The organism is Nonomuraea sp. NPDC051941 (assembly GCF_044593615.1).
Genome location: NZ_JBIUCF010000002.1, coordinates 276,066 through 387,104, shown reverse-complemented (window position 1 = coordinate 387,104; position 111,039 = coordinate 276,066). Strand labels below are relative to the sequence as shown.

At 71.2% G+C, this 111,039-nt stretch carries 106 protein-coding genes (1 of these 106 cut by a window edge); 52 read left to right on the top strand and 54 right to left on the bottom strand.

The features are described 5' to 3' along the window. From ACIHFD_RS05570 to ACIHFD_RS05555, 4 genes are all read right to left on the bottom strand, one after another. Nucleotides 1-1,313, bottom strand: partial view of a hypothetical protein gene (locus ACIHFD_RS05570; protein WP_397365752.1) — the 5' portion only. Its footprint begins 22 nt before the window's first position; the window shows 1,313 of its 1,335 coding nt (coding positions 1-1,313); its start codon is at nt 1,311-1,313; its stop codon lies beyond the left edge, outside the window. A 21-nt stretch (nt 1,314-1,334) separates the two neighbouring features. Next, nucleotides 1,335-2,987, bottom strand: coding sequence for a serine/threonine-protein kinase (locus ACIHFD_RS05565; protein ID WP_397365751.1), 1,653 nt, complete (start codon nt 2,985-2,987; stop codon nt 1,335-1,337). A gap of 106 nt (nt 2,988-3,093) precedes the next feature. Then, a complete protein-coding gene (locus ACIHFD_RS05560; protein ID WP_397365750.1) occupies nt 3,094-5,433 on the bottom strand; it encodes a serine/threonine-protein kinase in 2,340 nt (779 codons plus the stop codon). Nucleotides 5,434-5,481: 48 nt separating this feature from the next. After that, entirely contained in the window at nt 5,482-6,120 is a 639-nt protein-coding gene (locus tag ACIHFD_RS05555) for a pyridoxamine 5'-phosphate oxidase family protein (RefSeq protein ID WP_363981781.1), read from the bottom strand. Between the two features lie 71 nt (nt 6,121-6,191). Here ACIHFD_RS05555 and ACIHFD_RS05550 point away from each other — a divergent pair, with 71 nt between their 5' ends. Continuing rightward, nucleotides 6,192-7,574, top strand: a complete 1,383-nt coding sequence (locus tag ACIHFD_RS05550; RefSeq protein WP_397365749.1) for a PLP-dependent aminotransferase family protein — start codon at nt 6,192-6,194, stop codon at nt 7,572-7,574. 109 nt (nt 7,575-7,683) lie between these two features. Beyond that, nucleotides 7,684-8,391 (top strand): hypothetical protein, encoded by a 708-nt coding sequence (locus ACIHFD_RS05545; RefSeq protein ID WP_397365748.1) that lies wholly within the window; start codon nt 7,684-7,686, stop codon nt 8,389-8,391. Here ACIHFD_RS05545 and ACIHFD_RS05540 read toward each other — a convergent pair. Both ACIHFD_RS05540 and ACIHFD_RS05535 read right to left on the bottom strand, forming a co-directional pair. After that, nucleotides 8,372-9,505: a DegT/DnrJ/EryC1/StrS family aminotransferase gene (locus tag ACIHFD_RS05540; protein WP_364248063.1), complete on the bottom strand. Its 1,134-nt coding sequence runs from the start codon at nt 9,503-9,505 to the stop codon at nt 8,372-8,374. The genes ACIHFD_RS05545 and ACIHFD_RS05540 overlap by 20 nt on opposite strands. Further along, nucleotides 9,502-10,584 (bottom strand): GNAT family N-acetyltransferase, encoded by a 1,083-nt coding sequence (locus ACIHFD_RS05535; RefSeq protein WP_397365747.1) that lies wholly within the window; start codon nt 10,582-10,584, stop codon nt 9,502-9,504. Before ACIHFD_RS05535 ends, ACIHFD_RS05540 begins: the two co-directional genes overlap by 4 nt. 158 nt (nt 10,585-10,742) lie before the next feature. Between ACIHFD_RS05535 and ACIHFD_RS05530 the strand changes: the two genes are divergently transcribed. From ACIHFD_RS05530 to ACIHFD_RS05520, 3 genes are all read left to right on the top strand, one after another. Next, the gene (locus tag ACIHFD_RS05530; protein ID WP_397365746.1) at nt 10,743-11,771 is read left to right on the top strand and encodes a phosphotransferase family protein; all 1,029 of its coding nucleotides are present in this window, start codon (nt 10,743-10,745) and stop codon (nt 11,769-11,771) included. 44 nt (nt 11,772-11,815) lie between these two features. Then, the gene (locus tag ACIHFD_RS05525) at nt 11,816-12,565 is read left to right on the top strand and encodes an SDR family oxidoreductase (RefSeq protein ID WP_397365745.1); all 750 of its coding nucleotides are present in this window, start codon (nt 11,816-11,818) and stop codon (nt 12,563-12,565) included. A 160-nt stretch (nt 12,566-12,725) separates the two neighbouring features. Then, nucleotides 12,726-14,114, top strand: a complete 1,389-nt coding sequence (locus tag ACIHFD_RS05520) for a xylan 1,4-beta-xylosidase (protein WP_397365744.1) — start codon at nt 12,726-12,728, stop codon at nt 14,112-14,114. Between the two features lie 314 nt (nt 14,115-14,428). On the opposite strand, the gene ACIHFD_RS05515 is transcribed toward ACIHFD_RS05520, so the two are convergent. The 4 genes from ACIHFD_RS05515 to ACIHFD_RS05500 form a co-directional block, all read right to left on the bottom strand. Then, nucleotides 14,429-14,608 (bottom strand): hypothetical protein, encoded by a 180-nt coding sequence (locus tag ACIHFD_RS05515; protein ID WP_379506282.1) that lies wholly within the window; start codon nt 14,606-14,608, stop codon nt 14,429-14,431. Continuing rightward, nucleotides 14,608-15,384, bottom strand: coding sequence for a cyclase family protein (locus ACIHFD_RS05510; RefSeq protein ID WP_397365743.1), 777 nt, complete (start codon nt 15,382-15,384; stop codon nt 14,608-14,610). Before ACIHFD_RS05510 ends, ACIHFD_RS05515 begins: the two co-directional genes overlap by 1 nt. Before the next feature lie 672 nt (nt 15,385-16,056). Then, on the bottom strand, nt 16,057-16,269 hold the full coding sequence (locus ACIHFD_RS05505) for a DUF397 domain-containing protein (protein ID WP_397365742.1): 213 nt from the start codon (nt 16,267-16,269) through the stop codon (nt 16,057-16,059). After that, a complete protein-coding gene (locus ACIHFD_RS05500; protein WP_397365741.1) occupies nt 16,259-17,086 on the bottom strand; it encodes a Scr1 family TA system antitoxin-like transcriptional regulator in 828 nt (275 codons plus the stop codon). The genes ACIHFD_RS05505 and ACIHFD_RS05500 overlap by 11 nt, the downstream gene beginning before the upstream one ends. A gap of 197 nt (nt 17,087-17,283) precedes the next feature. Here ACIHFD_RS05500 and ACIHFD_RS05495 point away from each other — a divergent pair, with 197 nt between their 5' ends. The 5 genes from ACIHFD_RS05495 (at nt 17,284) to ACIHFD_RS05475 (ending at nt 20,599) form a co-directional block, all read left to right on the top strand. Continuing rightward, a complete protein-coding gene (locus tag ACIHFD_RS05495; RefSeq protein WP_397365740.1) occupies nt 17,284-17,739 on the top strand; it encodes an ATP-binding protein in 456 nt (151 codons plus the stop codon). A 79-nt stretch (nt 17,740-17,818) separates the two neighbouring features. Further along, nucleotides 17,819-18,148: a PadR family transcriptional regulator gene (locus ACIHFD_RS05490; RefSeq protein WP_397365739.1), complete on the top strand. Its 330-nt coding sequence runs from the start codon at nt 17,819-17,821 to the stop codon at nt 18,146-18,148. Continuing rightward, complete coding sequence (locus ACIHFD_RS05485) at nt 18,145-19,197, top strand: hypothetical protein (protein ID WP_397365738.1); 1,053 nt, start codon at nt 18,145-18,147, stop codon at nt 19,195-19,197. Before ACIHFD_RS05490 ends, ACIHFD_RS05485 begins: the two co-directional genes overlap by 4 nt. A 109-nt stretch (nt 19,198-19,306) precedes the next feature. Then, on the top strand, nt 19,307-19,627 hold the full coding sequence (locus ACIHFD_RS05480; RefSeq protein ID WP_397365737.1) for a hypothetical protein: 321 nt from the start codon (nt 19,307-19,309) through the stop codon (nt 19,625-19,627). A gap of 84 nt (nt 19,628-19,711) precedes the next feature. After that, nucleotides 19,712-20,599, top strand: coding sequence for a hypothetical protein (locus ACIHFD_RS05475; protein ID WP_397365736.1), 888 nt, complete (start codon nt 19,712-19,714; stop codon nt 20,597-20,599). 3 nt (nt 20,600-20,602) lie between these two features. Here ACIHFD_RS05475 and ACIHFD_RS05470 read toward each other — a convergent pair whose 3' ends face one another. Beyond that, entirely contained in the window at nt 20,603-21,265 is a 663-nt protein-coding gene (locus tag ACIHFD_RS05470; RefSeq protein ID WP_397365885.1) for a hypothetical protein, read from the bottom strand. 166 nt (nt 21,266-21,431) lie between these two features. Beyond that, a complete protein-coding gene (locus tag ACIHFD_RS05465) occupies nt 21,432-22,208 on the bottom strand; it encodes a MerR family transcriptional regulator (RefSeq protein WP_397365735.1) in 777 nt (258 codons plus the stop codon). 424 nt (nt 22,209-22,632) lie between these two features. Here ACIHFD_RS05465 and ACIHFD_RS05460 point away from each other — a divergent pair, with 424 nt between their 5' ends. After that, nucleotides 22,633-24,204, top strand: a complete 1,572-nt coding sequence (locus tag ACIHFD_RS05460) for an alpha/beta hydrolase (RefSeq protein WP_397365734.1) — start codon at nt 22,633-22,635, stop codon at nt 24,202-24,204. A gap of 112 nt (nt 24,205-24,316) precedes the next feature. After that, nucleotides 24,317-25,015, top strand: a complete 699-nt coding sequence (locus tag ACIHFD_RS05455) for a uridine kinase (RefSeq protein ID WP_397365733.1) — start codon at nt 24,317-24,319, stop codon at nt 25,013-25,015. On the opposite strand, the gene ACIHFD_RS05450 is transcribed toward ACIHFD_RS05455, so the two are convergent. The 12 genes from ACIHFD_RS05450 to ACIHFD_RS05395 all read right to left on the bottom strand — a co-directional run bounded on the left by ACIHFD_RS05450 (nt 25,008) and on the right by ACIHFD_RS05395 (nt 40,232). Then, complete coding sequence (locus tag ACIHFD_RS05450; RefSeq protein WP_397365732.1) at nt 25,008-25,640, bottom strand: GNAT family N-acetyltransferase; 633 nt, start codon at nt 25,638-25,640, stop codon at nt 25,008-25,010. The two genes, ACIHFD_RS05455 and ACIHFD_RS05450, sit on opposite strands and share 8 nt — an antisense overlap. Nucleotides 25,641-25,646: 6 nt before the next feature. Continuing rightward, nucleotides 25,647-26,813, bottom strand: coding sequence for a DUF418 domain-containing protein (locus tag ACIHFD_RS05445; protein ID WP_397365731.1), 1,167 nt, complete (start codon nt 26,811-26,813; stop codon nt 25,647-25,649). Between the two features lie 109 nt (nt 26,814-26,922). Next, nucleotides 26,923-30,063, bottom strand: coding sequence for a hypothetical protein (locus ACIHFD_RS05440; protein WP_397365730.1), 3,141 nt, complete (start codon nt 30,061-30,063; stop codon nt 26,923-26,925). Between the two features lie 89 nt (nt 30,064-30,152). After that, the gene (locus ACIHFD_RS05435) at nt 30,153-31,469 is read right to left on the bottom strand and encodes a lipopolysaccharide biosynthesis protein (protein WP_397365729.1); all 1,317 of its coding nucleotides are present in this window, start codon (nt 31,467-31,469) and stop codon (nt 30,153-30,155) included. Further along, nucleotides 31,462-32,265 carry a polysaccharide deacetylase family protein gene (locus tag ACIHFD_RS05430; protein WP_357741064.1) on the bottom strand — a complete coding sequence of 268 codons (804 nt, stop codon included), beginning with the start codon at nt 32,263-32,265 and terminating at the stop codon, nt 31,462-31,464. Before ACIHFD_RS05430 ends, ACIHFD_RS05435 begins: the two co-directional genes overlap by 8 nt. Continuing rightward, on the bottom strand, nt 32,262-33,203 hold the full coding sequence (locus ACIHFD_RS05425) for a glycosyltransferase family 2 protein (RefSeq protein WP_355199479.1): 942 nt from the start codon (nt 33,201-33,203) through the stop codon (nt 32,262-32,264). The genes ACIHFD_RS05430 and ACIHFD_RS05425 overlap by 4 nt, the downstream gene beginning before the upstream one ends. An 11-nt stretch (nt 33,204-33,214) precedes the next feature. Further along, complete coding sequence (locus ACIHFD_RS05420) at nt 33,215-34,048, bottom strand: glycosyltransferase family 2 protein (RefSeq protein WP_350728138.1); 834 nt, start codon at nt 34,046-34,048, stop codon at nt 33,215-33,217. 141 nt (nt 34,049-34,189) lie between these two features. Beyond that, nucleotides 34,190-35,320 (bottom strand): GNAT family N-acetyltransferase, encoded by a 1,131-nt coding sequence (locus ACIHFD_RS05415; protein WP_350728137.1) that lies wholly within the window; start codon nt 35,318-35,320, stop codon nt 34,190-34,192. Continuing rightward, the gene (locus tag ACIHFD_RS05410) at nt 35,317-35,679 is read right to left on the bottom strand and encodes a hypothetical protein (RefSeq protein WP_397365728.1); all 363 of its coding nucleotides are present in this window, start codon (nt 35,677-35,679) and stop codon (nt 35,317-35,319) included. Before ACIHFD_RS05410 ends, ACIHFD_RS05415 begins: the two co-directional genes overlap by 4 nt. Nucleotides 35,680-35,965: 286 nt before the next feature. After that, nucleotides 35,966-37,510, bottom strand: a complete 1,545-nt coding sequence (locus tag ACIHFD_RS05405) for an RNA polymerase sigma factor (protein ID WP_397365727.1) — start codon at nt 37,508-37,510, stop codon at nt 35,966-35,968. A gap of 118 nt (nt 37,511-37,628) precedes the next feature. Next, complete coding sequence (locus tag ACIHFD_RS05400; RefSeq protein ID WP_397365726.1) at nt 37,629-39,275, bottom strand: substrate-binding domain-containing protein; 1,647 nt, start codon at nt 39,273-39,275, stop codon at nt 37,629-37,631. Nucleotides 39,276-39,593: 318 nt separating this feature from the next. Then, complete coding sequence (locus tag ACIHFD_RS05395) at nt 39,594-40,232, bottom strand: hypothetical protein (RefSeq protein WP_363981847.1); 639 nt, start codon at nt 40,230-40,232, stop codon at nt 39,594-39,596. Between the two features lie 117 nt (nt 40,233-40,349). Here ACIHFD_RS05395 and ACIHFD_RS05390 point away from each other — a divergent pair, with 117 nt between their 5' ends. From ACIHFD_RS05390 to ACIHFD_RS05370, 5 genes are all read left to right on the top strand, one after another. Continuing rightward, on the top strand, nt 40,350-41,168 hold the full coding sequence (locus ACIHFD_RS05390) for a DUF4184 family protein (protein WP_355199475.1): 819 nt from the start codon (nt 40,350-40,352) through the stop codon (nt 41,166-41,168). A gap of 55 nt (nt 41,169-41,223) precedes the next feature. Then, a complete protein-coding gene (locus tag ACIHFD_RS05385) occupies nt 41,224-41,973 on the top strand; it encodes a TrmH family RNA methyltransferase (protein ID WP_397365884.1) in 750 nt (249 codons plus the stop codon). 76 nt (nt 41,974-42,049) lie between these two features. After that, nucleotides 42,050-42,844: a cyclase family protein gene (locus ACIHFD_RS05380; protein ID WP_397365725.1), complete on the top strand. Its 795-nt coding sequence runs from the start codon at nt 42,050-42,052 to the stop codon at nt 42,842-42,844. A 13-nt stretch (nt 42,845-42,857) separates the two neighbouring features. Next, nucleotides 42,858-44,261 carry an MmgE/PrpD family protein gene (locus ACIHFD_RS05375; protein ID WP_397365724.1) on the top strand — a complete coding sequence of 468 codons (1,404 nt, stop codon included), beginning with the start codon at nt 42,858-42,860 and terminating at the stop codon, nt 44,259-44,261. Between the two features lie 76 nt (nt 44,262-44,337). Beyond that, entirely contained in the window at nt 44,338-46,158 is a 1,821-nt protein-coding gene (locus ACIHFD_RS05370) for a serine/threonine-protein kinase (protein WP_397365723.1), read from the top strand. Here ACIHFD_RS05370 and ACIHFD_RS05365 read toward each other — a convergent pair. Then, nucleotides 46,140-46,415: a hypothetical protein gene (locus ACIHFD_RS05365; protein WP_350728128.1), complete on the bottom strand. Its 276-nt coding sequence runs from the start codon at nt 46,413-46,415 to the stop codon at nt 46,140-46,142. The two genes, ACIHFD_RS05370 and ACIHFD_RS05365, sit on opposite strands and share 19 nt — an antisense overlap. Nucleotides 46,416-46,616: 201 nt before the next feature. Here ACIHFD_RS05365 and ACIHFD_RS05360 point away from each other — a divergent pair, with 201 nt between their 5' ends. Beyond that, entirely contained in the window at nt 46,617-47,018 is a 402-nt protein-coding gene (locus tag ACIHFD_RS05360) for a patatin-like phospholipase family protein (protein WP_397365722.1), read from the top strand. Nucleotides 47,019-47,115: 97 nt separating this feature from the next. Further along, nucleotides 47,116-47,490: a DUF4267 domain-containing protein gene (locus tag ACIHFD_RS05355; protein WP_397365721.1), complete on the top strand. Its 375-nt coding sequence runs from the start codon at nt 47,116-47,118 to the stop codon at nt 47,488-47,490. A 9-nt stretch (nt 47,491-47,499) separates the two neighbouring features. Here ACIHFD_RS05355 and ACIHFD_RS05350 read toward each other — a convergent pair whose 3' ends face one another. After that, on the bottom strand, nt 47,500-48,552 hold the full coding sequence (locus ACIHFD_RS05350; RefSeq protein ID WP_397365720.1) for a LacI family DNA-binding transcriptional regulator: 1,053 nt from the start codon (nt 48,550-48,552) through the stop codon (nt 47,500-47,502). Between the two features lie 72 nt (nt 48,553-48,624). Here ACIHFD_RS05350 and ACIHFD_RS05345 point away from each other — a divergent pair, with 72 nt between their 5' ends. From ACIHFD_RS05345 to ACIHFD_RS05315, 7 genes are all read left to right on the top strand, one after another. Then, nucleotides 48,625-48,804 carry a hypothetical protein gene (locus tag ACIHFD_RS05345; RefSeq protein ID WP_364758455.1) on the top strand — a complete coding sequence of 60 codons (180 nt, stop codon included), beginning with the start codon at nt 48,625-48,627 and terminating at the stop codon, nt 48,802-48,804. A 52-nt stretch (nt 48,805-48,856) separates the two neighbouring features. Further along, nucleotides 48,857-49,372, top strand: coding sequence for a hypothetical protein (locus ACIHFD_RS05340; RefSeq protein WP_397365719.1), 516 nt, complete (start codon nt 48,857-48,859; stop codon nt 49,370-49,372). Between the two features lie 118 nt (nt 49,373-49,490). Beyond that, the gene (locus ACIHFD_RS05335; protein ID WP_397365718.1) at nt 49,491-50,084 is read left to right on the top strand and encodes an MBL fold metallo-hydrolase; all 594 of its coding nucleotides are present in this window, start codon (nt 49,491-49,493) and stop codon (nt 50,082-50,084) included. A 96-nt stretch (nt 50,085-50,180) separates the two neighbouring features. Continuing rightward, nucleotides 50,181-51,623, top strand: coding sequence for an ABC transporter substrate-binding protein (locus tag ACIHFD_RS05330; RefSeq protein ID WP_397365717.1), 1,443 nt, complete (start codon nt 50,181-50,183; stop codon nt 51,621-51,623). Then, complete coding sequence (locus tag ACIHFD_RS05325; protein WP_397365716.1) at nt 51,620-53,362, top strand: ABC transporter permease subunit; 1,743 nt, start codon at nt 51,620-51,622, stop codon at nt 53,360-53,362. Before ACIHFD_RS05330 ends, ACIHFD_RS05325 begins: the two co-directional genes overlap by 4 nt. Beyond that, a complete protein-coding gene (locus tag ACIHFD_RS05320; protein ID WP_397365715.1) occupies nt 53,359-54,336 on the top strand; it encodes an ABC transporter ATP-binding protein in 978 nt (325 codons plus the stop codon). The genes ACIHFD_RS05325 and ACIHFD_RS05320 overlap by 4 nt, the downstream gene beginning before the upstream one ends. Then, nucleotides 54,333-55,106: an ATP-binding cassette domain-containing protein gene (locus ACIHFD_RS05315; protein ID WP_397365714.1), complete on the top strand. Its 774-nt coding sequence runs from the start codon at nt 54,333-54,335 to the stop codon at nt 55,104-55,106. The genes ACIHFD_RS05320 and ACIHFD_RS05315 overlap by 4 nt, the downstream gene beginning before the upstream one ends. Here the strand turns inward: ACIHFD_RS05315 and ACIHFD_RS05310 are convergent. Then, on the bottom strand, nt 55,068-55,904 hold the full coding sequence (locus ACIHFD_RS05310; protein ID WP_397365713.1) for a D-alanyl-D-alanine carboxypeptidase family protein: 837 nt from the start codon (nt 55,902-55,904) through the stop codon (nt 55,068-55,070). The two genes, ACIHFD_RS05315 and ACIHFD_RS05310, sit on opposite strands and share 39 nt — an antisense overlap. Nucleotides 55,905-56,005: 101 nt before the next feature. Here ACIHFD_RS05310 and ACIHFD_RS05305 point away from each other — a divergent pair, with 101 nt between their 5' ends. After that, nucleotides 56,006-56,215 carry a DUF1508 domain-containing protein gene (locus ACIHFD_RS05305; protein ID WP_363981897.1) on the top strand — a complete coding sequence of 70 codons (210 nt, stop codon included), beginning with the start codon at nt 56,006-56,008 and terminating at the stop codon, nt 56,213-56,215. On the opposite strand, the gene ACIHFD_RS05300 is transcribed toward ACIHFD_RS05305, so the two are convergent. Then, nucleotides 56,192-56,710 (bottom strand): VTT domain-containing protein, encoded by a 519-nt coding sequence (locus ACIHFD_RS05300; protein WP_355199461.1) that lies wholly within the window; start codon nt 56,708-56,710, stop codon nt 56,192-56,194. The two genes, ACIHFD_RS05305 and ACIHFD_RS05300, sit on opposite strands and share 24 nt — an antisense overlap. 153 nt (nt 56,711-56,863) lie before the next feature. Between ACIHFD_RS05300 and ACIHFD_RS05295 the strand changes: the two genes are divergently transcribed. Next, a complete protein-coding gene (locus ACIHFD_RS05295) occupies nt 56,864-57,364 on the top strand; it encodes a hypothetical protein (protein WP_397365712.1) in 501 nt (166 codons plus the stop codon). Here the strand turns inward: ACIHFD_RS05295 and ACIHFD_RS05290 are convergent. From ACIHFD_RS05290 to ACIHFD_RS05280, 3 genes are all read right to left on the bottom strand, one after another. Beyond that, nucleotides 57,333-60,728 carry a BTAD domain-containing putative transcriptional regulator gene (locus tag ACIHFD_RS05290; RefSeq protein WP_350728114.1) on the bottom strand — a complete coding sequence of 1,132 codons (3,396 nt, stop codon included), beginning with the start codon at nt 60,726-60,728 and terminating at the stop codon, nt 57,333-57,335. The two genes, ACIHFD_RS05295 and ACIHFD_RS05290, sit on opposite strands and share 32 nt — an antisense overlap. Before the next feature lie 66 nt (nt 60,729-60,794). After that, entirely contained in the window at nt 60,795-61,853 is a 1,059-nt protein-coding gene (locus ACIHFD_RS05285) for a lysylphosphatidylglycerol synthase domain-containing protein (protein WP_397365711.1), read from the bottom strand. Between the two features lie 49 nt (nt 61,854-61,902). After that, nucleotides 61,903-62,721: a PIG-L deacetylase family protein gene (locus ACIHFD_RS05280; protein ID WP_397365710.1), complete on the bottom strand. Its 819-nt coding sequence runs from the start codon at nt 62,719-62,721 to the stop codon at nt 61,903-61,905. A gap of 38 nt (nt 62,722-62,759) precedes the next feature. Between ACIHFD_RS05280 and ACIHFD_RS05275 the strand changes: the two genes are divergently transcribed. Then, nucleotides 62,760-63,866, top strand: a complete 1,107-nt coding sequence (locus ACIHFD_RS05275; protein WP_397365709.1) for a glycosyltransferase — start codon at nt 62,760-62,762, stop codon at nt 63,864-63,866. On the opposite strand, the gene ACIHFD_RS05270 is transcribed toward ACIHFD_RS05275, so the two are convergent. From ACIHFD_RS05270 to ACIHFD_RS05260, 3 genes are all read right to left on the bottom strand, one after another. Continuing rightward, nucleotides 63,842-65,311, bottom strand: a complete 1,470-nt coding sequence (locus ACIHFD_RS05270) for a DUF2079 domain-containing protein (protein ID WP_397365708.1) — start codon at nt 65,309-65,311, stop codon at nt 63,842-63,844. The two genes, ACIHFD_RS05275 and ACIHFD_RS05270, sit on opposite strands and share 25 nt — an antisense overlap. Nucleotides 65,312-65,404: 93 nt before the next feature. Next, nucleotides 65,405-65,821 carry a hypothetical protein gene (locus ACIHFD_RS05265; RefSeq protein ID WP_397365707.1) on the bottom strand — a complete coding sequence of 139 codons (417 nt, stop codon included), beginning with the start codon at nt 65,819-65,821 and terminating at the stop codon, nt 65,405-65,407. A 67-nt stretch (nt 65,822-65,888) separates the two neighbouring features. Beyond that, complete coding sequence (locus ACIHFD_RS05260) at nt 65,889-66,443, bottom strand: DUF1707 domain-containing protein (protein ID WP_397365706.1); 555 nt, start codon at nt 66,441-66,443, stop codon at nt 65,889-65,891. A 180-nt stretch (nt 66,444-66,623) separates the two neighbouring features. On the opposite strand from ACIHFD_RS05260, the gene ACIHFD_RS05255 reads away from it, so the two are divergent. Beyond that, on the top strand, nt 66,624-67,556 hold the full coding sequence (locus tag ACIHFD_RS05255; RefSeq protein WP_397365705.1) for an anti-sigma factor RsbA family regulatory protein: 933 nt from the start codon (nt 66,624-66,626) through the stop codon (nt 67,554-67,556). Between the two features lie 13 nt (nt 67,557-67,569). On the opposite strand, the gene ACIHFD_RS05250 is transcribed toward ACIHFD_RS05255, so the two are convergent. Next, on the bottom strand, nt 67,570-68,544 hold the full coding sequence (locus tag ACIHFD_RS05250; protein WP_397365704.1) for an aldo/keto reductase: 975 nt from the start codon (nt 68,542-68,544) through the stop codon (nt 67,570-67,572). A 214-nt stretch (nt 68,545-68,758) separates the two neighbouring features. On the opposite strand from ACIHFD_RS05250, the gene ACIHFD_RS05245 reads away from it, so the two are divergent. Then, the gene (locus tag ACIHFD_RS05245; protein ID WP_355199451.1) at nt 68,759-69,388 is read left to right on the top strand and encodes a DUF998 domain-containing protein; all 630 of its coding nucleotides are present in this window, start codon (nt 68,759-68,761) and stop codon (nt 69,386-69,388) included. Here the strand turns inward: ACIHFD_RS05245 and ACIHFD_RS05240 are convergent. Next, nucleotides 69,349-69,714 (bottom strand): hypothetical protein, encoded by a 366-nt coding sequence (locus ACIHFD_RS05240; protein WP_397365703.1) that lies wholly within the window; start codon nt 69,712-69,714, stop codon nt 69,349-69,351. The two genes, ACIHFD_RS05245 and ACIHFD_RS05240, sit on opposite strands and share 40 nt — an antisense overlap. Nucleotides 69,715-69,798: 84 nt before the next feature. Here ACIHFD_RS05240 and ACIHFD_RS05235 point away from each other — a divergent pair, with 84 nt between their 5' ends. From ACIHFD_RS05235 to ACIHFD_RS05215, 5 genes are all read left to right on the top strand, one after another. After that, the gene (locus ACIHFD_RS05235; protein WP_397365702.1) at nt 69,799-70,278 is read left to right on the top strand and encodes a universal stress protein; all 480 of its coding nucleotides are present in this window, start codon (nt 69,799-69,801) and stop codon (nt 70,276-70,278) included. 87 nt (nt 70,279-70,365) lie between these two features. Continuing rightward, complete coding sequence (locus ACIHFD_RS05230; protein WP_397365701.1) at nt 70,366-71,619, top strand: APC family permease; 1,254 nt, start codon at nt 70,366-70,368, stop codon at nt 71,617-71,619. 152 nt (nt 71,620-71,771) lie between these two features. After that, the gene (locus ACIHFD_RS05225; protein ID WP_397365700.1) at nt 71,772-73,184 is read left to right on the top strand and encodes a methionine--tRNA ligase; all 1,413 of its coding nucleotides are present in this window, start codon (nt 71,772-71,774) and stop codon (nt 73,182-73,184) included. Between the two features lie 58 nt (nt 73,185-73,242). Further along, nucleotides 73,243-74,220 carry a phosphotriesterase gene (locus tag ACIHFD_RS05220; RefSeq protein WP_397365699.1) on the top strand — a complete coding sequence of 326 codons (978 nt, stop codon included), beginning with the start codon at nt 73,243-73,245 and terminating at the stop codon, nt 74,218-74,220. 41 nt (nt 74,221-74,261) lie between these two features. After that, nucleotides 74,262-74,639, top strand: coding sequence for an STAS domain-containing protein (locus tag ACIHFD_RS05215; protein ID WP_350728100.1), 378 nt, complete (start codon nt 74,262-74,264; stop codon nt 74,637-74,639). 417 nt (nt 74,640-75,056) lie between these two features. Here ACIHFD_RS05215 and ilvD read toward each other — a convergent pair whose 3' ends face one another. Beyond that, entirely contained in the window at nt 75,057-76,706 is a 1,650-nt protein-coding gene (ilvD, locus tag ACIHFD_RS05210) for a dihydroxy-acid dehydratase (protein ID WP_350728098.1), read from the bottom strand. A 48-nt stretch (nt 76,707-76,754) separates the two neighbouring features. Beyond that, nucleotides 76,755-77,975 carry a saccharopine dehydrogenase C-terminal domain-containing protein gene (locus tag ACIHFD_RS05205; protein WP_355199443.1) on the bottom strand — a complete coding sequence of 407 codons (1,221 nt, stop codon included), beginning with the start codon at nt 77,973-77,975 and terminating at the stop codon, nt 76,755-76,757. Nucleotides 77,976-78,078: 103 nt separating this feature from the next. On the opposite strand from ACIHFD_RS05205, the gene ACIHFD_RS05200 reads away from it, so the two are divergent. Further along, nucleotides 78,079-78,774 carry a TetR/AcrR family transcriptional regulator gene (locus ACIHFD_RS05200; protein ID WP_350728096.1) on the top strand — a complete coding sequence of 232 codons (696 nt, stop codon included), beginning with the start codon at nt 78,079-78,081 and terminating at the stop codon, nt 78,772-78,774. Here the strand turns inward: ACIHFD_RS05200 and ACIHFD_RS05195 are convergent. After that, entirely contained in the window at nt 78,767-79,639 is an 873-nt protein-coding gene (locus ACIHFD_RS05195; protein ID WP_397365698.1) for an NmrA/HSCARG family protein, read from the bottom strand. The genes ACIHFD_RS05200 and ACIHFD_RS05195 overlap by 8 nt on opposite strands. Before the next feature lie 79 nt (nt 79,640-79,718). On the opposite strand from ACIHFD_RS05195, the gene ACIHFD_RS05190 reads away from it, so the two are divergent. Continuing rightward, nucleotides 79,719-80,303, top strand: coding sequence for a TetR/AcrR family transcriptional regulator (locus ACIHFD_RS05190; RefSeq protein ID WP_397365697.1), 585 nt, complete (start codon nt 79,719-79,721; stop codon nt 80,301-80,303). Nucleotides 80,304-80,369: 66 nt separating this feature from the next. Here ACIHFD_RS05190 and ACIHFD_RS05185 read toward each other — a convergent pair whose 3' ends face one another. The 5 genes from ACIHFD_RS05185 to ACIHFD_RS05165 form a co-directional block, all read right to left on the bottom strand. Further along, nucleotides 80,370-81,467, bottom strand: coding sequence for a hypothetical protein (locus tag ACIHFD_RS05185; RefSeq protein WP_397365696.1), 1,098 nt, complete (start codon nt 81,465-81,467; stop codon nt 80,370-80,372). 323 nt (nt 81,468-81,790) lie between these two features. Continuing rightward, a complete protein-coding gene (locus tag ACIHFD_RS05180; protein WP_397365695.1) occupies nt 81,791-84,298 on the bottom strand; it encodes a Tex family protein in 2,508 nt (835 codons plus the stop codon). 27 nt (nt 84,299-84,325) lie between these two features. After that, nucleotides 84,326-85,489: an amidohydrolase gene (locus tag ACIHFD_RS05175; RefSeq protein WP_397365694.1), complete on the bottom strand. Its 1,164-nt coding sequence runs from the start codon at nt 85,487-85,489 to the stop codon at nt 84,326-84,328. Nucleotides 85,490-85,645: 156 nt separating this feature from the next. Then, nucleotides 85,646-85,870 carry a hypothetical protein gene (locus ACIHFD_RS05170; RefSeq protein ID WP_350728090.1) on the bottom strand — a complete coding sequence of 75 codons (225 nt, stop codon included), beginning with the start codon at nt 85,868-85,870 and terminating at the stop codon, nt 85,646-85,648. A gap of 11 nt (nt 85,871-85,881) precedes the next feature. Next, nucleotides 85,882-86,319, bottom strand: a complete 438-nt coding sequence (locus ACIHFD_RS05165; protein WP_397365693.1) for an RpiB/LacA/LacB family sugar-phosphate isomerase — start codon at nt 86,317-86,319, stop codon at nt 85,882-85,884. A 106-nt stretch (nt 86,320-86,425) separates the two neighbouring features. On the opposite strand from ACIHFD_RS05165, the gene ACIHFD_RS05160 reads away from it, so the two are divergent. The 7 genes from ACIHFD_RS05160 to ACIHFD_RS05130 are packed head-to-tail and all read left to right on the top strand — an operon-like array spanning nt 86,426 to nt 94,275. After that, nucleotides 86,426-87,496 (top strand): DUF917 domain-containing protein, encoded by a 1,071-nt coding sequence (locus ACIHFD_RS05160; RefSeq protein WP_397365692.1) that lies wholly within the window; start codon nt 86,426-86,428, stop codon nt 87,494-87,496. Continuing rightward, a complete protein-coding gene (locus ACIHFD_RS05155) occupies nt 87,489-89,063 on the top strand; it encodes a hydantoinase/oxoprolinase N-terminal domain-containing protein (RefSeq protein ID WP_397365691.1) in 1,575 nt (524 codons plus the stop codon). Before ACIHFD_RS05160 ends, ACIHFD_RS05155 begins: the two co-directional genes overlap by 8 nt. Nucleotides 89,064-89,086: 23 nt before the next feature. Next, the gene (locus tag ACIHFD_RS05150; RefSeq protein WP_397365690.1) at nt 89,087-90,712 is read left to right on the top strand and encodes an ABC transporter substrate-binding protein; all 1,626 of its coding nucleotides are present in this window, start codon (nt 89,087-89,089) and stop codon (nt 90,710-90,712) included. 2 nt (nt 90,713-90,714) lie between these two features. After that, the gene (locus ACIHFD_RS05145; protein WP_397365689.1) at nt 90,715-91,731 is read left to right on the top strand and encodes an ABC transporter permease; all 1,017 of its coding nucleotides are present in this window, start codon (nt 90,715-90,717) and stop codon (nt 91,729-91,731) included. Beyond that, on the top strand, nt 91,728-92,582 hold the full coding sequence (locus ACIHFD_RS05140) for an ABC transporter permease (protein WP_355199430.1): 855 nt from the start codon (nt 91,728-91,730) through the stop codon (nt 92,580-92,582). The genes ACIHFD_RS05145 and ACIHFD_RS05140 overlap by 4 nt, the downstream gene beginning before the upstream one ends. Then, a complete protein-coding gene (locus tag ACIHFD_RS05135) occupies nt 92,579-93,406 on the top strand; it encodes an ATP-binding cassette domain-containing protein (protein ID WP_397365688.1) in 828 nt (275 codons plus the stop codon). Before ACIHFD_RS05140 ends, ACIHFD_RS05135 begins: the two co-directional genes overlap by 4 nt. Nucleotides 93,407-93,408: 2 nt before the next feature. Next, nucleotides 93,409-94,275: an ABC transporter ATP-binding protein gene (locus tag ACIHFD_RS05130; protein WP_397365883.1), complete on the top strand. Its 867-nt coding sequence runs from the start codon at nt 93,409-93,411 to the stop codon at nt 94,273-94,275. Here ACIHFD_RS05130 and ACIHFD_RS05125 read toward each other — a convergent pair. Further along, nucleotides 94,268-94,729, bottom strand: a complete 462-nt coding sequence (locus ACIHFD_RS05125) for a MarR family transcriptional regulator (RefSeq protein WP_350728082.1) — start codon at nt 94,727-94,729, stop codon at nt 94,268-94,270. The genes ACIHFD_RS05130 and ACIHFD_RS05125 overlap by 8 nt on opposite strands. Before the next feature lie 75 nt (nt 94,730-94,804). Between ACIHFD_RS05125 and ACIHFD_RS05120 the strand changes: the two genes are divergently transcribed. After that, nucleotides 94,805-96,214: an MFS transporter gene (locus ACIHFD_RS05120; protein ID WP_397365687.1), complete on the top strand. Its 1,410-nt coding sequence runs from the start codon at nt 94,805-94,807 to the stop codon at nt 96,212-96,214. On the opposite strand, the gene ACIHFD_RS05115 is transcribed toward ACIHFD_RS05120, so the two are convergent. Next, entirely contained in the window at nt 96,192-96,548 is a 357-nt protein-coding gene (locus ACIHFD_RS05115) for a DUF742 domain-containing protein (RefSeq protein ID WP_185067699.1), read from the bottom strand. The genes ACIHFD_RS05120 and ACIHFD_RS05115 overlap by 23 nt on opposite strands. Continuing rightward, a complete protein-coding gene (locus ACIHFD_RS05110) occupies nt 96,541-98,427 on the bottom strand; it encodes a nitrate- and nitrite sensing domain-containing protein (RefSeq protein WP_350728080.1) in 1,887 nt (628 codons plus the stop codon). Before ACIHFD_RS05110 ends, ACIHFD_RS05115 begins: the two co-directional genes overlap by 8 nt. A 172-nt stretch (nt 98,428-98,599) precedes the next feature. On the opposite strand from ACIHFD_RS05110, the gene ACIHFD_RS05105 reads away from it, so the two are divergent. Next, nucleotides 98,600-100,159, top strand: a complete 1,560-nt coding sequence (locus ACIHFD_RS05105; RefSeq protein WP_397365686.1) for an ABC transporter substrate-binding protein — start codon at nt 98,600-98,602, stop codon at nt 100,157-100,159. Here the strand turns inward: ACIHFD_RS05105 and ACIHFD_RS05100 are convergent. Continuing rightward, on the bottom strand, nt 100,135-100,302 hold the full coding sequence (locus ACIHFD_RS05100; protein WP_397365685.1) for a hypothetical protein: 168 nt from the start codon (nt 100,300-100,302) through the stop codon (nt 100,135-100,137). The two genes, ACIHFD_RS05105 and ACIHFD_RS05100, sit on opposite strands and share 25 nt — an antisense overlap. 20 nt (nt 100,303-100,322) lie before the next feature. Here ACIHFD_RS05100 and ACIHFD_RS05095 point away from each other — a divergent pair, with 20 nt between their 5' ends. Continuing rightward, nucleotides 100,323-100,940, top strand: a complete 618-nt coding sequence (locus tag ACIHFD_RS05095; RefSeq protein WP_397365882.1) for a hypothetical protein — start codon at nt 100,323-100,325, stop codon at nt 100,938-100,940. A gap of 1 nt (nt 100,941) precedes the next feature. On the opposite strand, the gene ACIHFD_RS05090 is transcribed toward ACIHFD_RS05095, so the two are convergent. From ACIHFD_RS05090 to ACIHFD_RS05080, 3 genes are read right to left on the bottom strand one after another with little or no spacing between them, the layout of a single operon-like run. After that, the gene (locus ACIHFD_RS05090) at nt 100,942-101,274 is read right to left on the bottom strand and encodes a DUF4326 domain-containing protein (protein WP_350728078.1); all 333 of its coding nucleotides are present in this window, start codon (nt 101,272-101,274) and stop codon (nt 100,942-100,944) included. Nucleotides 101,275-101,328: 54 nt separating this feature from the next. Beyond that, nucleotides 101,329-101,649: a hypothetical protein gene (locus ACIHFD_RS05085; RefSeq protein ID WP_350728077.1), complete on the bottom strand. Its 321-nt coding sequence runs from the start codon at nt 101,647-101,649 to the stop codon at nt 101,329-101,331. A gap of 8 nt (nt 101,650-101,657) precedes the next feature. Next, nucleotides 101,658-102,761: a zinc metalloprotease gene (locus ACIHFD_RS05080; RefSeq protein WP_397365684.1), complete on the bottom strand. Its 1,104-nt coding sequence runs from the start codon at nt 102,759-102,761 to the stop codon at nt 101,658-101,660. 213 nt (nt 102,762-102,974) lie between these two features. On the opposite strand from ACIHFD_RS05080, the gene ACIHFD_RS05075 reads away from it, so the two are divergent. After that, nucleotides 102,975-105,977 (top strand): BTAD domain-containing putative transcriptional regulator, encoded by a 3,003-nt coding sequence (locus tag ACIHFD_RS05075; protein WP_397365683.1) that lies wholly within the window; start codon nt 102,975-102,977, stop codon nt 105,975-105,977. Between the two features lie 47 nt (nt 105,978-106,024). Here the strand turns inward: ACIHFD_RS05075 and ACIHFD_RS05070 are convergent, their stop codons facing one another. Continuing rightward, nucleotides 106,025-106,753 carry a BTAD domain-containing putative transcriptional regulator gene (locus ACIHFD_RS05070; RefSeq protein ID WP_397365682.1) on the bottom strand — a complete coding sequence of 243 codons (729 nt, stop codon included), beginning with the start codon at nt 106,751-106,753 and terminating at the stop codon, nt 106,025-106,027. A 135-nt stretch (nt 106,754-106,888) separates the two neighbouring features. Between ACIHFD_RS05070 and ACIHFD_RS05065 the strand changes: the two genes are divergently transcribed. The 3 genes from ACIHFD_RS05065 (at nt 106,889) to ACIHFD_RS05055 (ending at nt 109,045) form a co-directional block, all read left to right on the top strand. After that, nucleotides 106,889-107,683, top strand: coding sequence for a hypothetical protein (locus tag ACIHFD_RS05065; RefSeq protein ID WP_397365681.1), 795 nt, complete (start codon nt 106,889-106,891; stop codon nt 107,681-107,683). A gap of 257 nt (nt 107,684-107,940) precedes the next feature. Further along, entirely contained in the window at nt 107,941-108,720 is a 780-nt protein-coding gene (locus tag ACIHFD_RS05060) for an exodeoxyribonuclease III (RefSeq protein ID WP_397365680.1), read from the top strand. Nucleotides 108,721-108,811: 91 nt separating this feature from the next. Continuing rightward, the gene (locus ACIHFD_RS05055) at nt 108,812-109,045 is read left to right on the top strand and encodes a hypothetical protein (protein ID WP_350728071.1); all 234 of its coding nucleotides are present in this window, start codon (nt 108,812-108,814) and stop codon (nt 109,043-109,045) included. 60 nt (nt 109,046-109,105) lie between these two features. Here the strand turns inward: ACIHFD_RS05055 and ACIHFD_RS05050 are convergent, their stop codons facing one another. Together ACIHFD_RS05050 and ACIHFD_RS05045 are read right to left on the bottom strand one after the other, a co-directional pair. Further along, a complete protein-coding gene (locus ACIHFD_RS05050) occupies nt 109,106-110,032 on the bottom strand; it encodes a cobalamin biosynthesis protein (RefSeq protein ID WP_397365679.1) in 927 nt (308 codons plus the stop codon). Next, complete coding sequence (locus ACIHFD_RS05045; protein ID WP_397365678.1) at nt 110,016-110,798, bottom strand: phosphotransferase; 783 nt, start codon at nt 110,796-110,798, stop codon at nt 110,016-110,018. Before ACIHFD_RS05045 ends, ACIHFD_RS05050 begins: the two co-directional genes overlap by 17 nt. Nucleotides 110,799-111,039 lie beyond the last annotated feature (241 nt).

The following is a 111,039-nucleotide window of genomic DNA, read 5'->3' as shown; positions in this document are numbered from 1 at the left end:
GCCTTGTCGCTGCGGACCGGGCCGGGCGTCAGGATCCGCAGCGTGGCGGTGGCCTTGACGTTGCTCCTGCCCTGGAGCGTCCACCGGAGCGGCACCTCGTACGTCGTCTGGTCCGCCTTCGTGCGCAGCGTCCCCTTGACGACCTCCTTGTCCAGGTTCTTGCGCCACTCGTAGGTGATCTCGCCAGGCGCCCCGTTGGTGACGACCGTCCCGGTGATCAGGACGGCCTTGTCGCAGCCCTGGGTCTTCTTCGGCGCCACCACGTCGATCGACTCGACCGCCAGCTCCGGCGTCTTCCCCACGTAGAACCAGGCCAGGACCGCCCCCGCCATGATCACCGCGAAGAGGGCCGCGGAGGTCATCGTGCGCCGCCGCCGCGCCCGCGAGGCCTTGGCGAGCCTGACGCCGGGACGGTGCTCGGTGGCGGCCTGGTCGCGCCCGGCCCGCCAGATCCGCTCGGCCGTCGTCTCCGGCCGCTGCTCCTGCGTGCCGATCCCCGGCCCGAACTGCACCGGCCCCGACGACCGGCCCGGGACGTGCAGCAGCGTGACGATGTCGCCCTCGTCCCTGGGCGGCAGGACGGGCGGCGGCGCGTACGCCCGCGCCTGGGCGAACGCCGACCTCCCGCGGGCGGCCTGCGCCAGCTCCTCCCGGCCGGTGGCCTGGCCGGCAAGCAGGTCGCGGGCGGCGGCCAGGCCCAGGGTCCCGGCCGTGGCCGCGGCGCGTTCGAACAGCTCGGCCTCCTGCCGGCCCTGCCCGAACGAGGCGGCCAGCCCGCGCGCCAGCGACGCCCACCCGGCCGCGTCCCGCTCGCGAGGCGCGACCCGGCCGCGGATGGCGTCGGACAACCCGCGCTCGGACAGCAGAGGGGCGCCCTCCGCCGTGATCACCACGGTGCCAGGGTGCACGGACCCGTGCGTGACCCCGGCCGCGTGCAGCGCGATCAGGGTCTGGGCGGTCTCCACGAGTACGGACGCCGCACCCGCCGGGCCGATCGGCCCGGCGGCGAGCAGATCGGACAGAGTGGGGCTGACCGCCTGCGCGGTGAGCAGCCACACCTGGTCGCCCGCCGCCACCACGTCGGCCACCGGGATCAGCCCGGTCAGCCCACCCAGCACCAGCCGCTGGTCGGTCATGACCGCGTGCACCACCCGGTCGCGCACGCCGGGCAGGGCGATGATCTTCGGGTCGAACAGCAGCGCCCCCGCCCTGCGGCCATCGGGTGAGATCGCGTCGATCCAGTTGCCGAGCTCGGTCATCCAGGTGTGTTCAGTGAGCCGGAAACCGGCGATCCCGTGTCCAGGGTTGTTCATCCGCCGTCCCCCCGGCGCGTCTCAGCGCTTCCTTCTGTGGCGTCCCGCCATACGGCGTCTCACCGCAAGTGTGACCGGAACCGCGCCGGACGTCATCAGGCCGAAGGCGATCAGCGCGGCCTGCGCGTCACTCCCGCGATCGATCCGAGGCTGTTCCGGCGACGGCTCCCCTTCGCCTCCGCTTCCGCCCTCGCCGCCGTCGCCGGGAGGCGAGCTGGGCGTCGGGGCGGGCCGGGTCGGCCGGGTCGGCGGGGTCGTGGTGGCTGGAGGAGGCGTCGGGGTGGGCGCGGCCGTGGTCGGCGGGATGTCGCCCTCGGGGTCGTGGGGCGTGCCGGTGATCCGGGACTGCTCCGGAGACGGGGTCGGGGTCGGGGTCGGCTTCTTGATCTTGGGAGGTGTCTTGACGGGGGTGGCGACGGCCTTGGGCGTGGGCTTGCGCGTCGGCCGCCGCGTGGGGCGCGTGGTGGCGGTCGGCTGTACGGGCGGCGGCGCGGCGCTCTGCGTAGGCGTCGCCTCCGGGGTGGTCGCCTCGGCCGAAGGAGTGGGCGTCGGCTCCTCGTCGGTCTCCACGGGCTCCGGCGTCGCGGGCACGGCCGTGGTCGGGGAGACCGTACTGGTCTGCGCCCGCAGCACCGGCGTGTCCGACGAGGCGTTGGCGATGACCACGACCACGGCCACCAGCACGCCGACGGCGGTCGCGCCGATGGCGATCTTCACGGGCAGCTTGCCGAGGACGCGCGACGGGTCGCGGAATCGGGTCTCGGCCAGCGAGGTCTGCGTCTGGGCGGGCTCGTCGAGGGCGGTCGGGAAGAGCAGGACCAGCAGGCCGGCGAGCGCGGCCAGGCGGCGGCGTCCGCGCTCCTCCCAGTCGGGCCCGTACCCCTCGGCCGCGACCGCCTCCAGCTCGCTCAGGAACGCCTCCGCGGACGGTGGCCGCTGGGCCGGGTCCTTGGCCAGGCCGCGTTCGACGAGGCTCTGCAGCGGCGCGGGCACCTCGTCCACCGGAGGGGGCGAGCTCTGGTGCTGGCGGGCCAGGGCGGCGACGTTGGGGGCCCGGAAGGGCCTGGTGCCGGTCAGGCACTCGAAGAACACGACGGTCGCCGCGTACACGTCGGTCGGGGGCCCGGAAGGGCCGCCCGCCCACTGCTCGGGCGCCATGTACGGCGGCGTGCCCGCGGCGCTCGCGCCCTCGCCCGCCTTGACCGCGATGCCGAAGTCCACGAGCTTGCTGGTGCCGTCGCCCTGGACCATGACGTTCTCGGGCTTGAAGTCGCGGTGGACGACGCCGAGCGCGTGCGCCGAGGCCAGACCCTGGAGCGAGCCCTTGAGGACGGTCAGCGCCGCCTCAGGGCCGGTCGGGCCCTCGGACCTGAGGATCTCGCGCAGCGACACCCCGCTGATCAGCTCCATGACGATCGCCGCGCCCCGGCCGGACTCGACGTAGTCGATCAGCCGGGCGTGGTACTGGCTCTGGAGCGTGCCGAGCAGCCGGGCCTCGTGCCGGAAGCGCGCGACGAACCCCACGTCGTTCTTCAGTTCGTCGCTGAGGTACTTGATCGCGACCTCGACGCCGTCGAGGTCGCGCCTGGCCAGGACCACACGCCCGGACGCACCCGAGCCCAGCTCGCGGATCTCGGTGTAGCCGGGGACCCCCCACTGGCCTTCACCGTGCATAACGGTCTCCTCTGGAGTCTGCCGGGCCCCCACCCTCATCAAACGGCCGTAGCTTAACCAGAGGGAACCGCTTTCCCGCTACCGATATCCCTATTAGTCAACAATGTCACCCAATGTTGTCGTCTGTGCCGGGGCTAGGTGTCTTGCTTGGCTCCTCCTCTTTGGGAGGTTCCTCCTCCCTTGGGCACTCCTGTGTGGCCCCGCTCGCGCTGTCGCTCCCGTTGCCGGCCGCCGGGTCGGTGGAGGCCGTCACGGACCACTTCGTGCCGCAGGGGAGCTTGACGGAGTGGCTCAAAGTCCTGGTGTACGACGTGTCGCCGGACAGGGTGACCGACTCCGTGCCCCCGCCCTCGCCGGCCGAGAACGACACGACGAGGCGTACCGGCTCGGTGCTCGACGTGGTCACCGAGATCGTCGCGACGAGCCCGCCCTCGCCTTGACCGGCCCTGACGATCGAGACCCGCTCCACCCGCGGCGGGCAGGGCGCCGAGGCCCGCGCGGTGGCGGTCCGGTCACCGGCGCGCACCCGCACCGACAGGGTCGCGCCGCACGGGCGGGACCTGAAGGTGTGGGCGAACGAGCGCGCGTAGGAGGTCCGGCCGGACAGGGTCGCGGAACGGGTGCCGACCGGATCGCCGTTGACCGCGAACTGGGCCTCGACGGGGATCTCCCCGGTGCCGCTCGCGGTCACCCGCACCGCCGCTTCCGCGGTGCGGCCCGGCGCGTCCGGCAGGTCCAGAGAGACGCGCAGGCCGGTCACCCTCGTCGGGCAGGGCGGCACGGCCAGCGAGGCCGTCCTGGCGCCTCCTGGGGCCGCAGGGGAGGTGGCGACGGTCAGCGTCACCGTGCGACCGCACGGGCGCTCGCCGATGGACCAGGAGAGCGTGCGGGTGTAGGACCTGGCGCCGGCCAGGCGCAGGCGCTGGGTGCGGCCGCCCGCGCCGGGTGCCGACCAGGTCGCGGTGGCGATGACGGCGGCGGTGCCGTCGGTGCGCACGGTGACCGTGGCGGTGGCGTCGCCGTCCTCGTCGACCGTGAGGCCGCCCACGTTCACCCCGAGCACCTCGGTCACGGGCTCCGGGGTGGGAGTGGGAGTGGGGGTGGGCGTCGGAGTCGGGGTGGGGGTCGGGGTGGGGGTCGGCGTCCGCTTGGGGGTGGGGGTCGGGGTGGCCTTCTTGGTGGGCTTGGGTGTCTTGACCGGTTTCGTGGCGGTCGGTGTGTTGACCGGGGTCTTCACGGGGGTGTGTACGGGCGTCTTTATCGGGACGACCGCCTTGGGGGTGCTCGCGGGCGTCGCCTTCGGGGTGACCTCAGGTGTGGTTTCGGGTGTGGTCTCGGGCGTCGGCTCCGGCGTGGTCGGGGGATCGGCCGCCGGCTCCGTCGTGAATTGCGAGGGCGGGACGGCCGCCGCCGCGCCGAGTTCCTCCGTGGGCGGCGACTGGCGGTTGGCCAGCACGACCACCACCGCCACGGCGGTCGCCACGGCCACGGCTCCGGCCATGGCCATGCGGGCCGCGTTCGAGCGCAGGCCGCGGAAGACCGTCCGGGCCAGCGAGGTCGTCACCTCGGGGACGGGCGTCTGCGCCGTGGGCAGGAGCAGGGCCAGCAGGGCCACGAGCGCGGCCAGGCGGCGCTTTCCGCGCTCCTCCCAGTCCTCGCCGTACGCGGCCCTGGCCATGGCCTCCAGCTCCGCCACGAACGCGTGCGCGCTCGCCGGCCGCCGCGCCGGATCCTTGGCCAGCCCGCGCCTGACCAGCTCGCGCACCGGCTGCGGCGCGTCGTGGAACGGCACAGGCGCGTGCACGTGCTGGTAGCCGAGCACGCTCGGCTCGGTGGAGCGGTAGGGCCGGTGCCCCGTCAGGCACTCGAAGAAGACGGCGGTGGCCGCGTACACGTCGGTCGCGGGCGAGGCGGGCAGCCCCTCCCACAGCTCGGGCGCCATGTACGGCGGCGTGCCCTCGGGGTGCGTGAGCGTGCCCTGCCGCACCGCGATGCCGAAGTCGACGAGCTTGCTGACCCCGTCGTCCCTGACGATCACGTTCTCGGGCTTGTAGTCCCTGTGCACCAGCCCGAGGTCGTGCGCCCTGGCCAGCCCGAGCAGCGACCCCTTCAGCACCACCAGCGCCGCCTCGGGCTCGGTAGCGCCGTTCTCGCGCAGCAGGGCCCGCAACGAGACGCCGTTGACCAGCTCCATCACGATGGCCGCGCCACCGGTGTCCTGGACGTACTCCCACATCGTGGCGATGTTCGGGTCGCGCAGGGTGGTCAGCAGCCGTGCCTCGGCCTGGAACCTGCCCAGCGCGGCGGGATCGCGCAGCAGTCCCTCGGAGAGGTACTTGATGGCGACCTTGACGCCGGTCTCGTCGTGGACGGCCATCGCCACGCGCCCGCTGGCGCCCGCGCCGAGTTGCTTGACTTCCGTATAGCCGGGAGCGCTCCACTCCATCGCCGTCTCCCATCACCATCAGGAGCAGGTGTTGCCTGCTCAATGGAACTACTCCCGATGGAGGATGTGAACAGGCGCGTCGATACCTTCTGGGAGCATCGGATCTGGCTCGGGTTCGCCCCACGTGGTGACCAGGGGCAGCACCCCGGCCCAGACCGGCAGGTCGTAGTCCTCTTCCTCGTCCTTGGGCGCCCCGCGCCTGATCTTGACCGACGCCTCCTCCAACGACAGGGCCAGCACGGCGGTGGCGGCGAGCTCCTTGCGGTTGGGCTGCCTGACGTAGTCCCACTGACCGGGCGCGAGCTGCTCCGACAGGGCCCGCAGCCCCGCCATCCGCTCCTCCGGGTCCGTCACGAGCCTGGCGCGGCCGTAGATGACCGCCGAACGGTAGTTGACCGAGTGGTGGAAGACGGAGCGGGCCAGCACGATCCCGTCCACGTGCGTGACCGTGACGCACACCTCGCCTCCGTCGGCGGCGCGCAGCGTCGTGGCCCCCGTGGAGCCGTGCAGGTAGAGGGTCTCGCCGATGCGGCCGTAGCCCGTGGGCACGACCATGGGGTGGCCGTTCACGACCACGCCCAGGTGGCAGACCAGGCCGGTGTCGAGCACCTCAAAGAGATCGTTCCTGTCGGTGCTGCCCCGCTCCTTCGAGCGGCCGAGCGTGGTACGGGAAGTGGTGGAGAGCATGATTCGACCGTAACCAGGAAGTGGACCTATCCTGTAGGGCCACTATCGAGCCCTTCGCGGAGACCACTTCCGTGCGTACCCACGTTGACCTGCCCGTTTCCCTTTCCCGTGACTCGGACGCGCCGCTGACCGCGCAGCTCGCCGACTGGCTGCGGCGCGCCATGCTGGACGGCACGCTGGCGCCCGGCGAGCGGCTGCCGTCCACGCGTTCCCTGGCGACCCAGCTCGCGGTGAGCAGGACCGTGATCACGGAGGCGTACCAGCAGCTGTACGCGGAGGGGTGGCTGGACGGGCGGCACGGCTCCGGGACGTTCGTGGCCGACATGGAGGTGGCCCCGCCGCCGCGCGAGCAGACGCCGTACGTGCCCGCGCCGCCGCCCGCCCCCGCCGACTGGATCGACCTCACACCCGGCCAGCCCTGGGTGCGCGACTACGACCTGGCGGCGTGGAAGCGGGCCTGGCGCAAGGCCGCCGACCTGCCGCCGGGCGCCGATCCCACCCCGTACGGCCTGCCGCGCCTCAGGGAGCTGCTCGCCGACCACCTGAGACGGGCCAGAGGCATGGCCGTCGGCCCCGAGAACATCCTGGTCACCCGGGGCACCGGCAACGGGCTCGACCTGTGCGCGCTGGCCCTGCTCGGCAACGGCACGCGGGCCGGCGTCGAGGACCCGGGCTACCACGTGGCGCGCACGGTGTTCGCGGCCAGGGGCGCCCATGTGGTGCCGTGCCCGGTGGACGAGGACGGCGTGATCGTGGACGGGCTGCCCGGCGACCTCCGCGTGCTCTACACCACGCCCGCGCACCAGTACCCCCTGGGCGGGCGGCTCCCGATCCCGCGCAGGGAGCGGTTGCTGGCCTGGGCCAGGAGCACGGGCGCGACGATCGTCGAGGACGACTACGACGCGGAGTTCCGCTACGACGTCGCCCCGCTGCCCGCCCTCTACGGCCTGGACCCCTCGCGGGTCGTGCTCCTCGGCACGCTCTCCAAGACGCTGGCGCCCGACGTGGGTGTCGGCTGGCTCGTCGGCGATCCCGAGCTGGTCGCCGCCATCGCCCGCCTGCGGCGCAGCGTCGGCGACCGTACCAGCGGGCCCGTCCAGCAGGCCGTGATCAACCTGCTGGAGTGCGGCGACCTCGACCGGCACCTGCGCAGGATGCGCCTGGAGTACGCCCGCCGCCGCGCCGCGGTCGTCGAGCTCCTGGGGCCCGTCTGCCGCCTGCGCGGCGACACGGCCGGGCTGCACGTGGTGGCCGAGCTGCCGTCGTCGGTCGAGCCGTACGTGGTCGAGCGGGCCAGGGAGCGCGGGGTCCTGCTCGACTCCATCGGCCGCCACCACCACGGGCGGGCGCGGCTGCACGGCGTGGTGATCGGCTACGGCTCCGCCTCGCTCGCCGACGTCCGCCGCGGCTGCCGCATCCTCGCCGACCTCATCCGCTCCACCCACCCCCGCTGACCCCCGCCCACTCCTCAAGCGACCCCGGCCGGAGTACGTCGGGTGCTCAGGGTGGATTTGAGTAGCCGAGCTCTCGCCCCCACCCCGCCCCCGAAGCATGCTGAACCCCATGAAATGGTGGCTACTCCTCGCGTCCTTGATCGTCACCCTGCTCACCGTCTGGCTGATCCTCTACGCGGGCGTGGCGCCATCCACGCTCCTCTCCCTGGGCGCCGGCGCGATCAGCCTGCTCTGGCTGGTCGTCGTCCTGACCGTCCCGTGGAACCTGTGCCTGGCCGCCCGCCACGTCCTCCACGAGATCCAGGTGTCCAGGGAGGCCGGCATCGAGGTGGCCCAGCACCGCGAGGACGAGGCGCGGCGCATCGCCCGGCGCATGCTCGTGCTCGCGATCTCCGGCCACGTCGTCTCCGCCGCCGTGATCGCGGTCGTCACGTTCTTCGCGGGAGCCCGGCTCGGCTACTACTTCTCCGGGTTCTACCTGCTCGCCACCGCTTTCCGGCCGATCGCGGCGTACACGAAGCACCTGCGTGACCGGGTCAGGACGCTCGGGCAGGAGGTGCGTTACCCGCGCGCGGACGTGATCTCCCTGCGCGACCGGGTGTCGGAGCTGGAGACGGTCATGAAGGGCCTCAAAAGGGACATCGACGACCTGAACGCCGCCCGCCAGGGCTTGGAGCTGGCCGACCACGATCTGGGCCGCCGGATGACGCTCATGGCGCGCCGGTTCGACGAGACCGTGGACGGGCTGAACGACAACCAGGAGGTGATCACGGGGCTGAAGGCGTTCCTGCGGCTGATCAGGGCGGACCTTGCGTAGGAGGCTCGAGGTCGCGCAGGACGGGCAGGGCGCGGGCGGCGTACACCGGGTCCACGGGCAGCACGTGCCGCGCCCACCAGCGCGCGGGGCCGGGGTCGGGGGAGGGCTCGGTGAAGGCGGGGGCGTAGTCGTCGTACGGCGGGTCGTACAGGTAGCCCGTGGCCACCCCGCGCCGCTCCAGCTCGGCGATGGCCGCGTCCCTGTCGCGCACCAGGAGCGGCACGCGGAACAGCGGCCGGCGCACGTCGTCGCGCACGGCGGGCGCGACCGTGGGCAGCTCGGCCAGGGCCGCGACACCCGCGAGCCGCCGTCCGCGGTCGGCGGAGACCTTGGCCAGGCGCCTGGACTGGTACCAGCGGGCCACGCGGCCGCGGCGGGCGCGGTAGTCGTGCAGGTCGGCGCGTACCCAGGGGTCGAAGGGCGGCAGCTCGGGGATCCGCTCGAGCGCCTGCTTCAGGGCCTCGGGCTCCAGGGCGATGCGGTAGCCCTCGCGGTCCTCCTGCATGCCGAGTGCCCGCATGAGCCTGAGCGCGGGGCGTACGAGGTCGAGCCTGAGCGCCACCTGGCGGGCCATCGAGGTCGCCACGCCGGTCAGGTCGGCCCGCAGGGAGCCGGGGGCCAGCAGGGCGTCACGGGCACGCTGGAGCGCGCGCAGGTCGGACTCGTGCTCGACGACCAGGACGCCGCCCGAGCCCGCCCCCGGGTGCTTGGAGAGGCTGAACACCCCGGCCTGGCCGAAGGTCCCCAGCGGCCGGCCGCCGATGCTCGTCTCCATGGCGTGCGCCACATCCTCGATCAGGATTTTTCCGGACATTTCTCCGGACAGGGAGGGGGCGTCGTCGGGCAGGCCGTACAGGTTGGTCGTCAGGACGGCGTCCACCGCGGCGAGGTCGACGCGGGAGACGTCGATGTTGCCGTCGCGCGGGGACAGCGGCGCGATCACCGGGCGCAGGCCGGCCGCGAGCACCAGGAACAGGATCTCGTCGGCCGAGATCGGCGACATGAGCAGCCGCTGGCCCGGCTCGCACCAGTGGCGTAAGGCCAGGTAGAGGCCGAGGCGGTTGGAGGGGAGCGCCAGGCAGCGACGGCCGGTGCGCTCCTCGACGAGCCTCACCCCTGCAGGACGGTACGGAGCCGTCCGTAGGTCTTCAGCGCCCTGTCGGCGGTCTTGAGCAGGAACGGGTTGGCCATCACCGTGGCGCGCGTCTTGCGCACCGGCACCCGCATCATCCAGTGGACCCCGGCGGCCGCCCCGAGCCTGGCCACCCGCCCCTCGGCCACTTCGAGCTGGCCCGTTTTGAGCTTGTCCTTGTACTCCTTCTCGCCCCGGCCCATGTCGATCACCTCGATGCCGTTGGCCGCGGCCTGCTCGGCCATCGCCAGGTGGTGGATGAGGCCGGGGGAGTACTTGGCGAAGTGGGTGTCGTAGGCGGGGAACCACCCGGCGAGCGTCGTACGCGTGCGGAGACCGAAATGCCCGGCCACCGGCCGCCCGTCCACGGAGACCATGTCGAGCACCCCGGCGAAGCTGTCCGACTGGGTGGCTAGCAGCCGCTCGACCAGCTCCACGATCCACCGGTGCGCGAACCTGTCGGTGCGCCCGGTGCGGCGATACTGGTCGGTCTTCCAGCCGAGCAGCGTGTGCAGGGGCGTCAGGTCGGTGGTCGCGTAGTCGTGACGCATCGTTCCGGCCTCGCGCTGCAGCTTGCGGGACTTGGCCAGGGTGGTCTTGTACGTCTTGCCGGAGTGCTCCCGGAGGATGTCGGTGTAGTGCTCGTAGCCGCCGCGCAGATCGATGATCGGCGACGGATGCCTTTCGTGCCGCTCGTTCAGCAGCGGCTGGCCGGAGACCAGATGGTCGAACTCGTACACCGCCAGCCCGCACTCCTTGAGGAGGCGGCGCGGATCGATGGGGAGCTCTTTGGCACGTACCATCCCCTGCGCGTCGGTCAGCCCCGCGGCGACCGGTTTGCCGATGCCCAGGGGATGTCGTTCAAAGGGGAAGAAACCGACGATCTCTGGGCCGTCGTAGAGGACCGCGACCCGTACGACATTTCGGAGTTCGCCTACCGCGATGGTGAATTCCGGGGACAAGAAGGGGCTGTCGAGCGCGGGGTCCGCCTCCTGCAGCTCTCTCCAGCGGCTCACTTCGGATTGTCCCAGCTCACGGGGCAGGGCAAGGGTGACGCGCATGGGCTCCTACCGTCGGCATGCCACTGTGTTTCAAGCTTGAGGGGGGACCTGTACAGCCAGGGTAAAGGCTATTACCAGAGCAGTCGTAACCGCAGGTCCCGAACGTTACCGAACTCTCAGGTGGTGTTCAGGACCGAGTGTCGTTCTAATGTGTGTTCATGACCGTACCTGGCATCGACTGGCCTGCACTGATCACGTGGATGGGCCGGAACGTGCCCGATGCGGGCGAGCCGCTGTCCGTCTCGCTGATCTCGGGCGGCAGGTCCAATCTCACCTACCTGATCGAGGCCCGCGACCGCCGCCTGGTGCTGCGCCGGCCGCCGCTCGGGCACGTGCTGCCCACCGCACACGACATGCGGCGCGAGTGGCGGGTCATCTCGGCCCTGGCGGGCACGCCCGTGCCGGTGCCCTCGCCGATCGCGTTCTGCGCCGACGAGTCCGTCGTCGGGGCGCCGTTCTATCTCATGGGGTACGTGGAGGGCGCCGCCGTACGGACCCGGGAGGAGCTCGGCTCGCCGTCGCCGGCGCAGACGCGGCGGCTGTCGGAGCGGCTGGCCGAGGTGCTGGCGGCCATTCACGCGGTGGACTACCGCGAGGTGGGGCTCGGGGACTTCGGGCGGCCCGAGGGCTACCTGGCCAGGCAGCTCGAACGGTGGGGGCAGCAGTGGGAGCGGTCGAAGACGGCAGACCTGCCCGAGTACGACCGGCTCGTGGAGCGGCTGCGGGAGCGGTTGCCCGCCGCCTCCGACAGCACGCTGGTGCACGGCGACTACCGGCTGGACAACACGTTGATCCGGTTCGGGGAGCCGATCGAGATCATGGCCGTGGTGGACTGGGAGATGTCCACGCTGGGCGATCCGCTGGCCGACCTGGGGCTGACGCTGACGTACTGGCACGATCAGGGGGACGAGGAACGGGCGCGGATCCCCGTGGCGGGGGACGTGACGGTGGCGCCGGGTTTCATGAACGCGGCGGAGTTCGCCGCGCACTATGCCAAGGTCTCCGGCCGGGATATTTCGGACCTTGGGTTTTATGTGGCTTTCGGCAACTTCAAGCTCGCTGTCATCGTGGAGGGTATCCACGCCCGGTTCCGGCAAGGTAAGACCGTTGGGGAGGGATTCGACCGCATCGGGTCCGCGGTGCCCACGCTGATCTCCCGTGCGCATCGCATGCTCGACCAGCCCTGACGGTCGGCCTTCGCGAAGGACACCCCCGACGCAAGGAGCACGCCATGAGCACAGTTGCACTCATCACCGGAGCGGCCAGCGGCATCGGGGCGGCGGTGGCGCGGCGGCTGTCGGCGGGCGGCGTCAAGTGCGTCCTCGTCGACCTCGACGGGGAGGGCGCCGAGAGGCTGGCCAAGGAGGTGGACGGCGCGTGGCTGGCCGCCGACGTCAGCCGCGAGGAGGCCTCGCTGGAGGCGGTGGCGCTGGCCGAGCAGCGCTACGGACGGCTCGACCTGGTCCACCTGAACGCGGGGATCCCGGGCCGGGTGGACCTGGCGGACTTCGACCTGGCGCGTTACCGCCAGGTGGTCGGGGTGAACGTGGACGGCGTCGTCTTCGGCGTCCAGGCCAGCCTCCCGCTGCTCAAGCGATCGGGCGGGGGCGCCATCGTGGCCACCTCGTCGCTGGCCGGGCTCGTGGGCTTCGCCGGCGACCCGATCTACACGATGACCAAGCACGCCGTCGTCGGCCTGGTCAGAGCGCTCGCCGAGCCGCTGGCCGCCCAGAACATCCGCATCAGCGCCGTCTGCCCCGGATTCACGGACACGCCGCTGGTGGCGGAGTCGCGGGAGATGTTCGTCAACGCCGGGTTCCCCCTGCTCACGGCCGAGGACGTGGCCGCCGCCGTCGAGTCCGCCTTCTACGCCGACACCCCCGGCACGCTCCTGGTCGTGCAGCCCGGCCGGCCGCCGGTCCCGTACCGCTACGCAGGGGTTCCGGGCCCCGTGGGAGGCCAGCGTCCCCCAGTCTCCTGAACGGAAACGGCAAGTGCCTTGCAAGTGGGGCGATTAGCCTATTAAGGGTCAGGCTCTTGTACGTTTGCAGTCTCTTGGAACGTTCGCAGCCCTCGCAGAATCCAGAGCCCTTGTAGGTTCGTGAGTCCTTGTACCTTTGCCGCAGCATGAGGAGCATTCGGTGATTCCGACTGACGGCCGGCACGCACGAAGACGATCGCCGTGGCCGCTCGCGCTGGGAGCGGGCGTCCTCGCCGTCGTCCTGGTGGCGGGCATCATGGTCTACGCGTCGATGCGCAGCCAGTCACGCAGCGTGTTCAAGGGCGAGGACGTCGCCACGACGCTCCCCAGCGAGCCCGCGCCGCAGTTGGAGCAGCCGCCCGCGCTCGACAACTGGCCGCGCTGGGGCGTCACCCACACCCAGTACAGCGCGGACAACGAGCCGCCGCAGGTCGTGGAGGAGGCCAGGGGCGTGCTCGGCCGGGTCCCCATGCTGCAGAACCAGCACATCATGGGCTGGGGCGTCGGCAACCCGGAGCCCAGTCCCGGACAGTTCAACTTCCGTGACCTGGACCGGCGGCTGAAGTTCATGGCGTCGTCGCGGGCGGTGCCGGTCATCACGCTGTGCTGCGCGCCGGACTGGATGAAGGGCGGGCAGGCCGGGCGTACGGACTGGAGCAAGAACCACACGGTCGCGCCCAAGCGCGAGCATTTCGACGACTACGCCAAACTGGCCGCCACGGTCGCCAAGCAGTATCCGACGGTCAAGCACTACATGGTGTGGAACGAGTTCAAGGGTTTCTGGGACCCGTCCACGAACCGCTGGGACGCCGAGGGGTACACCGAGCTGTACAACAAGGTCTACGCGGCCTTGAAGAAGGTGAACAAGGACATCCAGGTCGGTGGCCCGTACATCCCCATCGAGAGCAATTCCAAGGGCGGCCCCTCGGAGCTGAGCGGCCCGTGGGGCACGGTGGACCAGCGGGCGCTGGACGCGATCACGTACTGGCTGGAGCACAAGAAGGGCGCCGACTTCGTCGTGGTGGACGGCGCGTCCATGACGAACGACCGGGGCAACGTACCCGACGATTTCGCCGCCCAGGCCAAGTTCGCCGCCATCACGACGTGGCTGCGGCAGCAGAGCAAGGACCTGCCCGTGTGGTGGGCCGAATGGTACGTCGAGCCGGAGAACTCCGGCTGGTCGGAGGCGAAGCGCACGGCGGTGCAGGCGACGGCGCTGATGGAATTCGCCAAGAGCGGCGTGACGACGGCCCTTTACTGGAACCCGCAGCGGAAGAGCGAAGGCGACTGCGCCGGCTGCCTCTGGAGCCCCAAGGTGGGCGGGGAGATGCCGATGGCGGGCCTGCTCAGCGGCTTCACCAAATGGTTTCCGGCAGGCGTACGCGTCGAGCCCGTGACAACCTCGGACCCCAAGATCAAGGCAATCGGCCAGGAACGCCAGGTGGTCATGGTGAACACCTCGGACCGCGAGGTCACGGCCACGGTCGACGGCCGCCAGGTAACCCTGAAACCCCACGAAATCAAATGGTCGGGCCGCGGCGGCACCTAAAGCACGGCCTTCCACAGGGGGGCGCTTCGCGCACGGCATTCCAGGCTGCGCCTCCCAAGGAGGGCTCCGCCCCCCTTTTCGATCCCCCTCAACCCCCGCTCGCTTCGCTCGCTTGAGGTCCCGCCGGTTGCGCGGTTACCCAGTGAACTTTCCGAGACGAGTCGAGCGGCCGTTACTTGACGACTATCGGCTCTCCTCACGCGGCCGAGCACCACCGACATAGCCTCGAAGCGCTCATGCCGCCTGGTTCCCGGCCGGCACGGCGTGTCCTCACCGACCACGCTTCATGGCGTCGCACCCCGCGTGAACCGCGGTCAGAAGGTGGCGATCGGGTTGACCGGACTGCCGGACGTACCGGCGAAGCGGACCGGCGCGACTGCGAGGTGGAAGTCCCACTGGCCGAGCTCGGCAGCCGTCGTCGCGCACGCCTCCAGGTCGCAGTTGTCGAGCATCCACAGACCCATGGCGACGAGGCTCACGGCGTGAACCGGCATCAACACGTCTTCGTACCCCGATGGCTGAACGTCCTGGGGGTGTCAGCGCCGATCAGCGCGACCTGCCGTTCATGCAGCCACGGCAGGCAGGACGCGTGCCACCCGGCCTGCGTGAAACCGCTGACCGCACCGCTCTCGTGCCGGACGCGGCCATAGCCGGTCCGCAGGAGTACCGCATCGCCGGATCGCACCCGCACACCCTGGCGACGCTCGGCCTCCTCGAGATCGTCGGGAAACACACCCTGCCCCGGTTCCAGCCACGGCACATCCCGCACGCTCGCGATGTCCAGCAGGACACCACGCGTGATGATCCCGTTCGCCGCCGCCGTGACGGACGCCCACGCCGATCCGGTTGCGGTGTCGACCAGCGAGTGCGACCGCCCGTTGTACATCGTGCCGTCCCAGAAGATGTGGCACGGCGAGTCGATGTGGGTGAGGGTGTTGCCGTGGAAGGTGATGCCGAGCCGCTCGGAGGAAAAGCCCCAGCGCCGGTCCTTGTGGAATGCGGCCACCGGCATGTTCTCGGCACCCGGCATGTCGGCGGCGCACGGGCACGTCGTCGTCGACCGCTCCATGTCTTGCGGTACGGCAACCTCCCATGCGCACGACACGCTCCTGCCGTGGCGCACGGCCCGCGCCGCCGCCAGCCGGACGTCGTCGGTGATGTGGTTCAGAGTGCCGAGCTCGTCGTCGTCGCCCCACCGTCCCCAGTTCGACAGCGTGTCGAAGTACCCGAGCACGTCGTCCTGTGTGGGCATCGGTCGCTCTGCCGTCATCCCAGCATCGACTCCTCCGGTCACGTGGTTCGAGGCACCGCAGGCAGGGTATCCCGCCCTCTCCTTTGACATGATCTCGCCGGGGGCGGAGAGACGGTGTGAGCAACCTCGACAACTGCTCGACGTTCGCCGGGAGACCGTGCTGCACCTGCGGCTGTGCGTAATGGGCGGCCGCCCTGCGCCCGGGGGGAGATGGCCAGGACCGTGACGTCGCAGCCGAGCATCAGCCACCCCGAGCGATCCCCGTGCTGGTCGGCCTGGGTCGGCTCGCGCTCTAGCGAGGGTCGTGCTCGGCGAGGAACCGCAGGCTTTCCCGCAGATTCCGCGATATCCGGACATCGTCGGGCTGCTCCGTCGATGACCCTCGCCGCCCTGGCTGACGCGCGCGGCCGTCGTCTTCCCGATTCGGCGCCTGAGGCTTGCCGGGGTGGGGTTTCTCTTCGGGGCGCGACGGGCGATTCTTTGAAGCGCCCTCTTCCTTGACCGCGGAAACTCTCACGACAGAGACCTTTCTACGTCTTCCCACCTGCGACGTTACGGTCATCCGTCGTGGTCGCACACCCCTCCGGGCTTGTGTGGAGGCTTCCGTCGCCTCGGTGTAGGGATCTTGGTGTGCGGGAGGAAGGAGGAGGGGCTTGGAAGGGATTTGGGCCCCTCCTCCGTGTTTTCCGGCTAGAAGTCGAATTCGCCCTTGGCCATGCCGTCTTTGAAGGCGGCCCACTCTGGTGCGGTGAATACCAGGGCAGGGCCGGTGCGGTCCTTGCTGTCTCGCACGGCGACGCGTCCGCCGCTGAGGGGGGCTACTTCGACGCAACTGCCGCCGTTACTTCCTGATGCCTTGGCCTTCCGCCATGCGGCGGTTATGAGTTCGTTGTCAGTCTCCATACCTCTCCATCACCTCGCGAATGACCTGCTCGCTCACGTTCACCGGATGGGCCATGCTGCTCAACGCATCCCAGCGCACGCCAAGGGCCCGGACCTTGTCGATGTGTGTGATCACCTCTCCCGCCAGAGAGCTTTCCAAGTAGGCAGTGTCCGGTGAGCCATCCGCCTGTGCGATCTCGAACGCGCCCAGCAACCCGGTGGTGAGCCCTGCGACGAGGGGCACGACCCGGACTGTGATGCACGGATGCTTCATGACGGTGAGGAGATGTGCGAGCTGCTCTCGCATCACCTCTGCCCCGCCAATCGGCCGAGAAAGGACGCTCTCGTCAATGAGAGTTGAATACATGGGCGGCTTCGGCTGGTTGAACACGGCCTGACGCTTGAGTCGAACCTTGACCGCCTTCTGCACCTGATCCCTTGTGGTCCCAGGTTCGCCCAGAAGGACTTGTTCGGCGTACCGCTCCGTCTGGAGGAGTCCGGGGATCACCAATGGCTCGGACGTGCGGATGGTGTGGGCGGTGGCCTCGATGCCGGGCCAGGGTCTGAACCACTTGGGGCCGAAGTCGTTGTGGATTTCGGGCAGCAGTTCCTTCAGTTCCCCATTCAGTCCGAGAACGCGCTCGATTTCCTCCGTGAAAGCCTCGCTCGGCGTGCGCTTACCGCGTTCGACGGCCCCTATCTGGCTCTCGCTGTAGGTGACCCCGGGAGCCGCCGCAAGGCGTTCCTGTGACAGCCCTTGAAGTGTCCGAAACTTCCGCATCCGCGCGCCATACTCCGCTCGTGCGCGTAGGCCAGGTTCCTCTCCGTTTACGGTCATATCACGCCCCTTCGCCTCTGTCTCCGCACGTCCCTACAAGGCCCACACACACTTGGCCGGTGGTTGGCGGAAAGTGAAGCCGCCCTTTGGCAACACAACGTAACTGCCTGACGCCATTCTGTGCAGTGGCTACGGAGTTTTAGGCCTGTGTAGCCCTCCACCTTCCGACCGCTCCTGTGTGCTTCGAGGTGATTTCCATGCGGCAAGGCGCGAGAGTGCCTCGGCGATTGCGGTGTACCACGCTGCGGCAGGATCAGTACGCACCCCACCGCGCCAGGCTGGCCGTGAGGTCCTGGCTGGGATCGGCGCATCCCGCGCTGCACGACACTGAGCTCGTCGCCTCCGAGCTGGTCACCAACGCTGTCCGGCACGCGCTCAAGGGTCCTGGTCGCGACTGGGTGCGCCTCCGTCTGGGCGAAGGTCTGGGCGAAGCGGTGTCTTGCATCCGCCTCGTCGTCACCGATCCCGGCAACCCCATGTCGGAGCCGGAATGCCTGCCGCTCCCGGCTGACTGGAATGACTGGATCCCGCATATGAGGCGGCCCGGAGGGATGGGTATCGCCACCGTCGCCGCGATCTGCGAGGGGGCGTGGGGCACGTACCTCACCGAGCGAGAGGAACGCGTGGTCTGGTGCCACGTCCCCATTCGGTGATCCGTGAGCCCTTCATCCTGAGCGTCAGCCTGGCGTCGCAGCACCCACGATATCCTGTGAGACAGGATATCGTGGATGGGTGAACATCACGGAGTCCACGTTCCTTGCGATGACCGCGCTGGCGGATGAGCCTCGGCACGGCTACGGGATCGTCCAGGAGGTCGATCGGCTGTCCGAGGGGAAGGTGCAACTCAAGATCGGCACCTTGTACGGCGTGCTCGACCGGCTCTCGGCCGCCGGCCTGGTCGAACTCGACCGGGAAGAGGCCCAGCAGGGACGGCTGCGGCGCTACTACCGGCTGACCGATGATGGCGCCAAGGCGCTCAGGGAAGAGGCCGTCAAGATGGCCGCCACCGCCGAGGCCGCCACCGCCCGCCTGCGGGCCAGGACGGCCGGAGGCGCCGCATGAGCCTGCTCGAACAGCGCTACCGCTCCGTCCTGCGCCTGCTGCCGGCCTCCTACCGCGCCGAGCGCGAGGAGGAGATGGTGGACGCGTTCATGGAGATGTCGGGCGAGGCGCCCGACGAGGCGAACCCGCGGCCCCGGTGGGGCGAGATCGCCAGCGTGCTCTCTCTGTCCTTACGGGTGCGCCTCGGCGGCCCGGGCGCATCTCCCCGCTTCGTCGCCTGGGGTGAGGCCGTCCGGCTCGTGGCACTGCTCGGACTGGGCCATCAGGCCGTGGGCAGCGTCTACCAGTTCCTGTACTGGGGGCACGCGCTGGCGTTCGGCACGGAGGTCGCGTGGACGGGCTCGCCAGGCTCCGTCGAACGGCTGGTGTCGATCGCCGTCTCCGCGGCGGACCTGTGCTCGGCCGTCGCGTTCGTGGCGATCATGCGCGGCCACGTCAGGACGGCGAAGGTCACGGCCGTGATCGGGGTGACAGCCCCACTGGTCTACACGCTGATCCCGATGATCCTGGCCGGGCCCCTGACCGATCGGCCGCTGTCGGACCCCGCGACCCTGGTGTTCACCGCGGCGCCGGTGATCGCGCTCCTGATGGGCTTCCACAGCGATATCACGCCGCGACGCCGGTCGTGGGCGGCCACCCTGTCGCCGGCGGCCGGCGGCCTGGCGGTTGCTGTGCGGCACCTGGCTGGTCGTCGCCCTGCGACCGTACAACCTGGACTGGCCCTACCTGTGGCTGGGCTTCGGCACGACGATCCTCGTATGGGCGGCGGGCGCCGTGGTCGTCCTCGCCCGCCGGAGCTCCCCGTCATGGGCGCTGGCCATGACGGCCACCGGGCTGCTCCTGCTGATGGTGCGGCTCCCCCTGCTCGACAACCTTCCCGAGGGCGCCTCGTGGACGATGGTCTGCGCCCAGTGCGCGGTGCTCTGGGTTCTGTCCACCGCGCTCGCCTGGATGGGTGCGCGGGGCCTGCTGGGCGCCTCCGGGACCGCACCCGTGACTTCCAAGGCCGGGGAAAGGTCGACCGCATGGAGATGAAAAGGGTTCCGTGAACGTCGCGCGATCGGGCCGGTGAACGGCCTCTGACCTTTGTTTATACATTTCCAGCTTCGTTGAAGGGGAGCCTCGTCCGGGTGTCCGCGCGCTACGGTTCCGGCGGCGGTGACAGGCGAGCGACGGGGAGCCGACGTGGGGCGCGAGTGGCGGATTCAGCCGGCCGCTCTGGAGGACGGCGCACGCCGGGTGGAGGAGTCCGCGGGGATCATGACGGGGGCGGCCGCTGCGCTGCGGGCCGGGACCGAAGGGCTGGAGCCGTGGGGTTCGGGGGCGGTCGGCACGGCGATGGCCGCCGTACGGGATCTCATGGGGGAGGCGTGCGCGCACCTGGGGGACAACCTGGCGGGGACGGGCGCGGCCATGCGGGCGATGGCGGTGGAGGCCGTCGATGCCGACGCCGCGGCGGTTCCTGAGCGTGACCCGTAGCGGGGTTCCGGGCCCGGTCCGGGGAGGGCGACCGCGCTCGGCCTCGGCGGGGCGACGGGATGCGGCCTGGGCGGGGCGGCACCGGTGGTGCTGACGGCTGGGCCGGGGCTTGAGGCTGGGCTTCGGCTGCTCGGGGTGCCCTGGCCGGACGAGGACGAGCATGCCTTGCGCGAGGTCGCCGCCGCGTACCGGGCGTTCGCCGCCACGCTCGACACGCAGGCCGTCCCCACCATGACGGCGGGTGTGGCGACGGCCGCCGCGGCCGGTGACGGCGACGACGTCGCGGCGATGCGGGCCTACACGGCCGATTACCACCGCGAGGGCGGGCACCTCACGACGCTCGCATCCCTGTCACGCCTGCTCGCGGACGGCCACGAGCAGGCCGCCACGGTCGTCGAGCACCTGAAGGTCTTCCTGGCCGCCTCCGCCGCGTACGTGGTGGCCGCCGTGGCGGCGGCTGCGATCGCGGGCGGCGCGGCGATGGTGGCTGCGTACCGGCAGGTGGCCGAGCGCCGGGTCATCGTGCAGCGGGCCGTCGCAGCCTTCCGCCGCACCCTCGAACGCCTCTTCGGCCGTACGCTCGCCCAGAAGGTGCGCGACCGGCTGCGACCGCTCCTCGAGGCTCGCGCGCCCCGGGAAGCCGGGGCGGCGCGGCGCGGCAAGTCGCCCGCGGCGCCGAACGCGACCGTGCGCCAGCTGAAGGACCTCATCTGCCCCGACCTCGACCGCAGCGCGCTGAGCCGGGGAAAGACCGACCACTACGCGCGCCTGCCGGACCACAGGCTGCTCGAAGCGGTGTTCAAGCCGGGCGAGGACATGTACATCACGGTCAGGGGCCGGGTCGTGCTCGACGGCAATCACCGTACGGAGGCGCTGCTGCGCCGAGCGTACCTGAGCGACCGGCACCCGGAGGACACCTCGATCACGTGGGACACCCCGATCCACATCCGCCGCCTGGACGACGAGGCGTGATGGTCATCCCTTGGCCATGGAGTCCAGCAACCAGTTGTAGCGCAGGCGCAGTGCGCGCTCCCAGGCCGCCGCGGCGGCACCGAGCGCGAGCGTGAAGTTGAGCCAGGCCGGCAGACGGATGGGCGAGGTGAAAGTCCCGAAGCGCTCAGTTACGGGGGGAATCTTGAAGGCCACTTCGATGAGCTGCGGGATGAGGAGAAGCAGAGGGATGACGAGCAGGATCAGCGAGAGGAAGCCGATCCAGCGGCTCAGTACGGGGTGCGCGCGGTCGAGGTGCGCGCGGCGCCCTTCGCTGGAGCTCCGGTCCGGGATGAGCTGGTGCTCGGTTCCCTCGTCGGTGACGTAGTGGCAGCGCTTGAGGCCGAAGGCTGACGACGCTACTTCGATCGTGCCGCCCTGGACGGGAAATGCGGCAGGGAGTTTGGACTCGGCGTGATGCTTGCCGTCGAGGTACAGGTGGGCCTTACCTTTGCCGTCGTCGGACATAAACCGCTGCACATGGTCGACGTCGATGGCGTAGACCACCTGCCGGCCATCATCGTTCTTCAGCGGAAGATAGAACAAAGCCCGGGAAAGTGGCTGCCACCAGCGGAAACGTTTGAGTGAACGTCCGTTTCCGGGCCGGACCCGTTGCACGGCCCGGCTTCTCCGCCATTCCTTGAACATCTCTGGCTCCACATCATCATTCGGAAAGCGCTCGGCAACATCGAGACCGACCTGGCGAGTCGGGTTCTTCAACCATCAGCAGCGACTGGCTTCGGGGGCGATGGGATGCACGGCTACCGGGGCCCTGGAAGGACCTTTCTCGGTGGCTGCGTCTTCTCCTGCCGCACTACTGGCCGCGCTGTTCGGCGTCGTGGGCAGCGCCGTGTCGGGGTGTGTCGTCGTTCGCGTCCGTTGCCTGTTCGAGGAGGACGTTCAGGCGCTGCAGGACTCGTAGCTGTGCGGGGTTGTAGAGCTCCACCACCGCGTGGGCCATCGTGCTTTTGGCCAGCTCCGCTCCTCGTGGCGAATCAGCAACCGGGTCGTTCGACCACGGGTGCTCTTCCCGCATCCTGCGGACCAGCGGCAGAATTCGCTCGGCAAGCCGGTCGACCGTGGCATCGTCGGCGTCCGGGGGGAGGGCATCGAACTCGTCACCGATGTCGTCGCGCACGGCGACTATCTGACGGAACTCCTCCATGCCTTCCTCGCTGAAAACCGTCGAAAAGATCATGAACAAGGACTGGTTCGTGTCGGAGAGGTCTTGAGAGAGGGGAGCGAATTCGGGCGGCACATGCATCGGTGCGCGATGACGCAAAATGACAGCCAGCTCCGCACGCACCCGATTGAGCCGTTCGACCGTCGCCGCCAGCTCGGCATCCAGCATCCGGATCGCCTCGTCCGGCTCCTCGTCGGCCCGTCCTAGCGCCGCGATCTGGGACAGCGGCACCCCAAGGTCGCGCAACCGCTTGATCTGCAACAGCCGGATCAGGTGCGAGACCTGGTACTGCTTGTACCCGTTGGCCGCGCGCTCGGGCACGTCCAGCAACCCGATCTCGTGGTAATGCCGAATGGCCTTCACCGTCGAGCCCGTGAGATCGGCAAGTTGCCGGGTGCTCCACGCCATTCTCCGCCCCCTCGTCGTCTGCGGCTGTGCGGGTGCCCCACGCCACGCGGCCCTTACGACAAGTCCACACCATGCCCCAGGGGCACAGTCAAAAAACGGGCCCTGGACATATCGCGCGCGCCCAAGCGGGGAGCGGGAACGCCAGAAGCCGGGGCTGTGCGCGGCACCCCTTGACCGTGCCCCAAGGGCACGCTGTTAGCTCGGTGTCGCAACCAGCACGACCAGGGGAGATGCACGACGCCTGGCCCTGCGGTTTCGTCGCGAGCCGGTCGAGTGTCCGTGGCTGACCAGCCTGGAGTCACGCGCCCTGACCGGTGACGAACTCGCGGCCAGAGCGGGGGTGCCGCGCATCGGACGTGAGCCTGCTCGGCCCGCCGGCCCTCCTCCCCAGTTGACCATCACCTCCGACAATGGGAGTAGACACATGCCATATCGCAAGAGACCGGCCGCGGTCCTGGGCGCCGCAGCGCTGACGCTGCTGCTCGGTGCCTGCGCGGGCCAGACCGGCGGCCAGACCGCCGGCCAGACCGGCGTGCAGGCGGGTGGGCAGGCTGTCGAGGCTGGCACTGGCCTGGACCGCTTCTATGGACAGAAGCCGGCGTTCAAGCCCTGCGAGCCGCAGTTGCCGCCAGGCGTGCCGGCCGTCAAGGCCGAGTGCGCGCGCCTCAAGGTGCCGCTCGACTACCAGAATCCGAAGGGCAGGCAGGCGGAGATCGCGGTGCTCCGCGTGCCCGCGCGCGGCAAGGATCCGATCGGGTCGCTCGTGCTGAACCCCGGCGGTCCCGGCTTCCCCGGCACGGAGCACGCGGCCGTGACTGCCGCCGTGTGGGGGAAGTCGCCGATCATCGAGCGCTTCGACCTGGTCGGGTTCGACCCGCGCGGCGTCGGCGCCTCAACGCCGGCGCTCGACTGCTACACCGATGCCGAGCGCGACCGCGGCGCGAAGCTCTCCTCGATCCCCGCCGGCATCGACGACTGGACCAGGCAGGAGACCCGCCGGCTCGTCGAGCAGTGCGCCGAGCGCTCCGGTGGCATGCAGGTGCTCGCGCACGTGGGCACCCGCGACGTGGCGCGGGACATGGACGTGCTGCGTCAGGCCCTGGGAGATGAGAAGCTCACCTACGCGGGCAGCAGCTACGGCACCCGGCTCGGCGCCGTGTACGCGGAGATGTTCCCCAAGAAGGTCCGCGCGCTGGTGCTCGACGGGGCGTTTGACCCCTACGCCGGCACCTACGAGCGGCGCGTCCAGCAGGCCACCGGGATGCAGGCCTCGTTCGAGCGCGTGGCCGCCTCCTGTGCCACCCAGCAGGACTGCCCGCTCGGCACCAACCCCAAGCGCGCCACCCAGGCCTTCCAGAAACTCGTGCGGCCGCTGATCGACAAGCCCGCGCGGACCTCCGACGGGCGCGGGCTGACGTACGAGCAGGCGGTCGAGGGGGTGACGGCCGCGATGTACAGCAAGACGCTCTGGCCCGTCGCGATCACGGGCATCGCCGAGCTGGAGGCCGGCAAGGGCGACACCCTGCTGAAGCTGCGCGACACCTACCACGGGCGGAGAGCCGACGGCGGCTACCCCAACTCGCTCGAGGCCACGATGACGATCAACTGCCTGGACGAGGAGCGCCACACGCCGAAGCAGGAGACCGCGCTGAACCGGGCGTGGTTCAAGGCGGCGCCGTTCACCGATCCCGGCCGTCCGTTCAAGGAGGCGCGTGACGGCTGCGAGCAGTGGCCCGTCAAGCCGACGCTCGGCTACCCCTACGCCACCGACATCAAGGGCCTGCCCGACACGCTGACGGTCTCCGTCACCGGCGACCCCGCGACGCCGCACGAGGGCGGCATCAACCTGGCCAAGGCCCTCGGCGGCAGCCTGCTCACCGTCGAGGGCGAGCAGCACGGCGCCCTCCTGGCCGGCAACGCCTGCGTCAACGACGCCGTGGCCGCCTACCTCATCGACCTCAAGTCCCCGGCCGACGGGGCCCGGTGCAAGCTCTGAGTAGGGCCCTGATCATCGAGAACAGCTGTCCGCCGGGTGACCTTCGTACGTTGGGTGAAATGCCCGTGGATAGGGTGTGCCGGTGGGATTCTCTGGTGCTTCTGGTGCGCGGGTGCAGTATTCCGTCTCTACGTGGCAGCAGCCCTGCCCGGCCCCGGCCTCACCGGAGCGTTCCGCGCTGGTGGCGCGGGTCGTCGAGCGGGTGCTGGCCTGCGGCGGCGGGCGGGTGCTGGTGGGGATCGACGGGTTCACCGCCTCGGGCAAGACGATCTTCGGGCACGAGCTGGCCGAGGAGATCGTCAAGGCGGGGCGGCCCGCGCTCCGCGCCACCCTGGACGACTTCAAGAAGCCGTGGAAGGACCGGCACCTCTACGACCGCGAGTCGGGCGAGGGCTACTACCGCAACGCCTACGACTATGAGGCGGTCAAGAGGCTGCTGCTGGAGCCCGGCCGGTCCGTGGAGGCGGTGTCGTGCGCGCTGTGCGGCATCGATCCGCTGACGCAGATCGATCATTCCGGGACGACGACGCCGCTGGCGGCCGACTCGGTGGTGGTCGTGGACGGGGTGTTCGCGTTCCGGCCGGAGATCGACAAGTACTGGGATCTCCGGATCTGGATGGACGTGGACGCCGAGCTGTCGGTACGCAGAGGGGCCGAACGCGACCAGGACTGGGCCGGGTCGGAGGCGGAATCGATCCACCGGAACCGGTACCTGGTCGCCGAGCGCATCTACCTCGAGGAGACCGACCCGCTGAGTCGGATGGACGTCGTCATCGACAACACCGTCTTCGACCGGCCTCGCATCAGGTGAGCCCGAAGAGCGGCAGGCAGGGCTCCAGGTTGTCGATCCGCACGGGGACGGGGTCGGTGAAGTCGTCCCGGCCGAGGCGGAGGCGCTGCTGGAACGCCCGCTTGCCGCGTACCTCGTCCACTATCACCCCGTCCGGCCGGTAGCCGAGCTTGCGGGAGACGCCCAGTGAGGCCGGGTTGTCCAGGTACGCGCTGGAGACCGCCGTCAGGGCCCCGAGCCCCGTGAAGGCCAGGTGGAGGACGGCGGCGCGCATCTCCGTGCCGAGGCCCTTGCCCTGATGGGCGCGGCCCAGCCACGAGCCCGTGTGCACCTCGCGGGTGACCCGGAAGCCGTGCCCGGACAGGTCCTGGGTGCCGATCACCCGTCCCTCGTGGACGACGACGAAGTTGCAGCACCACCGCTCGGGCTGCCACCGCGAGATGAGGCCGAGCTGGTACCGGACGACGTTCGCCGGCAGCTCGTCGGCGGGGACGTCCGTCCACGGCACGCCGAACGGCATCACGTCCGGATCGTGCACGCCTTCCACGGCCCGGTCGGCCAGCTCGTCGAGATCCTCCAGAGAGGGCATGCGCAGCTCTAGGCGGGGCGTGGTGAGGCGGAGGTTGAACACGGGCCAGTGGCGCATAGTCCGTCATTTCTCCAACGAGTGGCGCGCCTGGTGCGGGCGGCTGGGGCCTGGTTTGCGCCAGTACGTGAGGAAGCGCAGGAGCCACTCCACGGGCCCGTACCGGTGCCTCTTGAGCCACCAGTGGCTGTAGAAGACCTGGCAGACGAAGACGCCGAGCGCGATCAGCACCTCCAGCGGCGGGCTGACCCGGTCCACGAGCGCCAGCCCGTACCCGGTGAAGATCAGCGAGCAGATCAGCGACTGCGCCAGGTAGTTGGACAGCGCCATCCGGCCCGGCGCCGCGAGCGCCCGGGCGATGCGCGGCATGTACGGCAGCAGCCGCAGGAACGTCGCCGCGTACGCCGCCGCCAGCAGCGGGGCCGTCACCAGGTCCACGGCCTCGCCCCAGAACTTGTGCATCGTGCCGTGCCAGGCCGACGTCGTGTAGATGAAGGCGCCCGCGAGCCCGACCGTGAACCCGGTCCACTGCAGCTTGCGCAGCGTGCCGGTGTGGGCCGACAGGTCGCGCATGACGCCCAGCTTGCCGACCGCCAGGCCGATCAGGCACGCCGCCAGCACCGCCGGGCCCTGGAACAGCACCCGGAAGACGATGATCAGCGACAGCTTCCTGAGGTGCTCGGAGATGATCTGCAGGGCGGAGGCCGCCAGCGCCGTGTCCGCCTTGGTGGCCTCCGCGGCCGAGTCCGCCACCGTGCCGCCCATGTCCAGGCCGAACGTGGCGAGCAGGGCCAGCAGCACGAAGCCGAGCGCGAGCATCGCGGTCAACATGACCGCCAGCACCACCGCGGCCTTGGGCCGGAGCTTGCGGAAGATCAGCAGGGCCAGGCCCACGGCCGCGTACGTCGTCAGGATGTCCCCGGGGAACAGCAGCACGGCGTGGGCCAGCCCGATCAGCAGCAGCCCGGCCAGGCGGCGCAGGAACATCGGCCCGAACGGGCGACCCTGCCGCGCCGCCGAGTCGACCTGGAGGGTGAAGCTGTAGCCGAACAGGAAGGAGAACAGCAGGTAGAACTTGTTCTCCACGAGCAGCGTCACGGTGAACCGCACGGTCCAGTCCAGCGGGGACTGGAAGGCGGGTTCGGCCATCCCGGCCATCCGGTAGCCGGAGGCCAGGAAGGCGATGTTGACTACGAGGATGCCCAGGAGTGCGAAGCCTCGTAAGGCGTCCACGGAAGCGATCCTCGCAGCCGCGAGTCGTGCGTTCGGCATGGCGGGGAGTGTCTCCTGTGTCCTCATATGCAGAACATCATCCCGCACCAGCTGAGCGTTTCCTGTGAATTTAGTTATTTTGTGCGATGTAGATGAATCGCTCGATGATCACTGCTAGCGCGACCACGAAAGCGGGCACGGCGAGGAAGAGCAGACGCTTCCTGGCCTTGCGTGCCCGGTTGGGGCCGTTCAGCCGGATGACCTCGTACGCGAAGAGCGAGACCCATGTCACGGCCAGCGCGCCGATGCCCACGGGCGTCCACGGGGTGGTGGGGTCGCCGCGTCCCTTGTACGGCTGCGGTTCGGGGATCTCGGTGCCCCGGACGAACTTCTTCCAGGTGTAGAGGGCCGCGTCCTCGTTGGAGAACACCCGTTTCAGGTCCGGCGAGGCGTCCAGCGCCGCGCGGAACTTCGTCCCCCAGTCCTCCGGAAAGCCCTCGTTGAGCTGCAGGTAGCTCACCTGCCCGCGACTGACGATCAGGTACGAGTTGCGCGGTTGCTCCTTGAGCGCCGCGATCGCGTCCGCGACCTGCGTCGGGTCCTTGTGCACGAGGGCCTGCACGCCGAAGTTGACCAGCTCGACGTCCTTCTCGCCCCACGGCAGGGTCGGCGTGACCTCCGGCCCTGTCTTGGGGACCAGGTAGAGCACCTTGGCGCTCGGCTTGTCGTGCTGGTAGACGTAGTGCAGCGCGGCCACCTCACCCACGGTGACCCGCTCGAACTTCTCGTTGCCGTACCTGGCCAGCAGGAACGCGAACGCGAACAGCACCGCGAAGCACGCCGCGAGCACGACCGAGAGCTTCTTGGTGAGCTGCGGGTTGAAGCGCACGTTCCGCTTGCGCAGCGGCACGGTCTCCTCGCGCACGTCCGCGCTGTCGGCCGGCAGGTTGGGGAAGAACGCGTACGCGGCCAGCAGGCAGGCCCCGGGCAGCGCGAACATGTAGATCCGCAGCCCGATCTCGCCGCCGTAGCTCTGCAGCCCCAGCGCCAGCACCGGCACGCAGAGCAGGATCAGCGCCGACCGGTCGAACACCCCGCGCCGGAACCGCCGGAACAGCCCCGTGGCCGCCAGGCTGAGGATCACCACGAGGATGCCGAGCCGCGCCTGCAGCACCAGCGCGTGCGCGGGGTCGCTGCCCTCGATCCGATCGCCGGTGCTGTTGCCGATGTTCTGCAGGATCCGGCCGAAGCCGCCGAAGATGGCGCCGATCTGGCTGGACCAGAAGCCCACCGTCATGTAGCTGATCCAGGCCAGCACGAGCAGCCCGAGGAAGAACGGCAACCCCCAGGTCAGCGACGTCCGCTTGAAGATGAGGAACGCCGTCACGACCCCGAGCATCATGAACGGGGTGATCTGGTGCGAGGCCACCGACGCGACGAACAGCGCCAGCAGCATCATCAGCATGAGCAGCTTGTCGGCCCGGTACGTGCCGGTGTTGGCCAGCTCGCCCGGGGTCATCGCGTCCAGCTTGCCGAGCAGCTTGCGCAGGCCCTTGGGCGGGATCGGCTTCGTCCGCTGTTCGACCCGTCCGAACCATCTGAGCAGGATCGCGATGAACGCCAGGTACAAGGCGAACGTGAAGCCCTGCGGCGAGAAGTAGTCCTGCCCGATCCACTGCACCAGCACGAACAGCAGCGCCGCGAACCACCGCGCGCGCGTGGTGGCCACGACCTGGCGCAGGATCAGCACGAACGGGAGCAGGTAGAGCAGGTTCGAGACGAGCGGCGTCCACTGCAGGATCGGCGTCAGGTCGGTGATCCCGGCGGCCTTCGTCACGAAGGCGAACAGCGCGAAGAAGCCCGGCCAGCCCATGCGGGCGTCGATGCTGATGGCCGACTCGCCGGTCCTGCTGATGAACTCCACGAAGCCGGCGTGGATGTACGCCGTGGGGAAGCGCGGCGCCGTGGCCACCAGCGCTCCCGCGCCGTGCAGGGCGAAGGTGATGGCGGCGATCTGGAACAGCAGGAGGAACTTGCGGTCGGTGCTCTGGGCGACCGTGACGAAGAACGACACGATCATGATGAGGATGGCGATGAACGCCGTCGTCGGGAGGGCCGAGATCAGGCCCAGGCCGTCGATCTTGTTGGGGTCCACGCCGCGCAGGGGTCCTGGCGCGACCTTGAGGGCCAGGATGTACATGGCCAGGCCTTCGAGGACCAGCAGCACGGGCAGCCACTTGGGCGCACTGGCGACCAGCGCGCCGATCCGACCGCCGAGCGTGCGCGGCTTGCCGGGGGCCGCCTGAGGGGCCGGTTGGGGGGTCGCCTGCTGGGGCGGGGCCTGCTTCGTCGCGACCTGGGGGGCCGCGGGCTGCGGGGGCGCGGGCTGTGGGGGCGCGGTGGGCGGGGCGGCGGCGGGCATGGGCGAGGCTTGCGGCGCCTCCACAGGCGCGGCAGCCGACCCACTCGCGGCCGACCCGCCGGCCGACGCGCTGGCGGCCGATCCACTCGCGGCTGACGCGCTGGGGGCCGAGCCACCGGTGGGCGTCGCTCCGGTGGGCGTCGTTCCGGCCGGTGCTCCTCCTCCGGCGGAGGGCGCCGAGGCGGGACGGACGATCGGCACGGGCACGGTCCCGGCGGCCGCGGTCTCGGTGACGGGCCGCTTGGCCGGCGCCGCACCCTTGGCGGGCGCCTTCCCGGACGCGGCGTCCTTGGCGGTGCCGGACTTGCCGTCCGGCCCCTTGGCGGGCGCTTCGGCCGGCGACGCGCTCTTGGCGGGCGCCTTCCCGGGCGCGGCGTCCTTGGCGGTGCCGGGCGCGGCGGGGCTGGAGGTAGCGGCGTTGGAGGCAGCGCCGCTGGGCGTGGTGGTGCCGGGTTTGGCGGCGGTGTCGGGCTTCGTGCTCGTCGCCTCCGCCGATGCGCCACGCTGCCCTTCGCCATCGGCCCGCGCCCCATCGGCCCGCACCCCATCGGCAGGCTGCGGCCCGCTCGCCGGCTGCGACCGCAGTCCAGGCTTGGTCGCGGAGGTGTCAGTGGGTGGGGCGGTCTGCGCCGGGGTGGTCACCGTGCCCGTCGCGTCCGGGTCGGCGGCCTCCTCCACCGTGGGCGGGTGCCCGATGTGCAGGGCGGCCGGCAGTCGGATCATCGTCGTCGTGTCCGAATCCGGCTCGGCGTCCTCCGCAGGCGGGTCCTCCGCAGGCGGGCCCTCCGGGGGAGCGGTGTCGAACGTCAGCTTCGGGATGACCCCGGTCGCCTCCGGATCGAAGGGCACGTCTGACTCCTCCTTGCCTCCGCGCACCTCCCCTCGCACCTCCGAGGAGCTTGCACTGCCATCGCCGTCCCGTTGCTTCACGTTGACCATCATGCGGCCCCGGACGACCCCTGGGTGACAACCGGCGTACGGGTTTCGCCGAACTTGAGAATTTTACGTAGATTCCCGAAGATCAAAACTGCCACGAGAAGTTCGCTGAAGAGCAGCCCGTACCCCACCGCGTTCACACCCGCGTAGGGGAACAGCGCGACGGTGGACACCAGCACGAGCACGGCCAGCCCGATCTGCACGGTCGCCAGCGTACGGGCCCGGCTCTGCGCCCGCAGCGCGCTCAGGTAGACCTCGATCAGCACCCGCGGCAGCACGGCCAGCGACATCAGCCGCAGCAGCGTCGTGCCCTCGGCCGCGAAGGCCGAGCCGAAGACGGTCAGGATCAGCGGCGCCGCCAGGATCGCCACCGCGATGATCGGGGTGACGATCATGAAGGCCCGCCGCAGCGCCCGCCGGCAGTTCTCGGCCAGTTTGGCACGGTCGAAAGAGCCCTCGACGGTCAGCGAGACCGCCATGTTCATGGCCAGCAGCTCGATCATGCTCGCGAGCGTGTGCGCCATCGAGAAGCGGCCGAACGTGGCCTCGCCCACCTGCGTGGCCACCACCACGGGCACCAGGTAGACGATGCCGAGGATGGACAGCGTCCCGGGGAAGTCCCCAGCTAGGAACCTTCCAATTTCGCGCAGCCGAGGAGGCTCCTGCTCGGCGTCGCTCTTCTCCACGTGTCTGGGCACCACGACGGCGAAGATCAGCCAGTTGACGGGGATCAGCGCGAGGGCGGTCGGGATGACCCACGAGACGAAGATCCCGCCCGACGGCAGCGCGCCGGCCAGCGCGACCAGCAGCCCCATCTTGACGATGCCGAAGACCAGGTTGTTCAGGGGCACGAACGTGGCCCGCCGCAGCCCGGTCAGCACCACGTCCTGGAGCGTGAAGACGGCCCACACCAGCACGGACGCCAGGAAGAACAGCCCGGGCCAGAAGCCGCTCAGCACCGAGTACGTCTTGCCCCACATCGGCAGCGTCAGCAGGAAGCCGAGCGCCGCGACCCCGCCCGTGGCGGCGGCCAGGCCGTACCCGCGCAGGGCCAGCTCGGGGGTGCGGCGCCCGGCGACCGGCAGGAAGCGGGCCAGCGCGCCCACGAACCCCAGCGCCGTCAGCGACGCGAACAGCCGCATCGCCGTGATCACCGCCTGGCCGCGGCCGAACTCCTCCGGGGAGTAGAGGCGGGCGGCCAGCAGCCAGTAGCCCATGCCGAGCACGCCGGTGACCACGGTGTTCGCCATGAGCGCGTAGCCCTGGCGGAACAGCGGGTTGCGGAGGTCGTGGAGGATCTTCCCCCAGACGCTAGACATTTCCGCGCACCCGCTGCAGCCCGTACCTCGTCCTGCGCACGACCGCGTACCCCTTGGTGAGGATGCGTTCGCGCAGGTAGATGAGAGGTACGGCGTTGCCTTCGACGGCGCGCTTGAACATGCTGATGGTCGTGTGCTTGCCGACCGTCAGCCGGGGGATGGCGAGCATGTCGTGCCGGTCGGCGGCGATCGTGTTGCTCACGGCGCAGGCGGCGAAATAGCCGGCCTTGCGCACCTCGCGGCGGACGCGGGCGCTGGAGTAGCCGTAGGGGTAGGCCATGGTGGCGACCGGCGCGCCGATCTTCTCCTCCAGCAGGCCCTTGTTCTTGCGCAGCTCCTGCCGCAGGTCCTCGATGCGGAGCTGGTCGAGCTGCGGGTGGCTGTGGCTGTGGCCGCCGATCTCGATGCCGGTCTGGGCGATCTCGCGGGCCTGGCCCCAGGACAGCATGTCGTCCAGCGGCCGGCCCGCCGCGTCCTTGCCCGCGTCGGACACCCAGCCGCTGGTCAGGAAGACCGTGGCCGGGAAGCTGTAGCGCTCGAGCAGGGGCAGGGCGTGGCCGTGGAAGTCGGCGTAGCCGTCGTCGAACGTCACCACGATCGGCTTGTCCGGCATCGAGCGGCCGTTGTTCTGGTTGAGGGAGGCCACGAGGTCGCCCAGGGTGAGCGGGGTGAAGCCGCTCTCCGACAGGTACGCGAGCTGCTCGGCCAGGTCCGAGGGCCGCACGGAATGCGGCTTGGTCTCGTCGTTGGGCGTGTCGGTGACCGAGTGGTACATCAGGATCGGGATGCGGGTCATGATCGTGCCGCCTTCAGCCGTACGGAGCCCACCACGTAACCCCAGGTCGTCCAGGCCAGCCCGATCACGATCGCGGCGGCCCGGCCGAGCCCGCCCACGTCGCCGCGGACGGCCTCACCGACCCCGCGCAGCGCGCCGAGCGGCAGCGTCTTGAGCGCGTGCGCCCGCTCGCTGGCCAGCCCGTCCTGGGTGCCGACCTCCTTCGTCACCAGGGCCTTCGACAGCCCCTCCGCGTAGCACCTGGATCTGAAGTAGGCGAACCGTTCGCGCTGCTTCGACACCTTGTGCCCGATCACGGCACGCGGCTCGAACAGCATGACCGAGCCGGGCTTGCGCTGGCTCAGCCGGATGCAGAACTCCGTCTCCTCGCACCCCAGCGGACGCGACTTGCGCCCCTGCACGCTGCGTCCGATGCCGCTGTGGAAGCCGCCCACCTCGGACACGACGTCGCGCAGGAACGCGGCGTTGCCGCCCATGACGTTGCGGATCGGCGCGCGTACCGCGGGCATGCCGCGGTACGTGCAGCCGACCGTCCAGTCGAACTCGTACGGGAACCACCGCGGGCGTCGCTCGGACGCCCACAGCGGATCCGTGCGACCCCCGACGCCCACCACACCGGATTCCTGGAAGCCCTCCTCCAAAGCCTCCAGCCATCCGGCGTCGGCGACCGCGTCGTCGTCGAGGAACGCGACAATCTCACCGTTGGCCGTGGCCACTCCGGTGTTCTTGCCCCCCGACAGCCCTTTCTCATGCGTGTTCTCCACCACAATGGCCTGCGGATACGCGCGCTTGAGCTTGAGGTGCAGGTCGGTGTTGTGGTCGACCACCAGGATCAGCTCGTGTGCCGGGCTGGTCTGGTTCTCGACCGACTCGATTGCCTGCCTGATGTCCTCCCACCGCTCTTCGGTGTAGACGCAGATGACAACAGACGTGTTCACAGCGTTCCTTCTTAAGCGACGCCTCGGTCAGCGGCAGGAGTGGCGGTCGGCTCAGGCTGAGCGGGAGCGGGCTGGCGACGCCACTCCCTCAGGATGGTCTTGAGCACGCGGAAGCCATCTCGTACGGCGTGCAGGTTGCTCTCGCCGTGAATGCGGTTGCGCTCGTGGCTGGGCACCTCGTGCACCTTCAACCCGGCCTTGGCCGCGCGCACGTTCATCAGCGTCTCCACCTCGAAGCCGTCGCAGTCGAGGTTGAGCGCGTCGAGGTGACGGGCCCAGAAGGCGTTGTAGCCGTAGCACAGGTCGGTGTACTTGGTGTTGTACATGACGTTGACCATGCCGGTGAGGACCTTGTTGCCCAGCCGGCGGTTCAGCGTCAGGTCGTCGCTGCCGCCGCCGGAGGCGTAGCGCGAGCCCTTGACGAAGTCGGCGCCCGTCACCAGAGCGCCCACGAAGTTGATGATCTCGCGGCCGTCGGTCGAGCCGTCGGCGTCGATCATGACGATGATGTCGCTCGTGCACGCGGCGAAGCCGGCGGACAGGGCGTCACCCTTGCCCTTGCCGGTCTGCGTGACGATCTTCACGTTCGGCCGCAGTCGCTTGGCCACGGCGACCGTGTCGTCGACGGAGTTGCCGTCGACGAGCACGATCTCGTCCACCCACTGGGGGATGGTGGCGAAGACGTGCGGCAGGTTCTCGGCCTCGTTCATCGCCGGCACGACCACACTGACCGTCGGCGAAATGGCCAGGTGCGGGGTGACGGGCGTGAAGCTCGAAGGGGGCGGCATCGACCGCAAGGGCGAGGCTTGCAGTTTGCCGTTGTGCTTGGCTATCTCGGGACTCATGGCGAGGGAAATCCTTCCGGGACCCCGCCCTGCTGCGGGCCGGTCGCGGCCACCCCCGGGTGCTGCGGGAATGGCGAAGCCGGTGAACGGTGCATTGAAGGGTCCTGTGCTGTGAGGGTGTCTGCCGGGACTTGGGAGCGCTCAGCGTGCTCCCGTTGGTTCTTTGACTACTCCGTTGGGTGACTCCTGCTGCTGCATCGAGGTGCGCACCCGACCGAAGCCCTTGAGGACACGGTCGGCCGCCCTATAAAGAGACGGCCGGTCCATGACAATTGTTCGGGCTTTGTTGAAAGGAGTTCGGCCCATCCAGTGAACGGCCGCGGCGGCGGACGGTCGCGAGATGCGGCCTTCGGCAACGTACAGGACCCCGCTCTTCAGCCAGTCTTTGTACTCCTTGCCGCCCTTGCCCATGTCCACCATGTGCAGGCCGTCGTTCGCGGCGGCCTCGGCCATCTGCAGATGATGGACGATGCCCGGCGAGTAGCGGCCGAACTCGGTGTCGTAGGCGGGGAACCACCCTACAAGCGTGGTGGCCGTGCGGAGGCCGAAATGTCCGGCTACCGGGACGTCCCCGGCATAAAGCATGGTCAGGACGCCCCCGAAGTCCGATGACTTTTCGGCATGCATCATGTCCGTCAATTCGACGATCCACGGCTGGGCGAACCTGTCCACGCGGCCAGTTCTTCGATACTGGTCCGACTTCCAGTTCAGCAGCGTGCGGAGCACCTCGGGGTCGGCCGAGGCCCACTCGAAGCGCAGCTCGCCCTGCTCCCTGCCGAGCTTGCGCTCCTTGTAGCGGACGGTCTTGAGGTTCTTGGGGGAGTTGGTCTTCACCTGTTCGATCCAGGCGTCGTACCCGGCGGTGAAGTCCATGACCGGCGCGGGCCGGACATCCTGCTCGTACGGGGCGAAAGTGGGCTGCCCCGCCACCAGGTGGTCGAAGTCGAACACGCTGAGCTTGCAGGCCCGCAGCAGGGCCTTGGCGTCGAGCTTGAGGTCCGGGCCGGCGATCAGGCCGTGGCACGTGGTGAGGAAGCCGCCGAGCGGCTTGCCGATGCCGAAGCTGTGCCGCTCGTACGGGAAGAACCCCACGATGCCGCTCGCGTCGGAGATGACCGCCACCCTCACGTAATCGCGCAAGCGGTCCATCGCCACGGCGAACTCGACAGACAGGAACGGGTTGTCCAGACTCGGGTCGGCCTTCTGCAGCTCCCGCCATCGTGCCCGCTCGGAGTCCCCGAGCTCTCTGGGCCGAACTACCTGGATGTTCACCTGGCCCCCTGTTGGGTCTGCATGCTCTTCCCCCGGTACAACACGCGAAGCACGTACATGAACCCTCCGAGCACGGCGACCGTCGCGACGCCCGCCCGGGGCGACCACGCGCCGAAAAGCAGCATGGCCTGAGCGAGGAGCACGTTCAGCACGAGACTTGCCGCGGCTCCTACTGATAGTGCGGCAAGGGGGTCACGATCACGCAACAGTCCCACCACTGCCGCCCCTGGGACGACGAGAAGGAACAGAGAGATCAAGAACGGGCGCAGCGGTGTCTCTATGTCGAACAGCGCGACGACCGCTCCCGCTATGCAGGCGAGCGCCAGCAGCCAGGCCGCCGCTCTCCGGTGCTTGAGCATCTCCCTTTTCTCTCCTGCTTCTGCTGGTTAAAGCACGATTGATCGCAGTTCATGGGACCAATCTGCGCCAGGACACGTCAATGCCGACGCTTGAGGACGCATCCAGGTTTACCGGCAGGCAGAGATTTCTCGTGTGATGTTCAACACACGGTCAAGTGACTCCGGCCCGGACGTGGCCCCCAAGCACACCAGAATGCCCTATGTGACCGAGGTTCTTCGAGCCAGGGTCCGATTTATCCGGGTTTGTTGGCAAGAAAAGTTGATCTACTCCGGCTTGGCGTCCGTTTTACCCCTCCAGCGTCTCCGTATTCTCGGCCGACACGGTTACGGAGGGTGACGGAGTCGGTTCGCTGGAGTTCGTCGGCTCGTCGGTCGGGTCGGACGTCTCAGGACCGTCGCCGTCCCAGGACAGCGAGCAGCTCGCGCTCCCGCCGTTCGACGTGAACGCGACGCGGCCGCGGCCGGCGGCGTTCGGGTCGACGATCGTGACCCAGATCGCCACCGACCCGCCCGCCTTGATCGACCCGCTCGCGGGGAACACGTCCAGCCCCTGCGAGGCGGTCGCCACCCACGAGACCGTGGCGTTGCGGGCGCCGAGGCCGATCTTGGCGGCGCCGTCGATCGCCTTCGGGCAGGAGGTGCGCAGCCGGGCGCCGGGCGCTGGCCTGCGGCGGGTGGGCGTCGGCCCGGCGGCGTGCCGGGCGCTGGGCCGCTCGGCCGGCGTGGCGCGGGTGCCGGGAGTGCGGCTCGGGGTCGGTGTGGGGGTGGGGTCCGGCGTGAGCTCGTCCTCTTCTGGTGAGGGATCGGGCGACGGGCTCTCCTCGCCCGGGTCGAGCGAGGCGGCGGGGGAGGAGGGGGAGGGCGCCGACCGCAGGGGCGTGCCGGTCGAGACGTCGCGGCCGTTGATCACGACCATGGCCCCCGTCGCGGCCAGCACGCACGCGCCCGCCAGCAGCACCGGCGCCAGGCGGCGCGGCCTGCGCCGCCGCGAGCGGTTCTCGACGGCCACGGGGAACCCGGTCCGGTCGAAGCTGTCACCGCGATCGGTGATCAAGGTGCGGGTCTGGTCGCGCTCGGGGTTGACGCACGTGTCGATCACCCGGCGGCGCAGCGAGATGGGCGGGTACGCGACCGGGACCAGGTCCAGGAGCCTGGTCGCCGAGACCTGCCGGTGCCGGCCCTCGGTGCACACCTCGCACCCGCCGATGTGGCCCGACAACCTCCGCCGCAGCAGCGGGGTGAGCGGGCCCTCGCACCCGTCCAGCATCGCCGACAGGTCGGGGCAGTGCGCCCGGCCCGTCCTGGCCAGCACCACGGCCGCGGCGGCGTTCTCCAGCTGGTCGCGGGCCCTGGTGAGCCTGCCGGTCGCCTGCCGCGAGGTCAGCCCGAGCACCGCGCCGACCTCCGCCGGGGTCAGCCCGTGGCGCAGCGACAGCTCCAGGACCTCGCGCTCGTTCCTGCTCAGCTCGCCCAGCGTCTCGTGGACGAGGTCGGTCAGCTCGGGGTCCCCCTGCGCCTCGAGCTCCGGCAGCGGCACGCCGTCCACGGGGGTACGGCGGGACATCCTGGCCCGCACCTGGAACCTGGTCAGCGCGTACAGCCAGGCCCGCATCCTGGCCGGCTCCTTCAGCCGGTGCACGCACCCCTGCGCGGTGACCAGGGCGTCGTGCACGGCCTCGGCGGCCAGGTCCTGGGCGAAGGAGGCGGCGTAGTCGTGCAGCCGCTCGCCGTAGCAGTCGTACAGCTTGGCGGGAGCGTCGGTGTCCGCGCGCCGCAGAGCCTCGAACAGCTCATGATCCTCGGCGCGACCGACGGACGGCCATCCAGGCACGAATTCCTCCCCCGCGGGTAGAACGGGCTCTCAAGCCCCACGCGGAGAGGACGCGGCCCCTTTCTGGCCGGTTCGCCCCCTATGCCCATAAGGCATGGGGGTGATCCTTCGGCGGCTCTCAGCCGTCGCAGCCCGGCATGCAGAGGCGGCGTTCCATGCCCTGGAGGAAGAAGTCGCGCACCTGCAGCACGTTCTTGGCGATGTACGCCTCGCCGCCCGCGGCCTTGGCCAGGGCGTCCATCTGCTGCTTGCCCTTCTCGGCCTCCGGGCCGAAGGCGATGAGCAGGATGCTGATGGGCCGCTTCGGGTTGTAGGTCTTCTTCAGGAACTGCAGGATCTCGCTGTTCTTGACGCCGCCGTCCGGGTCGTCGTTGCCGGCGCCGTCCGTGAGGACCAGCAGCGTGTTGATCTTGTCTTCCTGGTACGTCTTCGTCAGCTGCGTGTACGCGGCCTTGATCGTGTCGTTCAGCCCGGTGTCGCCCGTGGGCTTGGCCTGGATCGAGGAGAACGCCTTGCCCAGCATGTCCTTGCGCAGCGTGCCGTTGACCGACTCGCTGACCGGTCCGATGGAGACGAGCTCCTTCCAGTCCTTGCCCTGTCCGTCCAGATGCGTGGAGAACGTCCACAGGCCCAGCTCGGAGTCGGCGGGGAACAGGCTCAGACCCTCGGTGGCGATCTTGTTGATGGCCTGCATGCGGGTCATGCCCGTACCGGGGACCGGCAGCGCCATCGTGCCCGAGACGTCGAGCAGCGTGAGCAGGCGGCTGCCGAGGTTCAGCCGGGACCAGGTCTGCACCATCCTGGCCACGGTCTTGCCGTCCGGCGGCTCCAGCGCGGTCGGGGTCTCCTGCTTGAAGCCCTTGTCCGTCGCGAGCGCGTCGCCCGCCTTGCCGTCCGTGCTGCGGAAGCCCGCGTCGCGCAGGGTCTTCTTGGCCGACTCCGTGGCGAGGTCCTGCTTGAAGTCCGCAGCCGCCTTGAGCACCGCCGGGTCCTTGGTCAGGACCGTGACCGGGTAGTCGAGGTTGAGCGTGCCTTCCTTGGGATAGAGCGCGACCACCGGCGCTTCCGGCTTCTTCGCGTTGTGGGCGTAGATGGCCTGCTCGGAGGTGACGCCGATGGGCACCCTGCTGCCGGACTTCACGGTGAGGCTGGCCAGCAGCGCCGTGGGGTCGGAGGCGAGCTGGCCCGACAGCTCCTTCATCGCGCCCACCAGCGCCTTGTCCAGCCCGGCCTCCTTCGCCGTGCCGGCGGCGGCCAGCAGCGCGGCCAGCCCGGCGGAGTTCTTCTGCGGGTCGAGAGCGAGGACGCGGACCTTCTTGCCCGGCCCGTCCACGTTGGCCACGTTCGCGGCCGAGATCATGGCGGCCCAGCTCGGCTGGAGGGCGCCGCTCAGCTTCGACGCGAACGACTTGGCCGTCGCCAGCACCACGGGCGAGGTCGCGATCGACCCCTCGATCTGCGGCAGGGCCTGGCCGGCCGGGGTGTTGCGCAGGCTCTCCATGAGGAGGCTGGAGTCCGCCACCCAGAAGTCCGCCTTGGCCTTGCCGGCGGCCACCGCGTTCGCGGTCCTGGCCGCGGCCTCCTTGGCCACCGTCACCTCGACGCACTTGCTGTCGATCGAGTGCATGGCCTTGTTGTAGTTGCCGGCGACCTTGTTCAGCGCGGGCTGGATGTCGGGCGTCGCGACGACCCGCAACGCCAGCTTGCCGCCCGAGCAGTCGTGGTCGCGGTTGAAGATCACGAACGCGGCGACACCGAGGAGCACGGCCAGCGCGACGGCACCGGCCAGCGGTACGAGAACCCTGCCGCGGCCGTTCGACCTTCTGCGGGCTGGGGGTGGTTCGTGCGCTCTGTATCCGCCATCAAGCTCGTCTGTGCGGTGTCGCCCCACGATGTCCTCTTAGGTGTGCTTGAGACCTTCCGGAGACCCTAGCGGGAGATGCTCCGCAATACTCCGGGAACGATACTCGGTGTGGCGAGTGCGGGAAAACAGCCCTTTTGGTGCGGTGATTACCCTGTGTGGGTGCTGTTGGCCGCGTGCGTAACGGTTTCTGAGAGATATGCATGATCGGCGAATCGGGGGCTAATGGCAGCACTGATGGCCGCGCCACGCCCGGCTTCCCTCCCGTACGGCGACCGCCGCCAGCACCACCGCCACGACCGGATCGACCCACCACCACCCCAGCGTGTTGAGCCACAGGCTCGCCAGCACCCCCGCCGCCATGGCCGCGCAGATGAGGTTCTGCGTCCCCTCGCCGGACGTGGCCTCCGACGCCAGGCGCGCGCCGAGCCGCCGCTTGGCGATCCCCAGCGCCGGCATGCTGACCAGGCTGAACGTCGTCACCACGATCCCCAGCACGCTCGGCGTGGCCCGGTGTCCCGCGTCCAGGTCGTGCGCCACGTGCAGGACGAGGTACGGCGCGAGCAGCCAGAAGCTCACCGCGACCGCCTTCCTGGCGGTGTTCTCCGCGTGCGGCGAGAGCGTGCGGGCGCCGGTGAACCGCCACACCACGATCAGGCTGGCCGCCGCCTCCACGAACGCCGACAGCCCCCAGCCGATCAACGCCAGCGAGTGGGCCGCGAAGCCGGCGGCAAGGCCGAGCGTGCTTTCCACGCTCAGCCAGACCAGGGTGGCGACGGAGAGCGACCGGGCGGCGCGGGCTGCGCGCAGCCAATCGGCTGACGCGGCCGGGCGCTCATGAATCCGCTGGTCAGGCACCATGACCCCCCGCACTCCCGGCTATCCGGCCGTCGACAGCGATACGTACCGTACCCATTACAGACAGTAGCGTAGTTTCGTCCGGGCAAAGGATGGTCAAGCTTGCCCGCATAATGAGCGTTGATCGCCAGGTCGCGAAGGTTGCCCGGAACGCCGAGGGAGGGCCGGTTGCCGTTCACGCCCAGTCATATGGCCGCGATGGTGCCGCTGATTTCGTCACAGCGCGTACGCAGGTTCGCCGATCCGTGGGCGATGGCGTTGGGGGCGATGGTGCCCGATCTGCCGATCTTCCTGCCGTTCCTGCCCGACTACGGCAACTGGCACTCCTGGCTCGGTGTCGTCACCATCGACCTGGCCGCCGTGCTGGTGCTGCTGCCGCTCTTCCACGGCGTCTTCAGGGACCCGCTGATCTCGCTGCTCCCGTCCTCGCTGGCCGGCCGTGCCGCGCTCCTGGCGCCGTCCCGGCTGCGGCTGCTCCCCATGGCGGTCGGGGGCGTGATCGGCGCGGCCAGCCACGTCCTGTGGGACTCCTTCACCCACTCCACCGGCCCGGTGGAGTGGGGCGGCTGGCTGGCGGTCTCGGTCATGGGCGTGATCAGGCTCTTCCGGCTGCTGCAGTACGTCTCGTCCGTGATCGGCCTGGCCGTCGTGGTGTGGTGGGGCTGGCGCCGTCTGTCCCGGATGCCAGCGGCGCCCGTACCGGAACGCCTGCGGATCGCCCCGCGCGTGCGTGCGGTCGTCATGACGCTGTGCTCGATCGGGACGGTGGCTGGAGCGTTCCTCTGGCCCCTCGTGGACGAGCCCGTCCCGCACCTGGGCCTGCCCAGCGTGATCACCAAGACGGGCGCCGGAACGTTGATCGGCCTGTGCCTGGTGCTCGCCTGCTACGCGGCGGTCTGGCAGGTCAGGCGGCGCATGGCAGTATCGGAAGGTGCTTGAGTACGTAACCGACGCCGACGACCCCCGCCTGTCCGACTACACCCGGCTTCGGGACATGGAGCTGCGCAAGAGCCTGGAGGCGTCGCGCGGCCTGTTCCTGGCCGAGGGGGAGAAGGTGATCAGGCGGGCCGTCGGCACCGGCCACCCGATCCGCTCGGTCCTGACGACGCCTCGCTGGCTGGCCTCGCTCGAGGACGTCCTGGGCGACGCGACGGTCTTCGTGGTGAGCGACGAGATCATGGCGGGCATCGCCGGCTTCCAGGTGCACCGCGGCGCCCTCGCCTCGATGGAACGCCTCCCGCTCCCCGCCGTCGAGACCCTGCTGAAGGGCGGCGCCCGGCGGCTGCTCGTGCTGGAGGACCTGGTCGACCACGCCAACGTCGGCGCCATCTTCCGCAGCGCCGCCGCCCTGGGGGTGGACGGGGTCGTGCTGTCGCCCCGGTGCGCGGATCCGCTCTACCGGCGGGCGGTGAAGGTGTCGATGGGGGCGGTGTTCTCGATCCCGTACGCGCGGATGGACGACTGGTTCGGCGGGCTGGCGCAGCTGAGGGAGGCGGGCTTCCAGACCCTGGCCCTCACTCCGGACCAGGCGGCCACGCCCCTGGACACCGTCGAGCTGGCGGACCGGGTCGCGCTGCTGCTCGGCGCCGAGGGCGACGGGCTCTCCTCCCACTGGCTGCACGAGGCCGACCGGGCGGTGTGCATCCCGATGAGCCGGTCGGCGATGGCGGCGGGCGTCGACTCGCTCAATGTGGTGGCCGCCGCGGCCATCGCCTGTCATGGGTTGATGCGATCTGCGGGCTGATTGAGCCGGTTTTGTCCGTCTTGTGTACTGTCGAGACGCTGTTTTCATGATCGGAACATAAGGAGAGCCGTCCGAGATGTCCTTGTGGAAGGCGCTGGAAGGGGCGCGTGTCCTTGATCTCGCGCAGCCGATGCGCAAAGGCATGCCGCAGTCACCGAACCACCCCCCGTTCCGGATGGCGCTGGAGCGCAGGCACGGCGACATGGTCAGGCCGGACGGCGGCTCCGCCGCCAACGAGATCATCGTCACGGGCGGCCACGTCGGCACGCACGTCGACGCGCTCGCGCACGTCTCGCAGGAAGGGCTCCTGTACGGCGGGCGGCCCGCGTCCGAGGTGATGTCGCACGAGGGGTTCGGCGCGCTCGGCATCGACACCTTCGAGCCGTACGTGGGCCGGTGCGTCCTGCTCGACGTGGCCGCCGTGCACGGCGTGGACACGCTGCCGGCCGGCTACGAGATCACCGCCGACGACCTGTCGCGGGCCGCCGGCGACCTGGAGATCCGCGCCGGCGACGCCGTGCTCATCGGCACCGGCTGGTCGCGGCTGTGGTCGTCGGCGGGGGAGTTCGTCGGGCAGCGGGGCGGCGTTCCCGGGCCGGGCGTCGAGGCGGCGCGCTGGCTGGCCGAGCGCCGGCCACGCGTGGTGGGCGGCGAGTCCATCGCCTTCGAGCACATCGCGCCCGGTCGCGGGCATGCCACGCTGCCCGTGCACCGGATCATGCTGGTGGAGTCGGGCATCAACATCGTGGAGACCATGCGGCTGGCCGAGTTGCTGGACTCGGGGGCACGCGAGTTCGTGCTGGTGCTGAACCCGCTGCCGGTCGTCGGCGCCACCGGCGCCCCCGTCCGTCCGCTCGCCGTGATCGACTGACCTGAGAGGGACCATGACAACCCATGTCCAGCGGCTGGCCGAGTTCGCCGTCGCCTGCCGTGACAAGGGCGTTCCCGGCCGGGTGCGCGACGACGTGACCGGACGGGTGCTCGACGTGCTGGGCAACTGCCTGGCCGCCTACGCCGAGCCGGAGGGCGACGCGGGACCGGCCGTGCTGCGGGCCGTACGCCGGTGGGGCGGCGTCGAGGAGTCGAGCGCGATCGGCAGCGGCGACCGGCTCCCCGCGCCGGCGGCGGCGCTGGTCAACGGCACGCTGGCGCACGCGCTCGACTACGACGACACGCACCTGCCGTCGGTGCTGCACCCGAGCGCGTCCGTAGTGCCCGCCGCGCTGGCCGTCGCCGAGGCGACCGGGGCGAGCGGCGCCGCGCTGGCCGCGGCGATCGCGGCGGGCGTCGAGGTGTGCAACCGCCTCGGAATGGCCTCCTACCTGCCTGAGGCGCGCAATTCGCTCTTCTTCGAGAAGGGCCAGCACGCGACGTCCATCTGCGGCACGCTGGGCGCCGCGGTCTCAGCAGGGCTGCTGTTCGACCTCACGGCGGACGGCATCGCGCACGCGGTCGGCGTGGCGGCCAGCATGGGCGCGGGCGTGATCGAGGCCAACCGCACGGGCGGGACGATCAAGCGGGTCCACTGCGGCTGGGCCGCGCACGCGGGTGTCTCGGCCGCGGTGCTCGCCCTGGAAGGCGTGACGGGGCCGCCGACCGTGCTGGAGGGCCGGTTCGGGTTCTTCCAGGCCTGGCTCGACGGCCGGTACGACGACGCCGCGCTGCTGTCTGGCCTGGGCGAGCGGTGGGAGCTCCTGCGCACGGTCTACAAGCCCTACCCGACGAACCATTTCACCCACCCGGCCATCGACTGCGCTCTGGCGCTGCGGGCCGGCGGCCTGTCCCCGGACGACGTCGAGGACATCGAGCTGGGGGTGCCCGCCCCGGTGCTGCGCACGATCGCGGAGCCCAGGGAGGAGAAGACCGCGCCCAGGTCGCCGTACCACGCGAAGTTCTCCGGCCCGTACACGGTCGCGGCGGCGCTGCACGGCGGCGGCGGGCTCGGGCTCTCCCTGGACGACTTCGCCGCCCTGTCCCCGGAGCGGCTGGAGCTGGCCAAGCGGGTGCGTTGCGTGGCGGACGAGCGGGCGTCGGAGATCTTCCCGCGCGCGTTCGCGGCGGTGATGCGGGTACGGCTGCGTGACGGCTCGACCCTGGAGCACCGCGTGGACTCCTCTCGGGGCGGGCCGGAGCACCCGTTGACGGCGGACGAGCTGGGGGTCAAGTTCCGCGCCAACGCGGGACGGGCGCTGCCGCCGGACAGGGTGGACGCCCTCCTGGCGGCGGTCGGGGACCTTCCCTCGGCGCCTTCGGTGGCGCCGCTGCTCCGGCTGACTGTTGCTATGTGAAGTTGATCATCATGCGCCGGTGATCGGGCTAATGTGGTGATTCGACACGTCTGATCGCGGACCCTGAGGAGGGCGCGTGTCCGTGTTCGAGGTGCTGCGGCCGGAGGATCCGCGGAAGGTGGGACCGTACCGGATCGAGGCGCGGCTGGGCGCCGGCGGGATGGGGCGGGTCTTCCTGGGGCGGTCGAAGAGCGGGCGCGCGGTGGCGGTCAAGGTCGTGCACCCGGAGCTCGCCGCCGACCGGGACTTCGGGCAGCGGTTCGCCCGCGAGATCTCCCTGGCCCGCACGGTGAGCGGGTTCTTCACGGCCGGGGTGGTGGACGCCGATCCGGAGGGGGCGCCGCCGTGGCTGGCGACGGCCTATGTGCCCGGCCTGTCCCTGGACGAGGCCGTCGCCGAGCACGGGACCTGGCGTGAGGAGGCCGTTCTCGCGCTGGCGGCCGGGCTGGCCGAGGCGCTGGAGTCGATCCACGCGGCGGGGGTGGTGCACCGGGACCTGAAGCCCTCCAACGTGCTGCTGGCCGTGGACGGGCCGCGGGTCATCGACTTCGGCATCTCCGTGGCGGTGGAAGGCAGCAGGCTGACGCGGACCGGCGTGTCCGTGGGAACGCCGGGGTTCATCTCTCCCGAGCAGCTGACGGGGGACTCGGTGGGGCCGGCCAGTGACGTGTTCTGCCTGGGGGCGGTGCTCGCGTACGCCGCCAGGGGCACCGGGCCCTTCGGGGGCGGGTCGTGGCAGGGGCTGTGGTACCGGACCGTGCACGAGGAGCCGGACCTGGAAGGGCTCCCGCCCCGGCTGCGCTCCATCGTGCGCCGGTGCCTCGAGAAGCGGCCCGAAGAACGGCCGAGCGCGACGGCGCTGCTGGACGAGCTGCCGGACGGTGCCACGGGGGGTGGCGCGCTCGCCGAGCTGTACACCGAGGCCCGGTGGCTGCCCGACCCCGTCGCCGAGGCCGTCCGCACCCTCGTCGCCGAGTCCGCCCCACCCCCGGAGCAGCCGGATGACGTGCCCGCCGTGGTGGAGCCGATCGCCGACGCGCCCGGCGGTGCGTCCACTGTGGTGGGGTCGCCGAGCCCGAGGTCCACGAAGGCCGGGAGCGCCGGGCTTTCGGCGCACGAGCAAGAGACGCGGCTGTCGCCCGCACGGGGCCGGGAGGTCCCCGCGCCGCCGCGTCCGGCGAAGGCCGTGGACCCGACCTCTCGGAGGTTACGCGACCGGACCATGGTGGCCCTCTTCGTGAGCCCCTTCGTGGCACTGGCGATCATCGCCCTCTCCCCGGGGAGTCCCGAAATGTCGGACTTCTCGGACCTCTCGGACTCCGAGTTCACCGCAAGCCCGACGCCACAGGAGAGCGGCCGGTTCTCGCGGCCCATCGACTACTGCGCCCTCCTCGAACCGGGTCAGGTCCGGCAACTCGTCCCGCGGCCGCGTGAACGGTATGACGACAAGACCGGCGGCTGCACCTGGACGTCACAAGGCCGGGCCCTCGACGTGACACCGCTGGGGCCCGAACCGGAGGCCGCCAGATCGTGGCACCCGAGGACATCGGCGGCGCACCAGGAGTTCCTCCGGCGGCAGGAGCTCGCCCCCGGCGCCTCCTCGGGGATCGAATGGCGGCGGAACGACATCGGGGTCGAGCGGGTGTTCAGGGACTTGACCACGGGGCCACGGGACGTGCCGGGCATCGGTGAGGAGGCCTTCGCCGCCGACGTCGGCCCCCGCGCGGGTGGCGTGCACTACACGGAGCTGACCTTCCTCCAGGACAACCTCGTCATCGAGGTCAAGTACACCGCCGTGGAGGCGAGCGACCGGGACATCCGGACCGGCGCGGTGCGGGCCGCCGAATGGGTGGAGAACGCCCTCAGGCGAGCAGGCGCTCAGAGCCAGTCGGGGTAGCCGTCGGCGTCGGGCGTGACCGGCCGGCTGGTGACGGAGCAGCCGTCGGCGGTCTCCCTGATGCGCCGTTCGAGCGTGGTGACCTGACCGTCCGTCGTGATGAGCGTGAGCTCCCAGACGGTCGTGTCACGGCGCGGGGACGGCACTTCGGCGATGTCGATCGAGGCCGCCAGGCCGGCGCTGAAGATGCCCTTCGCCAGGGCGGCTGCCCTCTCATGGCCCTCGACCGTCGCTCGGACCTCGATGAATTGCGCCATGGGGCTGTCCTTCGGGAGAGGTGTGAGGGCAACCTTACCTACGTGACTCCCGGTCGGTAACCGATTTCCCGCGGCCGGGCCGGACTCGACCCCGAGCGCCTGTACGCCAGGCAGCTGGAGCCTCCGGCCGGGGAGAGCAGGCCGAAGTCGTCGCCGTGGAACCCGTCCAGGTCCAAGACGTCCCAGGAGTTCGGCGCGCGGATGGGGCGGCTCGCGCCGGCCGCGAGGACCGTACCGGAGGCGGAGCGGCGCGCGCAGGTGGCCCGGTGGCTCGGCGACGAGGTGCGGGAGCGCCCGGACAAGCGGCTGGTGATCACGGCGGTGGACGCGGAGAGCGGCGAACCGGCCGACTTCGACGCCGGCAGCGGCGTCGATCTGCCGGACGCCGTCTGCGCCAGCACGGCCGGCCCCGGCGTACGGCCGCCTGCCACGATCGGCGGTCGCCGTTACATCGACGGCGGCATGCGCTCGCCCGCCGTCGTCAGCCTCGCCGCCGGCTACGACCGCGTCGTGGTCATCGCGCCGATCACGCGGGGCGGGGGGATCATGCCCGGGGTGGAGCAGCAGATCGCGGAGCTGGGCGACGGCCGCGGTCTGGCATGACCAGGCGACCAGTTTTCTAGCACTGCTAGACATTGAGTCATCGCTAGATTAGCGTTGCTAGTACTTCTACCGATGACTCTCGCTTGGAGTGCACAAAATGGTCACCACCGCTTATGTGATCGCAGCCCTGGTCGGCATCGGCCTCGTCGTGGTCAGCCTGCGCTTCTTTTTCGTCCCCGAGGCCGCGGCCAAGGCGTACGGCGTGCCGGGCTCGGCCTCGGGGATGGACACGGGCGCCTACTTCTCCGTGAAGGCCGTTCGTGACCTCGGCACCGCCCTGGCCATCTTCGTCATGATCGCCGTGGCGGACGCGCACACGCTGGGGTGGGTCATCCTGGTCATGAGCATCATCCCCCTCGGCGACGCGCTCATCGTGGCCAGGCGCGGCGGCCACCCCAGCATCTCGTGGGGCATACACGGCGCCACCGCCCTGGTCAGCGCCGCGGCGGGCGTGCTGCTCCTCCTGGCGTGACCTGGTTCGTCAAGCGTGTGCCGGGGGAGCGGTCGAGGCGCGGACGATCAGCTCGTGCGGGAACACCAGCCGCTCCGGCTCCGCCGCGGCCCCCGACAGCAGCAGCCGCCCCGCCGCCGCTCCCATCTCCTGCTTGGCCTGCCGGATCGTGGTGAGCCCCGCCTCCGCGGCCGCGCTGTCGGAGAACCCCACCACCGAAAGCTCCCCAGGCACCTCCAGCCCCAGGTCGGCGGCGGCGTCGAGGACCCCCAGCGCCAGCACGTCCGTGTTGGTGAGGATCGCCGTGGGGCGCGGGTCCCGCCCCAGCAGCCCGTGCCCCGCCTTCCTGCCGGCCTCGCGGGAGTTGCGCGCCACCTCGTAGAACGGCACCCCTGACCAGTCGATCCCGGCCTCCTCGCACGCCTGCCGGTAGCCGCCGCACCGCCGCCGCATGGCCTCGAACACCGCGCCCTCCTGGCGCTCCGGGGAGGCCCAGCCGGTGTGGCCGTCGTCGTGCAGCCCGACCATGGCCACCCCGATCCGCCGGTGCCCGAGCTCGAGCACGTGCCGCGCCGCCGCCGCCGCGGCCGCCGGCTCGTCGGTCCCCACGAACGGATGCCCCGGCACGTACGGCTCGTCCACCACGACGACGGGCAGCTTCCTGGCCAGCACCTCCGCCAGCGCCGGATGCCCGTCGGGCAGCGACATCACGCAGAACGCGTCGACCACCGCGTCCCTGACCGTCTCGCTGCGCCGGTCGCCGTGCGGCAGCGGCAGGATGAGCAGCCCCACCCCCGCGTCCTCGGCCGCCGTCGCCAGCCCCTGGAAGAAGCCGATCGCGTACGGGTCGGCGAACGCGTAGGCCAGCGTCTCGCTGAACAGCAGCCCGAGCGCCCCCGCCCGCCCCAGCCGGAGCGATCGCGCCGTCGGGTTGGGCCCCGCGTAGCCGAGCTCGTCGGCCACCTCCATGATCCGCTGCCGCAGCCCGTCGCTGAGCTGGTCGGGCCGGGAGAACGCGTAGGACACGGTGGCCCGGGACACGCCCAGCCGGTCGGCGATCGTCTGCAGTGTCACCCTGGCCATCGTCCCACCGTACCGAAGAGCTTGCCGGGCCTGTCTTAATCGATTAAGGTCTTAATTGATTAAGGAGGATTTATGGACGCCATGCAAGTGCTCGCTCACCAGACCGCGATGGGCTACCAGGAGTCGCTCGGCGAAGCCCTGCCGGGCGCGCCCCGGCGGCCGCACCGCGCGAGGGCCAAGGTGCGCGTACGGGTGGCGCACTCGCTCAGGTGGACCGCGGATCGGCTGGATCCGGCGTGCCGTACCGCGTGATGCAGCACAATGTGAGGTGTTGATTACGTACAGCAGCCAACGGGGAAGGCTTATGTACCTGGACTGGATCATCGCGATCGCCACCTCGGCCCCGGCGGGCCTCCCGGACCCGGCCCTGACCTGCGCCGTCGCCACGCCGACCGAGCGGCCGCTGGCGTTCACGCCGCAGGTCGGCCTCACGCCGCGGCGCGTCGCCGCCCGGGGGAACCTCCAGCTCACCGACTGCACCTCACCCGACGGCTCGGCCCCGTCCCTCCGCTCCGGCTGGGTCGCCGTCAAGGCCACCGCGGAGGCCTCGTGCACCAGTGCCCGCGATGTACGCGGGGGTGCCGTCATCACCTGGTTCGGCGGGGACGGCCGGCCCGTCGGCACCTCGAGGTTGCGCATCAAGGCCGACCGGCTCGCCACCCAGCATCCGGCCGACGCCCTGCTCACCGGCACCATCGCCGCCGGCGCGCTCAAGGGGGAGCGCGTCCGCGGCGGCCTCTCGCCGGCGGCGGCCATCCTCGGCTGCGCCGCTCGGGGGATGAGCACGCTTCCCGGGAACGGCAAGATCACCTTCGGGTGAGCCCTTTTCGCGGGTCCCCTGGCCGCCGGTGGTCGTCTGCGGTGTGGGCGCGTCGTCGACGTCGGTTGTCGGGCTGGGGGAGTGGGTAGCGGCTGCGTCTGAGGTGGGGGTGGCGGTCGTGTGGTTGCGGTTGGTGGGCGTCGGTGCGATGAACTCGCCGCGCTACAGCCCGGCCGGGCTGCTGGTCGGCTGGCGCGGTCACCGCGTCCTGCTCGACGGGGGCGGCGACGCCGCGGCCGGTGAGCGGCTCGACGGCTGGCTGGTCTGCGATGAGCGGGCCGAACTGATGCCCCGGATCCGCCGCACCGCGCGGGCGCTGGGGCTGGCCGCCGCGGTGGCGACCTTCGAGGCCGCGGGAGTGGAGATCGTGCCACTGCCGGTCAGCCACACCTCTCACCCCACCTACGGCTACCTGATCAGGACGGCCGGGGCGCGGGCCGTCTGGGCGCCGGAGTTCTGGGGTTTTCCGGACTGGGCGGCCGGGGTGGACCTGATGTTCGCCGACGCCGCCGGTTGGGACCGGCCGATCCGCTTCGCCGGGGGCGTGGGCGGGCATGCGAGCGTGCTCCAGGTCGCGCGGGAGGCGCGCGATCGCGGGGTGGGGCGGCTGGTGTTCGCCCATGTCGGCCGCCCCTCCATCTGGGCGATCGATCGGGGTGAGCGGCCACCGTTCGGGGAGTGGGGCGTCGAGGGGCGCGCCTATCGGATGTGAATATGGAAACGGTTATCATGTGCTAGTGTCTCGTCCCGCTCATTCCCCCTGAATTTGGGACAATCCGTGCAACATCGCAGCCTCTGGCTTGCCCTCATGACAGTCCTCTCCCTGTCCGCGTGCTCCGCCCCGGCGGGCGGGCAGAGCACGGGCCGGATCAAGGTGGCGATGCTCCAGCCGCCGCGTTCCGGCCTGTCGCCCTTCAGCGACGACGCCTTCAAGCTCTCCCGCTGGTCCACCGCCGAGACCCTGGTCAACCTGGACGCGAGAGGCGACGCGCGGCCCGCCCTCGCCACCGCGTGGACCCGTACCTCCGAACGGACCTGGGAGTTCACCGTCCGCGACGGCGTGACCTTCCACGACGGCAGCCGGTTGACCGCCCGGGTCGCCGCCGCCGCGCTGACCCGCGCCACCCGGGCCACGCCCAAGCCGCGCATCCTCGACGGCGTCGAGCTGACCGCCAGGGCCGAGGGCGGCAAGGTCGTCGTGACCACCCGCGAGCCCGACCCGCTGGTCCCGCACCGCCTGTCCTCGCCGCAGCTGGCGATCCTGGCCGAGCGCGCGTACGGCACCGACGACAAGGTCGATCCGGTCGGCACCGGGAGCGGCCCGTTCAAGCTGGTCAAGGTGAACGGCACCACCACCGCCACCCTCGACCGCCACGACGGCTACTGGGGCACGAAGGCCAAGGCGCCGGGCATCGACGTCTCCTTCGTCCCGGACGGCGCCGCCCGCGCCGCCGCCATCCGCAGCGGCGAGGCGCACATCGCGGAGGCGGTGCCGGTCTCGCAGGCCGCGCTGCTGGCCAAGGAGACGATCAGCGAGGTGCCGATGCCGCGCACCAACACCCTGTACCTGAACACCGTCAAGGGGCCGTTCAAGAGCCCCGGCCTGCGCGCCGCCGTGCGCGCGTCCGTCGACGCGGGGCAACTCGTGCGGGGGGTGTACGAGGGGCGCGCCGACGTGGCCTCGGGCCTGCTGGGGCCCGCCCTGCCGTGGGCCGCCGAGGGCCGCAAGAGCCTGGGGGAGCGTACGGCTCCCGCGAGCGCCAAGGGCGTGGCGATCACCCTGGCCACCTACTCCGACCGGGCCGAGCTGCCCGAGGTCGCCTCCGTGCTGCAGCAGCAGCTCCGGGGGGCGGGGTTCGCGGTCGAGCTGGTGGTACGGGAGTACGCGCACATCGAGGAGGACGCGCTGGCCGGGAGGTTCGACGCGTTCGTCCTTTCCCGGGCGACCGTGCTCGACTCGGGGGATCCGGTGGCGTACATGCAGGCCGACTTCACCTGCGACGGCTCCTTCAACCTGGCCCGCCTGTGTGACGAGGACGTCGACCGGGCGGTGCGCGAGGCCGCGGCGGCGGACGCCGGTCCCGCCAGGCACGCGGCGACCCTTGAGGCCGAGGCGGCGATCCTGCGTACCGACGCCGCCATCCCGATGCTGCACGAGCGCGTGATCCAGGGCGATGCCACCACGGTGCTGGACTCGGCGAAGGACCCGCGCGAGCGCGTCCTGATCACGGCGGAGACCCGCCTCAAATGACCGGCGGGGTGCTGTTCTCGCGGGGTGTCGCGGTCGTGGCGATCGTCGCCGTGGTCGGGCTGTTGCCCTGGCTGTCCGGTCGTGATGCCGCGCTGTCGCTGCTGCGGGCCCGTTCGGCCGAGCAGGAGCCGACGGCTGAGGCGTTGGAGGCCATCCGCCACGAGCTGGGCCTGGACGGCGGCCCGCTGCCGCTGCTCGGCGAGTGGCTGGGCGGCGTCCTGCGCGGCGACTTCGGCCGCTCGTGGGCGGACGGGAGCGCGGTGCTGCCGTCCGTGCTGTCCGGTCTCGGCGTCTCGCTGACGCTGATGGCCGCCGCGCTGGCGGTGACGCTGGCACTGACGTGCGCCCTGTGCGCGCCCACCCTGGTGCGCGGCGCGCGGGGCACCCTGCGGGGCGGCGGTACGGGGGCGGTGGCGGCGGTGCTCGGGGCCTTGCCCGAATTCCTCATCGCGACGGTGCTGCTGGTGACGCTGTCGGTGTGGCTGGGCCTCCTGCCGCCCTACGGCTGGCAGGAGCCGCGGCACCTGGTGCTGCCCGCGTTGGCCCTGGGCATCCCGGCAGGCGGGGTCCTGGGGCGGCTGGTGGACGACACGCTGCCCGCGGCCTTCGCCGAGCCGTGGGTGGGGCTGTGGCGTTCGGCGGGCTGTGGTCCCGGCGTCATCGCGCGGGCGGCGCTGCGCCGCGCGCTGCCCGCGCTGGTGCCCCAGCTCGGGCTGGTCGCCGTGGGGCTGGCGGGAGGGGCGGTGGCCGTGGAGACGGTGTTCGCGGTGCCCGGCATCGGCCGGACCGCGCTGGGGGCCGCGGAGGCTCAGGACCTTCCGCTGCTCCAGGCCGCGGTACTCGCCCTGGTCCTGCTGGGTGTGCTCGCCGGGATCCTGGCGAGCGCCGCCCGGCACCGGATGCTCGGCCCCGGCCTCCGCGACGCCGCCCTCTCGCTCCCCGCACCGGCCATCGGCGGCGGCCGAGGCAAAAGCGGGAGCAGGGTGGTCGGGCCGGTCGCCGGCGTGTGCGGGGTCGTGCTGGCGGTCGCCGTCGGCTGGGGGTCGCTGCTCGACCCCCTGACCGTGGACGTGGCCGCGCGGCTGGCGGGGCCGAGCTGGGATCATCCGTTGGGCGCCGACGCGCTGGGCCGGGACGTGCTGGCCAGGGTGGGCCATGGCGCCGCGGCCACGCTCGGCGTCTCCGCGCTGGTCTGCGCCGGCTCGTACGTCATCGCCCTCACGGTCGGCCTCCTCCCCGGACTGGCCTCCGGAGCGGCCGAGGTGGCCAACGCCGTTCCGCCGGTGATCGCCGGGATCCTGGTCGCGGCGGTGCTCGGGCCCGGCACGCCGGGCGCGTCCGTCGCGGTCGCCCTCGTCTCGTGGCCCGCGCTCGCGGCCCATGCCGCGGCCCTCGTCTCCGAGGTACGTGCCGCGGCCCACCTGACCGCCCAGCGCGCCATCGGCTCCTCACACACCTGGATCCTGACCCGCCACGTCCTGCCCGCGATCGCGGGCCCGGTCGCCAGGCACGCGGTGCTGCGGCTGCCGGGGATCGCGCTGGCCATGGCCTCCCTCGGCTTCCTCGGCCTGGGAGCACAGCCGCCAGCTCCGGAGTGGGGCCTGACGCTGGCCGAGTCGCTGCCGTACGTGGAGCGCGCGCCATGGGCGGCCCTGGTCCCCGCGGGGATGCTCCTGCTGCTGGCCGCCCTGGCGGTCTCGCTCTCCACGGCGGGCCGCCGGACCGGGGGTGCCGCATGACGCTGCTGCGCGTACGGGACCTGCGGGTCGGCGTGGCGGGCACGGAGGTCGTACGGGGGCTCTCGTTCGACGTGGCCGAGGGCGAGACGCTCGCCGTCGTCGGCGAGTCCGGCGCGGGCAAGTCGCTGACCGCCCGGGCCCTGCTCGGGCTGCTGCCGCCCGGCGCGCGCATGTCCGGCAGCGTGCGCCTGGACGGGCGGGAGCTGTCCGGCGCGCCCGAGCACGTCTACCGGCAGGTACGCGGCCGGCGGATCGCCTTCGTGCCGCAGGACGCGCTGTCGGTGCTCAGCCCCGTGTACCCGGTCGGAGACCAGCTCGCCCGCGCCGTGCGGCGACCGGGCCGCAAACAGGCATGGGAACGCGCGGTGGCCGCGCTGGAACGGGTCGGCATCCCCGACGCCGCGCGGCGGGCCCGCGCCTACCCGCACGAGTTCTCCGGCGGGATGCGCCAGCGGGCGGTGATCGCCATGGCCACCGTCAACGACCCCGCCCTCGTCGTCGCCGACGAACCGGCCACCGCGCTGGACCCCGTCCTCCAGACCCGGATCCTCAGCCTGCTGACGGAGCCCCGCGAGGGGACGCGGCCGGCTGTGCTGCTCATCACGCACGACCTGGGGGCGGCGGCCGCGTACGCGAATCGCGTCCTGGTCATGTACGCGGGACGGCTCGCCGAGTCGGGCCCGGCCGGCGCGGTGCTGCGCGGGCCGCGCGCCCCCTACACCGGCGGCCTCGTCGCGTCCCTCCCGCCGCGCGAGGTGACGGGACGGCCGCTCCCGGCGATCGCCGGTTCGCCGCCCGCGCCAGGAGCGCTGCCGCCCGGGTGCGCCTTCGCCCCCCGCTGCCCGGCCGCCGCCGACGTCTGTCACGAGCGGGAGCCACAGCCGCAGGAGGCCGGGGAACACAGGCTGGCCGTCTGCCACCGGCTCGGCGAGCTGCCCGGCCCGGCCACCGATCTCTACCAGGAGCCCGCATGACGACACCCCTGCTGGAGGTGCGCGATCTCACCGTGCGCTACCCCACGCCGATCCTGGCGGTGGACGGCGTCTCGTTCACCCTGGCCGCCGGCGAGACGCTCGCCCTGGTCGGCGGGTCGGGGTCGGGCAAGTCGAGCATCGCCGCCGCCGTCCTCATGCTGCGCAGGCCCGAGGCGGGCTCGGTGCGCTTCGAGGGCCGCGAGCTCACCGCGCTCGACGAGCGCGCCCTGCGCCCGCTGCGGCCCGCGCTGCAACCGGTCTTCCAGGACCCGTACGGCTCGCTCAGCCCGCGCCTGCGGGCGCACGACGCGATCGCGGAGCCGCTGCGCGTCCAGGGCCGCTGGGACCCGCTGACCGGCCCCGCCCGGGTCCGCGAGCTCCTCGACCTCGTCCGCCTGGATCCCGCGCTCGCCCGGCGCAGGCCGTCCGAGCTGTCCGGGGGGCAGTGCCAACGCGTCGGCATCGCCCGCGCCCTGGCCTGCGAGCCCAGGCTGCTGGTGCTGGACGAGCCCGTGTCCGCGCTGGACCCGTCCGTACGGGCCGGGATCGTCAACCTGCTCACCGAGTTGCGCGACGAGCTGGGGCTGGGCCAGCTGTTCATCGGTCATGACCTGGCCCTGATCCGGCACGTGGCGCATCGCGTGGCGGTGCTGCGCCACGGCCGGATCGTCGAGACCGGTCCGGCCGGTCAGGTGTGGGCCGCCCCCGCCGACCCGTACACCCGCGAGCTGCTAGCCGCCGGCGATCTGCTCGCCCGCGTAGTCCAGTAGCCGCTCGGCCGTCTCGAAGCGGCGCTCGTTCTGGTCCCCGAGCAGCACGCCGACCACGCGCTTGCCGCCCCGCTCCCCGGCGAAGAGCAGGCAGTAGCCGGCGGCGCGCGTGTAGCCGGTCTTCACGCCGAGTACGCCGTCGGCGCGCGAGAGCAGCTTGTTCGAGTTGCGCCAGGTGTGCGCCCGGTGCAGCGCGGTCTTGGCCACCTTGTGCACCTTGGTGCCCGTCACGGCCGCGAAGGTGCTGTTGTCCAGCGCCTTTTCCGCCAGCTTGACCTGGTCGACGGCCGTCGAGTAGCCGCCGTTCCCGGGGGTCGGCAGGCCGTCGGGGTTGGTGTAGCGGGTGTCGGCCAGCCCGAGGGCGCGGGCGGCGCGGTTCATCTTGGCGACGAACGCCGTCTTGCCCGGGCCGTAGCGCCGCGCCAGGGCGTTGGCCGCGTCGGCCCCCGACGGCAGCATGAGACCGTACAGCAGATCGTTGACCGTGAGCCGCTCACCCTTCTTCAGCGCCGCCGTGGTCGCGCCGTTGCTGGTCGCGTGCTTGACGTCGGTCGCCGTGATCGTGATCGTGTCGTTCAGCCTGGCCTCGCGCAGCACGACGTACGCCGTCATGACCTTGACCAGGCTGGCCACGGGCACCCGGCGAGTCTCGCGCTTGCCGAAGTGGATCGTTCCCGCAGAGTCGACCAGGTACGCCGACTTTGCCCCGACCTCCGGCGCGTCCGCCGCCGCGGCCGGGGAGGCGACTCCCACAACCAGCGCGAGTACGGCGGAGCCAATGAAACCCCCAATACGCATGGCAATCATGTTGACAGGAGATCAAGGGTCCGTTTGCCTAACTACGCCATAAAGCCCGATCAGATGGGGGTAAATCAATGCCAGGTTAGAGAGGAGCGGCAGTGGCGGGCAGGTTCGTGATCAGTGAGGACGGGCAGGGCGGATTCCGGTTCGCCCTCGTGGCGAACAACGGGCAGACGCTCGCGGTCGGCGAGGGCTACCCGAGCAAGGCCGCCTGCGTGAACGGCATCGAGACCGTGCGCAGGAACGCTCCCGAGGCCGCCATCGACGACCGGACCGGGCGGGGCCTAGGAGACCAGAGCCTTCTCTGACGCGGCCGCGCGCCGCTTCCTCCTGCGCCGCACCACCAGCCAGAACGCCGCCGCGACGGCCAGCACGGCCACGACCCCCGCCGTGACGGGCGAGCGCGCGGCCAGCTCCAGCCAGCCCCACACGAGCGCCGTGATGCCGAACCACCAGATCGGCGCCCAGGTCAGGCAGCCCAGCGCGCTCGCGACCACGTACCAGGGGTAGGACACCCGCAGCGCCCCCGCCACCCACGGCAGCGTGTGCCGGAGCATGGGCACCCAGAAGCAGCCGTAGACGGCCAGCGCGCCCCACTTCTCGACGACATGCTCGATCTTCGCGATGCGCTCGCGTCCCACCCGGGCGCCGACGCGCGAGTCGTAGAGCTTCACGCCGAGCTTGCGCCCGACCCAGTAGTAGACCTGGAACGCGCCGAACAGGGCCAGGATCAGGATGGCGCCCACCAGCCAGTAGGGCAGGCCGAGCCAATAAGGCCTCGTGGGATCGGCGATGCCGGTCATGCTCTCCCACCCCTCCCAAGCCTTAGGTCAGGCTTACCTTAGTTCAAGTTGCAAGCTTTCGCCATATCGGCTTGCAAGCCGCCGCAACCAGCCGACAAGCAGGCCTCAACCACCCGAGCTCACTCTATGGGTGAGGCAAAAGGGGTGTTGAAGATGGCGTCGAGAAGCGCGGCCGTCCTGGCGAGTGGCACGACGAACGCGGTCAAGCTCATCGTGGCCGCCCTGGCGTTCACCAGCGCGTACATCGGCTTCTCCGCCTACAGCGCAGCCGACGGCGCGCCGGCCGCCGTGACGACCATCACCCTGTCGGCCCGCGAGGTGCCCGTCGCCGAGGAGCTGGCCCCGGCCGCCCAGCCCGGCCAGGTCACCCTCGGCGGACTGGGCGGCGCCTGCTCGGGGCCGCTCGTCGCGCGCAGCGTGCTCGTCAGCCCCGAGCCCGGCCGGAGCGTGCACTACGGCTGGAAGCTCGCCCGCTGGAGCCCCTCCACCAAGTCGTGGCGCACGTACCTGGTCGACTACGACGGCTTCGTGGGCGCCGCGCAGACCGTCGAGTGGCGGCCCGAGCTCTCCGGCGACCCCGGCTGGTATCGCGTCGAGCTGTCGGCCAAGGGCGTCAAGACCGTCACGAGCGACCGTTTCCAGGTGAGCTGCTGACCGACCGCCGCGCCGCCTCCACCCAGCGCGGCACGCCGACCCGCTCGGCCACCTCCAGGGCCTTCTCGTAGTGGGCGCGGGCCGCGTCCGGCTGGCCCAGGCGCACGGCGAGGTCGCCCAGCGTCAGCGCCACCGGCCACAGCGCCACCACGCCGGTGCCCGCGCCCGCCACCCGGTCGGCGAACGGTTTGAGCTTGTCGTAGCAGTCGACCATCCGCTCCCGGTCGTCGAGCAGCATGCCGGCCAGCGCCCGCCAGGTCATGGCCAGCTCGTAGAGGAAGTCGGGCCGCACCGGCGGGCGGGTGGCGGCCACGGCCTTGGCGTCCTGGAGGTGCCCGGACGAGGCCAGGGCCAGCGCGTACGCGTCGAGCGTCCACTTGGCGCCCCGCCGGTGGGCGTCGGCGAGCAGGTCGACCATCTCGGCCGCCCGGCCGTCCACCAGGTGCAGGCAGAACGTCGTGATCAGCGGGAGGTCCTGGCGGCCCTCCAGCATGCCCGCCCGCGCCGTCATCCTGGTCGCGTCGCGATAGGCCCGCTCGGCGCCCGTGTAGTCGCCGGCGATCATCAGCCGCTGGCCCGCGTACCAGACCACGACCGCGGCCGGCGCCGACAGGTCGTACTGCCTGGCCAGGGCGTCGGCGGCGGACGCGTGCTGGTCGGCGACCGCGAACTCGCCCCTGGCCGCCGCGCACTCCAGCAGCACCAGGTGGGCCAGCGCCTGCGTGGCCATCTGCCCCGAGCGCTGCGCGACCTCCAGCAGCTCCCTGCCGATGCTCTCCCGGGTGTCCACGGCGGGGATGTCGTACGACTGCCGCAGCCGCCCGCTCAGCGCCGCCGCGATCAGCGTCGGGTCGCCGCTCTGCCGGGCCAGCTCCAGCGCCTCCAGCGACGCCTGACGCCCGCGCTCGGGGGAGGAGGAGCCCTCCAGCTCCAGCGCCAGCGTGGTCAGCAGGCTGGCCCGCAGCCGCTGCTCACCCTCGGGCAGCTCCATGAGCGCCTTCTCGGTGATGTCGACGATCTCCCACGCGGTGCGGGTGAAGTCGCGCGCGATGCCCTTGTGCGGCACGGCCAGCGACGCCGCCACCTTGGCGGTGATCTCCAGGTCGCCCAGCGGCAGCGCGGCGTCCATGGCCTGGCGGCGCAGCAGCCGGGCCGCCGTCATGTCGCCGCACAGCGCCAGCGCCCTGATCTGGCGCAGCATGAGCCGCAACCGCTCCTTGCTGCGCTCGGGCGTCTGCGCGCCGCTCTGCTCGTCGCGCGAGCGGTCGAACGCCGCGATGGCCTGCTCCCACAGGGTGGCCGCCTCGCGGTGGGCGAAGCGCCGCTCCGCCTGCTCGGCCGCCAGCCCCGCGTAGTGGACCGCCTTCCCGGCCGCGTCGGCCAGGAAGTAGTGGTGGGCCAGCGCCGCCACGTCGGACGGCGTGTGCTGCTCGATGACCGCCGCCACGGCCGCGTGCAGCCGCGTACGGCGCAGCCTGGAGGCGTCGGAGTAGATCGTGTCGCGCACCAGGTCGTGGTCGAACCTGAGCAGCCCGGGCCCCGGCTCGGTCACCAGCCCGGCCAGCAGCGCCGCCTCCACGGCCTCGATCACCGCGTCCTCGTCGCCCGACACGGCGATCAGCACGTCGAGATCGACGTCGCGCCCGATCACGGCGGCCTGGAGCAGGATCTGCTGGGCGCCGGACGGCAGCCGCGAGATGCGCCGCCGCAGCACGTCGCGCACGCCGGAGGGCACCTGCGAGAGCACCTCGGTGGCGCTGGCCCGGTCGGCCGCGCCCTCGGAGTCGAGCAGGCGCACGGTCTCGCGGACGAAGAACGGGTTGCCGCCCGTGCGCTCGACGATCGACTCGACCGCGTCCTCGTCGATGTCGCGTACGCACGTCGCCTTGACCAGCTCGGCCACGGCCTTCGGGTCGAGCCCCGACAGGCCCACGCGGACCGGGCCCAGCCTGGCCAGCGCGGCCAGCACGTCGGACTGGCGGTCGTCGAGCTCGCTCTCCCGGCACGTCACCACGAGCAGCACCCGGCTGGTCGCCAGCAGGCTCGGCAGCGCGCGCAGCAGGGCGAGCGTCTGGTCGTCGGCCCAGTGGAGGTCCTCCAGGGTCAGCAGCACCGGCGCGCGGCGCGCGACCCCGGCCAGGTAGCCGCCGACCGCGCGGTGCAGCCGGAAGCCGCCGGACGCCTCGTCCTCGTCGGGGTCGGGGGCGGCGTCGTCGAGCAGCGGCGCGAGCAGCTGCGCGTATTCGCCCGCGCCGGTCGCCACGGTGAGCGTGCGCAGGATCTCCACCCACGCCCAGCCCGGCGGGGTGGCGCTGGAGTCGGGGCACGCGCCGGACGCGGTGATCCAGCCGTCGGTGGCGAGCCTGCTCTCCAGCTGGCGCAGCAGCGTGGTCTTGCCCGCGCCGGCGACCCCGGCCACGATCGCGACCTGGAACCGGCCCGTGCGCGAGGCCGCCGTGGTCAGCCTGGCCAGCTCGGCGTCGCGGCCGACGAACGGCTCGGGCTCCAGCGGCGGCGGCTCGACGGCCGCAGCCGGTCTGGGCGGCCAGGTGTCGGTGACCGGCGCGGCGGGCCGTGCCGGGCGCGCCGTGACGGCCAGATCCAGCTCCGGGGACTGGGCCAGGATGTCGGACTCCAGCTTGCGCAGCGCGGGCCCCGGGTCGATGCCCAGCTCGTCGGCCAGGATGTTCCGGGCCCGGCGCAGCGCGGCCAGCGCGTCGCCCTGCCGCCCGCAGCGGTAGAGGCCCAGCGCCAGCAGCCGCCAGCCCTCCTCGCGCAGCGGGTTCTCGGTGGTGAGCGCCTCCAGGTCGGGAACGGTCTCCGCGTGCAGGCCGAGCCGCAGCCCGGTGTCGGCGTGCCGCTCGCGGGTCACGAGGCGCAGCTCCGCCAGCCGGTTGACCTCGGCCTCCGCCCACGACTGGTCGGCGAAGTCGGAATAGGGAGTGCCGCGCCACAGGCCCAGCGCCTTTTCCAGGCGGCCTCGGGCGGACTGCGGATCGCCCTCTTCGAGGTGCTCGCCCGCCGCGCGGACGAGCTGCTCGAACTTGAGCGCGTCGACCTGGTCGGAGGCCACCCGCAACGCGTAGCCGGACGCGACCGTCACCAGCAGCCGGTTGGGCCCCCCGCGCGGGCGGCCGGGCTCCAGCACCCGGCGCAGGCGCGAGATGTAGACCTGCAGGCCGGACTGCGCGCCCTTGGCCCCGTCGTCATCCCACAGATCGTAAAGAAGCGTGTCAACGGGCACGACCTGACCTCTGGCCACGAGAAGCCGGGCGAGGACGGCCCGCTGCCGCAACCCGCCGAGGTCGAGTTCGTCGTCGTGTTCGTACGCCTCGACTGGCCCCAGAACTCGGAACGCCACCATGTCAGCCGCCACGCTATGCGGGCCTAGGAATCACGCACAAGGTCTTTGATGGGTTTGGGATTGTCACTACTGGGCCTTCGAGATCGCGGACGGGGGCTCCGCCCCGGCGTTCCGGCCGTTGCGCCTGCGCAGGAGCGCCCATGCGCCCAGAGCCAGGCCGCCGAACGGGATCTCGATAGTGTAAGTCCAGAAGCCGAAAAGCAGTGCGGTCGCGGTGGCCGGAGCGACTCCGACACCGAAGCCTTCGGTGAGGAGGAGCACCACGCCGCCCTCCATGATCCCGGCCCCGCTGGGCGTGATCAGGACGGCGGTGAGCACGCGGGAGAGGGCGAAGACGGCGATCGACTGGGCGAACCCCGGCCAGGCGCCCGTCACCTGGAGGCACAGCGCCATGATCGACCACTGGAACCCCAGGAAGAACACCATCGCCAGCGACAGCCCGGGCCATCTCGACCTGACGACGCCGGCGGTGTCGGCACGCAGCTTGTGGAACGCGTCCGAGGCGTGGATCTTCAGCCGCAGCAGCCGGGTGACGCCGTCGAGCGCGCGGCCGAGCGCGACGGCGGCGCGGTCCCAGTAAAGAGCGACCGCCACGATCACGCAGAGCACGAGGATCGAGATCGCGCCCGTCCACCCGGCCTTGGCGACGGTGGGGTTGGGCGCCTCGCCGGCCGCCAGCAGCGCGATGATCCCGACCGCCGGCAGGATGAACCTGAACATCGTGTTCCAGATGCCGCTGACCAGCGTCATGACCACGATCGACCGGCTGGAGAAGCCCCAGCCCCTGGTCATCGCGAACGACACCGCCACGCCGACCGCCCCGCCGAACGGCAGCAGGTTGCTGACCGCGCTCCCGGCCGCGTTGAGCGTGAGGCCCTGGAGGTTGTTGAGGCCGGGCAGGGAGTTGGTCAGCACGAACGTGTACGCCAGCAGGCTCAGCAGCCACAGCACGGTCATCAGCGCGATCTCGCCGGCGCCGAGCGTGCCGAAGACCTTGCCGATCTCGTGCCAGGAGACGGGCTTGCCGGTGAGCGTGCGCACGATCTGCGGAAGGTAGATCACGAGCAGCACGGCCAGCCCGAGCGACAGCACGGACAGCGCGATCTGGAGCCACTTGTTCTTCATCGGGGTCCAGTCTGACGGGTCGCCGGACGAGGATCCTCCTTCGGAGGAATCATTTCGGCCACTGGTCGAAGGGATGAGTGAGCCGGGTGCCCGGCGGCAGGTCGCGGCGGACGTACCACTCGGTGCCGAAGACGAGGCGGTAGATCGGGCGCGGGACCTTCAGCATGACGGCGAGCGTGCGGTCGCTGTCGCCGCCGCTGGCCTGGGAGGTGTGCGCGGCCATGGAGGCCCGCTTCTGGCGGGTGTATTTCCTGACGTTGACCCGGTGGGTGATCGTCTCGCTCGACGAGTACGCGCTCTCGAACGTCCGTACGTCGAACTCCGGCGGGAACTTGTAGAACCGGCCCGCCAGCCGCAGCAGCCTGACCAGCGGATCGCGGTTGACCGTCGCCTCCAGGACGATCTCGGTCCCGGCGATCTTGGCCGCCCGTTTGCCCACCCGGTGCACCTGCACGTGGTCGGGGTGCCCGTAGCCGCCCGCCGGATCGTAGATCGCCAGCAGGTCGGCCTCCTCCTCCTGCAGGATCGCGGCCAGCGCCTTGGCCGCCGCCTCGGTGTCGGCGTCGATGAAGGCGTTGTCGGGCCGCTCCTCGGCGATGCCGCCCTTGGGGCTCAGCCCCGAGTCGCCGTAGCCGAGGCACTCCACGCGGGCGCAGCCGAGCAGCGCGGCCGACTCGTAGAGCTCCTTGAGCCTGGTCTCGCCGAGCGCCTCGCCGGGCTCCATCTCGGCCAGGCCGCGCTCGCCCGCGGTGGCCACCACGAGCACCACGCGGTGTCCCTCGGCCGCGAGCATCGCCATGGTGCCCGCCGTCAGCAGGGCCTCGTCGTCAGGGTGAGCGTGAAAGAACACTGCGGTACGTGGAGGCACACGCCCAGATTAGTCTGGGAGGGGTGCGGATCTTTCACGTGAGCGACTGTTACCTGCCGCGACTCGGAGGGATCGAGGTCCAGGTGGCCGATCTCGTGCGGATGCAGCGGGAGGCGGGACACGATGTCTCCGTCGCCACGGCGACGAGGGGCGAGCCGCTGCCGGGGGTCCACCGGATCGTCGCCAGAATGCCGTTCGACCTGCCCGTTCACCCGTTCGGAGTGGGGCATCTCACGCGCCGGCTCACGTCCCTGCGCCCCGACGTGGTGCACGTGCACACGGGGGCGGTCTCGCCGTTCGCCTGGATGGGCGTGCGGGCCGCCGCGCGGGCCGGGCTGCCGTGTGTGGTGACCGTGCACAGCATGTGGGACCCGGTCACGCGGGCGCTCTACCGGCTGCTGCGGCTGGCGTTCGGCTGGCAGCGGTGGCGGCTGGTGGCGACCACGGTCAGCAACGCCGCCGCGGTCCCGATCCGCGCCGTGGCCGGGCCCGAGGTGCCGGTCCGGGTGGTCTCCAACGGCCTTGACCTGTCGGGCTGGGCGCCGCCTCCCGGCACGCCCGACCGGCGGGAAGAGGCGCATGAGGTGCACATCGTCGCGGTGGGCCGGCTGGCGCCGCGCAAGCAGCCCGTACGCCTGCTGAGGCTGCTCCAGGCGGCCAGGCGGCGGGTGCCCGCCAGGATCCCCATGCGGGCCACCATCGTCGGCGACGGGCCGGCTCGCGGCCAGATGGAACGTTTTCTCGCCCGGCACGGCATGGCCGGCTGGGTCTCCCTGCCGGGCCGCTACACGCGGGAGCAGATCGCGAAGGTGCTGGAGGCCGCGGACGTGTTCGTGGCGCCCGCGCCGCGCGAGTCGTTCGGCATCGCGGCGCTGGAGGCGCGGGCGGCGGGGCTGCCGGTGGTGGCCAGGGCGCAGAGCGGGGTCGCCGACTTCGTCGCGGACGGCACGGAGGGGCTGCTCGGCCACACGCTCGGCGACCTGGCCCGCGCGGTGGCCCGGCTCTGCACGGACGCGGCGCTGCGCGAGTCGATCGCCGCGCACAACCGGGCGACCCCTCCGGCGGCGGGCTCGTGGCCGTCGGTCCTCGACGGGTTCGACCGGGCCTACGCGGAGGCGCTTCAGCCGCGCCGGAGCACCACGTAGCCGTCGCGCTCGAACACCTTCGCGTACCCCTGGCCCTGCAGCGCGTCGACCGCGGCGCGCTGCTCGTCCGCCGAGCCGAAGGGGAACTCCCAGCGGGAGGTGTCGGCCACCACCCACGGCGCGCCGTGCGACTGGGCCGTCCACAGCAGGACGGTGGTCCTGGAGGTCAGGGCAGGGCCGACGGAGTTGACCGCCTCGACGGTGACCCCGGAGGGCACCTTGCTCACGGCCTCGGCGGCGGCGGCCGCCTTGGGCTCCTGGTAGAAGGGCGGATGGTAGAGCTGGTCCAGCGCGAATCTGGGCACCAGGGTGATCGCGACCACGCAGGCGGCCGTCGCCCAGGCGAGCTTGAGCGAGGTGTCGTCGGAGCGCTTCATCCAGCGCAGCAGCCTGGCCAGCCCGTCCACGCCCGCGCAGAAGAGGATGACCACGGTGAACGCGCTGTACTGGAAGTCGGCCTGCCACCACTGGGAGCGGTCGGACAACATGCGCTCCAGCACGTGCGGCAGCGCCACCAGCGACAGCGGCGAGAGCAGGCACAGCAGCAGCGTCGGCCACACCAGCAGGAACAGCGTGTCGACCTTGGCCTCCTCGCTGAACGGCAGCAGCACGGCCGCGATCGGGTCGCGCAGCAGCGCCAGGATCGCGCTCGGCACGTCGGGGCCGAGATGGTTGTAGGCCCAGAAGTCCTTGGAGTCGCCGCCGAAGGCCGTGATCGCCAGCCCACGTACGAGCAGGACGGCCCCCGTCCCGAGCGCCATGCAGAGCAGCCCCCGCAGCCGGTCGCCCAGGACGATCAGGCACAGCCCCGCCCCGATCACCATCAGCCCCATGTCCTCCTTGACCAGCAGGAGGTCGAGCATCGCGATGAGGGCCGGCAGCCGGTGGCCGGCGTGGTAGCGCTCGATCATGATCGCGGTGAGCACGGGGACGAACATGACCTCGTGCGCGTCGAACGCGACGGCCTGCGCGACGGGCCACGACAGCGCGTACGCCACGGAGACCAGGTAGGCGGGCGCCACGCCGAGCACGCGCCGGGTGAACAGCCAGATGAACGGGATCGCGGCGGCGAACAGCAGCGCCTGCGCGACGATCAGCGTCTCGGGCCCGTCGTGGATCCAGTAGAAGGGCGCGAGCATCGCGTAGACGGGCGAGAAATGGTCGGCGAGCTGCACGTAGTCCATGCCCCGCCCGTGGAACATGCCCAGCACGGGGATGTGCGGCGGCCGCAGCGCCGCGTAGTTGCGCACCGCCTGGTCCACGATCACCAGGTCGAACGACGTGGCCCGGAACGTGGCCAGCTTGACCAGGCCGAGCATGGCGTAGGCCACCGCGGCGACGAGCGCGATGGCGCCCACTCGTACGCGGTGGCCGGACAGCCGGATCTTCCAGAGGAAGGCGGCGGCGGACGCCCCCTGTCGCGCCGCCAGAGTGTCACCCGTCACGGGCAGCAAGGGTAGAACGAATCCACCCGAACGTGGCGCGGCCGCCGCGCCGTCCTGCCCCCCACAGGCGGAACGGCGACCGCGGGCTCAGCGTCAGCTGCAGGCAGAGGTGATCTTGGTCGAGAAGCCCTGCATCTTGCCCGTGAACGAGGACACTTCGGCCAGGTCGCCCTTCTCCAGGGTCTCGAAACCGGCGGCGAGGTCGTTCAGTGCGGCGGCGACTTCGCCGTCGTACTTGCCCGCGAGCTCCTTGGTCTTGCTTGCCGCGTCCTTCGAGGCCGTGCCGATGGCCTTCGTGTCGGTGGCGTCCTTGGTGATCGTGGTCGTCCACTCATTCATGATCTTGGTGGCCTCCTGGGCGGCGGTGTTGCAGTCAACCGCCTGGCCCAGCGCACCACAGCCGGTGCTCGTGAGGACAGCAAGGGTCAGCGTCGCGGCCGCGACGGCCAGGCGACGACGAGGGGGAGTCATTTCTTGCCCTTCGGTGGTTTCTACGAACGAAGGGAACATTATGGATCAGCCCTTGACTGTCGCTTGCACCCCACTAACACCACGGGTATCAAGTGGGCGTAAAGCCTCAGCGGGCGAGCCAGCGTTTGCGCGGGTAGCGGACGGTCAGGCTGCCGTACTTCGTGCTGCCGCTGATCACCACGTGCACGGCGCCAGGGCGGGGCCTGCCGGGCACGTCGGAGGTGTGGACCTGGCCCCAGTCGCTGCGGAACGCGTCCACGTTCGCGACGCCGCCGTCCGGGAGGATGATCTTGGCGGAGCCGTACGCGAGGTCGAGCTCGATGTCCACCACCGGGTGGGTGATGACGGCCTCGGAGAGGTCCAGCTCGACGCCGCCGTACTTGGAGGCCACCCGCAGCCGCCGGGGGACGGCCCAGTCGCCGGCGCGCTTGATCTGGCCGTTCTTGGACTCCAGCTTGACCACGTCGTCGACCTGCGGCTGGTCGGTGGGGAGATCCTCGATCAGGCCCAGCAGTTCGCCGTAGGTCCTCGCGGTGAGGGCGATCTCAAGGCGGTCTTCGAGCTCCAGCTGGGTGAGCCGGCCTTCGGCGAAGGCGTGCTGGAGCTGTTGCGCGGTGCGCTCTCGGTCCTCGTCGGACACTCGCATCTGCAATTGCGACATATCTTGAGCATAGAGTCGCAGCGCTCAGAACGGGAGTTGTCGGCCGGAAGGGGTGCGGAGATCAAGGGGGAGCGGCCCCCGGACGAGGCGGGGGCGGCGAACGACCCGGATTCGCTTCACGCCAATTACGTACCCACCGGATTGCTGTGAAGTCATCTTCCTTGGGTAGCGTGAATTCTGATGTTGGCGGAACCGTTCACACACCCGGCGCTCCTCTATCGGGGCGACCGGGAATATGTGGCTGCCACCAGCGCATTCGTCCGCGCGGGGCTGGCCCTGGACGAGCCTGTCGCGATCGCGGTGCCGGCCCGCAATCTGGCCCTGATCGAGGCCGAGCTCGGCGACGACGCCAAGTCCGTGCACCTGCTCGACATGCAGGAGGCCGGGCGCAATCCGGGGCGGATCATCCCTGCCGTGCTGCGCGACTTCGCCGACCGGCATACCGGCGGGCACGTGCGGATCATCGGAGAGCCGCTCTGGCCGGGGCGCACCAGGACGGAATACGGGGCCGCCGCGCAGCATGAGGCGCTGATCAACCTGTCGTTCGCGGGGCGGCAAGTCACGATCCTGTGCCCGTACGACGCCGACCGGCTCGCTCCCGAGGTCCTCCAGGAGGCGGAGCGCACCCACCCCGTGCTGTGCGACCTCTCGGGGGAGTGGGCCAGCGCCGAATACGCGCCCGAGCTGGTGGTCTCCGCGCACAACCGGCCGCTCGACGAGCCCGCCGACTTCGTCTCTCTGCGCTTCGACCGCACCAGCCTGTCGGCGGCCCGCGGCCTGGCCGCGCGGCGGGCGGTGGAGATGGGGTTCTCCGGCGACCGGCTCGACGACATCCAGCTGACGGTGGCCGAGCTGGGCGCCAACAGCCTCGACCACGGCGGCGGCTCGGGCACGATCCGGGCCTGGGCCGAGGGCAGGCGGCTGGTGTGCGAGGTCAGCGACGCCGGGCACATCACCGACCCGCTGGTGGGCCGCCGCCCGGTCGACCCGCGCCACGCGGGGTCGCGCGGGCTGCTGATCGTCAACCTCCTGAGCGACCTCGTACGCGTGCACACCCGCCCGGGGGCGACCGCCATCCGCGTCTACTTCGACGCGCCCGGCCCCGTCGCCTGAGCCCGGCCGGCGACTACCCCTCGATCTCCGACATATCCGGATAACGGGTGCCGGCGACGGCGTCCGCCGGGACGGCGCGGGCCAGGGCGGCGAGCTGGTCGGCGGTCAGCGTGATGTCGGCCGCCGCCACGTTCTCCTCCAGGTACGTCAGCCGCTTCGTCCCCGGGATCGGCACGACGTCGTCCCCCTGGGCCAGCACCCAGGCCAGCGCGAGCTGCGCGGCGGTGATCCCGGCGGCGTCGGCGATCTTCCGTACCTCCGCGACCAGCCCGGCGTTGCGCTCGGCGTTCTCGCCCGCGAGGCGCGGCATCCACCGGCGGACGTCGTCCTCGGACAGCTCCTCCACGGGCGGCAGCGCGCCGGACAGGAAGCCGCGGCTGATCGGCGAGTACGCCACCAGCGCCACGCCCAGTTCCCTGGCCGTGGGCAGGATCTCCGCCTCCAGCCCCCGGGTGAACAGCGAGTACTCGCTCTGCAGGGCCGTGATCGGGTGGACGGCCGAGGCCCTGCGCAGGGTGTCCGCGCTCACCTCCGACAGCCCGAGATGGCCTACCTTGCCCTGCTCGACCAGCTCGGCCATCGCGCCGACCGATTCCTCGACGGGGACGTTCCTGTTGCGGCGGTGCATGTAGTACAGGTCGATGTGGTCCACGCCGAGGCGCCGGAGCGAGGCGTCGCAGGCGGCCCTGATGTACTCCGGGCTGTTCTCGACGGAGCGGGTGCCGGCGCCGCGCTTGACGCCGAACTTGGTGGCCAGCACCACCTCGTCCCGCCGGTCCTTGACGGCCCGGCCGACGAGCTCTTCGTTGGCCCCGAGCCCGTACGTGTCGGCCGTGTCCAGAAAATTCATGCCCAGGTCGAGTGCGCGGTGGATGACGGCGATCGACTCCTTCTCGTCGCCCGGGCCGTAGAAGTCGGACATGCCCATGCAGCCGAGGCCCAGCGCCGAGACCTGAGGCCCGCCGTTCCCGAGAGTGCGCTTCTTCATGTTTCCAGGTTCACCCCTGGAGTGCGTTCCAGGTCAAACCGGGTCAGGCGCCCGGGACCCACCCTGAGGGGGGAGTCCCTACTCAGGGTCACGTCTGCGCAGGTGGCCGGGTGTTCTCAGGGTCGTTTCCGACCGAGGTATTAAGGGATCGTTCAGGTCACTTCAGGGTCGATCTCCGATATTCCGCGAGGCCGCGTTCCACGAACTTTGAGGCATGAAGGCATTGCTTGTCAGCGGATTCGCGGCCATCGGCACCGGAAGCGGCGCCATGCTCACCCTCCACGCGGAATCCGACCTCGACCCGTTGCACAGCGTCATCAGCGAGTACGCCTTCCAGGCGTCCGGCTGGTTGCTGCCCGCCTCGCTGACGTTGTTCGCGGTGGGCTCCGCGTTGATCGCCGAGGCGATGCGCCGCGCCGGGATGAGCCGCTGGGTCGTCGCGCTGCTGCTGGCGTGGGGGGCGAGCATGTTCCTGATCGGCGCCTTTCCCACCGACCGGCCGGGAGTGCCGCTGTCGTTGTCGGGTGGCATCCACCGGTACGCCGCCTTCGCCGCGTTCCTGGTGATGCCCGCGGCGGGGATGCTGCTGGCCAAGGCCAGGATCCGGTACGCCAGGGCGGTGCGGATCCTCAGCGGGGTGGCGCTCGGAGCGCTGCTGCTGGTCGTGGTCCCGTACGTGGTGCGGATGTTCGGCATCCCGTTGACCAACGACGAGATCCCGGCCGGGCTGACCCAGCGGGCCGTGGTGGTCACCGAAATCGGCGTGCTGGCGCTGGCCGGGCTGTCGATGCTCAAGCCGCTGGCTCAGCGCTCCCAGGGTGGCTCCTCGCCCAGCTTGGCGTAATAGTGCGCCAGGTGCTCCTTGACGCGTTCGATGTCCTTCTTCGGCAGATCGACCCCGCCCCTGGCGCCCTCCATGACCGCGGCCGCAGCGAACACGGCCCGGGGCACCGCCTTCAGTTCCCCGTTCACGACGTCGGCGATCGGCAGCTTGTACGCTCCGAACTCGTCGGCGTCGTCGGCGTCGTACCAGCTGAAGGCCTCGCGGTATTTCGCGTTCGGCTTGTCCTCGGCGTCCGCCCACTTACGCACCCGCTTGTCCGCCGCGGCGGCGTCCCACTCGCGATCGCGCTGGGCGAGGGGCAGGTCGTGGAATCGCGTAACGGTCATAAGAGGCGGCTACCCCTGACGTAGGCGTGAAACGGCTTGCCCGGGATAGAGGTACGGGCCCGATCACGATGTGGGAGTGCTGAGATGACGATTTTGATTGCGTATGACGGTTCCGACGACGCCAAGGCCGCGATCGCCTTCGCGGGCGAGCTCCTGAAGGGGGAGTCCGCCGTCGTGCTGACGGTGTGGGAGCGGGCGGCGATGGCCTCGGCCAGGGCCTCCGCCGGGCTCATGATGGCGATCGACCAGCTGGGCACGGAGGACGCGGCGATCGAGGGGGCGATGCGGGAGCTCGCCGAGCACGGCGCGGACCTCGCCCGCAAGGCCGGCCTGGACGCGACCCCGCGGTGCGATGCGGACTCGGTGGCGGTGTGGTCGACGATCGTGGACGTGGCCGACGAGATCGACGCCAGGCTCGTCGTGACGGGGACGCGCGGGTTCGGCGGGGTACGTTCGCTGCTGCTCGGCAGCACGTCCGACCGGGTGCTGCACAACGCGGGCCGGCCGGTGCTGGTCGTGCCCGCCCCCGCCACCGACGACGCCGCTGACGACGCGGACACCTGACGGCAGGTGTTCACCCCGCCGTCGGCCGGGTTGTCGGTGCGATGCGGCAGAGTAGGAGCCTCCTGAGGCGGGAGAGGAGGCGGGCACGTGCCGGAGGAGCTGTCGCGGCGGCTCGGCACCACCGACGCGGTCGTGGTGGGGCTGAGCGCGATGATCGGCGCGGGTGTGTTCGCGGCCTTCGCGCCCGCCGCGGCCGCCGCGGGCGCTTGGCTGCCAGTGGCGCTCGTGCTGGCCGGCGTCGTGGCGTACTGCAACGCCACCTCCTCGGCCCGCCTGGCCGCGCTCTACCCCGAGTCCGGCGGCACCTACGTCTACGGCAGGCGGCGGCTCGGCCCGCTCTGGGGCTACCTGGCGGGCTGGGGCTTCACGGTCGGCAAGACGGCCTCGTGCGCGGCGATGGCGCTCACGTTCGGCGCCTACGTCGCCCCCGCGCTGGCCAGGCCGCTGGCCGTCGGCGCGGTCGCCGCGCTGACGGCGGTCAGCCTGTACGGCGTGCAGCGCTCGGCCGGGGTGGCCCGGGTGATCGTCGTGTTCGTGCTGGCCGTGCTCGCCGCGGTGGTGGTCACGGGGCTGCTCGGCGACGACACGGTCACGTTCGGCTGGTTCGCCTACGAGCCCCTGCCCGGGTCACAGGCCGACGTCTGGGGTGTGTTGCAGGCGGCCGGGCTGCTGTTCTTCGCGTTCGCCGGTTATGCCCGGATCGCCACCCTCGGCGAGGAGGTGCGCGACCCGGCCCGCACCATCCCCCGGGCGGTCGGCATCGCGCTGGGCGTCACGTTCGTCGTCTACGCGCTGGTCGCGGCGGCCGCGCTGCGCGCGCTCGGGCCGGAGCTGCTGGCCAGGTCCCCGGCGCCGCTGGCCGGCGTCGTCAGGGCGGCCGGGGCCCCGTGGCTGGTGCCGGTGGTGGGCGCCGGGGCCGCGGTGGCGGCGCTGGGCGCGCTGATGGCGCTGCTGCTGGGCGTTTCGCGCACGGTCCTGGCCATGGCACGCGAGCGCGACCTGCCCGGCGCGCTGGCGGTGGTGGATCCGGCGCGGCAGGTGCCGCGCCGGGCCGAGCTGGCCGTCGGGGCCGCGGTGATCGTGCTGCTGCTGGTCGCCGACCTGCGGGGGGCGATCGGGTTCTCGTCGTTCGGCGTGCTGGTCTACTACGGCATCGCCAACGCGTGCGCGCTCACGCTCGGCCGCGCGGAAGGCGCGCCGCCCCGGCCGGTCGCCGGGCTGGGGCTGGGCCTGTGCGTGCTGCTGGCCGCCACGCTCCCGCCGGCGTCGGTGCTGGCGGGCCTGGCGGTCTTCGCGGTCGGCCTGGCCGTCTGGCTGTTCCGCCACCGCGCCGGGCGTTAACGGGTGGCCGGGGCGGGTGCAGGTCGTTAGCATGGGCGGCATGACGATCTCGCCGAAGATGATGGCCCCTTAGGGGGTTTCGTCGGCGACGTCTTGTCGAGGCCCTGCGAGCGGGGCCTCTCGTCGTGTTCGGGGCCCCTTGGAGGCACCTGATGTATCTCACGACGACCATCCCGTACGTCAACGCCCGTCCCCACCTCGGGCACGCCCTGGAGCTCGTGCAGGCCGACGTGCTGGCCAGGCACCACCGGCGGCGCGGCGAGCCCGTGCGGTTCCAGACCGGGACCGACGACAACTCGCTGAAGAACGTGCTGGCCGCCGAGGCGGCGGGCGTGCCGGTGCGGGAGCTGGTGGACCGGAACGCGGCCGCGTTCGAAGGGCTGCGGGGGCCGCTGGACCTGTCGTTCGACTCGTTCATCCGGACGAGCGTCCACCCCGGGCACCGGGCCGGGGTCGAGCGGATCTGGGAGGCGACCGGGCACGACCTCTACCAGCGGCACTACGAGGGGCTCTACTGCGTGGGCTGCGAGCAGTTCTACCCGGAAGGTCCCTGTCCCGACGGGCACGAGGCGCCGCTGCAGCGCGTGTCCGAGCACAACTGGTTCTTCCGGCTCTCCCGCTACCAGGACGCCCTGAGCGAGCTCATCCGCGGCGGGCGGCTCAGGATCGAGCCGGTCGCGCGGCGGAACGAGGTGCTGGCGTTCATCGAGGCCGGGCTGGACGACATCAGCGTCTCGCGCTCCGCCGCCCGCGCCCGCGGGTGGGGGATCCCCGTGCCCGGCGACCCGGACCAGGTGGTGTACGTGTGGTGGGACGCGCTGGCCAACTACGTCACCGCGCTCGAAGGCGACGACTACGACCGCTGGTGGGTCTCCGAGCGGCGCAAGGTGCACCTGATGGGCAAGGGTGTGATCCGGTTCCACGCGGTGTACTGGCCGGCGATGCTCCTGTCCGCGGGCGAGCCGCTGCCCACGGAGATCTTCGTGCACGACTACCTCACGGTGGGCGGCCGCAAGATCAGCAAGTCGTCGGGCGGCGCGGCCGATCCGGTGGCGCTCGTGGACGCGTACGGGGTCGATGCCGTGCGGTGGTGGCTGCTGCGCGAGGTGCCGCGCGTGGGCGACGCCGACTTCACCGAGGAACGGCTGGTCGCCCGGGCGGACGAGGACCTGGCCAACGGCCTGGGGAACCTGGTCAACCGGGTCGTCACCATGGTCCACCGCTTCCTGGACGGCCACGTGCCCCCGGCCGGGGAGGAACTGGCCGCGGTGCCGGTGGACGAGGCGCTGGAGGCATTCGATTTCCGGCGGGCGGCGACGGCCGTCTGGGCGCTCGTCGAGGAGGCCAACAGGTACGTCGAGCGGACTCAACCGTGGCGGCAGCCCCGGGCCGGGCAGGAGGCCGCGCTGGGGACGCTGGTGCACGCGTGCCGGACGCTGGCCGTACAGCTGGAGCCCTTCCTGCCGACGGCGGCGGCTCGGGTGGCGGCTGCGGTCGCCGGCGAGCGGCTGCCCCGGCCCGAGCCGCTGTTCCGCCGCCTCGCCGCGGCCGGAGTGGCTGGTTGACGGAGGTCCGGAGGGAGCCTACGGTGGCGCACACCGACCAGCCGGTATGGAGGCGCCCATGGCCACCGTCCCCACCATTCGCGGCCCCGTAGACGTCGAGGAGCTCGGGCAGACGCTCATGCACGAGCACGTGTTCGTCCTCGCCACCGAGCACCTCGACAACTACGGCAGAGGTGCCTGGTGGGACGAGGAGGCCCGGGTGGCGGACGCGGTCGCCAAGCTGAACGCGGTGGCCGCGAAGGGCGTGCGGACGATCGTCGACCCGACGGTGTGGGGCCTCGGCCGCTACATCCCGCGCATCCAGCGCGTCGCCGAGCAGGTGCCCGGCCTGAACATCGTGGTCGCCACCGGCATCTACTCCTTCGAGGAGCTGCCCCACCAGTACGAGCACCGCGGCCCCGGCCTGTTCATCGACATGCCGGACCCGATGATCGACGACTTCGTCCGCGACCTCACCGACGGCATCGCCGACACCGGTGTGAAGGCGGCGTTCCTGAAGTGCGTGGTCGAGCAGAAGGACCTGACGCCCGGCGTCGAGCGCATCTGCCGGGCCGTCGCGCAGGCGCACCTGCGCACCGGCGCGCCGATCACCATCCACACGAACTCCTTCACGCAGAGCGGGCTGATCGCGCTCGACCTGTTCGCCAAGGAGGGCGTCGACCTGGCGAAGGTGGTCGTCGGGCACGCGGGCGACAGCAACGACCTCGACTACCTCATGCGCCTGGCCGACACGGGCGCGACGCTGGGGATGGACCGGTTCGGGCTGGATCCGTACAATCCGACCGCGCAGCGGGTGGCCACGGTCGCGCAGCTGTGCGGGCGCGGATACGCCGATCGCATGGTCCTCAGCCACGACACGGCGTGCTTCATGGACTACTTCGGCGGCGCCTGGGACGAGGCCCGCTCAACGCTCGCGCCGAACTGGCGCTACGATCACATCCACGACGACGTCTTGGCCGCACTGCTGGACTCGGGTGTGACCGACGACCAGATTGAGCAGATGCTGGTGTTCAACCCGAAGCGCTACTTCTCGTAAAGTAGGTGGATCGGGCAAGCAATGCAGGTAGGTGGAGCTGGGTGACTTCGGAGCAGGCCTTGTCGATAAGCCTCGGGCTCCAGGGACCCTGTGTCATCGCGCGACTGACGGGGGACTTCGACTTCGGGTCTGCCGCCGAGGTCCGTGACCGTGTCACCAAGGCCCTCGATCTCACCCAGCCCCCGATGCTCGTCATCGACATGCAGGCGGTCAGCGTCTGTGACTCCTCCGGCCTGTCCGTGCTGGTCTACCTGCACAAGGCCGTCACCGCCTCGGGCGGCCGGCTGCTGCTGGCGGGGCTGAACGGCCGGTGCAAGCACCTGTTCGCGATCACCGCGCTCGACAAGTTCTTCGACATCCGCACCACGGCCGAGCTGGCCATCGCCGAGCTCAACGAACCCCCGCCGTTCCCCGCGTAGCCCCCTGGCCTTGCGGGGTTGGTCGCGGCCGCAGCCACCACGCTCATGGTGGCACCCGCCAGCGCGTCGGCGTCCAGCTCATCCGCACCAAGTGGGCCGCCTGCACCGTGCGGACCCGGACCCTGTCTCAGTCTTACAACAACTGGCTGGACGGTTTCGCCAGATTCCGCTACTCCGCCTACACGTACGTCTCGTACAGGTACTACCGCTGAGCGGCCGCCAGGGGCCGGGCCGACCCCCGGCTGAGCCTCTGGCTCACGCGGTGACGAGGAGTGCCACCCCGATCAGCACCGCGACCGGAACGAGCCACATCACGGCCTCGACAGCGAACTCCTTGTACATCGCGCAAATCTCCTAACAACGACTCGAGTACGTCACTGCGCAGCATAGCGGCCCCCGCCGCCTGCTCGACCCGGATCAGGCCGTGACGGCGCCGTCCGAGGCGGAGGCCACCGTCGCCATGTACTTGGTCAGCACCCCCCGCTCGACCTCTCTCTCGGGCCGCTTCCACGAGGCGCGGCGCAGCGCCAGCTCCTCCTCCGGCACCACCAGCTCGATCGCCCCCGCCGCGCTGTCGATGACCACCGTGTCACCGTCGCGCACCAGCGCGATCGGCCCGCCGTGGTACGCCTCCGGCGCCACGTGCCCGACGACGCGCCCATGCGAGACCCCGCTGAAGCGCCCGTCGGTGACCAGCGCCACCGAGGCGCCGAGGCCGCGGCCGACGAGCGGACCCGTGATCGAGAGCATCTCCTGCATGCCGGGGCCGCCCGCGGGGCCCTCGTAACGCAGGACGATGACGTCGCCCGGCACGATGTGACCCTCCTGGATGGCGACGTAGCAGTCGTGCTCCGAGTCGAACACCTTGGCCGGGCCCTCGTGGCGGAAGTCGTCCTTGCCGCCCAGCTTGAGCACGCAGCCGTCGGGCGCCAGCGAGCCCCGCAGGATGGCCAGCGCGCCACGCGGCTTGAACGGCTCGGCCACGCTCGCCACCACCTCCTGCCCCGGCGTCTCCTCGGCGTCGGCCGCGACCTCCGCCAGCGTGCGGCCGTCCACCAGCGTGGCGTTCTCGCGCAGCAGCCCGGCCTCCAGCAGGCGGCGCACCACCAGCGAGGTGCCGCCGGCCCGCCACAGGTCCAGGGCCGTGTGGTCGCCGCCGCTCGGCTTGAGCCCCGTGATGATCGGGACCCGGCGGCAGACCTCGCCGATCTCGTCGATGCGCAGCGGCAGCCCCGCCTCGCGGGCGATGGCCAGCAGGTGCAGGACGGCGTTGGTGGAGCCGCCCATGGCGGCGACCGAGACGATCGCGTTGTGCAGGGCGTCCGCGGTCAGCACCCGCGAGGGACGGGCGTCGCGGGCCAGCGCCTCCATGGCGATCTCGCCGACCCGCCGGGCCGCGGCGTTCTTCTCCTCCGCCACCGCCGGGATGTCACCCACCCCGAACGGCGCCAGGCCGAGGAAGTCGGCGACGCTGCCCATGGTGTTGGCGGTGTACTGGGCGGCGCAGGTGCCGGCGCCCGGGCAGGCGTGCTTGGCCAGGTCGTCCAGCTCCGCCTGGTCGAGGCGGCCGACGGCGCGCTCGCCGAGGGCCTCCCACATGTCCTGGATCGTGACGTCTCGTCCGCGCCACCTGCCGGGCATCATCGTGCCGCTGTAGAGGACGACGGCGGGCACGTCCAGGCGGGCGAGCGCCATGATCCCGGCCGGCACGGTCTTGTCGCAGCCCACGATGACCACCAGCGCGTCGAAGCCGTGCGCGCGGCCCATGAGCTCGATCGAGTCGGCGATGACCTCGCGGCTGACCAGCGACGTGCGCATCCCGGGGGTGTGCATCGTGAGGTTGTCGGAGACCGCGATCGTGTTGAACTCCATCGGCGTGCCGCCCGCCGCGCGCACCCCCTCGGCCACGTGGGCGGCCAGCTCACGGTGGGTGAGATTGCACGGCATCGTGCCGGTCCAGGTGGAGGCGATGCCGACCACGGGGCGGCGCATGTCCTCCTCCGACCAGCCCATGGCGTACAAGTGGGAGCGGGCCGGTGCGCGGTCGGGGTCGTCGGCGATGCTCAAGGCGCTGTCCTTCGTCGTGCGGGTCGTTACGCCTCCATGATCTCGCGCTCACTGTTCGCGCATGCGCCAGGGTGACCCGTACTCCACCAGGAGGTCCAGGAACGGGCCCGGCTCGAACGCCTCGGGCCCCAGCACGCCCGCGCCCTTCCAGACCCCGTTCGCCATCAGTTCCAGGGCCACGACCGGGTTCACGGCGGTCTGCCAGACCACGGCCTGGGAGCCGTACTCGCGCATCGACCACTGGTTGTCCACCACGTGGTAGAGGTACACCTCGCGGGGCCGCCCGTCCTTGACGCCCTTCACCCAGGTCCCGGCGCAGGTCTTGCCGCGCATGCGGTCGCCGAGGCCCGCCGGGTCGGGCAGCACGGCGGCCACCACGTCGCGCGGCGACACCCTGGCGGTGCCGTCGTCGGTCCGGACCGCGACCGGCTCGGTGCGGTCCACGCCGAGCGCGTGCAGGGTCTTGAGCTTGCCGATGAAGTCCTCGCCGAGCCCGTACTTGAAGGTGACCCGCTGCGCCGGGATCCACCGGGGGACCAGCATGACCTCCTCGTGCTCGACGTTGACGCACTCCACGGGGCCGATCCCGTCGGGGAAGTCGAAGATCTCGGGCTCGCTGAACGGCTCGGTGGTGTACCAGCCGCGGTCCTTCTCGTAGATGACCGGCGGGTTGAGGCACTCCTCGATGGTGGTCCAGATGCTGAACGACGGGGCGAACTCGTAGCCGTCGACGGTCAGGTTGGCGCCGTCCCTGATGCCGATCTCCTCGATCTCGTCGAAGAGCTCGTCGGCGGCGTAGCGGGCGAACACGTCGGCCAGGCCGGGCTCCACGCCCATGCCGACCAGCGCCAGCCGGCCCTGCGCGGCCCACTCGCCGGCGCGGGCGAACTGGTCGTCGCCCAGCTTGACCCCCACCTCCTCGTACGGGCGGTCGGGGTGCGGCCTGGACATCGACATGGCCATGTCGAGGTAGTCGGCGTCGGCCGCGAGGGCCGCGTCGAACAGCGGCAACACGAATCGGGGGTCGGTGGCGTTCAGGAGGACGTCGCACCGGTGCTCTTTCAGCAGCGCGGTGACCGCGGCCCGGTCGGCCGCGTCGATCTTGACAGGGGTGAACCGGTCCGCCTGCTCGCCCAGCGCGGCGACGGCGGCCTTGGCGCGGGGGAGATCGTAGTCGGCGACCACCATGTGGTCGAGGAAAGGGCGGCGGGCGGCGATCCGGGTAATGGCGGTTCCCACGCCGCCGGCTCCAACGAGAAGGATACGCATGACGATAAGTCCCCTTTTAATGCTGTTTCTGGGGGGTGTGTCAAGAATTTAACTTGGGTAGGCTCGTCAACGTCAATGGCGTTGGCATAAGGAGGCCGTACTCGTGGCCAAGCGAGTGGTGCCGGAGGCGGCGCGCAGACGGCGCCGCCCCACCAAACACGGGCAGGTCCTCACCCATCAGCTCATCGTGGAGACCTCGCTCCGCATGCTCCGCGAGCACGGGGCGGCGGGGCTGTCCGCCCGCCGCCTGGGCCTGGCCCTGGGCGCGGACGCCAGCACGGTCTACCGCTATTTCCGCGGCATGGACGACCTGGTGCTGGCGATCGCGGACGAGCTGTTCGGCACGGCGATGGCCGACTGGCGGCCTACCGGCGACTGGCGCGCCGACCTGCGCGAGCTGGGCCTGCGCATCCACCACGCGTACCTGGCGCACCCGCAGGCCGCGGTGCTGACCGCCAGCCGGGTCACCGGCCGGCCGAACGAGGTGGCGGGGGACGAGACCATCATCGGCATCCTGCGCGGTGCCGGGTTCGCGGACGGGGACGCGGTGCGGATCTATCACGCGTTCATCGACCAGAGCCTGGCCTTCGCCATCCTCGACGCCGCCACGCTGGCCCTGCCCAAGGCGGCGCGGGAGGCGGACGAGGAGGTGTGGCAGGCCACGTACGCGCGGCTGCCCGCCCGTACGCACCCGAACATCGCCGCGACGGCGCCGCTGCTGGTGGCCGAGATGAACGACAGCGCCTACCCCACGGCCCTCGACATGCTCCTGTCGAGCGCGTCCGCGCAGCTCAGGTGAGCAGGGCCCGAATCTGCTCGGTGCCGCCGTCCCGGAGCCAGGTGCGGAAGTCCAGGAGACCGGGGTGGCGTTCGCGCAACGCCGCGATGTCGGCGCGCCACAGTCCGCGCTCATCCGCGAAGGCGCGTTCGGCGTCCGGGCCGAGCCCGAGAGAGCCGATGGGCAGCTGCCGGTAGGTGATCTCGCGCCCGAGGCTCCGGCCGATCAGCTCCACCGTCCGCCTGGGGGTCAGCTCGTCCCCGGCGATCTCGATCGCCTGCCCGAGGTAGTCCCGCGGGTGGGAGAAGGCGAGGCGGGCGAAGACGCCGATGTCGGCGGCGGCGATGAGCTGCACCGGCGTGTCGGGGCCGAAGAGATGCCTGAGCTCGCCGTCTGCGATCCCGCCGAGGGGCAGGCCGGGAATGGTGTGGTTCTCCATGAACCGGACGGGCCGCAGGATCGTCGCGGGCAGGCCGGTCGCGCGTATGTGCTGCTCGATCTGCCACTTGCTGTCCCAGTAGGGCAGGCCGGCGCCTCGATCGGCGCCGCCGACCGAGGTGAACACGAAGTGGGAGGTTCCGGCCGCGGCGGCGGCGTCGACGAGGTCGCGGCCGCGGCGGATCTCCCGGTCGAGGTCGTCGTCGTCGGGCGTGACGCCGAAGACGCCGTACGCGCCGGCCGCCGCCTCGGCGAGCGAGCCGATGTCGTCGAGGTCTCCAACGCGTAGCTCGGCGCCCTTCGCCTTCAGCGCCTGGGCCGCCGGGGCGTCCGGGTCGCGGACGAGGGCGCGGACCGGCCAGCCGGAGGCCAGCAGTTGGACGGCGGTGGCGCCGCCTTGGCGTCCGGTGGCGCCGGTCACCAGGACGGGCTTGTCGACGAGGTTCACCAGGGCTCCTAACAGTAAGCTGAGACTGTCTCAAGAAATATATTGAGATAGTCTCAAGTTAAGCAACCTGGGAGTGTCGATGACGACCACCGGCCCAGCGCCCCGGCGCCGGATGCGCGCCGACGCGCGCCGCAACTACGAACGGCTGCTCGCCGAAGCGGCGGCGGCGTTCGCCGAGCACGGAGTGGAGTCCTCGCTGGAGGACGTCGCGCGGCGCGCGGGGGTGGCGAACGGCACGCTCTACAGCCACTTCCCCACCCGGCAGGCGCTGCTCGAGGCCCTGATGCGCGACCGCATGGAGGCCCTGGCCGGCCGGGCCCGCGACCTCCTCGACCACCCGGACGCCCACGAGGCGCTGATCACCTGGGCGCGCGCGGGGTTCGCGCATGCGGCGATGTATCGGGGGCTGGCCACCTCGCTCATGCGCAGCATCGAGGACGAGACCTCGGAGCTGCACGCCGCCTGCCAGGCCGTGCTGACCGCCGGCGAACGACTGCTCGAACGCGCGCAGGCGGCCGGCGCCGTACGCCCCGACGCGACCGCCTCGGACTTCTACACCTTGATCAACGCGCTGGCGTGGGCGGGCGAGCAGACGACGCCCGAGCAGGGGGAGCGGCTGCTGGCCTTCGCCATCGACGGGCTACGACCCTCAGCGCGGCCGTAGCGGGGGGCCGCCGGCGGCCGCATCCGGATACGGCGGCGCACTCGTGGGCGTACCGGGACGCCGGCGTCAGAGGCGGTTCTTGGCGATGCGCTTGCCGAGGCTCGCCAAGGACTCGTCGGCCATGAGGGCGGGCAGCCGCGGCGCGTCCGCCTCGACCTGGGCGAGCACCGCAGGATGCGCTCCGCAGAACCGGCTCCAGGCCCGCACCACCTCCGGCATCGCCGCGATCTCCGCCTCCGACAGGATGGCCTCCCTGGGCAACCAGGACGTCAGGAACTGGGTGACCCGCGCCGGGCTCCACCACAGAGGACGATCGCCCACGAACTCGGCAAGCTTCTCGAACGCCTCCCGCGCCCGGGGCAGGTCCGGCAGCTCGCGGAACCGGCTCACGGTGTCGTCGGGCGCCGGGCGTACGAGATCGGGCACCGCGCGGGCCCTGGAGAGCGCGACCGGCCGCACGGCGGGCAGCGTGTCGGCGACCAGCGCCCCCATGATCCGGTCGCCCAGCTCGAACGCGTCCAGCACCCGCCCCGCGACCGCTCCCGGTTCCTCGGCCCGCAGGCCCAGGTCGTCGAGGAACTTCACCTCCTCGACCACCGCGTCCACCGCCAGACCGCCGTTCACCTGGTCGATGGCGACGACGAGGAGGTGCGGCTCCTTGCCGTTCTCGTACCGGAACGACAGGGCCGCGAGGGCCTGCTCACCGTACGGGTCCGCCTTGCCGTACCAGCCGCCCTCACACGCCACCCGCCCCATCCGCCGCACCCACCCGGGCAGCGTCGCCACGACGCCGTCAGCGGCCCTCACGTACACGCTCGCCGCCGCCTGGGCCTGAGAGCCCGCCCCGCCCCGAGCATCTGCTCCGAACTCCGGGCTCACATCGGACGCGAGACCTTCGCTGGACACGGGTCCTGCATCGGACGCGAGCTGTGCGTCGGATGCTGGGCGTGCGTCGGCAGCCGGGTCGACCGACGCCAGGGCCGCGAGCGCGAGCCGCGCCTCCGTCCTGCCGTCCTCGGACAGTTGCCGCAGGAAGGGTTCTACCTGGTCCGGCTCGAGATCGGCGGCGAGCCGCGCCGCCCACAGCTCGGTCCTCAGCGGCGAGCACCATCGGAGGAGGTCGCGGGCCTGGGCGATCGCTGTGCTGAAGGCTGTCGTGCTCACACTTCGACCGTATCGCCCCGGCCGGCCCTCAGCGCGCGTCGGCACACTGCCCGGTCGCCCGGCCCAGGTCATCGACGCGCGCCGCACACGGCACCTCCACGCGAACGGCCCAGGTGGCCGCATCAGCGGTCCGCGTGCGGGGGCGATGTCCGGCGGGTGTGCGCGAGGCGGCGAGTCAGCTGCGCCGACGGGAGGACGGTGGGGTGGCGCGTCCGTGGCCCCTTGCACGGGTGGTGGGTGTGTCGGAGGGTTGTTGGGGGTGGGACACCGTGGCCCCTCGCGCGGGTGGTTCCGCGGGAGGGGCCGGTGGGGTTGTTGGTGGGTTAGTCGGTGAGGCCCGCCTTGCGGAGGGCTTCGGCCATGGCGCCGGTGGGGGCCGGGCGGTCCTGGCGGCGCTGGCCGCCGCGCTGGCCGTCTCCGCGACCGCGCTGGTCGCCTCCGCCGCCTCCGCCGCGACGGCCGCCGTCCCCACGGCCGCCGTCTCCCCGGCCGCGCTGGTCGTCGCCGCGGCCCTGGGCGCGGTCGCGCTGGCCGCCGTTGCCCTTCCCGTCGCCGCGCCCGCCGTCGCCACGTGCACCGTCACCGCGTGCGCCGTCTCTGCGGCCGCCCTCGCCGCGACCCCCGTCACCGCGGTTGCCCTCTCCGCGGCCGCCGCCTCGGCGGGAGCCGTCGCCCGGGGACTGGGCGGGGGTCTCGTCGTCCAGGCGCAGGGTCAGGGAGATGCGCTTGCGGGGGATGTCGACGTCGAGGACCTTGACTCGGACGATGTCGCCGGGCTTGGCCACGTCACGCGGGTCCTTGACGAAGTTTCGCGACATGGCCGAGACGTGGACCAGGCCGTCCTGGTGGACGCCGATGTCAACGAAGGCGCCGAAGGCGGCGACGTTGGTGACCACGCCCTCCAGGATCATGCCCGAGGACAGGTCGGAGAGCTTCTCGACGCCCTCCTTGAAGACGGCGGTCTTGAAGGCGGGACGCGGGTCGCGGCCGGGCTTCTCCAGCTCGCGCAGGATGTCGGTGACCGTCGGCAGGCCGAACGTCTCGTCGGTGAAGGTCTCGGGCTTCATCGAGCGCAGGGCAGCGGTGTTGCCGATCAGCGACTTGAGGTCGGTCTTGGCCGAGGTGAGGATCCGGCGGACCACCGGGTAGGCCTCCGGGTGCACGCTCGACACGTCGAGCGGGTCGTCGCCCTCGCGGATGCGCAGGAAGCCCGCGCACTGCTCGAACGCCTTGGGCCCGAGCCGGGGCACCTGCTTGAGCGCGGCGCGCGTACGGAAGGGGCCGTTGGAGTCGCGGTGGCGGACGATGCTCTCGGCCAGCGTGGAGCCGATGCCGGACACGCGCGTGAGCAGGGGCGCCGAGGCGGTGTTGACGTCGACCCCGACGGCGTTGACGCAGTCTTCGACCACCGCGTCGAGCGAGCGGGAGAGCTTGGACTCCGCCAGGTCGTGCTGATATTGGCCGACGCCGATGGACTTGGGGTCGATCTTGACCAGCTCGGCCAGCGGGTCCTGGAGCCGGCGGGCGATCGAGACCGCACCGCGCAGGGACACGTCGAGCTCGGGCAGCTCCTGCGACGCGTACGGCGAGGCCGAGTAGACCGAGGCCCCGGCCTCGGAGACGACGATCTTGGTGATCGACGGCATGTGCTTGACCAGGTCACCGGCCAGCTTGTCGGTCTCGCGGGAGGCGGTGCCGTTGCCGATGGCGATCAGCTCGACCCCGTGGCGCTGCGCGAGCGCGCCCAGGACGGCCAGCGACTGGTCCCACTGCCGCTTGGGCTCGTGGGGGTAGATGGTCGCGGTCTCGACGACCTTGCCCGTGGCGTCGATCACGGCGACCTTGACCCCCGTACGCAGACCGGGGTCGAGGCCCATGGTCGCCCGGCTCCCGGCGGGGGCGGCGAGCAGCAGGTCGCGCAGGTTGGCCGCGAAGACCCGCACCGCCTCGTCCTCGGCCGCCTGCCACAGCCGCATCCGCAGGTCGATGCCGAGGTGCACGAGGATGCGGGTGCGCCAGGCCCAGCGCACGGTCTCGCCCAGCCACTTGTCGGCCGGCCGCCCCTGGTCGGAGACGCCGAACCGGGACGCGATGCGCATCTCGTATTCGGGGCTGTCGTCCGGCTCCAGCGCGACCGACAGCACCTCCTCCTTCTCGCCCCTGAACATCGCCAGGATCCGGTGCGAGGGCAGCTTCGTGAACGGCTCGCCGAACTCGAAGTAGTCGGAGAACTTGGCCCCCGCCTCCTCCTTGCCCTCGCGGACCTTCGACACGAGCTGCCCGCGGCTCCAGAGCTGCTCGCGCAGGCCGCCGATCAGGTCGGCGTCCTCGGCGAACCGCTCGATCAGGATCGCCCTGGCCCCCTCCAGCGCCGTGCCCGCGTCGGCCACGCCCTCGGTGACGAAGCCCTCGGCCGTGGCGGCGGGGTCGAGCGTCGGGTCGCCGAGCAGCTGGTCGGCCAGCGGCTCCAGGCCGAGCTCGCGGGCGATCTGCGCCTTGGTGCGCCGCTTGGGTTTGTACGGCAGATAGATGTCCTCGAGCCGGGCCTTGGTCTCGGCCGCCATGATCTGCTCGCGCAGCTCGTCGTCGAGCTTGCCCTGAGACTCGATCGACTCAAGGATCGCCGCCCGCCGCTCCTCCAGCTCGCGCAGGTAGCGCAGGCGCTCTTCGAGCGTGCGCAGCTGCGCGTCGTCGAGGGTGCCGGTGACCTCTTTGCGGTATCGCGCGATGAACGGCACGGTGGCGCCGCCGTCGAGCAGCTCGACGGCCGCCTGCACCTGGCCGTCGCGTACGCCCAGCTCTGCCGCGATCCGCTGGTGAATAGAGAGCACTTGCCTGCCTTTCGATGGTCCCGCCGGTCAATTGTGCAGGACGACGCCGTCTTTCATGACCAGAGTGCGCGCAGGGTGAACGACCACGGCCTCCGCCGCGCCCCCGCACGGCACCACGACCAGGTCGGCCCGGTCGCCCGGGGACAGGCCGTACGACTCCAGCCCGAGCGCGCGGGCGCCGCCGTAGGTGGCGGCCTCCAGCGCCAGCTCGATGTCCTCGTCCCTGCGGAACGTGCTGCGGTAGGCGACGTGCATCGCCCGCTCCAGCATGTCGCCGCTGCCGTAGGGCCCCCACAGGTCGCGGATGCCGTCGTGGCCGCAGGCGACGGTGACGCCCGCGGCCCGCAGCTTCTTGATCGGTGGCACGGGGAAGCTGTAGACGGCCGCGGTCGCGATGGCGACGCCCGCCTCGGCGAACCCCTGGACCAGGCGGTCCTGGTAGGCGTCGTCGAGCTGGCCGAGCGCGTACGCGTGGCTGACCGTCACCCGGCCGCCCAGCCCAAGCGCCCTGGTGCGCTCGGTGATGAGCTCGAGCTCCCACCCGCCGAGCGAACCGCCGTCGTGCAGATGGAGGTCGAGGTGGGCGCCGTAGCGCTCGGCCAGGCCGAAGACCAGGTCGAGGTGGCGTACAGGGTCGCGGTCGATGCCCGCCGGGTCGAGGCCGCCGACCGCCTCCACGCCGCTCTTCAGCGCCTCTTCGAGCAGCTCGGCCGTGCCGGGGTTGATCAGCACGCCGTGCTGGGGGAAGGCCACCTGCCGAACGTCGACGGGGGAGGAGGCGGCCGCTTCGAGCACGGCCTCCACGCCCCGCAGCCCCACCTGGGGGTCGATGTCGGTGTGGGTGCGGACGTGGGCCGTGCCCGCCGCGTTCATGCGCGCCAGTAGCGCGCCGATCCGCTCGGCGCTCGGCACGCCCAGCTCCGCGCGGCGGCCGAGGTCGTTTCCGATGCGCCCGGCCAGCGTGTCGTCGGCCGAGTGGGGCACCCACGGGCCGCCGTAGAGGGTCTTGTCGAGGTGACAGTGCGCCTCGACGAGACCGGGCAGCACGAGCTGCCCGGCGATGTCGACGATCCGGGCGCCCGGCGCCTCGACGCCTGGGGCGACGAGGTGGATCCGGCCGTCACGGACGAGGATGTCGGCGGGGGCGTCGCGCCCCCAGGGGTGCCCGCCGCGGAGCAGCACGTCGGTCATGGCAAGCACCCTAAACGGCGATGCCGACGATTTCCGCCTCCCGGCCGGGATCGGCCGAGACTGGTCACGTTCACGGGCGGCGCCGCGCGAAAGATCTTGCCGTTTCTCGGCCGCGACCGGTCGCGTTAAGTCACATTCAGTCACGGACGGTCGCGTTCAGTCCCTGCGGGCCGCGAAAAGCTCCACGTGGTAGCAGTATCGGCAGCGGTAGGCGTCGATCTCCCACTTCGGCCGGCCCATCAGCTTGGCGCCCCCGAAGATCCCGCGCTCCAGCGCGCCCTCGACCCATCTGGCGAAGCCCGGAGAGTTCTCGCCCGAGTCTCGGATGAACCCGGCCTCGAGCCCCTCCTCACCGCAGTGCGTACAGTGTAAGTTCGGCATGCCTATACAGGTTAGTCAATCTCGTCCAGGTGGGAGATGTTCGCCACGTCGGCCGACTCGGCGCTCGGCCGTCCCGCCAGCCAGGCGTCGAGGATCTCGTCGAGCACCACCTCGGACGTGAGCCGCAGGCTGAGCGCCAGCACGTTGGCGTCGTTCCACTTCCTGGCCCCGTCGGCCGTGTAGGCGTCCACGCACAGCGCCGCTCGGATCCCGGGCACCTTGTTCGCCGCGATCGAGGCGCCTGTGCCGGTCCAGCAGCAGACCACCGCCTGGTCGGCCCGCCCCTCGCGCACGTCGCGGGCGGCCAGCTCGGAGGCCCACGCCCAGTCGTCGCGCTCCTCCTCGCTGAGCGCGCCGTGGGTGACCACCTCGTGTCCCCGCCTGCGCAGCTCCGACACGACCCGCTCGGCCACCCCGTCCTTGCTGTCGGCGGCCACCGAAATCCGCATGTGCCCTCCCGTTCCGACCTCAGATGTATCAAGGGCCGCGGCCCAGGCGCCAGCACATGCCCTGGACTGGCTAAATGAGATGAAGTGTGCTTGGTTGTGTCGCCATATGAATATTGACGAGAGCGATATTCCGGCGCTCGCCCGCGGGTGCGCCGTCCTGGGCACCGGGGGCGGTGGTGACGTGCGTACCGGATCGCTGGCGGCGATCGGGGCCGTCCGCGAGTACGGCGAGGTCCCGCTGATCGGCCTGGACGACCTGGACGACGACGCGCTGATCGTGCCGCTGTCGGGCATCGGGGCTCCGACCGTGAGCCACGAGATGATCCACAGCGCGGACGAGCCCAAGCGCATCGCCGAGGAGATCGAACGCCTCTTCGGCCGTCCCCCGAGCGCGATCATGTCCTCCGAGATCGGCGGCTCCAACGGGGTCGCGCCCGTCGCCTGGGCCGCCCGGCTCGGCCTGCCGCTGCTCGACGCCGACGGCATGGGGCGGGCGTTCCCCGAGGTCCAGATGGTGTCGATGTACGTGGCGGGGCTCCCGGCCGACCTGGTGATCATGTCTGACATCGTCGGGAATGTGGTGACCATCCGCCCCGTCGACGGCCTCTGGTCGGAACGGCTTGCCAGGGCCGTCTGCGTGGCCGCGGGCTCGTCCGCGCTGATGGCCGACTACGTGCTCACCACCGTACGGGCCAGAGGCGCGGTCATCGAGGGCACGGTGACCCGCGCCATCGAGATCGGCAGGGCCACGGAGGGCGCGGCGGACCCGCTCGGCGCGCTCCAGGGGAGCCTGGGCGCCGCCCGGCTGATCACCGGCAAGCTGACGGACGTGGAGCGGCGCACCACGGGCGGGTTCGTCCGGGGGACGGCCACGATCGAGGGCACCGGCGAGGACCGGGGCCGCCGCCTCACCCTGGAGCTGCAGAACGAGAACCTGGTCGCCCTGGAGGACGGCCGGGTGCGGGCCATCGTGCCCGACCTCATCACCGTCGTGGACACCGAGACGGCCGCCGCCGTCCAGACGGAGGGGCTCAGGTACGGCCAGCGCGTCACCGTGCTCGCCTGGCCGTGCGACCCGCTCTGGCGCACCCCCAAGGGCCTGGAGACGGCCGGGCCCCGGGCGTTCGGCTACGACCTGGACCACGTTCCCGTCGAGGAGCTGACGGCGCATGGCTGACCTGCGGGTGGGGATCGACGTCGGCGGCACGAACACGGACGCGGTGGTGCTCGACGCCGACGGCAGGGTGATCGCCAATGCCAAGCGGCCGACCACGCCGGACGTGACGGAAGGGCTGCGGGCCGCCCTGGACGCGGTGCTCGCCGAGCTGGGGAATGAGCAGGACCGGATCGGCCGGGTCATGCTCGGCACCACGCACGCGACCAACGCCCTCCTCGAGCGGCGCAACCTCGGCCGCGTCGCCGTGCTGCGGCTCGGCGCGCCCGCCACCACCTCTGTCCCGCCGCTGTCCGGCTGGCCCGGCGACCTGCGTGCGGCCGTCTCGGCGGGGGAGGCGATCGTGCCCGGCGGCCACTACGTGGACGGCCGCGAGATCGGCCCGCCGGGGCTCGACGCCGTGCGCCGCTTCCTGGACGGCCTGGAGGCCGACGCCGTGGCGGTCACCGGCGTGTTCAGCCCGGCCAGCGGCGATCACGAGCGCGTCGTCGAGGAGCTGATCAAGGCCGAGTACGGCCTGCCGGTCTCGGTGAGCCACGAGATCGGCTCGCTCGGGCTGCTGGAGCGCGAGAACGCCACCGTGCTCAACGCCGCCCTGTACGGCGTCGCCGCCCACGTGACCGAGGCCCTGGTCACCGCGCTGGCCGAACGGGGCCTGGGCGCGAAGCCGTACCTGGCGCAGAACGACGGCACGCTCATGACGCTGGAGCACGCCGCCCGGCTGCCGGTCTCCACGATCGGCTCGGGTCCGGCGAACTCCCTGCGCGGCGCCGCATACCTGTCGGGGGTGGCGGACGCGATCGTGGTGGACGTCGGCGGCACCTCCACCGATCTCGGCGTGCTGGTGGGCGGCTTCCCGAGGGAGTCGGCGGCGGCGGTCGAGATCGGCGGGGTGCTGACCAACTTCCGCATGCCCGACATCCTGGCCATCGCGCTCGGCGGCGGCACGGTCGTCCGCAATCCGGGCATCGGCCCCGACTCGGTGGGTTACCGGATCGTCGAGGAGGCGCTCGTGTTCGGCGGCTCCACGGTGACGATGACCGACGCGGCCGTGGCGGCGGGCCGGACCCCGGACGAGGCGGCCGGGTGGCGCGAGCGCCTCGAGGCCGCCGTCCGGGCGCGCGACTCGGGTGACATGTCGGAAAGAATGGCAGACACCCTGCAAAGAGCGGTGGCCGTCGCAGACCAGATGATCATCGATGCCGTGGACCGGATGGCGCTCGGCAAAACGGACAGACCCCTGGTCGCGGTGGGTGGCGGGGCCTTCCTGCTGCCCGACGCCATCCCCGGCGCGAGCCGGGTCGTCCGCCCCGAGCACGCCGAAGTGGCCAATGCCGTGGGCGCCGCCATCGCACTCGCGAGTGGCAGAGTGGATACGATCTTGCCTGCGGGAGATAGCCGGTCAAAAGCGATCGAAAGGGCCAAGGAGGAGGCGGCGGCGCGAGCCGTCGCGGCGGGGGCGGATCCCTCCGGCGTAGAGATCGTGGACCTCCTCGAGGTGCCGCTGAGCTACCTCTCCGAGCCCGCCGTGCGGGTACACGTCAAAGCAGCCGGACCACTCGCCCGGTGACAGACCGAAAGGATCCCCCCCTCATGAGCTGGCACAAGCGTCTGCTCGTCGCCGGGGTCACCGGTGTCCTGGCCTTGACCGCATCCGCGTGCGCGGGCGGTCAGGTGCGCGGGGCCGGCGGAACCCCCAAGCCGGCCGAGAGCAGCGGCAGCAGCCAACCGGCGGCCTCCCCGGCCGCGCAGGCCAACGACAGCACGTTCGTGTACGTGCCGAACCTCGACGTGGTCACCGACTGGGACCCCGCGACCTCGTACTCCAACGAGATCGTCGCCATGCAGAACATCTACGAGGGCCTGACCAGGTACAACTCCCAGGAGAAGAAGGCCGAGCCGCGCCTGGCCACCGAGTGGACCTCGGCGAACGAGGGCAAGGAGTGGACGTTCAAGCTGCGGCAGGGCGTCAAGTTCCACTCCGGCGCCGCGCTCGACGCCGAGGCCGCCAAGAAGGCCATCGAGCGGACGATCGAGAAGAAGGGCGGCGCCGCCTACATCTGGGACGCGGTCAAGACGATCGACGCGGTGGACGCGTCCACGCTGAAGTTCACGCTCAAGTACGCCACCCCGCTCGACCTCGTGGCCTCCTCCGGCTACGCGGCCTACATCTACGACGTGAACGCCGTGGACAAGGACGGCAAGTCGGACGCCGGCACCGGCCCGTACACGATCGACTCCTGGCAGAAGGGCAAGGAGACCGAGCTCACGCTGAAGGCGTACGAGGGCTACTGGGGCGGCTGGAAGCCGGAGCAGTACAAGAAGGTCGCCTACCGCGTCACCCCCGAGATCACCACGGCCTGGCAGCTGCTGCAGAAGGGCGAGGTCAACTTCGTCCAGCGGCTGAACCCGCAGCTCTTCCAGCAGGCCGGGACGACCCCGAACGTGCAGACCTCCGCCTCGCCGTCGTTCCAGAACCTGCTGGTGCTGTTCAACACCGCGAGCGGGCCGGCGAAGGACGTCAGGATCCGGCAGGCCCTGCAGTACGCGATCGACTACGACGGCCTGGTGGCGGCGCTGAAGGGCTCCGGCCAGAAGGCCAACGGCCTGGTGCCGCAGGGGCTGCTCGGCCACGCCAACGACATGGAGCCCAAGCAGGACCTCGCCAAGGCGCAGGCGCTGCTCGCCGAGGCCGGCTACGGCCCGGACAACCCCGAGCTCAAGCTCACCATGACCTACGCGCAGGGCGACGACGACCAGAAGCTGCTGGTCACGCTGCTCAGCTCGGCGCTGAAGGGCATGAACGTGACGCTGCAGGCCAAGCCGATGACCTGGAGCGCGCAGTGGGACCTGGGCAAGAAGCAGGGCCAGGACATCTTCGTCATGTACTGGTACCCGGACTATCCGGACGCCTACTCCTGGTACGTCAACGTGTTCAAGAGCGCCGACAAGCCGCAGTTCAACCTGTCGTACCTGAAGGACTCCGCCATCGACTCGGCGATCGACGCGCTGCCGCAGCTCACGGCCACTGACCAGCTCAAGGCCGACCAGGCGTACAAGGACCTGCAGAAGAAGATCATCCAGGACCAGGCGGCGGTGGCCGTGCCGTACGTGCAGACCTACCAGCGCGCGCTGACATCCGACGTCGAGGGATACGTGGACAACCCCGCCTATCCGAACGTGGTCTTCTTCTACGACCTCAAGAAGCGCGCAAGCTGACGATGTCGCGTTATCTGACCCGCCGGCTCGGCCAGGCCCTCCTGGTCGTGTCCGGCGTGGTCGTGCTCACGTTCGTCGTGATGCGGCTGGTGCCGGGGGATCCGGCGGTCGCGTTCGCCGGGCCGAAGGCCACGCCCGAGGAGCTCGCGGCGGCGCGCACGCGGTTCGGGCTCGACGACCCGATCCCCGTGCAGCTCCTCAACTACGTGCGCGACCTGCTCACCGGCGACTGGGGCGTCAGCCTGCGCACCCGGCAACCGGTGCTCGACGACCTCTACGTGGCGTTCCCCGCCTCGCTGGAGCTGGTCGGCACGGCCCTGCTCATCGCGGTCGTCGTGGGCATTCCGGTCGGAGTGCTCGCCGCCCGCTATAAGGCGAAATTTCCGGATCTGGGGGTTCGGGTCGGCAGCATGCTGGCCGTCTCCGTCCCCGTCTTCTGGCTGGCCCTGGCCCTCCAGACGGTCTTCGCCAGCAACCTCGGCTGGTTCCCGACCGCGGGCGAGTACGACTCCTCGCTCGACACCACCAGCCCGCTCACCCTCTGGACGAACATCACGATCGTCGACGCCCTCATCACCGGCAACTGGCCCATCTTCACCAGCACGCTCCAGCACCTGGTGCTGCCCGCGCTGGTCGTGGCCGCCTACCCCACGGGCGTGATCGCCCAGATGACCAGGGCGGCGCTCATCGAGGAGTCCGGCCAGGACCACACCAAGCTGGAGCGGGCGCTCGGCTTCGGCGAGACGTCCATCCTGACCAGGTTCGCCCTCAGGCCCGCCCTGAACCCGGTCCTGTCGCTGATCGCCCTGGTCTTCGCGTACGCGATCGTCAACGGCTTCCTCGTCGAGGCGGTCTTCAACTGGCCCGGCCTGGGCCGCTACGCCGCCGAGTCGATCAAGTCGCTGGACACCCCGGCCATCGCGGGGGTCACGCTCCTGGTGGCCCTGGTGTACGTGCTGGCCAACCTGGTCGTGGACATCCTCCAGGGCTTCGTCGACCCGCGAGCGAGGGCCCGATGACGAGCGTCGAGGCGCCGCTGCGGCGCACCTTCCTGCCCAGGATCCCCGACAGGTTCGCCGCGTTCGGGGCGGTGCTCATCGTGCTGGTCGTCCTGGCCGCGATCCTGGCGCCGTGGCTCGCGCCGTACCCGGTGGACCAGGTCAAGCCGCTGGAGAACCTGCAGCCGCCGAGCGCCGCGCACTGGTTCGGCACCGACCAGGTCGGCCGGGACGTGCTCACCAGAGTCCTGTACGGCGGCCGCACCTCCCTGTTCATCGCCGTGGCCGTGCTGGCCGTGTCGGCGGTGATCGGGGTCACGCTCGGCGTGGTCGCCGGGTACGCCGGCGGCTGGATCAGGGACGTGATCATGCGGATCACGGACATCTTCCTGGCCTTCCCCGCGCTGCTGCTCTCCCTGGCCCTGGCCGTGGTGCTCCAGCCCAGCGTGAACACGGTCATCCTGGCCATCGCCGTGACCTGGTGGCCCTGGTACACCCGGCTGGCGGCCTCCGTGGCGGCCTCGATCGCCACCCGCAGCTACGTGGACGCCGCCCGGTGCCTCGGCGTGCCCGCGCCGCTGATCATCCTCAGGCACGTCCTCCCGAACTCGCTCACGCCCGTCCTGGTCCAGCTCTCGCTCGACGCGGGCGGCGTGATCCTGACCTCGGCGGCGCTGTCGTACCTGGGGCTGGGCGCGCAGGAGCCGACGGCGGAGTGGGGGCTCATGGTGCAGCAGGGGCAGACGCTCTTCACCACGAACTGGTGGGTGGTCACGTTCCCCGGCCTGGCGATCCTGGTGACGGCGTTCGCGTTCAACGTCCTGGGTGAGGGGCTGCGCAACGCGCTGGACCCGCGAAGGGCGGTCAGATGATCGAGGTGCGCGACCTCCGGGTGCGCTACGGCGGGCGCGTCGTGGCCGACGTGCCGGAGCTGGACGTGCGCGAGGGCGAGTGCGTCGCGATCGTGGGGGAGAGCGGCTCGGGCAAGTCGACCACGCTGATGTCGCTGCTGGGCCTCACCCCAGATGCCGAAATTTCAGGTCATGTACGGGTGTGCGGCGTCGACGTGCTCACGGCGTCACCCCGCAGGCTCCGCGAGATCCGGGGCGCCAGGGTGGCACTCGTGATGCAGTCGCCGCAGGCGGCCCTCAGCCCGGCCACCCGCCTCGGCGTCCTGATGCGCCGCGCCCTCAAGCTCCACGGCGTCGGCAAGCCCGCGGGCCCACGCCCCGGCCCGAAGGACGGCCCCTCTTCTTCTCCGAAGGACAGCACCCCTCCACAACCCGCAGCCGGGAAGGGACGGCTGGAGGAGATCATGGGGGAGGCCGTGGAGGCGGTCATGCTCGACCGCGAGATCCTGCGCCGCTACCCCCACGAGATCTCCGGCGGCCAGGCCCAGCGCTTCGCGATCGCGCTGGCCATCGCCCTGGGCGCCGAGGTGATCCTCGCCGACGAGCCCACGAGCGCGCTGGACGTGACCGTGCAGGCCGAGGTGGTCGGTGTCCTGCGCAGGCTGCGGGAGGAGCGAGGGCTGGCGCTCCTGCTCGTCTCCCACGACCTGGCCCTGGTCTCGACGATCGCCGACCGGGTGCTGGTCATGAAGGACGGCGCGGTGGTGGAGTCGGGGCCGGCCGCGCGGGTGCTGGCCGAGCCGTCCCATCCGTACACGCGCGAGCTGCTGGAGGCGCTGCCGTGACCATGCTCAGGGCCGAGCGCGTGACGCTCGGCTACGGCCGCACCCCGGTCGTGCACGACGTGACCCTGGACATCACCGAGGGCGGCGTCGGGCTGATCGGGGAGAGCGGCTCGGGCAAGACGACCCTGGCGCGCGCGTTCCTGGGCCTCCTCACCCCCATGTCCGGAAATATCTGGTACGGCGACCAAACGCTGAAAAAAGCGGACATGCGGAAGTTCCGGAAAGATGTCCAGCCCGTGTTCCAGGCCGAGGCCCTCGACCCCAGGATGCGCATCGGCGCCTCCGTCGCCGAGGCCCTGCCGCGCGCCGCGCGAGGCCGGGTCAAGAACCTCCTCGAACAGGTTGGCCTGGATCCCGAGCTGGCCACCCGCCGCCCCCACCAGCTCTCCGGCGGCCAGCGCCAGCGCGTGGTGATCGCCAGAGCCCTGGCGGTGAACCCCCGCCTGCTCATCCTGGACGAGCCCACCAGCGCGCTCGACGTCACCGTCCAGGCCAGGATCCTCGACCTGCTGGCCTCCCTTGACACCGAGCGCCTGCTCATCACCCACAACCTCGCCGTCGTGGACCGGCTGTGCCGCACCGCGCACGTGCTCTTCGCGGGCCGCGTCGTCGAGTCGGGGCCGACGGCCGAACTCCTCGCGAAGCCGGCCCACCCCTACACGCGGGCCCTGCGCGACGCCGTGCCGAAGCTGGGCGGCGCCCCGCCCGTGGCCAAGGGCAGGACGGAGGCCGTGCCCGCCCCGACCGGCTGCCCGTTCCGGCTGCGTTGCCCGCTGGCCGCGCCGGAGTGCGAGCAGCCGCCCGCGCTCAGGGACCTGGAAGGCCGCCAGGTCGCCTGCCACCGCGCCGAGGACGTGCTGCTCAGCTGACGAGGTTCTTGAGGTGGGCGCAGAGGTCGCCCGAGAGCTTGCCCATCAGCCGGGACAGCTCCGCCCGGTCCTCCGCCGACCAGTCCGTGAGCGCACCCTCGAACAACTCGGTGGTCACCCGGCGGCACCTGCTCGCCACCTCGGCCCCCTCCTCGGTCAGCGCGATGCGCCAGGCCCTGCCGTCGTCGGGGTCGCGTACCCGCTCGACCAGCTTGCGCTGCTCCAGCGAGGCGACGTGCCTCGTCACGTGAGGGCTCTCCACCTGCAGCGCCTCGGCGATCGCGCCGATCCTGCGCGGCTCGGGCGCGTCCAGCAGGTGGACGAGGATCTTCACGTCGGGCCGGTCGAGCCGGACGCCGGCGGCCTCGGTCAGGCGCTCGTGCGTCTTGGCGCGGTTCAGCGCGTCCACGACTGAGCGGAACGCCGACACCGTCCTGTTGAGATCTTCGTCCATAACCGATTTGCTTACCTAACTTACGTATGTATTATCTTGCCCTGTTACTTACCTAAGTTAGCCAAAGGAGCCGACATGGCGACAGTCGTCGCGTCCGCGGCACGTACGACGTCCACCAGAAGTCCGTGGCCCGGGGTGGTCGCGCTGGCTTTCGCGGCCTCCATCGCCGCACTTCAGAACACCGCCGTGGTCCCATTGCTTCCCGTGCTGCAGCGGGAGCTGCACGCCCCGCTCTCCTCCGTGACCTGGACGCTCACGCTGAGCCTCCTGGTCGCGGCGGTGGCCACGCCGCTGCTGTCGCGCTTCGGCGACATGTACGGCAGGCGCCCCATGATCCTCGGCGCCCTGGGCCTCCTGGTGGTCGGCTCGGTCATGGCCGCGCTGGCGCCCTCGCTGACCTGGTTGATGGTGGCGAGGGTGCTCCAGGGAGCCGTGGCCGCGCTGGTGCCGTTGTCGATCGGGGTGGCGCGCGACGTGCTGCCCAGGGAGCAGCTGGCCACCGGCATCGGGGTGATCAGCGCGACGATGGGGTTCGGCAGCGGCGGCGGGATGATCCTGGCCGGGCTCGCTTCCGGCGACTTCCACCTGGTCTTCTGGATCACGGCCGGCATCTCGCTGGTGGCCGTCGCGATCGTGGCCCTGCTCGTGAAGGACAGCGCCCCGGTGGGCCCCAAGGGCCGTCCCGACCTGGCCGGCGCGGCGCTGCTGACCGCCTGGCTGGTCGCGCTCCTGCTGGGCATCAGCGAGGGCGGCTCGTGGGGCTGGACCTCGCCGGGCGTGCTCGGCCTGTTCGCCGCCGCGGCGGCGCTGGCGGCGGTCTGGGTCGCGGTCGAGCGCCGGGTGGCCGAGCCGCTGGTGGAGATGGCGATGCTGGTCCACCGGGGCACGGTCGGCGCGACGGTGGCCTCGATGCTGCTCGGGTTCTCGTTCTTCACCCTCATGACGGGCACGTCCAGCTTCGCCCAGGTGCCGGTGGAGACCGGTTACGGCTTCGGCGCCTCCACCCTCCAGGTGGGCTTCTTCCTGCTGCCGAGCACGATCTTCATGCTGGTCATCTCGCTGTTCGCGGGCCGGATCATGCGCCGCTTCCAGGCCTCGTCCATGGTGGCGGCGGGGTCGGCGGTCACGGGCCTGGCGGGGCTGTGGCTCGTGGTCGCGCACACCAGCCCGGCCCACCTGTACGTGGCGACCTCACTGATGGGTATCGGCCTCGGCATCGGCTACGCGGCGCTGGGCACCATGGCCGTGGAGCACGTGGACCCGGGCAAGACGGCCCTCGCGGCAGGCGTGAACGCGCTCGTACGCATCGTCGGCGGCAGCACGGCCGGCGCGGCCATCGCCGCCATCCTGGCCGCCCAGCCGGGCGTGGGCGGCTACCAGTGGGTCTTCGGGACGGCAGCCGTTGCCGGGGCCACGGCCGCGCTCTTCGCGGCCGTGTACGGGCGGCTCAACCGCGCGACGGTCACAGCGCCTTCAGGCCGCTGATCACCTCGAGCAGCACCTTCGCGTCGGGTGCGGGGGGCGGGTGCTCGACCTGCACGAGCTGCTGCGCGTGCAGGTCACCGACCAGCACCCGTACCACGCCGATGGGCAGGTTCAGCTCGGCCGCGACGTCCACGAGCCGGGTCGGTTTGGTGCACTTCTGCATGATGATCAGATGCTCGGGGCCCAGGCCCATCGGCGGCGCCAGGCCACCGGCCGTGATGATCACCGCGATGAGGTCGATGGCCTCGCTCGCGGGGACCGTACGGCCCCGGGTCAGTAGGTAGGCCGGGACGATAGGACCGGCGTCCTCGTCCAGCCAGCGTTCGTCACTCACTTCGCACCACCCGCATGGGTCGAGCGGGTTCCTTCACGTGGGCCTCCGGTTCGGGCTCTGCCACGTGCTCTTCCGGGATCAACACGATCGCGGTGGTCCCTCCATATGGTGAACCGCGTAACGTCACGCGGATGTCGTGCCTGGCGGCCAGGCGGGAGACGACGAAAAGGCCGAGCCGGTCGCTGTCGGCCAGGTCGAACTCCGGTGGGCTGGCCAGCCGCTCGTTGAGTTCGGCCAGCTCCTCTGCGCTCATCCCGAGCCCGCGGTCCTCGACCTCGAAGGTGAAGCCGCGGGCCGCCACCTCGCCGCGCACGATGACCGGAGTGTGCTTCGGCGAATAGACGGTGGCGTTCTCGATGAGCTCGGCGATCAGGTGGATCACGTCGCCGACCACGGGCCCGGCCAGGCGCTGGCCGGACATCGGCTCGACGGTGACCCGCTGGTAGTCCTCCACCTCGGCCGACGCGCCGCGGGCCACGTCGAGCAGCGGCACCGGCCGGCTCCAGCCGCGGCCGGGGGTGGCGCCCGACAGGATGATCAGGCCCTCGGCGTGGCGGCGCATGCGGGTGGTCAGGTGGTCGAGCTTGAACAGGTCGTCCAGCGCGTCGGGGTCGGTGGCCCGGTGCTGCATGTCCTGCAGCTGGATGCGCTGGCGGTGCAGCAGGGTCTGGCTGCGCCTGGCCAGGTTGCGGAACACGTGCCCGACGCCCTCGCTGAGCTGCGCCTGCCCGACCGCGGCCTCGACGGCCGTCTGCTGGACGGTGGAGAACGCCTGGCCCACGTCGTCGATCTCGACCGTGGTGCTCGCCACGGACAGCTCCGGCATCTCGACCTTCTCGCCCTTGCGGAGCTTGGCGACCACGTGGGGGAGCCGTTCCTGGGCCACCTCCAGCGCGGCGAGCCGGAGCGCGCCCAGCTCCTTCGACAGCCGGTTGCCCATGCGCAGCGAGAACGCGATCGACACGACCACCAGCCCCAGCGTCGCGCCCGCCAGCAGGAGCGCCCGGGACAGCACCTGGTCGGCGATCGGCTCGGTCCGCGTGTTCAGCACCGCGCTGGCCCGCATCAGCGCTTCCTGGAACGACTTGGACAGCCCCTCCGTGAGGGTGAGCCAGCTCCGCGGCGCCTTCCCGGCGATGATCTGGTCCTCCATGATCCGCAGCCGTTGGTAGGCGGGGGAGGTGATCAGCGCCACCTGCTGGTCGCGCAGGCTCGGGTCGAGCTCGTTGAGCGACTGGTCGACCAGGAAGCGCCGGTTGCCGACGAGCTCCGTGAACAGCCGGCGCTCGGCGGGCTGGGTCGGCCCGAACGCGACGGCCTGTTCCCTGGTCAGCAGCTCCTTGGCGTACCCGAGGTCGATGACGATGCGCGACTGCTCGTAGATCGGGATGTCGTCGATCAGCGCGACCCGCTTGTGCAGGCCGAAGAGCGTGTCGTTGATCGCGCTGTAGGCCTCGACGGTGTGCAGACGGTCGGACAGGCCCGTGTCGATCTCGCCTCGGATCGCATCGAGCCTGTCGAGTTGCGTGTACACCGCGTCCACCTGTGTGCGGATCTCTTCCGATCGGTCCTTGGATGTGCTGGAGAGCTGCCTGAACGCGTCACTGGCGGCATCGGTGCGGGTGCGCTGCGCGGCGACGGCGGACTTGTCCCCCGAGTTACGCAGGAGCCTGGCCGAGACTAGACGTTCACGCTGGATCTCGCTGATCAGTTTGTACGCGGGAAGACGGAGGTTCGTCCAGAGTGTCTTGTATTGACGCAGCTCCAAGCTCTCGGTGGCGGTGACGGCGGTAATGACCCCCCACAAGACCACCATGGAGGCCAGTGGCACGAGTAGTAGTCCGATGATCTTCATGCGGATCGTTCGGCTACGACCCATGACACCTCATTCCGGTCGGTCCCCTGCTGGCAACCCCGGACGGGACAAGCCCAGAGAATAGCAATTGGATCATCAAAATGCCCAATTTTTCGGGACTTTTGGACACCTGGGCCTTGATCCCATCGATCTTGGAGTAGGTTTCCCGAGTACATCGCCGACAGAGGGAGATGCGTTGCGCCGTCGTCTCGCAGCGGCCGCCGCGCTCTTACTCCTCGCGGCCTGCTCGCCGCCTCCGGAGCCCCCGCAGGCGCCGTCCGGGCAGTCCCCGTTCGTCTATGTCGAGAACCTGGACGTCGTCACCGAGTGGGATCCCTCCAAGTCCTACTCCAACGAGATCGTCGCCCTCCAGAACATCTACGAGACGCTCACCTTCTGGAACCCGGTCACCAAGAAGTCCAGCCCCAGGCTGGCCACGTCGTGGCGCTCGTCGCCCGACGGCCGGACGTGGACGTTCAACCTCCGCACCGGGGTGACCTTCCACACCGGCAGGCCCCTGGACGCCGCGGCGGTCAAGTCGTCGGTCGAGCGCACCATGAGCGCCAAGGCGGGCGCCTCCTACATCTGGGACGCCGTCTCGTCCATCAGGGTCGACGGGCCCACGACGGTGACGTTCGCGCTGAAGTACCCGGTCCCGCTGGACCTGGTGGCCTCCTCCACGTACGCGGCCTACATCTACGACACGCAGGCGGCGCCCGACCTCGGGAAGTTCTTCGCGTCGGGCAGGGACGCGGGCTCGGGGCCGTACACGGTGACGAAGTGGCAGAAGGGCAAGGAGGACGAGCTCACGCTCAGCGCGTACGACAAGTACTGGGGAGGGTGGGGCCGGCCGCACTACAACACGGTGAAGTTCCGCGTCGTGCCCGATCCCGACAGGGCGTGGCGGCTGCTGCAGCGCGGCGAGGTGAGCTTCGTGGCGCGGCTGAACCCGCGCCTGTTCGCCGCCGCCTCGACCGCGCCGGGCGTGCGCACCTCCGAGCGGGCGTCGTTCCAGACGGCGATGCTGCTGTTCAACACCGCGAACGGCCCCATGAAGGACGTACGCGTGCGCCGCGCGGTGCAGAAGGCCGTCGACTACCAGGGTCTGGTCAAGGACCTGAAGGGCGCGGTCTCACCGGCCAGCGGCATCATCCCCGAGGGGCTCATGGGGTACGTGCCGGGCCGCGTCCCCCGGCAGGACCTGGCGGGCGCGGCGCAGCTGCTGAACAGGGCGGGGTACGGCCCCGGCGGCCGGCCGCTCCGGCTGCGGCTGACGTACGGGGAGGGCGACACCGACTGGCACCTGCTCGCCACGAAGCTCACCGCCGCCCTCAAGCCGCTCAACGTGACGATCGACGCCAGGGCGATGCCCTGGACCGCCCAGTGGGAGCAGGGCAAGAAGCGCGGCCAGGACATCTTCGTCATGTACTGGTGGCCCGACTACGCCGACGGGTACTCCTACTTCGGCAACGTCTTCCACAGCGGGAACCCGCCCGTGTTCAACCTGGCCTACCTGCGCGACCAGGGCCTGGACGCGCTGCTCGACACCGTGCCTGAGCTGACCGTGACCGACCGGCCGGCGGCGCAGCGGGCGTACGAGCAGGCCACGAAGCGGGTGCTCGACCAGCGGGCGGCCGCGGCGATGCCGTGGGTGGTCAACTACCAGCGGGCCTACCAGGGCGCGGTGCAGGGCTACAACGACAACCCGGCCTACCCGGACGTGGTCTTCGTCTACGACCTACGCCCCTCGGGCTGATTGGTCTCGATCCTTTCGCGCAGCCGGACCTTGATCTCCTCGGGCGTGTAGGCCCGGCGGCGGCGCTCGGCGCGCGCGATCACCACTCCCGTGGCCGCCACGCCCATGATTCCCGCCAGACCGAGCATCTTCCACCAGCGCATGTGCCTAGGCTAACGGTGTGCTGACTCTCGACGAGGCCGTAAGGGTGACGAGGACCGGCGATCTGTGGATTTTCCGCGGGCGCTCGGTCCCCGACCGCGCCATCCAGACGATGACCAACAGCCCGGTCAACCACGTGGGCATGGCGATCGTGGTCGAGGACCTGCCGCCGATGATGTGGCACGCCGAGCTGGGCAAGTCGCTGATCGACCTGTGGTCGGGCACGCACCAGCGCGGGGTGCAGCTGCACGACCTGCGCGACGCGGTGACCACGTGGGTCGGCCGCTACGGCCAGCGGCCCTGGCTGCGCCAGCTCGAGCCGGAGGCGACGCCCGAGATGGAGGACGCGGCCCTGCGCACGGTGGCCCGGCTCGACGGCACCCCGTTCCCCTCCACCGCCCGCCTGGCCGCCCGCTGGGCCAGGGGACGGCTGCCGCGACGGGGCCGCCGCCAGGAGACGCTGGAGAGCGCGTACTGCGCCGAGGTGGTGGCGGTCACGTACGAGGAGATGGGCCTGCTGCCCGGCGGTCGCCGGCCCAACTGGTACGACCCGGGGAAGTTCTGGAGCGGCGACGACCTGGAGCTGCTGATGGAGCGCCGGCTCGGCAACGAGATCACCGTGGGCGTCGAACGTCCGTGAGCTACGGCTCCGCGCCGGCCACGACGGCCAGCAGCGCGTCCGCGTGGCACTCCTGATCGGGGTCGCACCAGCAGGCCAGGTCCTTGCCGCGCAGCTCGCGGCGGGCCCGCTCGACGAGCTCGGGGTGCTCGCGGAGGTGGGCCAGGTAGAGCTCGATCACCTGGGACCGCTGGTGGACCCGGCCGCCGCAGACCCGGCAGCCCTTCTCCGACAGGCTGTGCGGGTTGGCGAACGGGCTGCGCCGGTGACCGGGGAACTCGCGCCCGACGTACTCGGCGCCCTCGGGCACGCGGCCGTGGAACCGGTCGCCCTCGACCTTGACGCGGTGTGCCATGGGTTTTAGACCTCCGCCGCGGCGGCCACGTTCATGCGCGCGATCTCCGGCGGCTCATTTCGCGAAGGCCAGCTGGTCGTTCTCGCGGGACACGACGGTCAGGACGAACGGCTGTCCCGGGCCCCCGGGAAAGGTGATCCGGATCCGGTCGGCTCCCTGACGCTCCCAGTGGCCGACGATCTTCCTGGGCCGGTCGTCCGGCCCGGGAAGCCACTCGACGAAGGTGCCGTCGGAGTGGAACTCCATCCCGCGCCGGGGCCGCCGCGAAGGCCGGAACGCGAAATCGTCCGGTCGGTACACCGCCATCGCGTCGGTGTCCTCCTCGTAGGAGTGCGTCCAGGCTCCGACGACGTCCGGCGCTTCCTCGTTCATCATGATGACGCTCATCGGACCTGGCGGTTCCCGGCCACCACGTTCAGCGCCGCGCGGGTGTCCTTCAGCACCTCCTGGAGCAGCTGCTCCAGGTCGCGCTGCGAACCGTTGCCGGTGAGCCGCGCCTCGGCGGGGGAGGCGACGCCCGCGGGGATCCGCTCCTCGGCGCGCGCGGCCAGCTGCGGGACCAGGAAGGACGCCCGCGGGCCCTCCAGGCAGGCGTTCATCCGCGTCGACTGACCGCTGGTGAACATCATCATGCCGGCGTCGTCGGTGTAGTCCATGTAGTTCACGAACATGTCACCGTTGGGACCGTTGTTGCACGAAATATGGGGAAATTTCGGTATTCCGGTGTTGTTGCCGGCCTGGTTCGGGGTGTCGGCCACCTTGTCGTCGCCGCTGCACCCCTCGCCGTCGTCCCCCCAGATGTGGAAGAGGTTCAGCCAGTGGCCGATCTCGTGCGTCGTGGTCCGGCCCAGGTGGAACGGCGGCGCCGCGGTGCCCGTGCTGCCGAAGGCGGAGTGGCGGATGACGACGCCGTCCGTGTCCGGCGGCCCGCCGGGGAACTGCGCGTAGCCGAGCAGCCCGCCCGTCAGCTGGCACACCCAGATGTTGAGGTACTGGTCGCTGGGCCACGGGGCGGCGCCGCCGCCGGCGCTCGACTTCACCAGGTCGTCGAAGGTGAAGCCCATCCGCTGGGTCTCCACGCGGACGATCCCGTCCGTCGGCTCCCCGTTCGGGCCGCGGCTCGCGAGGTGGAACTCGACCATCGTGTCCGCCACCAGCGACCTCCAGACGGGCGGCACCTTCGTCACGTCGGGGTTGGCGGCCCGGAAGTCCTGGTTGAGGATCTCGATCTGGCTGTGGATCTGGTCGGCGCCGATGTTCTGTTCTGGGCGGGCCGGGTTGTGGACGACGTGCACGACGACGGGGATGCTGATCACGCCGACGCGGCTGACCATGCGGGTGCCGAGCCTGTACTGCGTGGCCTGGTTCTCGATGGACGCCCGCCGCGCGCGGTAGGACATGCTCTCGTTGAGCAGCCGGCGGTGCACGGGCATGGTGCCGCACAGGTCTCGCGTGAGCGGCTCGGACAACTCTGACTCGTCCATCATGATTTCCCCCCAGAAGTGAAGCTAGAGAGGCCGCCCGGCCGGATCGCAGAAGAAGGGCAGACCGCGATCCGGCCGGTCGGACGCTGATGCACTCGTACCGCGAACCGCCCGGTCGAAAGCCCAAAGGAGTGCAAGGCTTCCGGCTCGGATCCACGCGCACGCCGCTCCTCGTCCTGACCGGGAGCGGCCGGACCGCCGTTATGCTCGGGCCCGATGGACATCCGCGTGCTGGGCCCGGTCGAGGTCTACGACGGCGACGTCGAGATCCCGATCGACGGAGCGCAGCAGCAGTGCGTGCTCGGCCTGCTCGCCGCGCACCTCGGCGCGTACGTGCCGGTGGACCGGCTGATCGAGGCGCTGTGGGAACGCGACCCGCCCAAGACCGCCAGGACCATCGTCCAGCTCAAGGTGTCGCAGCTGCGCAAGACCCTGGGCGGGCGCATCGCCAGCACCACGGCGGGCTACGCGCTCGCCGTACCGGAGGAAGAGGTCGATCTCGGGCGGTTCCGCACGCTCGCCGCGCAGGGGCGGGCAGCACAGCCGCGGGACGCCGCCGGCGCGTGGGAGCGGGCGCTGGGGCTGTGGCGCGGGCAGCCGCTGCAAGGGCTCGGCACCGACTGGGTCGAGCGGCGGGTGCGCCGCCCGCTGCTGCGCGAGCGGTGGGACCTGCTGGAGGAGCACGCCGCCGCGCTGATCGAGCTGGGCCGGCACCGCGAGGTCCCCGCGCTGCTGCAGGAGCTCAGGGACGAGGAGCCGCTCAGGGAGACGCCGCACGCGCTGGCCATGACAGCGCTGTGGCACGACGGGCGGCCGGCGGAGGCGCTGGAGCTGTTCCACGACGTGCAACGGCTGCTGGCGGGGGAGCTGGGCGTCGATCCCGGGCCGCGGCTGCGGGACCTGCACCAGCGCATCGTCGAGGGCCACCGGCCCGTGGTGCCGCGCCAGCTCCCCAGAGACGTCCCCTGCTTCGTCGGCAGGCAGGCCGAGGCCGAGCGCCTGAGGCACCTGTTGCACGGCGGCCGCGTGGCCGTGGTGACCGGCGCGGCCGGCATCGGGAAGTCGGCGCTGGCCGTGCACGTCGGCCACCAGGTGGCCGCCGAGTACCCCGACGGCCAGCTCCACATCGACCTCAACGGCTACGGCCAGGGCGAGCCGCTGCCGCCCGAGCGGGTGCTGCCCCGCCTGCTCGGAGCCCTCGGCGTGCCCGCCCCCAGCGGCGCCGCCGAGCAGCTCGACCTCTACCGCTCGACGACGGCCACCAGGCGGGTGCTGGTCGTGCTCGACAACGCCGCCCACGCCGAGCACGTACGCCCGCTGCTGCCCGGCGGCTCCTCCAGCGCGGTCATCGTCACCAGCCGCGACACACTGCGCGGCCTGGCCCTGCAGGGCGCGCAGACCGTACGGCTGGGCACGCTCACCCCCGGCGAGTCCCGCGACCTGCTGGCCGACCTCGTCGGCCCGGACCTGATCCAGGCCGACCCGGCGGCCGCCGCCGAGCTGGCCGAGCTCTGCGGCCACCTGCCGCTGGCGCTGGCCATCGCGGGCGCGAACCTCATCGGCCGGGCCGGCCTGCGCGAATACCTCGCGGAGCTCCTCGACGACCGCCTGAACACGCTGGCCGTCGAAGGCGACGCGCAGGCGACCGTGGCCACGGCCTTCGCCGGCTCGTACGCGGCGCTGACGCCGGACGCCCAGGTGCTGTTCCGGCGGTTCGGGCTGGTCCCCGGCTGCGACTTCACCGCGAGTTCGGCGGCCAGGCTCGCCGGTACGGATCCCGGCACGGCCAAGCGGCTCCTGGCCAGGCTCGCTTCGGCCCACCTGGTCGAGGAGCACGCGCCGGGCCGTTACCGCCTGCACGACCTGGTCCGCCTCTACGCCCGCGAACACTGCACGGACACCGCCGACGACCCGGCCCCGTTGCACGCGTACTACCTGCACACCGCGCGGGCCGTCGCGCCGCTGCTGGCGCCCTCCATCGAGCTGCTCCCGCTGACGGGCGAGGACCCGCCGCGCGACGCGGAGGAGTTCGCCGACGCCGACGCGGCGCGCGCCTGGTTCCAGGCCGAGCAGCACAACCTGCTCACCGTGATCGACCACGCCCGCGGGCGGCTGCTCTGGCGGCTGGCCGAGACCCTGCGCGCCTTCATGTACGGCACCTACCAGCCCGACGTGATCATCACCGCGGCCCGCCGCGCCCTGGCCGCCGCCGAGCGGGCGGACGACCGCGCCGGCCAGGCCAGCATGCACCACACGCTGGCCAACGCCATGTTCGCGCTGAACGAGCCGCGGCCGGCCGTCCGGCACTACGAGCTCGCCTCCGACCTCTATGAGGAGGTCGGCTGGGGGACCGGCACGCTGCTCACGCTGACCAACCTTGCGGTGGCACGCTCCAGCCTCGGGGATCTCCAGCAGAGCCTGGAGAGCCAGGAGCGGATCATCCGGCTGTGGGAGAAGTTCGAGCCGTCCACGAAGCTGGCCGTGACCCTGGAGAACTACGCCATCAAGCTCCTGTGGGCCGGGCGTCCCCGCGAGGCGCTGGACCGGCAGCTCCGGGCCGTCCGGATCAGGGAGGAGCTCGGCGGGCAGCCGCCCTGGGAGGCCAGGGCGTACACCATCCTCGGCGACATCCGCGTGGCGCTGGGCGAGCTCGGGGCGGCCGTCGAGGACTTCGAGCGGGCGCTGGCCGTCGCCAAGGACCTCCAGCTCGCCGCGACGCTGTCCAGCGTGGCCTTCGCGCACCACCTGCGTGGCGACGGCGCCCGTGCCGCCGAACTGGCGCGGCGTGCCGTGGACATAACCCAGGTGCGCCCGCCGGCCCACGAGCACGAGGAGGCGCGCAGCACGCTCGCCCGCGTGGACGAGTCGCTCGACCTCGGCGAGCGCGTCGGCATGCTCAACGAGGTGCTCGCCGTCTACCGGGACCGCACCTACCCCTACCTGGAGTCCCGGGCCCGGGTGTGGCTGGCCGAGGTGCTGGTGGACGGTGGCCGGTGGGACGAGGCCGCCGCCGTGGCCGGGCAGGCGCGCGAGGCGGCCGTGCGGTACGGGCTGCGGCTGCTCGAAGGCCAGGCGCTCACGCTGCTCGCCCGGCTCCACGTACGGGACGGCTCGGCGGGCGAGGGGCGCGACTGCGCCAGGCGGGCTCTGGAGGTGCACCGGGAGTTCGGCCACCGCCTAGACGAGGCCGCGGCCCTGGCGGTGCTCGACCAGACCTGACCTGCCGCACCGGCGGGTGGCCCGGCTCACCGGCGGGGTGGCCCGGGTCAGGGTGGGCCGGCCAGCAGGGTCGCGAACGTGGCCTGAAGCTCCGTCCCCGGGTCCACGCCGAGCTGGTCGGCCAGCAGCCGGCGGGTGCGTTCGTACAGCTCGAGCGCCTCGGCCTGCCTCCCGAGCCGGTAGAAGGCCGTCATCAGCAGCGACACCAGCCGTTCCCGCTGCGGATCGGCCGTCACGCTCGCGCGCAGCGGCGTCACCGCGAGCTCCGGCCGGCCAGTCCTGAGCCGCCTGCGGGCCAGCTCCTCGACGGCGGCCAGCCGCGCCTCGTCCAGCTCGACCGCCGCCACCTCCAGCGCCTTGCCTCCCCCCGAGCCGCCCAGCGCCGGGCCGCGCCACAGAGCCAGCGCCTCGTCCAGCAGCTCGGCCCCGGCCTCGTCGCCGAGGCCCGCCGCCTCCGTGACCAGGCGGCGAAAGCGCAGCGCGTCGACGCGTTCGGGGTCGGCGCGCAGCACGTACCCCGAGGCGTCCCGTTCCAGGCGCACGCCCGGCAACGTCCGGCGCAGCCGGTAAACGTGTCCCTGCACGGTCATCCGCGCGCTGTTTGGGGGAGTTCCCTCCCATACGGCGTCGACCAGCCGCTCCACCGGGACCGGACGGTTCAGGTCCAGCAGCAGCGCGGCCAGTACGTAACGACGCTTACGCGGCCCGATCTCCAGGCGGCGTCCCCCGACACAGGCGTCGATGGACCCGAGCAGGCAGTACTCCAAGTGATCCATCTGTCCCAGGATGCCCGGAAGCGCTAAAACCCCGCTAAAGACGGTTACGGCGCCGTACCCGCACCAACAGAACGCCAACGGGCTCTGCCAGGGTCTTTCACTCACGCTCTACGCCTACACAGGAAGAGACCCAAGTTGATCACGAAGAAGGCCGCGATCGCCGTGCTGGCCGGCTCGCTCCTGGCGGGCCCGGTGGCCGCCGTCGCCCTGACACAGCCGGGCGCGGCCACCATCACCGGCGCCGTCACCGGCACCCACACCGCAGCCGCGAAGGACCGGCTCGGGCCCGGCGAGTGGCTGCTCCCCGGGCAGTCGCTGACCTCGGAAGGCGGCCGGTTCAAGCTCATCCAGCAGGCGGAGGGGAACCTGGTGTTCTACGAGGGCACCAAGGCGCTGTGGACCTCGCCCACCTCGGGCAAGCCCGGCGCCCGCGCGACCATGCAGAAGGAGGGCAACCTCGTCATCTACGGCGCCGACAACAAGCCGCTGTGGTCCACGCCGACCGCCGGCAACCCCGGCGCATACCTGCTGCTGCCCAAGGAGAGCGGCAACCTGGTGATCTACAGCCGGGACAACCGGCCGCTGTGGTCGTCCAAGGCGTACATCGGCAAGCTGCCCTCGGGGCACGTGCTCCGGCCGGGGCAGGCGGTGCAGTCGAGCAACGGCCGCTACCGGCTGATCCAGCAGGACGAGGGCAACGCGGTGCTGTACGACGGGCAGCGCAGCCTGTTCACCACGCCGACGGCCGGTCACCCCGGCGCCCGGTCGATCATGCAGGCGGAGGGCAACTGGGTGGTGGTGGACAGCGGCAACAAGGCCCTGTGGACCACCAAGACGGCCGGCAACCCGGGGGCGTGGCTGGCGGTCAGCGATGACGGGCGGATCATCATCTACTCCCACGACAACAAGCCCCTCTGGACCAGCCGCTGACCCGATCCCGATCTCGCCGCCTTCTGGGGGTCTGTCCGGCGGTCACGGGTTTTCCCATCCGATGGCCCAGAAGGCGGCGTAACGGCGCCCGGCCCCGCACACCTCGTGACCGTCTCCCTGGACAGAGCCCGGCCACGTGCGGGGGGTGGGTTGCCCGCCGTAAGCGTAAAAGCTGGAGGAGAGCACCACGTGCGGCGGGTCGGTGGCCCGCCGTGAGTGGGAAAGCTGGATCTCCGGAAGAGTGGCAGGCTGGAAGGATGCGCCTAGCCACGTGGAACGTGAACTCCGTCAAGGCCCGGCTGCCCCGCCTGCTCGAATGGCTCGCCGAGGCGAAACCCGACATCCTCTGCCTCCAGGAGACCAAATGCTCCGCGCAGGCGTTCCCCACGGCGGAGGTAGCAGAGCTGGGGTACGCCGCCGCGGCCCACGGCGACGGCCGGTGGAACGGCGTGGCGCTCCTCTCCAGGGTCGGCCTCGACGACGTGACCCTCGGCTTCCCCGGTGAGCTGAACGGCGTGGAAGCCGAGGCCCCGGAGGCCCGCGCCATCGCCGCCACCTGCGCAGGGCTGCGCGTCTGGTCCCTGTACGCGCCGAACGGCCGCACCGTGGACTCCCCGCACTACGCGTACAAGCTCGCCTGGTTCGCGGCGCTCCGGGACGCGCTGGCGGCCGAGACGGCCATGCCGCTGGCGGTGTGCGGCGACTACAACGTCGCCCCCACGGACGCCGACGTATGGGACCCCGCGCTGTTCGTCGGCGCCACCCACGTCACCCCCGCCGAACGCCGGGCCCTCGCCGACCTGCGAGCCCTGGGGCTGCACGACGTGGTGCCGACGCCGATGAAGGGCCCGCACCCGTTCACGTACTGGGATTACCGGGCCGGGATGTTCCACCAGAACATGGGCATGCGCATCGACCTGGTCTACGCGAGCGGGGACGTCGCCGGGCGGGTGCGGTCGGCGTACGTCGATCGCGAGGCCCGCAAGGGCAAGGGCCCTTCCGACCACGCCCCGATCGTCGTTGATCTCGGACCATAATTCAAATCACAAACCGCGTCCGTCCGAGTATCCTGTTTTCTCAAATGTTTCGGGGGATTGAGTAGCTTCACGGCCCACAGGGGGGATCTCCGTGGAACCTGCAGACGGTCGCGTCATTCTATTCATCATCATCGCTCTCGCCGTGTTCGCCCTCGGCCGCCGCTTCCAGACGATGATCATCATGCGTCAGGTGTGGAAGCAGAGCGCCAAGCAGGTCACAGCCAGGAAGGCGGTCGCGAACAGCGCCGCGAAGGCGATGATCGGCATCAGCTTGCTCGCGATATTCGTGGTCTGGCTGGTGCTCAACCTCAACCGCGTAATGTGAAAAGCAATCAATAGCTGATTACCGCGCAATTGCGCGGCCGTCCGCAATCCTCCCGATGGCCTATTTGCGGCGATTTCGCAGGGCCCAAGCCGTCAGCACGGCCGCTCCGGCGGCGGCCAGGCTGACGGCGCGCGTAAGGCGTACCGCACGGCGGATGTCCTTGACGTCGGGCTCGGGCCCGTCGCCCATGGTGGGCCGGTGCTCGGTCCTGCCCTGGTAGACGTTCGTGCCGCCCAGGGTGACGCCGAGCGCCCCGGCGAAGGCGGCCTCGCACCTGCCGGCGTTCGGGCTGGGGTGCCGGTGGCCGTCCCGCCTGAGCACCGCCAGCGCGCGGCCGGGGTCCGGCCCGGTCAGGACCGTGAGCAGCCCCGTCACCCTGGCCGGTACGTAGTTCGCCACGTCGTCGAGCCTGGCCGCCGCCCAGCCGAAGCGTTCGTAGCGGGGGGAGTGGTGGCCGACCATGGCGTCCAGCGTGTTGATCGCCCGGTACGCCAGCAGCCCCGGCACGCCCGCCACCGCGCCCCAGAAGAGCGGAGCCACGACGGCGTCGGAGGTGTTCTCGGCCAGCGACTCGACCGTGGCCCTGGCGAGTTCCTTGGCCTCGAGGTGGGAGGGGTCGCGGCCGCAGAGGTGGGGGAGGCGGGCCCTGGCCCGTTCCAGGTCGCCGCCTTCGAGGGCGTCCGCCATGTACTCGCCCTCGCGGGCGAGCGTGGTGCCGCCGAGCACGGCCCAGGTGGCGACGGCTGTGACGGCCGTACGGGCGTGGGGGATCCGCTGGGCGAGTACTCCGAGCGCGGTCGCGCCGCCGACGCAGATAGCGACATGTGCCACTCCGTGCGCCTTCTTGTCCGCGTACAGGGACTTCTCCACCCTCGCGGCGACACGCCCGAAGACCGCGACCGGATGGGCGGCGCTCCGCGGGTCGGCGATCAGCCGGTCGAGGGCCACCCCGAGGGCGAGCCCCAGCGGGTCACACCAGGTGGGCATGGAGCTCGTCTTCGTGTACGTCCAGCCAGGCCGCCGCGCGGCGGATGCGCTCGCCGGCGCCGCCCGCCCACATCTTCGCCCAGTTGCCCCCCGCCGAGGCGCGGGTGCGCATGACGTCGTAGGAGCGGTGGAAGCGGAGCCTGGCCAGTTCGAGGAGGCGGCGGCGGTCGCGGGGCGGCACGCCGTACGCGTCGCAGAACAGCCTCAGCCGCTCGCCCACGTCGAGGTTGCGGAGCAGCGGGGACCGGTCCACGGGGTCGGCGATGGGAGCCCAGTGGCGGAGCGTGGTGACGATGTCGAACAGCCGCGTGGTGGGGCGCGCAAGATCGAAGTCGATCAGCGCGTGGGGCCTGCCCTCGCGAAAGATCACGTTGGCTGGCGTTAAATCACAATGTCCGATGATTTCTGGCGCTTTGTCATCATTCGACCCGCCTTCCCACCCCTCCAGGGACAGCGGGAACCCGACGGTCGCGTCATGAAATTCCCGAAGCAGCACCGCAAGCCGGGCCAGCGCCTCATCACTCACGCTCTCCAGCCGCAACCCGGTCGTCCCCGGCAGATACGTCAGGATCTCCCGCCCGAGCCCGTCCATCCCCACCACCCGCGGCGCCCCTCCGAACCCACGGGCCTCGAGGTGCCGGAGCAGGGCGTGCACGGCGGGTGTCGACGTACTGGCCGGTCTACGCACGGTGTCCCCGACCCGCACCACCCCGTCAGTCACGTCCCCGCCCTGCAACGGAATCTCATGCAGGAGCGTCGCGACCATGCCACGAGAGCTTAGACCCTTTTGCCCCACCCCCGCCCAGCCTTTCCCCACCTCCCACCCACCCTCTCTCAGCCACCTCCCCCGCACCCCCACCTATCGCACCCTCCTGCCCCTCGACCCGCCGCACTCACCACCCGCCCCATCCCCACAGCCACCTGCTCCTGCGCCACCTGCTCCTGCGCCACCTGCTCCTGCGCCGCGGGCTCCTGCGCCGCGGGCTCCTGCGCCGCGGGCTCCTGCG

Excerpts from the sequence above, each read along its gene's own strand:
- ACIHFD_RS05470 (WP_397365885.1), bottom strand. The coding sequence starts at position 21,265 with ATGTTCAAGGAATGGCGGAGAAGCCGGGCCGTGCAACGGGTCCGGCCC.
- ACIHFD_RS05535 (WP_397365747.1), bottom strand. The coding sequence starts at position 10,584 with ATGCGCGTCACCCTTGCCCTGCCCCGTGAGCTGGGACAATCCGAAGTG.
- ACIHFD_RS05290 (WP_350728114.1), bottom strand. The coding sequence starts at position 60,728 with ATGGTGGCGTTCCGAGTTCTGGGGCCAGTCGAGGCGTACGAACACGAC.
- ACIHFD_RS05175 (WP_397365694.1), bottom strand. The coding sequence starts at position 85,489 with ATGACCGACGTGCTGCTCCGCGGCGGGCACCCCTGGGGGCGCGACGCC.
- ACIHFD_RS05485 (WP_397365738.1), top strand. The coding sequence starts at position 18,145 with ATGAGCCTGCTCGAACAGCGCTACCGCTCCGTCCTGCGCCTGCTGCCG.
- ACIHFD_RS05170 (WP_350728090.1), bottom strand. The coding sequence starts at position 85,870 with ATGCCGAACTTACACTGTACGCACTGCGGTGAGGAGGGGCTCGAGGCC.
- ACIHFD_RS05045 (WP_397365678.1), bottom strand. The coding sequence starts at position 110,798 with ATGGTCGCGACGCTCCTGCATGAGATTCCGTTGCAGGGCGGGGACGTG.
- ACIHFD_RS05410 (WP_397365728.1), bottom strand. The coding sequence starts at position 35,679 with ATGCTCAAGCACCGGAGAGCGGCGGCCTGGCTGCTGGCGCTCGCCTGC.
- ACIHFD_RS05300 (WP_355199461.1), bottom strand. The coding sequence starts at position 56,710 with ATGACCGGCATCGCCGATCCCACGAGGCCTTATTGGCTCGGCCTGCCC.
- ACIHFD_RS05330 (WP_397365717.1), top strand. The coding sequence starts at position 50,181 with ATGACAGTCCTCTCCCTGTCCGCGTGCTCCGCCCCGGCGGGCGGGCAG.
- ACIHFD_RS05080 (WP_397365684.1), bottom strand. The coding sequence starts at position 102,761 with ATGATGGACGAGTCAGAGTTGTCCGAGCCGCTCACGCGAGACCTGTGC.
- ACIHFD_RS05340 (WP_397365719.1), top strand. The coding sequence starts at position 48,857 with ATGTACCTGGACTGGATCATCGCGATCGCCACCTCGGCCCCGGCGGGC.
- ACIHFD_RS05240 (WP_397365703.1), bottom strand. The coding sequence starts at position 69,714 with ATGACCGTTACGCGATTCCACGACCTGCCCCTCGCCCAGCGCGATCGC.
- ACIHFD_RS05205 (WP_355199443.1), bottom strand. The coding sequence starts at position 77,975 with ATGCGTATCCTTCTCGTTGGAGCCGGCGGCGTGGGAACCGCCATTACC.
- ACIHFD_RS05130 (WP_397365883.1), top strand. The coding sequence starts at position 93,409 with ATGCTCAGGGCCGAGCGCGTGACGCTCGGCTACGGCCGCACCCCGGTC.
- ACIHFD_RS05350 (WP_397365720.1), bottom strand. The coding sequence starts at position 48,552 with ATGGCCAGGGTGACACTGCAGACGATCGCCGACCGGCTGGGCGTGTCC.
- ACIHFD_RS05555 (WP_363981781.1), bottom strand. The coding sequence starts at position 6,120 with ATGCTCTCCACCACTTCCCGTACCACGCTCGGCCGCTCGAAGGAGCGG.
- ACIHFD_RS05255 (WP_397365705.1), top strand. The coding sequence starts at position 66,624 with ATGTTGGCGGAACCGTTCACACACCCGGCGCTCCTCTATCGGGGCGAC.
- ACIHFD_RS05315 (WP_397365714.1), top strand. The coding sequence starts at position 54,333 with ATGACGACACCCCTGCTGGAGGTGCGCGATCTCACCGTGCGCTACCCC.
- ACIHFD_RS05140 (WP_355199430.1), top strand. The coding sequence starts at position 91,728 with ATGACGAGCGTCGAGGCGCCGCTGCGGCGCACCTTCCTGCCCAGGATC.
- ACIHFD_RS05285 (WP_397365711.1), bottom strand. The coding sequence starts at position 61,853 with ATGAAGAACAAGTGGCTCCAGATCGCGCTGTCCGTGCTGTCGCTCGGG.
- ACIHFD_RS05325 (WP_397365716.1), top strand. The coding sequence starts at position 51,620 with ATGACCGGCGGGGTGCTGTTCTCGCGGGGTGTCGCGGTCGTGGCGATC.
- ACIHFD_RS05250 (WP_397365704.1), bottom strand. The coding sequence starts at position 68,544 with ATGAAGAAGCGCACTCTCGGGAACGGCGGGCCTCAGGTCTCGGCGCTG.
- ACIHFD_RS05505 (WP_397365742.1), bottom strand. The coding sequence starts at position 16,269 with ATGGAGACTGACAACGAACTCATAACCGCCGCATGGCGGAAGGCCAAG.
- ACIHFD_RS05085 (WP_350728077.1), bottom strand. The coding sequence starts at position 101,649 with ATGATGAACGAGGAAGCGCCGGACGTCGTCGGAGCCTGGACGCACTCC.
- ACIHFD_RS05560 (WP_397365750.1), bottom strand. The coding sequence starts at position 5,433 with ATGGAGTGGAGCGCTCCCGGCTATACGGAAGTCAAGCAACTCGGCGCG.
- ACIHFD_RS05525 (WP_397365745.1), top strand. The coding sequence starts at position 11,816 with ATGAGCACAGTTGCACTCATCACCGGAGCGGCCAGCGGCATCGGGGCG.
- ACIHFD_RS05565 (WP_397365751.1), bottom strand. The coding sequence starts at position 2,987 with ATGCACGGTGAAGGCCAGTGGGGGGTCCCCGGCTACACCGAGATCCGC.
- ACIHFD_RS05375 (WP_397365724.1), top strand. The coding sequence starts at position 42,858 with ATGACAACCCATGTCCAGCGGCTGGCCGAGTTCGCCGTCGCCTGCCGT.
- ACIHFD_RS05245 (WP_355199451.1), top strand. The coding sequence starts at position 68,759 with ATGAAGGCATTGCTTGTCAGCGGATTCGCGGCCATCGGCACCGGAAGC.
- ACIHFD_RS05355 (WP_397365721.1), top strand. The coding sequence starts at position 47,116 with ATGGTCACCACCGCTTATGTGATCGCAGCCCTGGTCGGCATCGGCCTC.
- ACIHFD_RS05100 (WP_397365685.1), bottom strand. The coding sequence starts at position 100,302 with ATGCGCTGGTGGAAGATGCTCGGTCTGGCGGGAATCATGGGCGTGGCG.
- ACIHFD_RS05150 (WP_397365690.1), top strand. The coding sequence starts at position 89,087 with ATGAGCTGGCACAAGCGTCTGCTCGTCGCCGGGGTCACCGGTGTCCTG.
- ACIHFD_RS05500 (WP_397365741.1), bottom strand. The coding sequence starts at position 17,086 with ATGACCGTAAACGGAGAGGAACCTGGCCTACGCGCACGAGCGGAGTAT.
- ACIHFD_RS05530 (WP_397365746.1), top strand. The coding sequence starts at position 10,743 with ATGACCGTACCTGGCATCGACTGGCCTGCACTGATCACGTGGATGGGC.
- ACIHFD_RS05380 (WP_397365725.1), top strand. The coding sequence starts at position 42,050 with ATGTCCTTGTGGAAGGCGCTGGAAGGGGCGCGTGTCCTTGATCTCGCG.
- ACIHFD_RS05320 (WP_397365715.1), top strand. The coding sequence starts at position 53,359 with ATGACGCTGCTGCGCGTACGGGACCTGCGGGTCGGCGTGGCGGGCACG.
- ACIHFD_RS05430 (WP_357741064.1), bottom strand. The coding sequence starts at position 32,265 with ATGACCCGCATCCCGATCCTGATGTACCACTCGGTCACCGACACGCCC.
- ACIHFD_RS05060 (WP_397365680.1), top strand. The coding sequence starts at position 107,941 with ATGCGCCTAGCCACGTGGAACGTGAACTCCGTCAAGGCCCGGCTGCCC.
- ACIHFD_RS05075 (WP_397365683.1), top strand. The coding sequence starts at position 102,975 with ATGGACATCCGCGTGCTGGGCCCGGTCGAGGTCTACGACGGCGACGTC.
- ACIHFD_RS05125 (WP_350728082.1), bottom strand. The coding sequence starts at position 94,729 with ATGGACGAAGATCTCAACAGGACGGTGTCGGCGTTCCGCTCAGTCGTG.
- ACIHFD_RS05515 (WP_379506282.1), bottom strand. The coding sequence starts at position 14,608 with ATGCCGGTTCACGCCGTGAGCCTCGTCGCCATGGGTCTGTGGATGCTC.
- ACIHFD_RS05160 (WP_397365692.1), top strand. The coding sequence starts at position 86,426 with ATGAATATTGACGAGAGCGATATTCCGGCGCTCGCCCGCGGGTGCGCC.
- ACIHFD_RS05465 (WP_397365735.1), bottom strand. The coding sequence starts at position 22,208 with ATGGCGTGGAGCACCCGGCAACTTGCCGATCTCACGGGCTCGACGGTG.
- ACIHFD_RS05260 (WP_397365706.1), bottom strand. The coding sequence starts at position 66,443 with ATGTCGCAATTGCAGATGCGAGTGTCCGACGAGGACCGAGAGCGCACC.
- ACIHFD_RS05365 (WP_350728128.1), bottom strand. The coding sequence starts at position 46,415 with ATGGCGCAATTCATCGAGGTCCGAGCGACGGTCGAGGGCCATGAGAGG.
- ACIHFD_RS05225 (WP_397365700.1), top strand. The coding sequence starts at position 71,772 with ATGTATCTCACGACGACCATCCCGTACGTCAACGCCCGTCCCCACCTC.
- ACIHFD_RS05295 (WP_397365712.1), top strand. The coding sequence starts at position 56,864 with ATGGCGTCGAGAAGCGCGGCCGTCCTGGCGAGTGGCACGACGAACGCG.
- ACIHFD_RS05395 (WP_363981847.1), bottom strand. The coding sequence starts at position 40,232 with ATGGTGCCTGACCAGCGGATTCATGAGCGCCCGGCCGCGTCAGCCGAT.
- ACIHFD_RS05420 (WP_350728138.1), bottom strand. The coding sequence starts at position 34,048 with ATGAGTCCCGAGATAGCCAAGCACAACGGCAAACTGCAAGCCTCGCCC.
- ACIHFD_RS05110 (WP_350728080.1), bottom strand. The coding sequence starts at position 98,427 with ATGGGTCGTAGCCGAACGATCCGCATGAAGATCATCGGACTACTACTC.
- ACIHFD_RS05135 (WP_397365688.1), top strand. The coding sequence starts at position 92,579 with ATGATCGAGGTGCGCGACCTCCGGGTGCGCTACGGCGGGCGCGTCGTG.
- ACIHFD_RS05145 (WP_397365689.1), top strand. The coding sequence starts at position 90,715 with ATGTCGCGTTATCTGACCCGCCGGCTCGGCCAGGCCCTCCTGGTCGTG.
- ACIHFD_RS05050 (WP_397365679.1), bottom strand. The coding sequence starts at position 110,032 with ATGCCCACCTGGTGTGACCCGCTGGGGCTCGCCCTCGGGGTGGCCCTC.
- ACIHFD_RS05165 (WP_397365693.1), bottom strand. The coding sequence starts at position 86,319 with ATGCGGATTTCGGTGGCCGCCGACAGCAAGGACGGGGTGGCCGAGCGG.
- ACIHFD_RS05450 (WP_397365732.1), bottom strand. The coding sequence starts at position 25,640 with ATGCGCCACTGGCCCGTGTTCAACCTCCGCCTCACCACGCCCCGCCTA.
- ACIHFD_RS05460 (WP_397365734.1), top strand. The coding sequence starts at position 22,633 with ATGCCATATCGCAAGAGACCGGCCGCGGTCCTGGGCGCCGCAGCGCTG.
- ACIHFD_RS05120 (WP_397365687.1), top strand. The coding sequence starts at position 94,805 with ATGGCGACAGTCGTCGCGTCCGCGGCACGTACGACGTCCACCAGAAGT.
- ACIHFD_RS05345 (WP_364758455.1), top strand. The coding sequence starts at position 48,625 with ATGGACGCCATGCAAGTGCTCGCTCACCAGACCGCGATGGGCTACCAG.
- ACIHFD_RS05070 (WP_397365682.1), bottom strand. The coding sequence starts at position 106,753 with ATGGATCACTTGGAGTACTGCCTGCTCGGGTCCATCGACGCCTGTGTC.
- ACIHFD_RS05360 (WP_397365722.1), top strand. The coding sequence starts at position 46,617 with ATGGGGCGGCTCGCGCCGGCCGCGAGGACCGTACCGGAGGCGGAGCGG.
- ACIHFD_RS05265 (WP_397365707.1), bottom strand. The coding sequence starts at position 65,821 with ATGTTCCCTTCGTTCGTAGAAACCACCGAAGGGCAAGAAATGACTCCC.
- ACIHFD_RS05235 (WP_397365702.1), top strand. The coding sequence starts at position 69,799 with ATGACGATTTTGATTGCGTATGACGGTTCCGACGACGCCAAGGCCGCG.
- ACIHFD_RS05545 (WP_397365748.1), top strand. The coding sequence starts at position 7,684 with ATGAAATGGTGGCTACTCCTCGCGTCCTTGATCGTCACCCTGCTCACC.
- ACIHFD_RS05435 (WP_397365729.1), bottom strand. The coding sequence starts at position 31,469 with ATGTCTAGCGTCTGGGGGAAGATCCTCCACGACCTCCGCAACCCGCTG.
- ACIHFD_RS05155 (WP_397365691.1), top strand. The coding sequence starts at position 87,489 with ATGGCTGACCTGCGGGTGGGGATCGACGTCGGCGGCACGAACACGGAC.
- ACIHFD_RS05385 (WP_397365884.1), top strand. The coding sequence starts at position 41,224 with ATGGAGCTGCGCAAGAGCCTGGAGGCGTCGCGCGGCCTGTTCCTGGCC.
- ACIHFD_RS05495 (WP_397365740.1), top strand. The coding sequence starts at position 17,284 with ATGCGGCAAGGCGCGAGAGTGCCTCGGCGATTGCGGTGTACCACGCTG.
- ACIHFD_RS05310 (WP_397365713.1), bottom strand. The coding sequence starts at position 55,904 with ATGCGTATTGGGGGTTTCATTGGCTCCGCCGTACTCGCGCTGGTTGTG.
- ACIHFD_RS05190 (WP_397365697.1), top strand. The coding sequence starts at position 79,719 with ATGACGACCACCGGCCCAGCGCCCCGGCGCCGGATGCGCGCCGACGCG.
- ACIHFD_RS05510 (WP_397365743.1), bottom strand. The coding sequence starts at position 15,384 with ATGACGGCAGAGCGACCGATGCCCACACAGGACGACGTGCTCGGGTAC.
- ACIHFD_RS05090 (WP_350728078.1), bottom strand. The coding sequence starts at position 101,274 with ATGGCACACCGCGTCAAGGTCGAGGGCGACCGGTTCCACGGCCGCGTG.
- ACIHFD_RS05220 (WP_397365699.1), top strand. The coding sequence starts at position 73,243 with ATGGCCACCGTCCCCACCATTCGCGGCCCCGTAGACGTCGAGGAGCTC.